A 113,277-nucleotide genomic window follows, 5' to 3' on the forward strand; every position below is an offset into this window, starting at 1 on the left:
ATGGTGCAGCCGTCGTCAAGCAGGCCCTGCCCTATGTTCGCCTGGTCGGCGACAGCTGGCCGCTGCCGTTGAAGCGCTCCTTCTTCGAATATCACGCGCTGACCAGGCAAGAGGCGCGCGCGCCAGGCTCGGTGCCGGCGATCCATTATTTCGATGAAGGCCAGGCGCTGATCATCATGGAATATCTTGCGCCGCCGCACATCATCCTGCGCCGCGCCCTGATCGACGGCCGCCAGCTGCCGAACATTGCCCGGGACATCGGCCTGTTCATGGCCCGCACGCTGTTTCGCGGCTCCGACCTGCACATGGCCGCCAAGGACCGCAAGGCCGATCTGGCGCTGTTCGCCGACAATGTCGAGCTCTGCGACATCACCGAAAGCCTGGTGTTTTCCGACCCCTATTTCGACGCCAAGATGAACCGGCACACCTCGCCGCAGCTCGACGGCCTGGTCGCCGAACTGCGCGCCGACCGTGACCTGAAGGTCGAGGCGCAGCGGCTGAAGCACATCTTCGCCGCCAATGCCGAAACGCTGCTGCATGGCGATCTGCATTCCGGCTCGATCATGGTCACCGACACCGAAACCCGGATGATCGATCCGGAGTTTGCCTTCTACGGCCCGATGGCCTTCGATGTCGGCATGCTGCTCGCCAATTTCTGGATGTCCTTCTTCTCGCAGCGCGGCCACGAGCAGGAGGGAAAGCGCGACGCCATGCGCGCCTATCTGCTCGGGGTGACGACCGAGACCTGGGCGGTGTTCCGCGCCGAGTTCTCGCATCTATGGCGGACCGAACGCACCGGCATGCTCTACCAGAGGAGCCTGTTCGAGGATCAGGGCGACAGGCTCGGTGCCGAGCAGGCGCTCGACCATGTTCTGCACCAGATGTGGACCGATTTGCTCGGCTTTGCCGGCATCGAGGTGCACAGGCGCATCCTCGGCCTCGCCCACAATGCCGATTTCGAGACCATTGCCGATGAGGATTTGCGCGCCAGTTGTGAGGCAAAGGCGCTGAAATTCGGCCGTCACCTCGCCGTCAACCGGCGCCAGATCCACAGCATCGACGAGGTCAACCAACTGGCCGCGCTGATCGAACAGGAGAGCAGCCTTTGAACGTCGGCGACCGCCACTATCGCACCATCTGGCTGAGCGACGAGGGCCGTTCGGTCGAGATCATCGACCAGCGCTGGCTGCCGCATGATTTCCGCATCGAAACGATCGGCACGGTCGACGGCATCGCCACCGCCATCCGCGACATGTGGGTACGCGGCGCGCCGCTGATCGGCGTCACCGCTGCCTACGGCGTCGCCATGCAGATGGCCGACGATCCGTCGGATGCAGCGCTCGACGCCGTGTGGGAGACCCTGCACGAGACACGGCCGACGGCGATCAATCTGCGCTGGGCGCTGGACGAGATGCGGCGCTTCCTGCGGCCTTTGCCTCCCGAACAACGCGCGGCAGCCGCCTATCGGCGGGCCAGTGAGATCGCCGACGAGGATGTCGGCCTCAACCGCGCCATCGGCGAGAACGGTCTCGCCATCATCAAGGCGATCGCTGCGCGCAAGCAGAAGGGCGAGCCGGTCAACATCCTGACCCACTGCAATGCCGGCTGGCTGGCCACCGTCGACTACGGCACCGCCACGGCGCCGATCTACCTGGCCACGGAAGCCGGCATTCCGGTCCACGTCTATGTCGACGAGACACGGCCGCGCAACCAGGGCGCCCAGCTGACCGCCTGGGAGATGGCCGGCCACGGCGTGCCGCACACGCTGATCGTCGACAATGCCGGCGGCCATCTGATGCAGCGCGGCGAGATCGACATGGTCATCGTCGGCACCGACCGCACCACGGCCGACGGCGATGTCTGCAACAAGATCGGCACCTATCTGAAGGCACTCGCCGCCGCCGACAATGATGTGCCGTTCTATGTCGCGCTGCCGTCGCCGACCATCGACTGGACGGTGCATGACGGACTGGCCGAGATCCCGATCGAGCAGCGCTCGGCCGACGAGGTCTCGCTGGTCTGGGGCAAGACCGCTGCCGGCGAGATTGCCCAGGTGCGCATTTCGCCGGAGACGACGCCTGCGGCCAACCCGGCCTTCGACGTGACGCCGGCGCGGCTGGTCACCGGCCTGATCACCGAGCGCGGCGTTGCCAAGGCATCGCGCGAGGGATTGAAGGCGATGTTCCCCGAGCGGGCGTAGCCACGTCCCTAGTACAGAGGCTCGGCCATATGCTTCGGCGTCGGCCATGTCTCGGTAATGCCCGGCTGCACCGGCCGCTCCAGATAGGTCGATAAAACCACATAGCTGCGCGTCGAGGTGACGCCCGGCGTTTCGTACAGGCGCGCCAGAAGGCCTTCGAGTGCTCTGGTGTCTTCCGTGCGGACCTTCAGCAGCATGCAGGTATCGCCGGCGACGGTATGGATTTCCTCGACCTCGGGATATTGCGAGACCGCCATCAGTTCCGGCGTCTTTCCCCAGCCCCTGGTGTCGATATGGACAAAGGCAAGCAAAGGCTTTTTCACCGCCCGGGGATCGATGATGGCGACCGTGTTGCGGATGGCGCCGCTGCGACGGAGCCGTTTGACCCGCTCATGCGCTGCGGGTGGCGACAAGCCGACGCGATCGCCGAGTTCGGCGTAGCTGATCGTGGCGTCATCGACCAGGACGCCTAATATTCTTCGGTCAATCGCGTCGAGGTCGCGGGCAGTAGCCTTGTTCTGCGGAATACCATCTGTTTCTTCATCCATGGCGAAATTCCTGGTTCTCCACTGAATAGAATACGGCCATTATGCTGATATGTCGAACATTGATCAAGTTGCGCCATTGACTGCCCGAGCCCCGATCCCGGCGCTTGCCTATCTCTTGACGGGCTGCATCGCCGTCATCGGCTCGAACTCGCTAGTGCTGGGTCCGATCGCACCGGCTGTCGCCTCGTCGTTCGGAACCAGCGTGCCGGCCGTGATGATTGCGGCGGCCGCGTTCGGCCTCGGCACCTCGGCCAGCGCCCTGTTCCTGGCCCGCTACATCGACCGGCTCGGCGCACGCCGGATGCTGCAGGGCGCACTGTTGCTGCTGGCACTAGCGCTGGTGGCGAGTGCCGCCGCACCCACGGTGATCATGCTGGTCTCCGCACAGCTGCTGGCCGGCATCGCTGCCGGGATCGCCATGCCCGCGATCTATGCCAGCGCCGCGGCCATCGCCCCACCGGGCAGGGAGAGCGGCACGATCGGCGTCGTGCTGACCGGATGGACGCTCAGCATGGTCGCCGGCGTTTCGCTTTCGGCCGTGCTTGCCGATCTTGTGCATTGGCGCGCCGTTTTCGCAGCGGTCGCGGTGCTTGCGGCCATTGCATGGATGGGGCTGACAGTGACGTCGCTTAGCGACATCAGGAAGGCCGGACCGGCGCCCGCCCCGCTGGAAGCGCTCGGCATTCCCGGAATCCTGCCGCTGCTGGTCGCGTGCGCGGCCTTCATGACTTCGTTCTACGGCGTCTATGGCTATCTCGGCGACCATCTTCATGTCGGGCTTGGACAGCCGGTGAGCGCCAATGGCCTGGCGGCGCTTGCCTACGGCATAGGCTTCGGCACCGCTGCTCTGCTCGACGGCGTCATCGACAGACTGGGTGCGCGGCGCGTCATGCCATTCGCCTATCTTCTGGTTGCCGTCGTCTACGTCGCGATGGCCACGACGAGCGGCAGTTTCGGGCTGACCTTGACCATGGTGGCGATCTGGGGACTGGCCAATCATTTCGGCCTGAATGTCCTGGTGATGCGCCTGTCGGCGCTCGATCCGTCGCGGCGCGGCACGATCATGGGCCTGAACAGCGCGGTGACTTATCTCGCGGTCTTCGTCGGCACCACCAGCTTCGGGCCGCTCTACTCCAGCTTTGGTTTTGCCACCTGCGCAATGGTCGCGGCATTGCTGATGCTGGTTGCCGCTTCGGCAGCGGCGTGGCGCACGCGGTAGTCGACGTGCTTGGCCCAACCTTCCCACGGTTGACAGCAGCGCCCTGCCCTTTCATACAAAGCCGTTAATGTTCTCAGGGCGGGGTGAAAGTCCCCACCGGCGGTAAGGGTTTTACCCAAGCCCGCGAGCGCCCTCCGATGGTCGGAGGGGTCAGCAGATCCGGTGTGATTCCGGAGCCGACGGTTACAGTCCGGATGGAAGAGAACGAAACGTAAAACGGACCGCCCCGGCGGGCCGGATTGCGTATCGTGCGTCCTGATTCTGGTTCGAAACGGAAGGATGGACCCATGAATCAGCATTCCCACAAAAACTATGAAACGACCCGCATCGCCGTTATCAGGGCTCGCTGGCATGCCGATATCGTCGACCAGTGCGTACAGGCCTTCGAGGCGGAACTGGCTAACATCGGAGGCGAGCGCTTCACCGTCGATGTCTTCGACGTGCCGGGCGCCTATGAGATTCCGCTGCATGCCAAGACCCTGGCCGGAACCGGCCGCTATGCCGCGATCCTCGGTACCGCCTTCGTCGTCAATGGCGGCATCTACCGGCATGAGTTCGTCGCCAGCGCGGTGATCGACGGCATGATGAACGTGCAGCTGTCGACTGGCGTGCCGGTGCTGTCGGCGGTGCTCACCCCACACAACTACCACGACAGCGCCGAGCACCACCGCTTCTTCTTCGAGCACTTCACGGTCAAGGGCAAGGAAGCGGCGAACGCCTGCGTGCAACTCCTGGCGGCGCGGGAGTTGATCGCGGCTTAAGTCACCAAAACGGCCGGATTTCAACCCTGCAACAAGAATTGCGATCGAGAAGAGCTCTGAAGGTTGCGGTTCCGTTGAAATCCCGCCAGAAGCATCAAGGGCCGACCGGCAACCGGCCGGCCCGCGACGTTGCGCTTGAAACCAGATACGGGAGACTATTGGGTGGCTCGCATAACACTGAGACAATTGCTCGACCACGCCGCCGAATACGGCTACGGCGTGCCCGCTTTCAACATGAACAACATGGAACAGGGCCTTGCCATCATGGAGGCCGCCGAGGAGACCCAGTCACCGGTCATCCTACAGGCAAGCCGCGGCGCCCGCGCCTATGCCAATGACGTGGTGCTGGCCAAGCTGATCGACGCGCTGGTCGAAATCCACCCCGACATTCCGGTCTGCATGCATCTCGACCATGGCAATAACGAAGCCACCTGCGTCACCGCTATCCAGTACGGCTTCACCTCGGTCATGATGGACGGGTCGCTGAAGGAAGACGGCAAGACGCCGGCCGACTACGCCTACAATTCCGGCATCACCAAGCGCGTCGTCGACATGGCGCATTGGGGCGGCGTGTCCGTGGAAGGCGAGATCGGCGTGCTCGGCTCGCTGGAGAGCGGCGGCGGCGAGCAGGAAGACGGCCACGGCGTCGAAGGCGCGATCAGCCACGACCAGCTTTTGACCGATCCCGAACAAGCGGTCGAGTTCGTCAAGGACACCCATGTCGATGCGCTGGCGGTTGCCATGGGCACCAGCCACGGCGCCTACAAATTCTCGCGCAAGCCTGACGGCGCAGTGCTGGCCATGAACGTCATCGAGGAGATCCACCGCCGGCTGCCGAACATGCATCTGGTCATGCACGGCTCGTCCTCGGTGCCCGAGGACCTGCAGGAAATCATCAACAAATATGGCGGCCAGATGAAGCCGACCTGGGGCGTGCCGGTCGAGGAAATCCAGCGCGGCATCAAGCACGGCGTGCGCAAGATCAACATCGACACCGACAACCGCATGGCGCTGACCGGCGCGATCCGCAAGGTGCTGACCGAGAATCCAAGCGAGTTCGATCCGCGCAAATATTTGACACCGGCCATGGCCGCCATGCGCAAGCTCTGCAAAGAGCGCTTCGAACAGTTCGGCACCGCCGGCAACGCGCAGAAGATCAAGCCGCTGCCGGTCGCCGAAATGGCCAAGCGCTATAAGTCGGGCAGCCTCGACCCGAAGTTCGGCTGAGCTCCAGCGATTTATCCCAGAGCTGCCAGAAGCATCCTGGCAGCTCTGGCGACGGCTGTTTTACTCCGGAGTCTCGGCCTCGGCACGAACCAGCTTGATATCTGCGCCAGCCGCCCATGCGCCGATATCTTCCCGACGCAATGCCGCCGCCATCATGTCTGGAAACAGATCCGGCGTGCAGGCAAAAACCGGAATGCCGAGGGCGGCCACCGAGCCTGCCATCTTCGGGTCATAACCCGGCCTGCCCTGGTCGGTCAGCGCCAGGAGCACCACGACGTTGACGCCGGAGCGAACGAGTGCAGCAAGCCGCTGCAGCAATTCCTGCCCGTTGCCGCCCTCATAAAGGTCGGTGATCAGCACCATATGCGACTTGGTCGGCCGTTCGATGCGGTCCGCGCAATAGGCCACGGCCTGGTTGATGTCGGTGCCGCCGCCCAGCTGCACGCCGAACAGGACTTCGACAGGATCGCTAAGCTCCTCGGTCAGATCGACGATTGCCGTGTCGAAGCAGACAAGCTTGGTCCGCACCACCGGCAGGGAGGCCATCACCGCCGCGAATATCGAGGCGTAGATTACCGAGCTTGCCATAGAGCCCGACTGGTCGACGCACAGCACCACCTCATCCAGGTCGACCAGCCTTCGCTGTTTGCGCATGAAGCCGACCAGCTTCTCCGGCACGATGGTCTTGTGCTCGGGCTGGTAATGGCGAAGGTTGGCTGAGATCGTACGCGGCCAGTCGATGTCGCGCTGGCGTGGGCGGTTGGTGCGCTGCGATCGGTCGACCGCGCCGCGTATCGCCTCGGCTGTCTTCTGTTCCAGCCGCTGCATCAGCTTGGCAACGATATCGGCGATGATCGTGCGCGCAATGTCCTTGGTCTTGGCCGGCATGACCGAGCGGAGCGAAATCAGGTCGGCGACGAGATTGACGTCGGCCTCGATCGCTTTGAGGAATTCCGGCTCCATCAGCATCTGCTTCAGGTTGAGCCGTTCGAAGGCATCCTTCTGGACGATCTCGACGACCTGTGCGGGAAAGAACGACCTGATATCGCCCATCCACTGTGCCACCCTTGGCGCCGATCGGCCGAGGCCGCCGCGCCGCTTGCGCGGATCGGCAGCCGCATCGCCGGCACCATCGCCGTAAAGCGCATCGAGCGCCGCGGAAAGCCGCTTGTCGGTGTCGGACAGCGCTGACGAGGTTTCCTCATCGGCACCGATCGCCATGCGCCAGCGGCGCTCGCGTCCGTCGCCGGCTTGGATTGGCTCGCTGATTTCGGCCTCGTCATCCATTGCCGGCCTCGCTCATCAGCAGGGGTCCAAGCCGTTCCAGGTGCCGGCGCCACGCTTCGCCGCCATCCGGAGTCGGCGTCAGTCCGGCAGGCAGCCGTGCGGTGCGGCCGAGCACCGCTTCGATCAACCGTCGCCGCTCCATCGAGTCCAGATGCGAAAAGACCCGGCGCAGCAACGGCAGATGGGCAATGAAGGCCTCTTCGTCGAGGGATGCGAGCCAGGCATCCACCGCACCGCGCAGGCCCTCGTCGTAGATCAGCCGTTGGCCGGCAGTGCTGAAGAAACCCTCGAAGAACCCTGCAGCCTCGGTGACCGGCGTTCCTGGAGACAGACGTCGTGCGATCAGACCGGTTGCCGCGTCGGCTGACAAATGGCCGGCTTCGTAGAGCAGATGCGCGGCACAGCCTGCCACCAGCGCCGTCGAGCGCGATCCATCGAGCACCGCAGCCAGTCCATTGCGCCAGATGTCCAGCACGTCCTGTTCAGGCTCGACCAGACTGATCGCTTCGTCGGCCTTGCGCATGGCGCCGACCAGCGTCGTGGATGCCTGGGCATCGAGGTCGCGGGCGGCATAGGCAAGTGCGATCCCGCCTTCGACGATCAGCCGCTCCAGGAGGCCGGACAGACGGGCGGTTTCCGTCTTGCGAGCCTCGCCGTAGCGGATGATGTCGGCGAGCGGCGGCACCGATGTCAGGATTTCCAGGCATTCGCTGCTGCGCGCCGCCCGTTCCTCCAATGCCGCGAGACCGGCCGCCGACGCTTCCGACAGGTTTGCCGTGATGGCGCCCTGGACCAGTGCGGCCATCGCATCAAGAGACGTCGCCGCGCCGATCATCTGGATCAGCCGGCCATTGGCCGCCTTTTCGATGGTTGGTCCGTAGACCAGGTTCTCGACCAGTCGAACGGCATATTCAGGTTCCCACGACAGCATCCAGCGCTCGCGAAAGGTGCCGCGGCTGCGGCCGCTGTCGGTCAGCTTGCCCCAATGCACGCCAAGCACGGACAGCCGGTGCAGCAAGGTCGATCGAAACAGCCCGCTTTCGCTGCGCAGGTCGACCGACAATTCACGCTCCAGCGCTTCGGGCTTCAGCCGCGCCGCCTTCTGGCTGCGCTGCAGGTCCTCGATCAGCGGCGCCAGCGGCGTGTCCGGCGGAATTTCACCGACATCGGCGCCCAGCAGCAATTCGGCTTCGACCAGCGCCCACAGCAGCGCTTCCCCGTTGAACAGGGCGGCGATCGCGGCGTCACGCAATTCCTCGAACCCGGGCTTTGGCCGTTCACGGATCACAGCCAGCGTGCGGGCCAGCCGTTCGGCTTCGATCAGCGAGGCGGTCGAGACCATGTGCCCCTTGGCCCTCAGGACCGCCGCGATCTTCGCCAGCCACAGGACCGAGGAGTCCCCTTGCCCGCGCGTCTGCCACAGATGCTTGCACCAGCCGGGCGCGACAACGCCGGCGCCATAACCGAAGCCCAGCGCCAGGCGCGGCCCCGTCCACGGCGCCCAGGTCATCATGCTTTTGCGGCGGGCGAGCCCCTTGAGTAGCGCCTGGTCCTCCTTCAGCGGTCGCGTCGCCTGCAGTGCCGGCACATGGAAGGCACCGCAAACGATAGCGATCGGCCCATCGAATTCCTTTCGCGCGGCGGCGATTTCAAGTCGCATATGCGCTTCGCGCTTTGCCTCGAATTCGGCAAGCGGACCTTCGCCTTCGCGCAACGTCGTCATCGCGTCGGCTATTGCCGCGAAGATTGGGCCGGGCTCAGGGTTCTGCTCGATGATATCAGCCCACCAGCTTTCGCCATCTTCATAGCCGGCAGCTTGTGCCAGCGTTCCGATCGGGTCCCGCAGATGCGGCGCCAAGTCAGCCTCAACGCTGGCTTCCGTTCCATCGCTATCGGTTTCCCCCACGGCCTCAATCGGCGCAGTGCGGGCTGAAGACGGCAAATCGATGAAGCGCACTGCCGCATTGTTGGTGACGGCCCAGAGCGTCGCCTGGTACTCCGGCGAGAATTCGGCGAAGGGCCAGAAGCTTGTCGAGGCCGGATCGTCTTCGGGATAGCAGAGCAGCGCCACCGGCGGCTGCATTTCGGGGTGGGCCAGCAACGGCAGCAGCGGGCTGGCGTCGGCCGGTCCTTCGATCAGCACGGCGACCGGTTTCAACTCCTGCAACGCCTGCACCAGGCTGCCGGCGGAGCCTGGCCCGTGATGGCGTATGCCGAAATAGGAAACGTCGCTAAGCGCCATGGCGTCAGATCGCCGCGTTCAAGGCCGCGTAGTAGCCGGCATAGTCTGGCCGCTTCTTGAGCACGGTTTCCAGATACTCCTCCAGCACCAGTTTGTCCTGCACCGGATCCTTCACGATCGCACCGACGAGGCTGGCGGCAAGACCTTCGGCGCCGAGCTTGCCGCTGTCGAACCAGGCCGCCTGGCTGAGGCCGCCGACCATGGTGGCAATGGCTTCGGCCGTGGACAGCGAACCGGACGGCGTCTTCAACGTCACCTTGCCGTCGGCTGTAGCGCCGGAGCGCAACTCGCGAAAAATGGTCAGCACGCGCGAGATCTCCTCACCGACATTCTTCGGCACCGGCAGGTCAAGACCGCCGGCCATCTCGCCGACCCGCTTGGAGACGATCGCCACTTCCTCCGCCATGTCTTCGGGCAAGGGCAGTACGACGACGTTAAAGCGGCGCTTCAACGCCGAGGACAGCTCGTTGACGCCCTTGTCGCGGTTGTTGGCGGTGGCAATGATGTTGAAGCCGCGGTGCGCGTAGATCGAGGTGTTGAGTTCCGGGATCGGCATCATCTTTTCGGACAGCACGGTGATCAGCGTGTCCTGCACGTCGGAGCCCATGCGCGTCAGCTCCTCGAGGCGGCAAAGCTTGCCGTCCTGCATGGCGCGGTAGAGCGGCGTCGGCACCAGCGCGTCCTGGCTTGGGCCCTTTGCCAGAAGCTGTGCGTAGTTCCAGCCATAGCGGATCTGGTTCTCGTCGGTACCAGCCGTGCACTGCACGATCAGGGTCGAATCGCCCATGATGGCGGCGGCGAGATGTTCCGACACCCAGGATTTGGCCGTGCCGGGGACACCCAGCAGCAACAGCGCGCGATCGGTGGCGAGCGTCGCCACCGCGGTTTCCATCAGCCGGCGCCGGCCGACATATTTGGGCGTTATCACTGTCCCGTCGTCAGCCTTTCCGCCGAGCAGGTAGGTAAGGACCGCCTTTGGCGAAAGGCTCCATCCGGCAGGCCTTTGCCGGTCGTCATTGCGCGAGAGCGCCTGCAATTCGGCGGCATAGGCCTGCTCGACCGGAAGACGGATGGCTGCGTTCATTAGCTATTCTCCGGATTGATCATGTGTCGGTTAAGGTTCGGCCAGCGCTGCGTTGAGGCGCAGAAGACCGAGTGATGGCGCTGCCGGCGCAATACCGGCCGCAACGACGTCTCCGATCAATTTCTCCGCCGTCGCCGCCGTGGCGAGAAAGCCCATAGTTTCCAGGAGCTGGTCGACGCCTCGCTTCACAGCGTCATCGTTTCCTGCAACAGCGGAGCGAAGCGCCGGGAGCGTCTGGCCGTTTGTCAGGTCGGCCCATTCCAGCCAGCTTGCTTCGAGGCCCTCGGCCAGATTGATCGCGCCGAGATGTTGCGTGTCCTTCAGGATCGACCTGACCAGGACGCGCTTCCTGCGGCTGTCCAGACGCGCCATGAGGTGGAGGACGAAGAGTGAGGGCTTGCCACCTTCGGCGACAAGCATATCCGCCATGTGCGTCACCGCGGCGTCGCTGCCCGACGCGGCGACCATTCGGGCAACAAGGATATCGGCATTGTTCTCAGCGCCGAATTGCCACGCCTCGATAAACTCGGATTCGGTGGTGCCGAAGCGCGTGGCGAGGTCGACCAGGTTGCAGGTCTCGAACAGTTCGGCGCGACGTCTTTCCTGCGCCGGCGATTTGAGTTTTGCCGGCGTGTAGGTGGTGCGGCGGCGGATGAAGCCGGATTTGCCTTCCGCGATGAAGGCAGCGAGTTCGGCCGTCGGATCTTCCGGCCCGCCATCGCCTGGCGAGCCGTGCTCTCCCAATCTTGCCAGCAACCGGCCAGCGAGCTCGCGCAGCTTGCCGGAACGATCGGCGGAGAGGCTCTTCAGGAACGGCACGTCATCAGCGCCCAGGCCGAAGCGCAACAGGTCGACGAGTGCAATCCTGATCTCCGCCGGCTCGCCGGATGCCTTGGTTTCGATCAGCTGCCTAGCCGAAGCCGGTGCGGTGCGGCGCATATCGGCGAGCGCGGTGCGGCGTGCGGCGGGATAGAAGTCATCCCAGTTTTCCACCGTCAGATGCTCCTGGCTTGCAGGTTTTTCGCCGTCCGCGCCTGCCTGCCAGTCGACCCAGGGTGCATAAACGTCCGGACTGCTCTGATCCGACGCGGCTGGCATCCAGTCCATCGGATGCAGCACGAAGCCGCGGCTGGCGACGAGCGTGACAACACGCGACTTGCTTCTTGTGTCGGCGGCATGCTTTAGCGCGGCTCGCAATAGCGGCCGCAGCCGTTCCGGCAGCATCGGCAAGGCGAGTTCGGGCAATTGCGGGCGGCGTTTCAGCGTCTTCGGCGCGGCTGGCCGCAAGGCGATGTCGAGAGCTTGTGCGGCGATCGCCAGCAGCCGGCGTTCGCGCTCGTCGGGGCTGGCACTGCCGGCGATCTCCTTCCACGCGCCCGGAGCCAGGTCGAAGGTGGTCCCGCCGGTGATCCAGCAGTCGCGCATGGCCGCCAGGCCGGTCTGCTCGATCTCGTTCACGACAGGTCAAGCCTTCCGAAACCGCTTTGCGCCGCCAGCAGGTCAAGCCGGCTGCCATTCCAAAGTGCTGCCGTTGCCATAAGGTCCAGCCCAAGCAGCGTTGGATTGACGGTGTCGGCAATCGGCAAGGCGATACCATGCGGATCGCCGGCGGCTTGCCACCAGGCAGCGCCCCGATCGTCCAGCAGGATCGCGCCGGGCGGCAGCATGACAGGACAATCGGTGAGCCAAGGGGCTGCGTTCTGGTGAGCAGCATGCGCCGCGAGCGGATCGGCTGTGTGAAAGCCGAAATCGGGCCACTCACCTGTCGGGACGTCGCCCTTGCGGTCCGCCACCAAGGCCCGCAGCGGCTGGCGTGCCGGGTAAAAGACCAGCCTGGCATCGAACCGGTCGCCCGGTGTGAAGGCGTTCGACCGGCGACCGGCCGAGGCCGGAAAATAGTCGAGCAAGAGAGCAAATTGCGGGCTCGCGCTCTTCAGGTCGAGGAGCCAGGTCGAATGGCTGACGAGACCGTCACGGCGCGACTCGATCTTCTCGCCAAGCACCTCCCAGACGCTTTCGACCTGTTTGGCATCGGGATTGGCCAGAACCTGCTCACGGCTTTCGGACGTCGATACGAGCCGCCTCAGTTCGGCGTCTCCTGGTGTCGATCGCCAGGCCTTGACCACCAGCACAAGCTTGCCGAGTTCGCGGAGCGCCGCGTCCGGGCGCTCCTCGCTGCGCAGCCCCATCAGCCGTGACGGAATCTCGTCGATGCGGCCGGCAAGCGCTGTCGCCTTCATGTCGACCAGCCGTGCCGCAATCCGGCGGCAACGGTCACTGCTGTTGTCGACAAAACCGGCCAGGCCAAGCCGCAACTGGTCAGCGATCCATTGATCCAGCTCATCCAACGCCGCCGACACCGCGGATTGCGTATCCAGCGTCCGCTTGCGCTGCGCTGCCTCGCGGCGCTCGACCGCAGCGGCGTCCTCGATGTCTGCGCTTTCGTCGTCGCGCGAGGCCTCGCCAATGCTCTTGCCTCCCGCACCGGGCGCTGGCGCCGCCGGCTGTGGCGAGGCCTTCCTGCGGCGGCCGAGCCAATCATTCACCCATTCCGGGGTCGAGCCTGCGGGGGTAAAACTGGCCGGCGTGGTGGCTGCAATCCACATCAGCGCCAAAGTGTGCTTGCAGGGAAATTTCCGCGACGGACAGGTGCATTTGTAGCCATGGTCGCCGGTGTCGACGACCACACGATACGGATTGGAGCCGGAACCCTGGCATTCCCCCCAGAGGAGCCCCAGCTGATCGCTCTTCTCGAGCCGTGGCCAGTTCGATTGCCTGGTCAACCTGGAAGCGGCGCTCAACGACGCCTGATCGGGCGCAAGCGCTTCGATGGTTTTCAAGTCGAATTCCAAGCCGCGCCTCTCGTCGCTCGAACGATACGGGTAGCCAGTATAGATGGCCGTCCATGACGGATTCTTGTAGCAGCAACCGTACAGAGATCGATACAGCTGAACACAATAGTTGCGCCAGTCAATCTGATCCGTCGGCAATGCCATTGCTATCAGCGATGTCTCCCCCGAGAAATTATCTCTTGGCGAGGATAAACGCGCGATATGACTTATTGAAGCGTCCGCGCCGGCTGACCGGCGTGGTCGCGTGCGATGCCGGCTTCGGCATCCTCGGCGCCAAAAGCACGGTCGAGGCCCGTCGCCACGACCGAGACCCTGAAGCGGCCTTCCATGCCCTTGTCGAAGATGGCGCCAACGATGATGTCGGCATCCTCGTAGACCTCTTCGCGGATGCGGGTGGCGGCCTCGTCGACCTCGAACAGGGTCATGTCCCTGCCGCCCGATATCGAGACCAGCACGCCCTTGGCGCCTTTCATCGACACTTCGTCGAGCAGCGGGTTGGCGATCGCGGCTTCGGCCGCCTTCATCGCCCGACCCTCGCCGGAGGCCTCACCGGTGCCCATCATGGCGCGGCCCATGTCGCGCATCACCGATTTGACATCGGCGAAGTCGAGATTGATCAGGCCTTCCTTGACGATGAGGTCGGTGATGCAGCTGACGCCGGCATAGAGCACCCGATCGGCAATGACGAACGCATCGGCGAAGGTGGTCTTGGCATCGGCGATCCGAAACAGGTTCTGGTTCGGGATGACGATCACCGTGTCGGCGCTCTCGCGGAGCCGCTCGATGCCCTCTTCGGCCATCTGCATGCGGCGCCGGCCTTCAAAGGCGAACGGCTTGGTGACGACACCAACCGTCAGGATGCCGGCCTTGCGTGCCGCCTGGGCGATGATTGGAGCCGCACCGGTTCCCGTGCCGCCGCCCATTCCGGCGGTGACGAAACACATATGCGTACCGGCCAGATGGTCCATGATCTCGTCGAGCGATTCCTCGGCCGCGGCGCGGCCGATCTCGGGAAGCGATCCGGCGCCCAATCCTTCGGTGACGTGGGCGCCAAGCTGGATCAGCCTGGACGCCTTCGACATGGTCAGCGCCTGGGCGTCCGTGTTGGCGGCGATGAATTCAGTACCCTGAAGCTGCTCCGCGATCATGTTGTTGACGGCATTGCCACCGCCGCCACCAACGCCGATCACGGTGATCTTGGGTCTCATCTCGGAGATTTCGGGCTTCTTGAACTCGGCCATGCCTGTGTCTCCTTCGCCAATTGCGCGCGCTTCACGACCCACCCGCAGACTGCCTTGAAACCTTGCAATCGAGCGGCATGATGCGAATCACTCCGTTGCGATGGGTAGCCCAAAAAGCCAGACAGCGGCCAGAGGTGCAAGTGCATGCGAGGTCAAGATTTGTGATGACCGTTTTGCACAGCGTGGCAGAGACGCCATATGCCTGACAATCAAGCCGTCGGCCTTGGTGCGACGCGTCGGCTTGCCGCGCAACGATCGAAGCGTCTATCATGTGCTTGATAAGTCGCTGACTTCGGCGTTCTCGCCGGGCTCGGCCACGCAGAATCCCCAGCGGCGAAACCAGCCGGCCGCACAGATTTCTGAACCGATGAAGCAGCGCCCCGCCAATGGCCGACAAAACACAATTCGGGTTGACCGCCGTCGACACCGTTCCCTTGCATGAAAAAGTCTATCTGGAACTTGTGCGGGCGCTGATGTCCGGCCAGTTCACGCCGGGCCAGAAGCTGACGTCGCGAAAACTCGCAAGGGAACTCGGCACCAGCGACATGCCGGTGCGCAGCGCCTTCATGCGGCTGCAGGCGCTGCGGGCGCTCAGCCCGATGCCGAACGGCAGCGTCGAAGTGCCGGCGATATCGGCCGAGCGGTTTTCGCAATTGACCGCGGTGCGGACTATCCTCGAAGGCTCGGCGACCGAACTGGCGACAAAACGCATCAATGGCAACAATCTGCGCACGATCCGACGCCACGCCACCGACCTGACTTTGGCGGCCCGCAAAGGCGATATCGATGATTACCTGCGCAAGAACCACGACTTCAAATTCTCGATCTATCGCCATTGCGGCAACGAGCAGATGATCTTCCTGATCGAAACCGTATGGATGCAGGTCGGCCCTTTCCTCAGGAACCTTGCCATGGGTTTCGAGGATAACCTCGCCTCCATCCTCGACATCGACTTTCACGAGGAAGTCGTCGCTGCGATCGAGGCCCAGGATGGCGAGCGCGCCCGCGCTGCCATCGTGCGCGACATCGACGAAGGGGCCTCGCACATACTGCAGCAGGCGAGATTTCCGAAGGCGAGAAACTGATGCGCGTCGCGTTTGTGCGGATTCGGGCGACGCCACTTGGCTTTCCGGCCTCTTGCCTCTATGTTGCGATCGCAGATCGCGCAATTGGTTTTGAAATGCCTCCCGACATCCCGGCTAGTGACTTGAAAAAATAAGGAAAAGCGCTTGGCGACAGCCAAGTCTGTTTTCCTAAAACTCACAAGCTATTTTTATCAGGGACAGTGCAGCCGGTCAGGTTGCGGCACCTTCGAAAACCAGAGGTCATAAATTGAGCGATGCAATTGCGGACGTTTTGAACTGGCTTGATAGCAGGACCGACATCCAGAGCCTGAGAGCCGCGGTGTGCGACCTCAACGGCATCATGCGCGGCAAGCGCATTCCCGTCGAGCAGGCAAGAAAGGCGCTGGAAGGCAAGCTGCGCATGCCTTTTTCGCTGATCGGGCTCGATGTCTGGGGCGAGGACATCGAAGGCAACACACTGGTATTCTCGACCGGCGATGCCGACGGACTGTGCCAGTGGACGGGGCGCGGCATTCTGCCGGTGGCCTGGACGGCGCATCCGACGGCGCTTGTCCCCCTCTGGCTCGCCGACGAAAGCGGCGCGCCTTATCTCGGCGACCCGCGACGGGCGCTGGCCCGCATCCTCGATCGCTACAAGGCCTTGGGCCTGACTCCGGTCGCGGCAACGGAACTCGAATTCTACCTCGTCGATCCGCAGTCGCAGCGGCCGGTCGGACCGGTCTCGCCGGTGACCGGACGCCGCCTCGATTCCGACGCGGCGCTGTCGATCGACGAGATTGACGACTTCGAATCCTTCATCCATGACGTCTACGAGGCCTGCCGGACGCAAGGCATTCCCGTCGACACGGCCATCGCCGAGAACGGCGTCGGCCAGTTCGAAATCAATCTGAACCATGTCGCGGACGCCTTGCGGGCGGCTGACGATGCGGTGCTGTTCAAGCGCACCGTGAAGGGCATTGCCCGCAAGCACGGCTTTGCCGCCTGTTTCATGGCCAAGCCCTATGGCGACCGGGCCGGCAACGGCTTTCACGTTCATTTCAGCCTGATCGACGGCGAAGGGCGCAACGTCTTCGATGACGGCACCGACCAGGGTTCTGAGACCATGCGCCATGCGGTCGGCGGCCTGCTTGCGGCAATGGCCGAAAGCACGCTGGTGTTCGCGCCGCACTTCAACTCCTACCGCAGGCTGCGCCCGAGATCCTATGCGCCGACCGCAGTCGCCTGGGGTTATGAGAACCGTATGGTCGCGATCCGCATTCCCGGCGGGCCAACCGGTGCGCGCCGCATCGAGCATCGCGTTTCGGGAGCCGACGCCAATCCCTATCTGGTGCTAGCGGCCATATTGGGCGCCGCACTGACGGGCATTGAAAGACAAATATCGCCAGGCGATCCGATCGGCACCGACGGCCAGGGACTTCCGCCGGCAAAGCTGCCGCCGGACTGGGCGTCGGCGATCGCCGCCTTCGAGAGCGGGACGCATGTGGCGGAGATTTTTCCAGCCATCCTGCGCGACTCCTTCGTTGCCTGCAAACGCCAGGAATTGAACACGTTCGCGCTCAATGTCAGCGATTTCGAGATCGAGACATACCTCGAAAGTGTTTGAGGCCCGATTGCCCCAGCGGCATTGGTTCCGGCCGATTTTCGAGCAGCCGCAAAGCACTTGCGGTGGGGTCGCTAACCGGGCATAAACATGATGGTTTTTATCATGTATTATGGCTGGGATCACAGGACTTGACCTTCGTTGCGCGCATGGAAAGCCGGATTGAGGGCTTTTCAGTCATTGGCGACCTGAAATGGCATGTCTGGGACGGCGTGGTCGCCGACCTCTGGGATGTCTCATGCGGTGACAAGGCCGAAGGCTATTACGTCTCTCCCGACCCCCGGCTGTTCGTCGCGCTCGATGTGGATGGCGATGGCGCTTTCTTCGTCGAAGACGCCAAGGGCGAATTGCGCCGCCACGACCAGGCTTTTTCCATGGCCTACATACCGGCCGGCGTGCCGATCCGCGGCCGGGTCGAGGGGCTGCGGCGGATCCGGCATCTCGACCTGCATTTCGACGCCGCAGTGCTGACGCGCCGCTTCGGCCGCAGCCTTGACCACGAGGCCTTGCGGATGTCGCGCTTCCAGTTTCGCGACGACCGGATCGCCATGCTTGCCGGCCTGATCGCCGCCGAATGCGGCAGCGACCGGCCCCTGCATGATCTCTATGGCGAGGGTCTGCTCAATGCCTTGTTCGCAAGCCTGTTCCAGATCGACCGGCCTGATACCCTTAGGCGGCGGTCGCCGCTGTCGCGCCGCAAGCTGCGCCTCGTCACCGACTACATCGACGCGCATTGCCTGGAAAGGATCCGGCTTGCCGACCTCGCCGCGCTGACCGGCCTGTCCGAAACCGCGATGAGTCACGCCTTCAAGGCGGCGACGGGCGTGCCGCCGCATCGTTGGCAGATGCAGGCGCGGGTCGACAGGGCCAAGGCCATGATGGCGCGTGGCACCGCTTCACTTGGCGACATCGCCGAGGCAACGGGTTTTTTCGACCAGGCGCATCTGACGCGTGTGTTCAAGTCGATTGTCGGCGTGACACCCGGCGCCTGGATGAGGAGCACCAGTCGCCAGTGACATTTCCGCAACATCACACCGCGATGTCCCTCGTTTGGACAAGAATGGACAAACCGCCCAATTCCGTCCAATGACCAGCAGATAAGTTGAGAAAATAATCAGGTATCTCAATATCGACAGGCGGGGACTTTCCTGATGAGCAGAACTTACCTGATGAAGGCGCTTCTGGCGGCCAGCGTCGCCGCGGCCGCGATGATCCCGCCAATGGCCGCGTTGGCGCAGTCGGTGCAAACCAGCACCCAGCTTGAACCGGTGGTGGTCGAGGGCGAGGCCGGCGACGGCGCGACCGGACCGGTTAAAGGCATCGTCGCCAAAAAAAGCAGGACCGGCTCCAAGACGGCGACCGACATCAAGGATATCCCGCAATCCGTCTCGGTGATCGGCCGGCAGGAGATCGACGACCAGGGCGCACAGAAAGTCGACGAGGCCTTGCGCTACACGGCCGGGGTGTTCGCACAGCCCTTCGGCCCGGACAGCGACACCAACTGGCTGTTCATCCGCGGTTTCCAAGCCACGGCTGATGGCACCTACATGGATGGGCTGCAACTGTTCAGCTACGCCTTTGGCGGCTTCTACGTCGACAGCTTCGGCCTCGAGCGAGTCGAAGTGCTGAAAGGGCCGGCCTCCGTACTCTATGGCGGCAGCAATCCCGGCGGCCTCGTCAACTATGTCAGCAAGCGACCGGATGGCAGGCAGCGCTATATCGAGACCGGCGTCAACGATGCCGGCAATGTCTATCTGGGCTTCGACATCGGCGACGTCGACGGCAATGGTGTTGTCAGCTACCGGGTAACGGGCAAAGTCGCCGGCGGCGACACCTACAGCGATTTGCAGAATGGCTGGCGCGGCTTCATTTCGCCCAGCATCACCTGGCAGCCCGACGAGCAGACCAAGCTGACGGTACTGGCCAACTACAGCCACATCGACGAGAACCACAATGGCGGCAGCTTCCTGCCTTACATCGGCACTGTAACGGATCGGATTATCGGCGGCGTGAATTACGGTCGAATCGACCCAGATGCCAATTTTACCGAGCCGAGTGTCGATCTCTACAAGGGCGAGCAAGGTTCGATCGGCTACGAGTTCGAGCACACTTTCGACAACCAATGGACGGTGCGTTCCAACATGCGCCTCAGTGCGGCCTCGATTAATGAAGTCAACGTCTACGCCAACGGGTGGGCGAGCGCGACGCAGCTCAATCGCATCAATTTCGGTCACGATACCGACGCCACGACATTCCTGTCGGACCTGCAGATCGAGGGCAAGGTGGAGACAGGCGCTGTGGAACACACGCTGCTGGCCGGCATCGACTACAAATATTACAACATCGACCAGGTGCAATCGTCGGCGCTCTTCGGCACAACCCCTCCCATTGATGCTTTCGACCCAATCTACGGCGCGCCACTGACGCCACGAGTCAGCTACCTCAATCAGGACTTGACCCAGAAGCAGCTCGGCTTCTACGCGCAGGACCAGTTGCGCTTCGGCGACGGCTGGCTGGTGACGCTGAACGGCCGTTACGACCGTGGCTGGCTCGACGCCGACAATCGGCCGACATATTACTCGGCGAGTTCCAGCACGCAGAACCAGACTGTCGGCGACTTCTCCGGTCGCGCGGGCCTCGCCTATGAGTTTGCCAATGGCGTAACCCCCTATGCCAGCATTGCCACCTTCTTCAACCCGCTCATCGGCACCGACGCCAACGGTAATCTGTTCAAGCCGGAAGAGGGCGTGCAGTACGAAGTCGGCGTCAAATATGTGCCGACCTTTGTCGATGGCCTGTTCACCCTGTCGCTTTTTGACCTGACCCGTCAGAATGTACCGTCGAACGTTACTTTCTTCACGCAGTTGCAAACCGGCGAAGTGCGCTCACGCGGTATAGAACTGGAAGGCAAGGTCAACGTCACCGAGGATTTCCGGCTCACCGGCGCTTTCACCGCCTATGACATCGATATCACCAAGGACGCCAACCCGGCGCTGATTGGCAAGACGCCGTTCATCGTGCCAGAGGTGATGGCCTCCGCCTCAGTCGACTATACTTTTCGTGGCGGCTGGTACGACGGCATCTCGATCGGCGGCGGCCTGCGCTACGTCGGCTCCTCATGGGCAGACAACGCAAACAACAACAAGGTTCCAGCTGTCACGCTGGCCGACTTGAAGCTTGGCTACGACAAGGAGACCTGGGGTGTCGATCTGAACATCACCAATCTGTTCGACAAAACCTATGTCTCGAGTTGTCAGACCACCACTGTCGAAGCCTGTTCTTATGGCGAAGGCCGCTCATTCAAGCTGAAGGCGCATACGACTTGGTAGCCATGTGCCGAATCCGCCAGTGATGATCCATCTGCCCAACAGACGGCAGGTGCTTGCGCTGGCGGCCGCGGCATTGCTGCCACCGGTCGCCGCCAGGGCGGCGGCGATGCGCGTTGCCGCGATCGACTGGGGCATGCTGGAGACGTTGCTGGCGCTCGGCATCGAGCCGGTGGCGGCGACCGAACTGATCCAGTTCCGCAAGATCGCGGTCGAGCCGGCGGTTCCTCAATCGGCAACCGATCTCGGGCTGCGCGGCGCGCCCAATTACGAGCTGCTGCGCATCGTCGCGCCTGATCTCATCGTGATCTCCAATTTCTACGAATACCAGCGCCCGATGCTCGAACGCATCGCGCCGGTGTTTGCGCAAACGGTCTACGAGGCCGGCGTGCCACCTTATGCGCTCGCCGAGGCGGCGACACTGGCCCTGGGCGAAAAGCTGGGACGGCAGACCGAGGCGAAGCGCTACGTCGATGAGACGGCGGTCGAGATCACGCAGCTTGGCGCCACCTTGCCCCCCTCCCCCGCGCGGGTCTTCGTCATCAGTCTCGGCGATAGCAGGCATTTTCGAGCCTTTGGCCGTGATTCCATATTCGGCGATGTGCTGACGCGTCTCGGCCTGGTCAATGCATGGACCGACGAGACGAGCTACAGCGCGGCGGCACCCGTCGGACTGGAGGCGCTAGCGCGCGTGCCCGAGGCGTCGATCCTGATCGTTTCGCCACTGCCGGCAGATGTCGGGCGTTCGCTTCCTACAAATGCCTTGTGGAACGCGCTACCCGCTGTCCGCCAGGGGCGTGTTGCTGTGCTGGATCCGGTCAACCATTTCGGTTGCCTGCCATCGGCACGCCGCTTCGCGCGTCTGGCGACGGCCGCCCTTGCCGGGCAGAGCCATGGCTGAGCGCACCATAAGCGATCGCACCGCGACGAGTGCCGCGCTGTCGCCAATCGCCCTGTGGGACCTCCTGGCGGCGCTGGCTGCGCTCCTCTTCGCATGGCGCGTCGGCATGCAATGGCCGGCCGCACCGCCGGGCGACGGCATTGATCTCGACAGCGTCATCCTGGTCTACAGCACGCTGCCGCGCGCCGCCGTGGCGGTGCTGGCCGGCGCGGTGCTCGGCCTGTCCGGCCTGCTGTTGCAGCATGTGCTGCGCAACCCGCTGGCCGAACCGTCGACGCTCGGTATTTCGGCCGGCGCGCAACTGGCGATGACGATCGCCTCGCTTTACGCACCGCTGCTGATGGAGCGGTCGCAGGGCCTGGTCGCCTTCGCCGGTGGCATCGCCGCGGTGCTGCTGGTGCTGGCATTGACCTGGCGGCGCGGGCTGGAACCGGTCTCCGTCGTGCTCGCCGGGATGATGGTGGCGCTGACCGCCAGTTCCGTCAGCGCAGCACTGATCCTCGCCAATGGCGAGTACCTGTTTTCGCTGTTCATCTGGGGCGGCGGATCGCTGGTCCAGCAGGACTGGGAGCCGACCATCGCGCTGACGATCAGGCTGGCGGCCGGTGTGGTTGCCGCATTGATGCTGCTGCGGCCGCTGACCATTCTTGGTCTCGACGATGCCTCGGCACGCGGCCTGGGCGTCGCCCGTCACTCAAGCCGCTTTCTCATCATCGCGCTTGCCGTGTGGATGGCGACGTCGGTCGCGGCAGAGGTTGGCGTCATCGGGTTCGTCGGTCTTGCAGCGCCGGCGCTGGCCACGCTTTCGGGCGCCCGCACACTGCGCCAAAAACTGATCGCCGCGCCGCTGATCGGCGCCGTGCTGCTGTGGCTGACGGACGGGCTGGTACAGCTGGCCGCCGGTTCCGGTGGCGAACGCATTCCGACCGGTGCCGGCACCGCCCTGCTCGGCGGTCCGCTGCTGCTGTGGCTGTTGCCGCGGCTGCGCCTTTCGAGTGGCCGCATCTCGGTTCGAATGGTACCGCACCGCGCAAGGCCAGCCGGCCCTGGCTCATCATCCTGCTTCTGCTTGCGCTGGCGCTTGTCGCTGCCATCGTGGCGCTTGTCGTCGGGCGTGGCCCGGACGGCTGGTCTATTGCTGGGGGAGACCTGTTAACCGATCTCGCCGCGTGGCGTGCGCCGCGGATCGGCGTGGCGGCCGCCGCCGGCGCCATGCTCGCGGCCGCCGGCGTCGTCATCCAGCGGGTCACCGGCAACCCGCTGGCAAGCCCCGAAGTGCTGGGAGTCGGCACCGGCGCCGGTGCCGGCCTGACAGCCGTGCTGATGGTCAGCGCCACGGCCAGTCTCGGCTGGCAGCTCGCCGGCTCAGCCCTGGGCTCACTGGCGGCCTTGATTGCCATGCTGGCCCTTGCCGCACAAGCAAAGTTCGGTGCCGAGCGGCTGCTGCTTGCCGGTATCGCCATGAGCGCGCTGTGCAGCGCTGCGATCACCGCGACGATCGCAATGGGCAACGCGCAGTCCTACACTCTGTTGCGCTGGCTGAGCGGCTCGACCGGCCAGGCGTCGGCGCTCGATGCAGGGCTAGCACTCGCCTGTCTGTTGCCGCTGACGTTGCCGCTGTTCCTTGCCGCCCGCTGGCTGGATATCCTGCCGCTCGGGTCCGACAGCGCACGCGGGCTGGGCGTGCCGGTTGCCGGCGGACGGCTGATGCTGATCATCGTTGCCGCGCTGCTGACTGCGCTGGCCGCCATGGTCGTCGGGCCATTGAGCTTCGTCGGCCTGATCGCGCCACACCTTGCCCGTCTGGTCGGCTTTTCCCACGCCCGCGTCCATCTCGCCGGAGCGATGCTTCTGGGCGCCCTGCTGATGATCGTTTCGGACTGGCTGTCGCGCATGGCGGCCTTTCCCTACGAACTTCCCGCCGGCCTGTTCGCTTCGCTGCTTGGCGGGCCGTACCTCGTCTACCTGCTTGCCAAGGGCGTGCCGCGCCAAGGCTGACGGGTTCCGAAATGCTATGAGGTTCTATCCATAGGGCTAGACCAGTGCGGCCAAGCTGGCGCGCATCGATCGGTCATGTTCCGGCAGCCGCGATACGGTCGGCAGGCCGCGGGCTTCCTGGGCACCGAAGCCCAATCGTGTCAGACAGGCTCGCGCCAAGGCCGCATTGCTGTCGATGACGACCAATCCATTGATATCGTTGAGGCTGGCGGCCACCACCGACAGTTCGGTGCAGCCGAGCAGGGCTGCATCGGCGCCGGCCGCTTGCGCGATGTCGAGCGCGCGCTCGGTTTCAACCGCCGCATCCGCGATCGAACCCGCCTTGACGAGGCTGATCGCGCTGTCGACGCAGGCCTGAAACTCGGTGTTCGCGGGAAGGCAGAGCTCAAATCCCGCTGCCGACATCCTGTCCTGGTAGAAGCCGGAGACCAGCGTGCCTTGGGTGGCGAGAACAGCAACCCGGCCCTGATCCAGGCTGCGACGCGTCTCCGTCACCACAGCATCTCCGATATGGATGATTTCCGCGCGCGAATTCGCCGCCAGTTGGCCGTACCAATGGTGGGCGGTGTTGCACGGCATCGCGATGCGGGCGACGCCGAGCGCATTGAGCGTCGCGACCGCGGCTTTCAAAGGCGCCAGCGGCCCGTCATGGCCGGCAAGGATCGCTTCGGTCCTGTCGGGCAGCTGCGGGACACTGAGGATCACGGCAGGCACATGTTCGTTGTCTCTGAGCGCCTGGGTCATTCGGGTCAGCTTGAAGTAGAAATCGGCCGAAGCAAGCGGCCCAAGACCGCCGATAATGCCGAGCTGGGGACGGATGCTGTCGTCGATCATCTGGCAGGCTCGGCTTCGAGCTGTTCCGAGACGGTTTCAGGCTGCGTCGTCTCCCTGTGGCTGGGAGCGATCATTGCCGTGCTCGCCGCGACGGTGCAGACGCTGGCCAGCGTCATGAACGTGTCGACGGCTGCATCCACCGCGACGAACAGGACGAACGCCGCCTCGAAGGGAAGCTTCAGGTAGCCGCAGACGATGGACATCTGCGACAGGATGAGCAGGCTGCCCATGCCGCCGGTGGTGAGCGCGAGAAGCGCTGAGATGATACCGACGAGCACGAGGTCCGGGACTGCAAGCTGGTGGCCGTAGAGCTGAGCGATGAACAGCGCACCCGAGGTATAGAGCAGTGCCGGGCCTGTCCGCAGCAGTGCCGCCTGTAACGGCACGAGCAGTTCGACGACCACCAGGCTGAACCGCAGGCGCTCGCCCAACAGGTTGATGACCCATGGGAGCGAGGCGACCGAGGAGCGTGTGGTGATGGCCACCATGAGAAGCGGCTGGCAGGTCTTGATCGTCGTCCAGTAGCTGCGTCGCGACCGGATCGCGATAATGGCAAATGCCCCGGCAACGAATGTAAGGCAGGAAAGACCCATCACCAGCAGGTAACCGCCCATTAGCATGAGCGGCTTGGTTCCGGTCGACGCTGTCTGGTCCGCGATCAGGATGAAGGTTGCAAAGGGCAACCCCCAGATGAACCAGTTGGTGAGCACCGTGCAGGCCCGGTAGACCGCGTTGAGCGCCTGGGTCAGGCTCATGGACGAGGGCTGGGGAATCTTCCCCATCGCGAGCCCGAAAAGCAGGCAGAACAGCAGGACCTGAATGGTCTGGCCCGAGGCCAGGGCATTGAAGACGTTGTTCGGCACCAGGTCGAGCAGGATCGAGTGCCCGCCATTGGGATCCCCATTGGAGGCTGGCGGCTGGAACGGGAAGGCGAGATCGGTGGATACGCTGCCTTGCGAATTGATGAACTCGCCAAGCTCGATGCGCGACTGGGGATTCTCGATCTGGCCCGGCTGCAGGATCAGCGACAAGGTGCCACTCACCAGCACGCTCAGGAACGACACGACCAGCACGGCCATACCCACCTTGCCGAGGTAGCGGACCGATTTCGGGTCCTGGACCATCGCCGTGATGGAGAAGATGACCGACGAGACCAAATAGGGCAGGACGACCATCTTGAGGAAATTCAGGTAGAGCTGTGCGACAGGGCTGATCGCATGGGCAAAATCTGGATAGTAGAGGCCGCACAGGATCCCTGCAGCAATCATCGCGATCGTCGTCACGGGTGATCGCAGTATGCGCCTGGCCATCAGGCGCCAATCGAAAGGCAGGGGTCCGGCTAACTCGGAGATTGCCATGTCAGGCTTTGCTCCCCTGGCGATAGCGGGCGATGATCTCGTCCGTGCTGAGAACCTGCTGACCCCGCGCGAGATCGAGATACAGATCGACAAAGGCTGCGAGATGCGGATTGTCCGGCCGCACGCCGACTGCGATCGTATCGACCTTGTCGGTCAGCGTGATGGAGCGCGCTACGACCGTCATCGACGGATCGTCGACCATCAGCTTCTTGATCTCGAAATCATCGCGATAGGCCATGTCGATCGTCCCGTTTCGGATCGCATCGATGATCAGATCCCAGCTTGCCAAGCGGTGGATTTGCGCATGCGGGAAAGTCGTGGCCGCATAAGTGGCGAATGAAGAGCCCTCGATCACGCCAAGATCGCCTGAGAAATCACGGACGATCCCTTCGGGCGGCTTGCCTTGCGCGATACGCGCCAGGTTGAGGCGGTTGGCGATCAGCCCTTGCCGCAGCATGGCGTAGGGGCGCGAATAGATGATCGACCGGCCGCGCTGAAGCGTCCGGCTGAGCTTGCCAATCGCCAGGTCGGCCTGTCCGGAACTGACCTGTTTCACAATATCGTCGAACGTTGCGGCGGATCGGTCGAACACCGGCTCGACGCCAAGCGCCGCGGCGATGCCGTGGGCCAGTTCCATGTCTATGCCATCGTCCCCCGATCCGTCGGCCGGGAAGAACGGATTGGAAGCGAAGGCCGGCATTGCGATGCGCAATGCATCGCCGCTCGCGATAGGTTGAGGGGCGCTCTCCGCCTGCTGTCCCAGAGTGCTGGCTGCCCGGGCTTGTGAAATCAGCAACCCGCCGCTCCCGGCCGCAAGCAGTGTACGACGTGTAACCGACATGCGCGTTCTCAATTAACCCGGGAAAGCTGCAACATGCACAACCGGCGTTAAACAAACGTATATATTACCCTATGTCTTTTTATGTATTGGATAAGCAGCTTAGCGCCACAAAATATCAGCATTGCCTAATATGCAAGGAACGGCGGAAGGATCGCATTACTTCCCGCCCGCCGGTCAGCTGGATTGTCAAAACGTCTCGACCCAGGGCCGCAACTCAAGCTCCGAGCTCCAGGCGCTGCGATGCTGGCGATGGGTTGTGAGATAGGCCTCGGCGATGGCATCCGGCGACAGGCGGCGGTCCGGCCGGTCGGGATCGGCTGCCTGTCCGGGCGGCTCGATCTGGCCGTCGATGATGAAGTGGGCGACATGGATGTTCTTCGGGGCGAGTTCGCGGGCCATGGACTGCGCCAGGCCGCGCAGGCCGAATTTCGGCATGGCAAAGCCGCCCGAGCCGGGAAAGCCCTTCACACTGGCGGTGGCGCCGGTGAACAGGATCGAACCGGATCCCCGGACAAGCAGCCGGCGCGCCGCCTGCTGGCCGACCAGGAAGCCGCCATAGGCGCCGACCAGCAATGCCTGTTTGACCGCTTCCGCATCGAGCTCGGCGATCGGGCCGCGTGTGCGTGCGCTGGCGTTGAACACCACGAGCGCCAGCGGGCCGGCCTTGTCGGCGGTGTCGAACAGCCTGGCGACGGACGCAGCGTCGGCGACATCCGTCTCAACGGCCAGCGCACCGGTCTCATCGACCAGAGCGCCCAGCTTCTCGACGTTGCGGGCGGCCAGAACCACGCGAAAGCCTTCCCGGGTGAGAAGGCGCGCAAGCGCGGCGCTCAGACCAGCGCCTGCGCCTGCAATAACGGCCACATCTGATGTCATGATTTTTCTCTCCTTGCGGATTTCGGCGGAAGCGTTTTGCCAGATCGAGCAAGGTCGCGCCTTCGCGCATGATAGGCAAGAGGTGGCGTTGCCGCTGTGTTGAGCCCAAACGACCGCGGAACCGGCGTTGCGCAGTCCAGTGTCGCCCGTGGCGCTACGAGGATAGGTCCGCCTCAGCACCGCGACCCCCGACAGGGGCAAGGCTTGGACCTTGCTCACCAACCGGATCCATCCGACACGTCATTTCGACAGTGGAATCGTTTTGCCTCGTCAAGCGGTCGGCGGCCTCATTAATGGGGACTGGAGCATGGTCCCGAAAAGTGGGAAACGGTTTTCGGAAAAGATCATGTTCGATAGGGAAACGATTATGGAACCAATCTGGGCCGTCGGCCTGATGACCGGCACGGTGCTGGACGGCAACATCGACGTCGCGCTGATCAAGACCGACGGCGAACGTATCGAGGATTTCGGCACCTACCGGCTGATGCCCTATCCTCCGTCGATCCGCTCCCTGCTGGAAGAGACGCTGACGGAGGCGCGGGCGTGGAACTTTGTCGGGCCGGAGCCGGCGATCTTCCGCACCGCGGAGGAAGCCCTGACGCGCGCGCAGTCGGCAGCCGTCAAGGAATTGGTCGAAGGCTATGGCATGACGATGGCCGATATCGGCGTCGTCGGTTTTCACGGCCAGACCGTTCTGCATCGCGCGCCGCAGGTTGGACGGCTGGGCCAGACAAGGCAACTCGGCGACGGTGAGCTGATGCATGCCATATTGGGTGCCAAGGTCGCTTACGATTTCCGCTCGGCCGATATGCGCGCCGGGGGACAAGGCGCGCCGCTGGCCGCGGTCTATCACACTGCGCTGATGCGCGGCGCCGGCGCCAATGGCGAGGTGGCCGTACTCAATCTCGGCGGCGTCGCCAACATCACCTGGTGGGATGGCGCCGACAATGTCGTCGCCTTCGACACCGGACCCGCCAACGCGCCGCTGAACGATTTCATCAAGTCGAAGGGGCTCGGCGAGATGGACCGCGACGGCGCGCTTGGCCGTGCGGGTAAGGTGGACGAGCCCCGGCTGGCCAAGCTGCTGCAGCACCCCTATCTCACCAAGCCCTATCCCAAATCGCTGGACCGTTTCGACTTCGGCGCCGCCATGGCGGACGGGCTGGATGCGGAGGATGGCGCGGCACTGCTCACCGCCTTCACCGCAGCAGCCGTCGGCAAGGCACTAGACCTCTTACCAAGCCGTCCGAAAAAACTGGTGGTCAGCGGCGGCGGCCGCCATAACCCGACCATGATGGCAATGCTGGCCAGCCGCGCCGGCGTCGAGGTGGTGCTGGCGGAAAGCCTCGGTTGGAGCGGCGATGCGGTCGAGGCGGAGTGTTTTGCCTTCCTCGCGGTTCGCGTGTTGCGCGGCCTGCCGATCAGTTTCCCGAGCACCACCGGCGCGCCGCAGCCGATGCGTGGCGGAAAACTCGCCGGCTAGACTCTTGCTTTGACGCAATTCCGGACGCAAAACCGCTTCACACTTTTCCTGGAATTGCTCAACCGCCAACCAGTTCCTTCTGCAGGAAGATGCGGCTGCGGCCGACAGGGAAATCGGCCAGCGAGCCGAAGGGCCGATAGCCCTGGCGCTGATAGACCTTGGCGGCGTTCGGATTGAAGGTATCGATCCAGGCATTGTTGCAGCCGCGCGCCACCGCTTCCTGTTCGGCCGCGTCCAGCATTGTGCCGGCCATGTGCTGGCCGCGCAGCCGCTCATCGACCCAGAGCCATTGCACATAGAGCCAGCCCCAGGCCGTGTAACCGGAAATGCCGGCGACGACCGCGCCATCCTCGTCGCGCACAAACACCACAAGCGCCTTCCTTTCGGATGCGCCGACATCGCCGTCGTTGAACGCCGTCAACCTTTCGCCGAGAAAGGCGAGTTCTTCCGGCGAGGGATTTGCCGTCGTTTCAATGGTCGTATTCATCGCTTTTCCGAGATGGGTTGCGTATCGGTATCGCCGCCATTGCGAAATTCGGATGCGGCAATGCCGTAGCGCTTGAGCTTGTCGTAAAAGGTCTTGCGCGGCACGCCGAGGGCGTCGATGGCGCCGCGCACGTCGCCGCCATGGTCGCGCAGCGCGTCACGGATGAGCTGCGCTTCGTATTGGCCGACCCGTTCGGGCAATGCTGCCGCAGGCTCCGGCGCGTGCGCGGAGACCGTCCTCACCTCATCGTCCGGACCGAGACCGAGCGCGACGCGATCGGCGAAATGGGCGAGCTCGCGGACATTGCCCGGCCAGTCATGCGACTGGAGATGATCGCTGACGGCTGCATTCATCTTGGCGACGGGCCGGCCGAACCGTTCCGCCGCCTTGCCGAGGAAATGCCCAAACAGCATCGGGATATCGCCGCGCCGTTCGCGCAGCGGCGGTATGCGCAGCGTCACCACGTTGAGGCGAAAATACAGATCCTCGCGAAAATCACCGCGCTGGTCCGACCGCCCGAGATCGACCTTGGTCGCCGCAACGACCCTGAGATCGATGCGCCTGATATCGTTCGAGCCAAGCGGGGTGAGGCTGCGCGTTTCGAGCACCCGCAGCAGCTTGACCTGGAGCGCCGGGGGCATGGATTCGATCTCGTCGAGAAACAGCGTGCCGCCACTGGAATGCTCGATGCTGCCGATCCGCCGCCGCTGCGCGCCGGTGAACGCGCCCGCCTCATGGCCAAACAACTCGCTCTCGATGACCGTCTCCGGTAGGGCGCCGCAGTTCAGTGCCACGAAGGGTTTTGAGCGCCGCCGCCCCCACCTGTGCAGCAGGTCAGCCACCACTTCCTTGCCGGTTCCCGTTTCTCCCTCGACCAGCACGTCGACATCCATGTCGGCGATCTGACGCAAGGTCTCGCGCAGCCGCTTGATGGCAGGAGCCTCGCCGATCAGCGGCAGGCCGTCAGTGGCGAGCGCCGCGGCTTCGCGCAGCCGCCGGTTCTCCATCACCAGTCGTCGCTTCTCCGATGCCCGTTTCAGCGCCTCGACAAGGCGGTCGCCGGCAAAGGGTTTCGGGATGAAATCGTAGACACCATCCTTGAGCGCGGCCACTGCGAGATCGACGTCGCCATGGCCGGTGACCAGGATCACGGGTATGTCCGGGTCGATCGCCTTGATGCGATCGAACAGCTGCAGCCCGTTCATGCCCGGCATGCGGATGTCGCTGACCACCACGCCTTCAAAGGTCCTGTCGACAACGGCAAGCGCTGCCTCGGCGGCGTCGCGCGCGACCACAGTGAAGCCGGCAAGCTCGAGCAATTGCGTTGTGGCGTGAAGGAGGTCCGCATCGTCGTCGACGAGCGCAACCAACCCTGATCCCTCAATCATTCAATTCGCCTCAAGTCGACGGTAAAAGATGTGCCGGTGCCATTGCTGGGATCGAGCCGCAGCGTGCCGCCCAATTCCTGGGCAATCTCCAGCGAGATCACCAGCCCGAGACCAAGCCCCTTCTCCTTGGTGGTCTGGAACGGCATGAACAGATTGCCGGCTGCTTCCGGGCCGAGACCTGGGCCATTGTCGCGCACCGAAATCAGCACCCTGTCGTCGTGCTCGGCGAGTTGGATCTCGATGCGGGGATCAGACTGGTCCTTCATCGCGTCGAGCGCATTCTGCAAAAGGTTGACGAGTATCTGCTCCAGCCGGATGCGGCTGGCCAGGACCACCGGCGAGGCATTGCCGCGCGGCTTGACGATGGTCACGCCGGAATCACGGATGCGGCCCGACAGCAGCGACAGCGCGCCATCAATTGCCTCGCGCACCGGCAGCGGCGAAGCGGCAACCCCGGGTCGACGGGCGAAAGTGCGCAAGGTGCCGGTGATCGCGCCGATGCGCTCGGTCATCGACACGATCGACGTCAGATTGCCGCTGGCCGGTTCGGTTTTGCCGGTTTCGAGAAAGCGGCCCGCATTCTCGGCATAGGTGCGGATAGCGGCGACCGGCTGGTTGATCTCGTGCGCCACGCCGGCGGCGATTTGGCCGAGGATGGAAAGCCGGTTGGCCTGGGCGAGGTCGTCGCGCAGCCGGCGCACCTTGGCTTCGGCATTCTCGCGCTCGGCGATTTCACCGGCAAGTGCGGTGTTGGAGCGGGTCAGCTCGGCCGTTCGCGTGCTGACTCGGCTCTCCAGCTCGGCATTCATACGCGCCAGCGCCTCCTGCCTCAGCCTGCGCGTTCGCCGGCGCCGGGTCAGCACGTAGGCAAGCAAGCCCATCAGCAGAAGCCCAAGCAGCGTGGTCAGGCGCGCCGTGTTGGCGGCCGATGAAAGAGCAGCGTCGGCGGGAGTGAGCAGCCAGAGACGCCAGCCAGGAACAGCACCAGGCAAATCCTGCACCACCTCGACGAACTGGCGCGGTTTTCCCGCGTTGTCGATCGTCGCCAGGCCGTCACCCGCGCCGCGCCGGATCGGCAGCGGCTCGAAGCCTGCATCGGCCAACTGGAGCTGCTCGTGGGCTGCGGCGGTGTCCTCGGCCGACAGTGGTGCCAGCGCACGGAACCGCCAGTCGGGCTGGCTGGTAGCCAGCACCACGCCGCGTTCATCAGTGATGAACACAAGCAAACCGCTGGAACGCCAATTGGCTTCGACGCCGTCGAGTTCGACCTTCAGCACCGCAACGCCAAGCGGCTTGCCGCCATCGTCGACGCGGCTGGCAAGGTACAGCCCCGGTCTGCCGCTGATTGTGCCGAGGCCATATTGGCTGGCAGCACCCTTGCTCATCGCTTCCTGGAAATAGTGCCGAAAATTGTAATCGATGCCGACAAAGCTCGCCGGTTCGTCGGCATTGCTGGCTGATATGGCGATGCCTGCCGTATCGATGATGTAGATGGCGGATGCCGAGGCATCGCCGGCAATCGACTTGAGCTTGTCGTTGAGGGCCTTTTCTTTCATTTTTCCGGCCCGGCGCAGAGCGCCGCGCACCGCATCGTCTCTGGCCAACACCAGTGGAACCAGGCGCTGCTTTTCGATTTCGCCGGTCAGGGTTCCCGCCGCCAGCGGCAGTGCGGCGAGTGCCGTCTCGCGCAGATTATCGGCCGCCTGGCCGGAGGCGATGCGCCCGGCAATGGCGATCGCGCCGGCCAGAAAGGCAAGAGCGACGACCACGGCAACCCAGCGGCCATCGCGCAGCCGCGCCACCGCCTCGCGCAGCAATTCACGGCCGGCAAATCCAGGGAATCCGCTATCGGTGTCTGCTTGCGGCGTCTGCCCTCTCCCCTTTGCTCGCGGCTTTCGGCCAGTGTAATGCGAAAATCCGCCCAGGCAAACACTGCCTGTGCGGAAATCCGCACAGGCTTTGCCCGCATGACGTCAGACAAAGGCGGAAATCCCGTGGTTCCGGCCTTTCCGCGAACTGGCACAACGCTTGCAAAACTCCCTGGCAGCGGCGTGCGACCGGAGCGCCGCGATGGGAGAAGTCACGCAGGGCGCTCCGCCCCATCCGGCCAGGGAGAGTTCGATGCACATCGCAGACCAATCAGGCGCGCTTGCCGCGCAGCGCAAGCCTTTCTATGCCCAACTCTACGTGCAGGTGCTCGTCGCGATCACGGTCGGCATCCTGCTCGGCCATTTCTATCCGTCGGTCGGCGAGAGCATGAAGCCGCTCGGCGACGCCTTCATCAAGCTGGTCAAGATGATCATCGCCCCGGTCATTTTCCTGACCGTGACGACGGGCATTGCCGGCATGAGCGACCTGCAGAAGGTCGGACGTGTCGCCGGCAAGGCGATGCTCTATTTTCTCACCTTTTCGACGCTGGCTCTGATCATCGGCCTTGTCGTCGCCAATGTCGTGCAGCCGGGCGCCGGCTTCAACATCGACCCGGCGACGCTCGACGCCTCGACCATCAGCACTTACGCCGCCAAGGCGCACGACCAGTCGGTCACCGGCTTCCTGATGAACATCATCCCGTCGACCATCGTCGGCGCCTTCGCCGATGGCGACATCCTGCAGGTGCTGTTCTTCTCGGTGCTGTTCGGCATCGCGCTGGCGTTGGTCGGCGACAAGGGCACGCCCGTGCTCAATTTCCTGCAGGCGCTGACGACACCGATCTTCAAGCTGGTCAGCGTGCTGATGAAGGCCGCCCCCATCGGTGCCTTCGGCGCCATGGCCTTCACCATCGGCAAATACGGCATCGGCGCGGTCATCAACCTCGCCATGCTGGTCGGCACCTTCTACGTGACGTCGTTCCTGTTCGTGTTCGTCGTGCTTGGCGCGGTCTGCCGCTACAACGGGTTCTCCATCCTGTCGCTGATCCGCTACATCAAGGAAGAGCTGCTTTTGGTGCTGGGCACCTCCTCGTCGGAGGCCGCCCTGCCCTCGCTGATGGAAAAGATGGAGAAGGCCGGCGCCAAGCGCTCGGTCGTCGGCCTGGTCATCCCAACCGGCTATTCCTTCAACCTTGATGGCACCAACATCTACATGACCTTGGCGGCGCTGTTCATCGCACAGGCGACCAACATCCACCTGTCGATGGGTGACCAGATCCTGCTGCTGCTGGTGGCCATGCTTTCCTCCAAGGGTGCCGCCGGCATCACCGGGGCCGGCTTCATCACCCTTGCGGCGACGCTTTCGGTGGTTCCGGCGGTGCCGGTCGCTGGCATGGCGCTGATCCTCGGCGTCGACCGCTTCATGTCTGAATGCCGGGCGTTGACCAACTTCGTCGGCAATGCTGTCGCCACGCTGGTGGTGGCGCGCTGGGAAGGCGAACTCGACGAGGCCAAGCTGGCGAGGGCGCTGGCGGGCACGGCCGACGATAGCCTGCCGGCGGACGTTGTTCCCGCCGAGTAATGACGCGCGGTCAATGCGTAAAAGGCCGGAGGCGTGCTGCCTCTGGCCTTTGTCATGCAGGTCGCAACGTCAGACCGTGCCGGTCTTGCTCAGCGGTGTCCGGAAACGTGCTTGGGCCAACAGGCATGCGGGCTGCCAAAGTGCCGCCGTCGTCGAACAGCACAAGGCTGGCGGCGCCGACGAGCCCGGCATGGCGGCCGAGCTGGGCCTGAACGACCGGCACGTCGCGATAGGCGCGCATGGCCCGTTGCCTGATGGTCGCCTCGATGGTCGGCAGCATCAGGTCGAGCCCATTGGCGATGCCGCCGCCAACGACCAGCACATCGGGCGAATAGAGATGCAGGAGATTGGTGAAGCCAACACCCAGCCAGCGCGCTTCCTCCTCCAGCAAGGCCGAGGCAAGAGCGTCCTGCAGCCGTGCCGCCTCGACGACATGGCGGCCGGTTACCTCCGCGTCCGCTGACAAGCGTCGCAAGGTAGAGCCGTCTCCGGCTGCCGTGGCGGCGCTGGCGCGGCGGCCAAGTGCCGTTCCCGAGGCGATGGCCTCGAAGCAGCCAACGACACCGCATACGCAGCGCTCGCCTTCATTGGTGATGGTCATGTGACCGATCTCGGCGGCAAGGCCACGGCGGCCATGCAGGATGCGGCCGTCGACGACGACACCACCGCCAATGCCGGTGGAAACCGTGACGAAGACCAGCGAGCCCGCACCATGGCCGGCACCGAAACGCCATTCGCCGAGCGCCGCGGCATTGGCGTCGTTCTCCAGCCGCACCGGCAGGCCGAGCCGCCGCTCGAGGATGTCGGCAAGCGGCACGTCCAGCCAGCCGGCGAGTGTCGGCGGGCCGACGGCGATGCCGGCCAGCGGATCGAGCGGTCCCGGCGCACCGACGCCGACGCCGACGATCGAGAGTGCCGGCGCCTCGGCGTGGACTGTCGCCGCCAACGCCTCGATCTGGCCGATCACCACATCGGGACCGGCCTGCGCCTGCGTCGGCACCGCCGCGAATGCCAGGATCTTGCCGTCGCGGTCGACCAGGGCGACACGAAGCTCCGTCCCGCCAAGATCGATCGCAAGGGCGGCTTCTGATGTCATGCCGCGACCTTCAAGCCGTGCAGCCAGCCGATGCGGCCGGCGAGGTCCTTGTCACCGAAGGCGAGCGAACCGAGAACCACGGTTTCAGCCCCGGCGGCACGCAGCGACGGCACGGTCTCGTGGCGGATGCCGCCATCGGCCGCCAGAACCACCTGTGCCTCACGGCCGGCCTTTCTCAGGATGGCGCGGGCAGCGCCCAGCCTGTCGCAGGCCTTGTCCGACAGGCTCTGTCCCTTGACGCCGATTGCGGTTCCAAGAAGCGTCACGAAGGCGACTTCCGGGGCAAAGGCCGTCACCGCTTCCACAGGCGTCTCCAGCCTGAGTACGACGCCGGCCTCGGCGCCGAGCTCCCGCGCCAGCCGCACGGCGCGCAATCCGGCCTCGCCATTCTCGGCATGGACGCTGATCATGTCGGCGCCGGCCTCGATGAACTGGCGCGTCTGCGCCTCGACGATTGCTTCATCGACCATCAGATGGACGTGGATGGGTTTCGCCGTCAGCCCGGCGATGCGGGCGACAAGATCGGGAAAGAACAGGAAGGACGGGGCGAAGTGGCCGTCCGCCACATCGATATGATGAAGATCGACATAGGGCTCGATGCGCTTCAAGTCGTTTTCGAAATTGGCGAGGTTGGCCGACCACAGCGAGAATTCGGCGATCATCCGGTCGCGCGGCAATGCGGCGATGGCGGCCGGGCCTGAGAGAGGTTTCGAGATCATGACTGGTCCTGGTTGTTGAAACGATCTTTGAGGAAGCTGCCGATGGCGGCGCGGATCTCGGCGAAATGGCGCTCCTTGTCGGTGGCCTTCGGCGTCACCTCGGCAAAGGTCGCATTGGGGATGGCGTCGGCGAGGCTGCGGGCGGCGGCCAGCGGATGGACGAGATCGATGCCGCTGCCGATGACGAGCGTAGGGAACGCAAGGCTAGCGGCCGCTGCCCGCGTCACGCCAGGTCCATCCTCTGCGATCGGCTGCATCACCTCGGCGAAGACGGGTGCGTTTTCGCGCGCGAAGAAGCCGAGCAGGGAAGCAAGATTGTCCGGCGCTTCGGTGCGAAAGCGGGCGGCCGTCGCGGACGCCGCGAAGATATCTCGCGCCTCCGATAAAGGACGGCTGAGGATGAGCTCCGCCACTTCCACGTAAGGGCGCATGTTTTGCGGTGCCGCGTCGAAAGCCCAGGCAGGGCGAACAAGCACCAAACCCAGGACGCGGTCCGGGTGGCGGGCGGCAAGCTGCAAGGCAATGGCCGCACCCATCGAAATGCCGCCGGCGACGAAACGGTCGAGGCCGGCCGCATCTGCGGCGGCCAGCACATCATCCGCGAACATCGCGATCGAAAACGGGCGCTTGCTACCGGCGCCGGAACCGCCCTGCGCGCGGCATTCGACGGTCAGCCGGCGGTATGACGGGCTGTCGGGATAGTTCTGCGCGACCTGCGCTGCGTCACCGCCGAGGCCATGCTGGAAGACGACGGGAAGTCTGCCCTGCCCCGTGTCGAAGACACGAAGCGCTGCATCGTCGCGGAGCAGGATCGTCGGGGCGGCGCCCATCAGAGGAGCCTTCGTAGAAAGGCGGCGACATCAGGGGCTTCGTCGGCGGACAGCCCGTGGGTGACGAGCGATCCCTCGAAGCCGACTGCCTTCAGCCGCGCGCCGAAATCCGGGAAATCGACGATGCCTTGCCCTGATGGGGCAAAGCGGCCGTCACTATAGCGGTCCTTGGCGTGCGCCATGGCGATGTGGCCGGCGGCCTCGTCGATCGCGGCGGCAACGATGGCGCGCGCCTCGCCGGGCGTGGCGTGTTCGAACAGGTTTGCCGGATCGAGCACGATCTTCAGATGCTTCGATCCCATCTCGGCGATCAGCCGGGTCGCATCCCTGGCCGAGGTGACGATGTTGGCCTGCTCAGGCTCGATGCCGAGATCGACATTGGCACCTTCGGCCAACGCCAGCGCCTTCGCCATCTCGGCGGCCATGTCGGACCAGGCGGCCGGATCGGCATTGTCGGGATGATAGGCCCACTGATCGGCGGCGTTGCGCGAGCCGGTGCAGAGCGTGAGCAGCGGGATGTCGAGGGCAGCAGCAGCCTCGATGACGACGGCGAGACGCCGAAGGCCATCGTCGCGCACGGCTTTGTCGGGATGCGCCATGTTGTAGGTGCCCGAAAGTGCTGCAAGTGAGACACCGCTCGATTGCGCTGCGGTGCGGATGGAGGCGATGGCGTCCGCCGGCACAGCATCCGGCATCGACGGCAGGCCGGCACAGGCCAGATTGAGCTGCGTCGTCTCGTATCCCGACTGCTTCACCGCAGCCAGCACGGCGGCCGGGTCGGTGCCGGCAAAGGTCTTGGCGAAAATGCCGAGACGCATCACACCGCCCCCGAAACCGAGGCGAGTTCGACTCGCTCGCCTGATACCACCGAACGCGCGATGGCGACCATGGCGCGGATCGAGCCGATGCCGTCCTCGACATTGGCGCCGCGCATCGGCGCGCCGTTCAGCACCGTGTCGGCAAGACCTTCCAGCTGGCGGCGGAAGAAATGGCCATCGGCGCCGAGCGGCCGGCGCGATGTCGCGTCCTTCTCATGAAAAATGTCGACCTCGCTGGCGCGGAAATACCAAGGGTTGAATGTCCTGGCGATAACGGAGCCGTTCTCGCCATAGAGCTGAAAACCTTCGTGCCAGTCCATGCGCACGGCAACCGTCAGGTCGAGATGGCCGAGCGCGCCGCTGGCGAACTCGGTCTCGACGAACCAGCAATAGGCGCCGAAACGCTCGTTGAGGCGCGCGCGGACCGCAAGGATTTCGCCACACAGGAAACGCGCCGTGTCGACGAGATGCGAGCCATGCGCCAGCATGAAATATTGCCTGAGATCAGCCTTGGGATTTCCCGCTGGCTTCCTGGCTAGCCTGCTGGTGACGGGCAGCGGCTGCACGGCATCGGTGTTGGTGTAGCGATGGGTGGAATCGCAGTACCAGGCCTTCAGCGCCAGCACTTCGCCGATCTCGTCTCGAACGAAGTCGCGCGCCGCCTCCAGTGCCGGATCGAAGCGCTTCATGTGCCCGACCTGCAGGATCTTGCCCGAGCGCCTGACCGCTTCGGCCAGCGCCTCGCCTTCCTCAACCGAGGTGCCGATCGGCTTTTCACAGAGAACATGCTTGCCGGCGTTGAGCGCCCTGATCGACATCGGCACGTGATAGGCGTCCGATGTGGCGACGATCACCGCTTCCAGCTCAGGATCGGCGAGCATTGCCTCATAGTCGGAATACATCTTCTGCGGCTCGTAGGTCGCGCCCATGCGCGCAAGCAGATCGGGTGCCGCGTCGCAGATGGCGTAGAGGTCGGCATTGCCGGCCTTGGCGCAGGATTCCAGATGCGCGAACTGCGCGATGGGGCCGCAGCCGAGCACGCCGACCCTGAGGCGTCTGTCCTGTTTCTTGATCATCGTCTCGTTCTTCAGGCGCCGTAGGAGCGCATCGTCTGGCGGTTGGTCTTGACCGCGCCGGCGGGATCGGCGGCGGCCGTTTCGGATTCTTCCTCCAGCACCAGCCAGCCATTGAAGCGCGGTGCGGTGCCGGCGATCTCGATGACCGCAGGCGTGTCGCAGACGCCCTTGCCAAGCATGGCCCAGGTACCGTTGGCATCGACGTCCTTGAGGTGGATGTAGCGGATGCGGTCGCGGTGGGTGCGCAGCGTGTCGGCCATGTCCTTGTGGCCGCGCAGGATATGGCCGGTATCCGGCACCCAACCGACCAGATCGGGATCGAGCAAGGCAAAGATCGTGTCGTAGTCGGCCCGGTCGAACAGCAGCGTGTTGTGGTGCGAGCTTGGATGCACCGCGACCTGGACGCCGGTCTTGCGGCCAAGCTCGCCAGCCTCGTTGTAGACCTCTGCGGCGATGGCGAATTTGTCGTCGCGCGGACCGTCGGAGACCACCGTCGCAGAGCCCATCGACACGAGCGCGCCAGGGAAGGCGGCGGCGAAGTCGATCCAGCGTTTGGCGGTCTCGAGATCGGCGCCGATCTCCTCCTTCAGCGTAAAACCACTGTTCGAGCCAAAGGCGAAGGAAACCAGCGTCAGCCCCGACGCCTTCAGCGCGGCGGCGAACTCCTCCGGCTTGTCGCCATAATGTCCGATCATGGTGTCGGTGATCTCGATGCCGGCATAGCCACCGTCAGAGATCGCCTTCAGCAGATCGTCGGGGCCGCCGGTGAACCGGTCTCCCAGCATTTCCCAGGTGAAGGTCTGGCAGCCGACTTTGAGGTCTTTCACGTTCATCCTTTCATTCCTTGGTATCGCCTATTGCTTGATGCCACCCTGCGTCGCCGTCGGATGGACGTCCTACTTGACCGAGCCCGCGGTCATGCCGGCGAGGAAGTACCTCTGGGCAACGAGGTAGATGAGCAAGAGCGGTAGCGAGCCGAGCACACTCATTGCCATCATCTGGTTCCATTCGAAGGCGTGCTGCCCCATCAACAGCTGGATGCCGATCGGGACGGTGCGCATGGACGTTGACTTCGTCAGTGTCAGCGCAAAGAGAAATTCGTTCCAGCACAACAGGAAGGTGTAGACTGACGTCGCCACGATGCCAGGCAGTGAAATCGGGACTATCACCCGCCAAAGCGCTGTCCAACTGGTGCCGCCATCGACGGCTACAGCTTCATCGAGATCGCGGGGCAAGGTGTTCAGATACCCCGTCATTAGCAGGATCGCGTAGGGCAGCGTAAACACCAGATAAGTCAGGATCAGTGCGACATAGGTGTCGAAGATGCCGTATGAGACGACGAGCCCGAAGAAGGGGATCAAAAGTGTGATCGGCGGAATCGTCTGCGTGCTGATGATGATTGTGTTGAGGCTGCCCTTGCCGCGGAAGTTGAAGCGGCTGAACCCGTAGGCCGCCAGCAGGGCGATCAGCACCGTCAGCACAGTCACCGCTCCCGCCACGAAATAGCTGTTGAAGAAGAAGCGCAGCTTTACCGGGTCGCCAAGGATGGCTGCATACGCTTCCAGCGTAAACGCCTTTGGCAGGATGGTTGGTGGCAGGGCAAAGATTTCGGTATTCGATTTGAACGAGCTGCTCAGCATCCAGTAGATCGGAAATGCCGCGAAAAAGAGCCCCGCTGCAAGCGCTACATGGAGCGCGACGGTGATCAGCCTGTCTTTCGGCGTATGCCTTTTCCTCATGATGACTACCGAGCCTTTTGATAGCGAATATAGAACAGCGTCAGGCCGAGAGAGATCAACAAGATGACCACAGCGCTCGCCGAAGCCTGCGACAGGTTGTAGCTCGAAAACGCCAGCTTGTACGTGTAGGTGCTGAGGACCTCGGTCGAGTAGATCGGGCCACCGCCCGTCGTTATCCAGATTAATGGGAAGACCTGCATGGTCCAGATGAAGTCAAGCAGCGAGATGCTGATGATGATCGGCATCAGCTGCGGAATGGTGATGAAGATCAGCTTCTGGTAGGCTTTCGCCCCGTCGATATCGGCGGCCTCGTAGAAATCCTTGGGAATGCCCTGCAAACCCGCGAGCAGGCTGACCATGAAGAGCGGATAGCCCGCCCAGATATTGGCGAAGGTGACGGCGTGCAGCGCGGTCTCAGGCGAGGAAAACCATTCGACCTTGGAACCGATGATGCCGATTTGCATGAGTATGCTGTTCACGACACCGTTCGGCTCAAGCAGCAGGCGCCAGATCACGGCGATAATCACCGCGGTGAACAGCCAGGGCAATATGTAGAGCACGCGCAGAATATTGCGCAGCGTCGGATTGATGCGGTCGCTGTTCAGCATGAGCGCGAAGGCCATGCCAATGGTCATGTGGAAAATGACACTCATGCATGTGAAGTAGAGCGTGTGCCACAGCGAAGCCCAGAACACGGGGTCGTCGAAGATCGCCTGGTAGTGTTTCAGTCCGGCAAAGGATGGGTCACGACGCAGCACCGCGCTGTTCTGGAACGAGTAGCCAATCACCGTCACCATCGGCAGCAGCATCAGAAGCCCGATTATGAGCAGCGAGGGCGACAGATAGAGGTAGGGTGCGACCGCTCGTTTAAGCTTATGGTGGGAGCGCTTTTGCCGGGTCATGTGCCAACCTTGGGATACGCCTTCAAGAGAAGGTAAGCTTCAAAAACAGGTCCACTCAAATTGCCGATCCGTTGTTGCCGGGTGGCCTGCCCGAAGTCAGGCCACCCGGTCAAAGATAGCAAACGGGAACAGGCCGATCAGAATTTCGCCATCCAGCCCTTCTGAGCGGCGGCTGCGGCTTGTTCCGGAGATTGCTCGCCGGCGAGCATCTTTTGAGCTTGCACGTCGAACTGGGTCATCAGGTCTTCTGCCACCGGCAGGCCCGTGAACTCATTGGCGAGATAACCGGTCTTGAAGATTTCAAAAGCCTTGCCGAAAGCCTTGTCCGAGGTCACGAAATCGGGCTGGGCGTTGACGTTGCCCGGGAAGGCGTTTGCAAGCGATACGAGCTTGGCGTTCACCTTTTCACTCATCACATATTGGACGAGTTTCCAGGCCTCTTCCTGATGTTTCGAGGCAGCAGAGATGCCGATGCCCCAGGAGGCATAGGGAAGGCCGCGCTTGCCGGTATAGTTTTCCACGACCGGGACCGGGATGAGGTCGAAGTTCAGCTTGGGATTGCGCTTACGGATGAGGTTCACATGCGCGAGCGAGTCGATCATCATCCCGACGCGGTTGTTGACGAACTCCTCGACCTTTTCCTGCTCGGTCTTGGTGGCGATGCCGGGCGAGATGGTTCCGGCGTCGTTGAGAGATTTGACGAAGGTGAGCATATCCACCACCGGTTTGCCCTCAAGGTCCGGCTTGCCGTCCGCCATCATCGACTGACCCGAAGCCCAAACCCACGACATCATGTCGTTCTGGACGCCGGATGGCGTTTGCAGCGAGAGGGGCAGCACCCAGCCATACTGGTTCTTGTCGGCGATCGTCATCTTCTTGGCGGCTTCGAGAAACTCCGCACGGGTCGACGGCAGCTTGGTCACGCCTGCCTGGGCGGCGAGGTCCAAATTCACGAAGACCGGATAGACGAAAGAAGCCACGGGAAACATCACCGCCTTGCCGTCCACCTTGACGATGTCCGCGACCTGGCTCTTGTCGAAACCGCTCGCATCCATCATCGGATTCATGTCGGCGAGTGCGCTCTGCGCATTCAGATTGTTCACCCAGGCACCGTCGAGACCGACGACGTCGCTGAGCGTTCCGGTTGCAGCACCAACCGAGATCTGGTCGCGCGTGGTCGCGTAGGGGCCGCTGACCAGCGTCACTTTGATTCCTGGATTTGCGGCCTCGAAGTCATCCATGATTGCCCTGAGCGAGCCAGCCGGCAATTCGGGCTCCCACCATTGGGTGAATTCCAGCGTCGTATCCGCCATGGCGCCGGTTGCGCCAAGCAACCATGCGGCTGCGGCTATTTTCAGCATCGCGGGTTTTATACGAAACGTCATCTTCTCCTCCTTCTTTATATTCGACCGCACAATGCGGCCGATCGTCTGGTTATTCACAAGTCTTCTTATGCAGGTGCCTCACCCTCACCCGCGGGTCTTATCGCTGATATTCAGATTGCCAGATGCGTCTCGGGATCGAAGAAATGGAGCTTGGTATCATCCAGGGCCAAGCTGATTTCCGAGCCGGAGCGGACTGTGCTGACCGGTTCGAATTTCGCCACCGCATTCGACGCCAGGCCGAAATCCTGCACCGCGTCGGGGTCGCCGGAGTCCACCCGGACCGCGTCGATGTCGAGATGGACGATTTGTTCGGATCCAAGTTCTTCGATCGAGGTCACCTTTGCCGGTATCGTCTGATACTTGCGGCCGGATTCGAGGCTGCTGTCATAGAGATCCTCCGGTCGTATCCCGAACACGACCTTGCGCCCCGCATACGACCTCAAGTCCGGCCTGCGGACGAAGGCTGCATCCTGCAGCCGGATGGCTAAGGCGCCGGACATCAGTTCGTCGCCCGTCAGGGTCGCCTCGAAAAGGTTCATTGAAGGAGACCCGATGAAGCCGGCAACGAAGGCGTTCACCGGCGATTCATAGAGCCTCTTGGGTGTGTCGACCTGCTGCAGCACGCCGCCTTTCAACACCGCGACCCGGTCGCCCATCGTCATGGCTTCGGTTTGGTCGTGGGTCACATATATGGTCGTTACGCCGAGCTGCTTTTGCAAACTGGTGATTTCGGCGCGCATTTGAACGCGCAGTTTCGCGTCCAGATTGGAAAGGGGTTCGTCCATGAGAAAGGCTGCCGGCTCGCGCACCATGGCGCGGCCCATGGCAACCCTTTGACGCTGTCCGCCTGAAAGGTTCGCGGGCTTGCTGTCCAGCAGAGACGTCAGTTGAAGGGTTTTGGCGATCTCGTCCACGCGCTTTTTGCGCTCGGCCTTCGGCTTGCCCGCCAGCCGCATCGAAAAGCCGATGTTTTCGAACACCGTCATATGCGGGTAGAGGGCGTAGCTCTGGAAGACCATCGCGATGTCGCGGTCCTTGGGCGGCATGTCGACAACGTCGACTCCGCCGATCCGAAGGCTGCCGCTGGTGACGTCCTCCAATCCCGCGATCATCCGCAACGCGGTGGATTTGCCACAGCCGGACGGCCCGACGAGAATCAAAAACTCGCCGTCCTTGACCGACAGGCTCAATTGGTCGATTGCGTGAAAATTGTTCCCGTATGTCTTGCAGATATTCTCAAGAACGACTTCTGCCATATTCCTCCCTCCACAAGTCTAAGCCACTGATTTTTATGATTGTCCTCGGCTTATGTTCACCTGCGAAATATTCCTCGGATAGTTCGGACTAAGTTCCGGTATCGAGCCGCGCATATTTCAGTTCGACTGCCGACGGCGCTTTCGTCGATGCCAGAAGTTCCATGACCTGGTCGTTGGTCGGAAGCGCCTCGCGTCCGCCCCGCCCCGTTATCGAAAGGGCCGCCGCCGCAGCCGCGAATGCGACCCGGCCTGCGGTGTCGGCCCCGCGCGTTAATGCAAGGGCATAGGCGCCATGAAAGCAGTCACCGGCGCCGGTCGAGTCGACGACGGCAACCCGGTGCGGAGGCAGGTGCCAGAGCCCTGTCTGGTCGCGTCCGCGATAGAAGACGCCCCTGCCGCCATCCGTCAGAACCACGGCGGACCGCGACGGCAACCACAATGCGTCGAGTATCTCGGCCGGCGACCGGCGGCCGGTGGCGGTCCGCGCAAAGCCGAGCGGAAGAATGAGATGGTCGCAGAGCCCGATCAGTCTCTCGGTGGCCGGGCCGTGGCTCCATTCGACATCACCGAGGATCGCAAGGCCGAGATCGCGAGCCCGGGCCACGACATCCAGCGACCCGATCCCGTAACTGTCGACGATCAGGACTGTCGCGCGGCTGAGAACCTCGTCCGGAAAGTCCGGCGCGGTGCCCAGCATCGCTTCGTCGTCATACGCGATGAATCGCTCGCCATCCGAACCGACGGTGATCCGCGAGCGCACCGGGCGCGCGTGCGGGTGGCGCGGCGCGAACGCGGTTTCAACGCCGCTCGCAACGAGATCGCACAACACGGCGTCGTCGGCGGCATTGCCCAGCCATCCGACGAACCCGGCGCTTCCGCCGAGCCGCGCGACGGCGGCAAGTGCCGTCGCGACATTTCCTCCGAAAGCTCGGGCACTTTGCAGAACCTTCCCCTTGCCCGCCGACAACGGCTGATCGACATAGACGATGTCGTCGATCGCAATAGCTCCGAAGCCGAGGATTGAAGGGACGGTGGGCATCGTTCAGGCACCCGCCTTCGCCAAGGCGTCTTGCGCCGAAAGGCCGTCATGGATGACGCCTCGAAAGGCGATCGCTGCCTTTTCCGGATCGCCGTGCCCCCAGAGATTGCGACCCACCACGGCACCGCGCGCGCCGGCACGGATGGCGTCCGCCGTCTGCTGAAGGGCGCCGAGCAGCGTGTCGGTCTTCGGACCGCCGGCGATCACAACCGGCACCGGGCACGTCCGAACGGTCTCTCGAAACGACTCGAAATCGCCCGTGTAACCGATCTTGATCACGTCGACGCCGGACTCGTAGCCGATGCGTGCCGCATAGGCGATCTCGTCGGGGGTGAAGACGATTTTTGCCCCGTCGGTGAAATCGCGAGGGTAGATATGCGCCACCACCGGCATGCCGTAACGGGCCGCCGCATTCACCGAATCGGTCAGCCAGCGTATGTATTTGCCCTCGGTCGCGCCGCGCACCGGAATGGCCACGGCCAACGCATCGGCGCCAGCGCGCACCGCATCCTCGGGCGTTGCAATCAGTTCACTGATGCGATCGTCCGGGGTGAAGCAGCCGGCCTGGATCACCAGGCAAGCCTTGCCCGCGTATTGCGGCCACAGATGGCGCGCAGTGCCAGGCTGGATGCTGACGTAGTCGGGTTTGCCTACCATGACGCGTGCAAGCGCGCCCGGCAGGTCGGCAAGACCTCCTTTGCGCACGTCGCCATAGCCGACAAAGTGGTCGACCGCGCCGCCAAAAAGATTCCCCGATGGATGTGAGAAGAGGCGCGCCAGGCGCACCTTGGTTCCGAGGCTCATGAGTCCAAAACTCTCCAATCGATTGATTTCAAAATCCTAGACCTAGTGTTTGCGAAAGAAAGGACAAATGCAATCTTTCGAAAGCTTTCGAATTCGCGTATTTTTGGTAGAGTGAACCGAAGCCAGGGCGATCGCTTGGCGCATGGAGGCAAGGACAGGGCATGTTGTCAGAGCAGAGACGCCAGTCGATCCTGGGTGAAGTGCAACGCAGCGGACAGGTTCGCATCAAGGACCTGTCAGACGATTTTGGCGTGTCGGAAGTCACGGTGCGCTCCGACCTTGAGATACTGGACCGCAAGGGACTGCTGACCAAGACCCGTGGAGGCGCAGTGACCCGGACCACGGATTCGACCACGGCCGCGTTCGCCCGGCGGATGCAAACGAACCTCGATGCAAAGAAACGCATCGCCCGGGCAGCGGTAGAACTGTTCGAGGACAACCAATCGGTCATCTTCGACGGCGGCTCGACATTGATGCAGGTTGCCATGCTGTTACCGCCGCTCAGCAATGTCGTGGTCGCGGCCACGGCGATGAATATCGTGCAGCATCTGATGCATCGGCCCGGGCTCGACGTTCACATGATCGGCGGCCGGGTCTATCCAGACACGGTGAGCACACTGATCACCGATGCCGACACGGCTCTCGGCGGCTTGGTAGCGCATCAGGTCTTTGTTGGAGCGCATGCGATTGACTCGTCACTGGATGTGGTCGACGTGAACGAAGACATGGCGCGAACGAAGCGAAACCTCGTGCGCATGGCCCGGCGCGTTGTCCTCCTTGCGGATTCGAGCAAATGGGGCGTCAGCGGGACCTCAAAGGCCTTTTCGCTGTCGAGCGTCGATGTCGTGATCACGGACGATGGCCTGTCCGGCGCGATACGCAGCCAGCTTGATAGGACCGGGGCCAAGGTGATCTATGCCTGACTCCATCGCGGTCCCTGGCCACGACGGAAATACCCAATGCGCGCATGACCCACGGGATTCGCATCGGCGGTCGGCCGTTTTTTCATGTCGGTCATTTTCTCCTCCCAGGGCTGGCAGCCTCCCGATATCGCGCCAGCATTTTCGCATGTTGGATAAAAATTTTACGCGCGTCAATATTTAAAATGTTGTATAGCCCTTTGCGAAAGCGATCCGCCTAACTGCTGGGCGGATCCGGCAGGTCATGAGCGCATTGGGAGGTAGGATCGAATGCACGGGACATCAACGACCAAACTCGGGATCGGCGTCATCGGATGCGGTAACATCTCGATGACTTACCTGCGCAACGCCGGGCTTTTTGGCGGGATCGAATTGCGCGCCTGTGCCGATATTTCGGCCGACATGGCAGCAGTGCGAGCGAAGGAATATGGTATCCAGGCACTCGGCGTCGATGCGCTGCTGGCCGACCCGGAGATCGATCTTGTCCTCAACTTGACCATTCCGGCGGCGCATTTCGATATTTCGTTTGCCGCGCTTTCGGCCGGCAAGCACGTCTTTACCGAAAAGCCGCTCGCCACCTCGGCCGCCGATGGACAGCGCCTGGTCAATGAGGCGCGGTCGCGCGGCCTGCTGCTCGGCTCGGCGCCCGACACGTTCCTCGGTGCTGCCGGGCGCCGTGCGCGCCGGTTGATGGACCAGGGCGCCATTGGCCGTCCGGTCACCGGCACCGCCTTCATGATGGGCCGCGGCATGGAGCACTGGCACCCCAACCCGCAATTCTACTACCAGCCAGGCGGTGGCCCGGTGTTCGACATGGGTCCGTACTATCTGACCATGCTGGTCAATCTGCTCGGCCCGGTCGAGCGCGTCATGGCAATGGCGACACGCGGCCAGGAAGAAAGGCTGATCACCGCCGAAGGGCCATTCAAGAACACCACATTCAAGGTCGGCACGCCGACCAATGTGCTGTCGCTGCTCGAGTTCCGCTCCGGCGCGACCGTCACCTTCGGCGCCTCGTGGGACGTCTTTCGCCACTCCAACCATCCGATCGAACTGCACGGCACGGAGGGCTCGCTGCGCCTGCCCGACCCCGACACGTTCGGCGGCACGGTGTCGCTGTCGGAACGCGGCACCGACTGGCAGGATTTCGCCAGCGAGGGCGAGCTCTACGGCGCGCGCAACTGGCCTTACGCGGCACCCGATCGCGCCAATTACCGCATGCTCGGCGTCGCCGATCTGGTGCGCTCGCTTCAAACCGGCAACGCCCCACGTGCCTCCGGCAGCCTTGCGCTGCATGTACTTGAGGTCATGGAGGCTATCCTGCGCTCCGGTGAAACACAGGGATCAGTCGCCATCGCGGGCGATGTCGTGCAGCCGGCCCTGCTGACCGAGGAAGAGGCGAGCAGCCTGCTGGCCTGAGGGGTATGATCATGACGCTCGATCCGGATGCGCTGCGCGTCCTCGAAATTGGTCGTGCAGCCGGCGGCGAGCCATTCGAGACCGGCAGCGTGGCGGCAGCGCGAACTGCCTACAACGCCTCGTTCCCGGCGCTACAGGGTGAGCACGAGCCGGTCGCTGCGACCCAGGAACGGCAGATCGACGGGCCGAATGGGCCTATTGCGCTCCGCATCCATCGCGGCATCGGCGCACCGCAAAGCGGGGCGCCGGCGCTGCTCTATTTGCATGGCGGCGGCTGGGTCATCGGCAACCTCGATTCGCATGACGAGATCTGTCGCCTGATGGCCAATCTCGGCAACGCCGTCATTGTCTGTCCTGACTATCACCTGGCGCCGGACCATAAATTTCCCGCCGGGCTCGAGGATTGTCTGGCAACTCTTCGTTTCCTGGCCGAGAACGCCGCCGATCTCGGCATCGACAAGGCGCGCATCGGTGTGGCCGGCGACAGTGCCGGCGGCAACCTCGCCGCCGTGCTGGCGCTGCTCGCCCGCGATGGGCTGGCGCCAGCCCTTGCCGCGCAGATCCTGATCTACCCCAACACCGACGCGCGGCAGACATCCGACAGCTACCGGCGTTTCGGCGACGGCTTCGGGCTCACCGCAACCACCATGGCCTGGTTCCGCGACCATTATTTGCGAACGCCCGACGATATCACGGACTGGCGCGTCTCGCCCTTGCTGGCGCCTGCCCTCGCCGGCGCGGCGCCGGCTTTTGTGGCGCTTGCCGGCTGCGACATCCTCGCCGACGAAGGGGCAGCCTATGCGGCGCGCCTGCAAGCCGCGGGCGTTCCGCTCATCCTGCGGCAATGGCCGGGCCAGATCCACGGCTTCGTCTCGATGGGACGCCATATCCCCGCTGCCCGGCAAGCGGTGGCCGAGGCGGTGGCGGCCTGGCGCCAGTTCGAGAAAAGCTGACGCCGGTCGCTCAGGCCGACTGACGCATCACCAGGGTGGCGCCGAGCTTGACGGTGCGCGCCATGTCCTGCTTCGGCGGATCGGCCTCGTCCAGCAAGGCCAGCAGGATCTCGACGCTGCGCCCGGCCATGGCGGCGAAATCCTGCGCCATGGTGGTCAGCGCCGGGCAGGTGTAGCGGCTCAGCGGATGATCGTCATGCGCGGCAACGCGCAGATCGCAATCGGGCCTGCGGCCGACCTTCAGGCCGCGCGAGAACGCAGCCGCCATCACGCCAAAGGCGAGACGATCGTTGGCACACAGGATTGTGCGGCCGGGCAAGGCGCCGGCCTCCAGCATTTTTTCCGTCTGCTCGTAGCCGATGCGTTCGAAGTCCCAGGTGTAATCGCGGGCGGCCTCGATGACGACCGGCTTGAACCCGGCGGTCTCCATCGCGACGATGTAGCTTTCCTGGCGTTCGCCGGAGTTGTGGTTGACGTGTGGGATGTCGAGATAGACCGGCGGCTCACCCGAACGGCAGAGATAGTCGACGATGGTCGAGACGCTCTGCCGGTTGTCGTTGCCGACGAACGGCGTATCGCCCTCGATATAGGTGTCGAAATAGACGATCGGAATGTCCTGCCCGAGCTTGTCGAAGACGCCGCGGTCAGAAGCCAGACCCAGTGGGGCGATGATCGCGCCGGCGACCTTCAGGGACAGCAGCGTCCTGACCGACTCCGCCTCCAGCTTCGGCGAACCATGCGAGGAGATGACGATCGGCCAGTAGCCTTCGTCGCGGCAGCGAAATTCGATGCGGCTGACCATCTCGGCGTAGAACGGATCGGTGATCGTCGGCACGACGATGCCGATGTTGCGGGTGCGCTTGCGGTTGAGGTTGCGCGCGAAAAGGTTGGGCTGATAGTCCGAGGAGCGCAGGGCAGCTTCGATGCGCGCCCGCGTCGCCGGCTTCACGCTCGCCGGATCGTCGAAATATTTGGACAGCGTCGGCCGGGACACGCCACATGCCTGGGCGAAGTCATCCATCGTGCGGTGCGTCTTCTCCGCCATCGATATATTCCCCTGCCATGATCGGCCCCGCCACCAGTCATGCGGCCGTTGACCGGATGCGACAATGCTCGACAGAACTTATTCAGTCAATTTTCACGGTTACCAATAGAGCGCAAAAAAATCGCATGCGTCAAATTATTTGTTAACGTTTAAAGCTGACGTGGCTCGCCGCCGTTTTCCCGCCAAACGCTTTCGGACAGCGCTGTTTCGTCGACTTGATCGTCAGTTCGACGATCGAGGGATAGGCTGCAGAAGCTTGCCGCTCGCTCTCGGCTACGGGCCTGCTTGCCAAATGTCGCCATGCCGCCCATACACGGCTTGGGCAATCGCCTCGCCCGTTCGCCACCTGCCAGGGATACTGTCCGATGTCTGCGACGCCGTGGTCAAAGCCGTGACGGATTCTTCCATGCCATCTCTCGCCAGCCTGGGCTGGACGGATTTTTTCGCTGATCAGCTCGAGCCCGACGACGCCGATCTCGTGCCGACGCGGATCGCCACCGTCCACCGCGATCGCCTGACCGGCCTGTCGCAGGCAGGGCCGGTCGATCTGACGCTGCCGGCGCAGGCGAACACCGGTGACTATGCGGTCGGCGACTGGGTGCTGGTCGATGGGCATGAACACCTTGTCCAGCGCCGCCTGTCCCGCAAGACGGTGCTGGAACGCCGCACCCAGGGCGGCAGGGTGCCGCAGCTTGCCGCGGCCAATGTCGACACGCTGTTCATCGTCACCTCGTGCAATGCCGACTTCAACCCCGCCCGCCTCGAGCGCTACCTGGCGCTGGCCAACGAGGCCGGAACGACGCCGGTGATCCTGCTGACCAAGGCCGATACCGCTGAAGACGCCGGGAGCTATGAAAGGCAGGCTGCCGCGCTGCAGCGTGGATTGCCGGTCGTGATGCTGAACCCCCGCACATCGGATGCGGCAACCGTCCTGGCTGCCTGGTGCGGTGTCGGCCAGACGGTGGCGCTGATCGGCTCCTCCGGCGTCGGCAAATCGACGCTGGTCAACACGCTGGCCGGATCGGCGCAGCAATCGCCGCAACAGACCGGAGGCATTCGCGAGCACGATTCCAAGGGACGCCACACCACCACGTCGCGATCGCTGCACGCCATTGCCGGCGGCGGCTGGGTGATCGATACGCCGGGCATGCGGACTTTGCAGGTCAGCGACGTCGCCTCCGGCATCGACACGCTGTTTGCCGAAATCACCGAGCTCGCGCCGCTCTGCAAGTTCCGCGACTGCACGCATGTGCATGAGCCGGGCTGCGCTGTGCAGGCTGCCTTAAAGGCCGGGACGCTCGATCCGGAGCGCCTTGCCCGCTGGCGAAAACTGTCCGACGAGAACCAGAACAACACGCCGGTTCAGAGCGGCCCCCGCGGAGCCAAGTCTCCCGGCGGTCGCGGGAAGAGGCGTTGAACGGTTGGGGTTGGTCTGGCCTCGGACTAGAGCCGCGCCGTCCCGAAAACCCGATCCCAGAATATCGACGTCACGCCGAAATTGGCGTTTTCGTCGACATGATGATGCACGGCGTGTCGGCGCTTGAGCGTGTAGAGATAGCTCGGATGGGCGGGGTGCCAGTGATGGATCATGTGGTGGATGCTGATGTACCAGAGGTACCCCAGCATCAGCCCGCAGCTTACCGCGCTCGCGGTTGCGAAGTCCGAGACCACCCAAACGGGCACAAACGCGATCAGCGCATGCACCCCGAGGCTGAGCCAGGTCGGGGTGCCCACCGAACTGCGCTCCTCGACATGGTGACGATCATGCAGGTCCTTGATGTAGGGAATATGGTGAAGAACGAACCTGTGCAGCACATACTCGATCAGCGTCCAGAGGCCTAGACAGGCGAGGACCGTGCCGATCCAGCCTGGTGCACTCTCTTCGCCGGCCTCGAGCAGCCCGGCCACTGCCAGCACGGCGATTACCAGCGGATACACGACGAAGTCGCTATAGTAGCCAATAAGACCGAGTTGCATCGTCACCTAGCCTTCGAGCCGCCAAATAAGCGATGGTATCAGATTGCCGGACTCGCGGGTGAGGTGCAATGCAGACGAACCTGACATAGCGTCGCAATCCCTAGGTGCAAGGTTCGCGTCAACGATTCAAGGACCATCGGCAGGCTGCCGGCTTCGCAAACGGACGTATCACAATGGCAAAACGCAGTGCGGGATTGCTGATCTATCGCCGCGGCGACGGCGATCTCAGGGTGTTGCTGGTTCATCCGGGCGGACCGTTTTGGGCGAAGAAGGACGACGGTGCGTGGTCGATACCGAAGGGCCTCATCGGCGAGAACGAGGACGAGTTGGCGGCAGCGCAGCGCGAGACCGAGGAAGAGCTCGGCATCAGGGTCGATGGGTCCTTCACGCGTCTCGGCGACTACAGGCAACCAGGCGGAAAGATCGTCATGGCCTGGTCTGTCGAGGCGACCGCCGACATTGATGTCGCCGCCATCACGAGCAACATTTTTACCATGGAATGGCCGCCAAGGTCGGGATTCCTGAAGGAGTTCCCGGAGGTGGACAGAGCGGGCTGGTTCACCTTGGCCGAGGCCGAGGTGAAGATCCTCAAAGGGCAGCGCCCGATGCTGTCGGACTTTGCCAGGCAGCAAGGCGCCGGATGATCCGCGGCCCTCAGTACGGCAGGCCGACATAGTTCTCGGCGAGCGCGGTCGATGCGGCACGTGACTGCACGAGGTAGTCGAGTTCGGCCTCCTGGATGCGCTGGCCGAACTCGCCGGTGTCTGGAAAGCGGTGCAGCATCGTCGTCATCCACCAGGAGAAACGCACCGCTTTCCAGACCCGTGCCAGAGCCTTGCCTGAATAGGCGTCGATGCCGGCCGTTGACTTGTCGCGATAGAAATCGTGCAGGCCGGCAAAGAGATAGCGCACGTCGCTGGCGGCGAGGTTGAGGCCCTTGGCGCCGGTCGGCGGCACGATGTGGGCGGCATCACCGACCAGGAAGAGCCGGCCGAAGCGCAGCGGCTCGGCAACGAAGGAGCGCAGCGGCGCGATCGATTTCTCGAAGGACGGTCCAGTGACGACATTTGCCGCCGTCTGCTCCGGCAAGCGGCGGCGCAACTCGTCCCAGAAGCGCTCATCCGACCACGCCTCCACGCGATCGTCCTGCGGGCACTGCACATAGTAGCGGCTGCGATGCGTCGAGCGCATCGAGCACAGCGCAAAACCCCGCTCGTGATTGGCGTAGACCAGTTCGCGGTCGGCTGGCGGCACCTCGGCCAGCACGCCGAGCCAGCCGAACGGATACCGCCGCTCGAAGATTTTTAGCGCACGCTCGGGCACCGATTTGCGGCTGACGCCATGATAGCCGTCGCAGCCGGCAACGAAGTCGCAGTCGATGCGATGCGTGACGCCGTCCTTGTCATAGGTGGCGAAAGGCGCGGTGCCGTCGAAATCGTGCAGAGCGACATTTGCCGCCTCGTAGATCGTGGTCAGCCCTGCCGCGTCGCGCTTGTCCATCAAATCGTGCGTCACCTCGGTCTGGCCATAGGCGGTGACATGCCTGCCGCCGGTCAGCGCCTCGAGGTCGATGCGATGCAAGCGTCCGTCGAAGGCGAGCGAGATGCCAGTGTGCGGCAGCCCTTCGGCATGCAGCCTTGCCGCCGCGCCGGCCTGTTCCAGCAATTCGACGGTGCCCTGTTCGAGCACCCCTGCCCGCACGCGGCCAAGCACGTGCTCGCGGCTCGCACGTTCCAGAATGACCGTCTCTACGCCGATGCCGGCCAGCAGTTGCCCAAGCAGCAGCCCGGACGGCCCGGACCCGATGACGACGATTTGCGTGCGGATCAGTGGCCGAGACTTTCGACCTGTGCGGCCAGTTCGGCGGCAAGGCGCAGCGACGCGGCCGTTGCGACGACCATCTGCGGCAGCAATAGCCACTCCAGCGTCCAGGCAGCACCCGACCGCTCCTGCTCATGCACGAGCGCGTGATGCATGCCGGCAAGCTGCGTGGCGTTGAAGCGGGCAAGCGCCACCAGCGCTTCGGCCTTCACCGGGTTCTTCTTGTGCGGCATGGCCGACGAGCCGCCGCCACTGGAAAGCTCGATCTCGGTTCCACCTTGCGCCAGCAGCGCGATGTCCTGGCCGAACTTGCCGAGGCTGCCTGATACCAATGACATCAGGCCGGCAAAGTCGGCGAGCGCGTCACGCTGGCTGTGCCACTGCGGTGCGTCGCCAAGACCAAGCCTGGCGGCAAGTGCCGCGCGCACCGCCGGCCCCTTGTCATCAAGCTTTTCCAGCGTGCCGGCGGCACCGCCGAATTGCACCACCAGCAGACGCCTGGACTGCTCGGATAGCCTCTCCTGATGCCGTTGCAGCGGCGCCCGCCACACCCTGACGCGATCGGCCACTTTGATCGGAAGCGCCTTCTGCATGCGCGTCATCCCGGTCAGCGCCCTGCCGCCAAAACGCTCTTTGAGCGAAGCGAGGCGTATGACGGTTTCGGTCAACAGCAGATCGAGATGCTCGACGACGGATTTCAGCCGAAGCATCAGGCCGGTGTCGATCACATCCTGGCTGGTCGCACCGAAATGCACTTTCCGGCCATGCGGTTCGCCGACCGCAGCCCTGATCTGGCGCACCAGCTCCGGCACCATGACGCCGTCCTTGGCGACCCCGGCTCGCAGCAGAGCCGTGTCCGGCCGGAAGGTGCCAAGCGCCGCCACGATCGCTGCCCCGGCATCCTTGGGGATTATCCCGTTATCGGCCTCCGCTTGCGACAGCGCCTGTTCAAAGGCCAGCATGGCCTCGATTTCCGCCTCAACGGAAAAATGCCTCGCCGCTTCTTCGTCGCCGAGAAGAGCGGAGAGCAGCGGATGGTCGAAAGGCGATACAGTCATGTCACAGGCCTCCTGAGCATCAGCTATCGAAGAAGACCGTTTCCTTCTCCCCCTGGGGATGGACATCGAAGATGTAGGTATCGCCCTTGCGCTCGGCGATTAGCGTCGGCACGCGGACGCGGTGCTCGATACGCGCGAGGATCGGATCTTCAGCATTGGCCTTTTCCTCATCGGAAAAATACAGCCTTGTGTGCAGGCCGAGATTGATGCCGCGGGCGACGATCCAGAGCGTGATATGCGGCGCCATCAGGCGACCATCGTTGAACGGGACGCGGCCAGGCTTGACCGTCTCGAACGTGCAGAGGCCGGTGTCCATATCGGTCGGGCAACGGCCCCAGCCGAAGAAATTCGGATCGGCAGCACCACGCAGTTCGGCCGGCGAATTGTAGAGCCCATCCGCATCCGCTTGCCAGATCTCGATCAGCGCGTCCTTGAGCGGCGTGCCGGTGCCATCGAGCACCCGGATGCGCAGGCCGATGCGCTCGCCCTTGGTCTTGTCGTTGACCATGGTGGCGCCGAGATCACTGGGATAGACGCCGCCGATGCCGCAGAAATTGGGTGTCAGCCCGATATGGACGTAGGGTCCGGCGGTCTGCGAAGGGCTTTCCCTGAGCCGGTCGAGCGACTGGGCCATCAATTGCCCTCCAGCCTGTTTTCGAACAGCGACGCGCGGCGCCCGCGCAGCACGATGTCGAACTTGTAGGCGCGCGCGTCGAAGGGGATCGTCGCTTGCATGTCGAGCGCGGCGATCAGCGTCTCAACGGCTGCCTTGTCGGGAATGCCGCGCGCGATCGGGCACTGCCAGATCAGCGGGTCGCCCTCGAAATACATCTGCGTGATCAGCCGCTGGGCAAAGCCGTGGCCGAACACCGAGAAATGAATGTGCGAGGGGCGCCAGTCGTTCGGCCCATTCGGCCAGGGATAGGGTCCAGGCTTGACGGTGCGAAACGCATAGCCGCCGTCCTCGGTGGTGAGGGCTCGGCCGCAGCCGCCAAAATTCGGGTCGAGCGGCGCCAGATAGCCATCCTTCTTGTGGCGATAGCGGCCGCCGGCATTGGCCTGCCAGAATTCGAGCAGCGCGCCGGGCACGCCAACGCCTCGCTCGTCGAGCACTCGGCCATGGACGATAATCCGCTCGCCGAGCGCGCTCTCGCCGGGCCTGGCGAAATTGTGGATCAGGTCGGCGTCAAGTTCGCCCAATATTGCGTGGCCGAAAACGGGGCCTGCAATCTCCGACAGCGTGTTGTCGAAGACGAGGGGGGCTTTTTGCGGCGAGCGCAGCATCGAGGTCTTATAATTCGGCGTCAGAGCCGGCGGATGCCAGGTCCGATCGCGCCGGAAGAAGGCGCCGGTCTCGGGCCTCGTCGAGCCGGACTCAGCGGGCATTCCTGGCTCCGTCCATTTCCGAAAACACGTCCTTGGCTATTCTGAAGGCACGGTTGGCGGCCGGCACGCCGGCATAGATGGCGACATGCAGGAACGCCTCGCAGACGTCGTCGCGCGACGCACCGGTGTTGACGGTGGCGCGCACATGCATGGCGATCTCCTCATCATGGCCGAGTGCGGCCAGCAGCGCCAGCGTGACGATCGAACGCTCACGCTTTGTGAAGCCCGGCCGCGCCCACACGGTTCCCCAGGCAGCCTCGGTGATCAGCTCCTGGAAAGGCTGGTCGAAATCGGTGGCGGCAATTTCGGCCCGGTCGACATGCCGGTCGCCGAGCACCGAGCGCCGCACCGCAAGCCCCTTGCGATATCTGGCTGCGTCGCCGGGGACTTCATCCATGGGTTTCTGCTCCAGGGGCAAGCGACGCGATAAAACTGCGGATCAGGGCGACCAGCGCTTCGGGTTGTTCGACGCAAGGAATGTGTCCGGCGTCGCGGATGATCTGGAAGCGCGCGGCGGGGATCAGCTCGGCCAGCGAGCGGACGAGATCGGGAGGCGTCGAGCCATCCTGGTCGCCGGCGACGCAGAGCGTCGGCACCGCGATCCGGCGTGCGGCATCGGTGAAATCCGCATCGCGAACGGCCGCGCAAGTGCCGACGTAACCTGCAAGCGCTTGCCTCGTCATCATGTTCCAATAGCCGTCGAGCTCGGCCACACGCGCCGCGTGGAAGGCGGCGGTGAACCATACTTTGAGCACGCCATCGGCAATCGCTTGGATGCCCTTGCTTTCGACCGTCGCGATGCGTGTATTCCAGCTGTCCGTCGTGCCGATCTTGTGTGCCGTGTCGCAAAGGATCATGGCCTCTACGATATCGGGGCGCCTGGCATAAAGCCCCTGAGCGATCATGCCGCCGACCGACAGGCCGCACAGCACGACCTTGCTCAAGCCGAAATGATCGATGAGCGCCGAAAGATCATCGACATGATCGTCGATCGACCTGATGTCGCCGATATCGGACAGCCCATGGCCGCGCTTGTCATAGACCAGCAGCGGCATTTCACCATCGAGCGCCGAGACAATTTCGTCCCAGATCCGGAAGTCGGTGCCCAGTGAATTGATGAATATGATAGGGCGCGCATTGCCGGCCGCCTTGGTGTGGCGATGGTGCAGCGTGATGCCGCCGATGGTGACGAATGGCACGGTTTTGGTCCTCCGCCTCCACATTGCACAAGGCGTTTGGTTCGGTAAAATGATATTTTGCGTCGTTTCATTAACTCATGGGTTATCAATCCATGTCCCATAGCCGCATCCGGTTCCGTCACCTGCAGGCATTCCTGGAAGTTGCGCGGCAGGGAAGCGTGGCACGAGCGGCCGACTTGCTGCATGTCAGTCCGCCGGCTGTGACCAAGACATTGCGCGAACTGGAAGAGGCGCTCGGCGTCGCTATGGTCGAACGCGATGGCCGCGGTATCAAGGTGACACGGCTGGGCGAAATCTTCCTTGGCCATGCGGGTACTGCGATCACAGCATTGAGACGCGGCGTCGATTCCGTCCGCCAGGACGGAGCGGTCAGCCGGCCCCCGATTCGCATCGGCGCGCTGCCGACAGTGTCGGCGCGTGTGATGCCGCTTGCCATGAGCCTGTTCCTCGAAGAGGGCACCGGTGCGGCGATCAAGATCGTCACCGGCGAGAATTCGGTGCTGCTCGAACAGTTGCGCACCGGCACGTTAGATCTCGTCGTCGGACGGCTGGCGGCACCGGAGAACATGACCGGCTTCTTCTTCGAGCACCTCTATTCTGAACCAGTGCTGTTCGTGGTGCGCGCGGGACACCCGTTACTCGATCCGGGACAGGATGTGTTTGCACGGCTCGACGAATTCCCGATGCTGATGCCGACGCGGGAATCGGTCATCCGCCCCTTCGTCGACCGCCTGTTCATCACCAACGGCATGACGGCGCCGGCAACCGAGATCGAAACCGTCTCGGACTCCTTCGGCCGCGCCTTCCTGCGGCAGAGCAATGCCGTCTGGATCATTTCGGCTGGCGTCGTTGCCAACGAACTCGGCAGCGGCGCCTTCGTCGCCTTGCCGGTCAACACCGAGGAAACCAAGGGACCGGTCGGCCTGACCATGCGCACCGACACGGCCCCCTCGCCGGCCTTCTCCATCCTGCTGCAGACCATCCGCGAAGCGGCAAGTCAAAGCAGTTGATGCGGCTCAGATTGGCGATCAGGCCGCCTGCGAAGGCGTGAAGCGAACGCTTGCGGATCGCATTTGCCCGGGTGCAAGTACCATGCAGCCAGTGTCGATGCCCGCGTTCCTGCGATTGAAGGCATCGGTGATGTTGCTGACCGGTTCGGCGCAAAAGAACGGCTCGCCGGGCGGCGTGTAGAGGACGAGGAAATCGAGCGGCGCTTCGGCCTCGATGTCCAGTTGCCGCCCACGCTCCGGCCAGGAGATCCGGGCGCGGCGCGTCCATCCGGTGAAGACCGTGTCGAAGTCCGTCTCCAACACGTCGAAGCCCGTGGTCGGGTTGGAACCAGCTGGCGGAAGGACGTGCCGGGTGGGCAGGATTTCCGCATCGGTCTCCCACATGCCGGATACCTGCGCCTGGACATGTGTCCACGGTGTCGACGGGAAATAGGGATGGAGGCCGAAGCCTGCCGGCATCGGCATGTCCGAGAGATTGCGCAGCGAAAGGGCAATGATCAGCCCGCCATCGACCAGCGAGATCGCTTGCCTTGCCTCATAGCTCCACGGCCAGGAATCGGCGGCATGGCGATAAGATAGGAGGGTGGTGCTGGCTTCGTGCCGGACGACTGTCCATGGCCGACGCCAGCCATGGCCATGCTCATGATGCGGATCTTCCGGGCTGGTCGGCAGTTCGACGGTGCGGCCCGCGAATGCGAAGCGCCCGCCCCTTATGCGATTGGAATAGGGAACCAGCGGGAAGCAGGCCATGGCGCCGGCATCGCGGCTGTCGATCGCCGCCTGATCCGCAGGACGCAGCCAATCCACGACGGATCCGTTTTGCCGCCAGCGATACGACGCCAGCGCGCCGCCGGCGGCCGGGGCAATCTCTACAGTCGCAATGCCATCGCTGATCGAGACCAGCTCTTGATGCCGCTCGGCAACGGCAGCGGAATTCTTTGTCACCGGCATTCCCCCTCCCTTGACTCCAGTCGCAATGCCGATAAGACATATCATATGAATAGTATGAAGAATAAGAAATCTTTCAGCACGGCGCGCACGTCGAGGGTTGCGGTCGCGGTCTCCAGCGGCTCGACGGCGTTGCACGCGACCGTCGTCGAACAGATCGGATTGCGCATCGTGCAGGGCGATTTCCTGCCCGGCGAGGCACTGCCCAATGCCGACGATTCCAGCGAGATGCTGGGGGTCAGCCGCACGGTGCTGCGCGAGGCGATCAAGGTGCTGGCCGGCAAGGGACTGGTCGAATCGCGGCCGAAGACCGGCACAAGGGTGCGTCCCCGTGCCGACTGGAATTTCCTCGACCCGGACGTCCTGTCATGGCGCTACGCAGGCGGCGTCAGCGCCGACGATGTCCGGGCGCTGTTCGAGCTGCGCCGAGCCATCGAGCCGATGTCGGCCGCACTTGCCGCGCAACGCGCCACGCCGGCGCAGATTGCCGAGATCAATGCCGCGCTGGCCGAAATGGAAGCGGTGGTTGACGACGGCGACCGCTTCGCCAAGCCCGATCTTTTGTTCCATCAGACCATCCTGCGCATGACCGGCAATGAGCTGATCGGCTCGCTGGCGGCACTGGTCGAAACCGCATTGGTGATGAGCTTTCGCCTCTCCAACGACAATCCGGACGGGCAGCGTCATTCTTTGCCGCTGCATCGGGAAGTGGCCGAAAAGATCGCATCCGGCGACGCCACTGGTGCGCAAAACGCGCTGCTGGTGCTCATCGACAATGCCGAGGAAGACGTGCGCCGCAGCGTCCAAAGCCGCAACAAGCGCCGCCAGGATCGGGAACAGACATCGTGACCGACACCAAACGCAAGCTGCGGTCCGAGGCCTGGTTCGGCGGTGAGGGCAAGAACGCCTTCATGCACCGCAGTTGGATGAAGAACCAGGGCATCCCCGCCGACGCTTTCGATGGCCGCCCGGTGATCGGCATCTGCAACACCTGGTCGGAACTGACCCCATGCAATGCCCATCTGCGGGCGCTGGCCGATCACGTCAAACGCGGCGTCTATGAAGCGGGCGGCCTGCCGCTCGAATTCCCTGTGATGTCGCTCGGCGAGAGCAACATGCGCCCCACCGCCATGCTGTTTCGCAATCTGGTCAGCATGGATGTCGAAGAGTCCATCCGCGGCAATCCGATCGACGGCGTCATCCTGCTGGTCGGCTGCGACAAGACCACGCCGGCACTCTTGATGGGCGCTGCGTCGTGCAACCTGCCGACCATCGCTGTTTCCGGCGGGCCGATGCTAAACGGCAAGTTCCGCGGACAGGATATCGGCTCGGGCACCCATGTCTGGAAATTCGCCGAGGAAGTGAAGGCCGGCCGCATGCCGGTCGCCGACTTCCTCGCCGCCGAGCAGGGCCAAAGCCGATCTGCGGGCAGTTGCATGACGATGGGAACGGCCTCGACCATGGCCAGCATGGTGGAGGCGCTCGGCATCGGCATGCCGGACAATGCCGCGATCCCGGCGGTGGATTCGCGCCGTGGCGTGCTCGCGCAAATGGCCGGACGCCAGATCGTCGACCTCGTCCGCAGGGACGTGACAATCGCGCAGATCCTCACCCGGGAAGCATTCGAGAACGCCATTCGAGTCAACGGCGCGATCGGTGGCTCGACCAATGCGGTGCTGCATCTGATCGCCATCGCCAACCGGATCGGTGTCGATCTCAGCCTCGATGACTGGGACCGCCTTGGCCGGGACATTCCAACTATTGTCGATTTGATGCCGTCGGGCCGGTTCCTGATGGAAGATTTCTACTACGCCGGGGGGCTAGCTGCGGTCATGGCGTCGCTTGATGAAGTGGGGCTTCTTCATCGCGACGCCATGACCGTCAGCGCCAAGACCATCGGTGAACTGATCGACGGCGCGCCCAACTACAACAGCGAGGTGATCCGGCCGCTGAGCCAGCCGCTGACCAAGGAAGGCGGCATCTCGATCCTGCGCGGCAATCTGGCGCCTGACGGGGCAGTCATCAAACCGTCCGCGGCAACGCCCGCGCTGATGCAACATCGCGGCAAGGCGGTGGTGTTCGAGAACATCGAGCACTACTACGCCCGCATCGACGATCCGGAGCTGGACATCGACGCCTCCTCGGTGATGGTACTAAAGAATTGCGGACCGCGCGGTTATCCAGGAATGGCCGAGGTCGGCAATATGCCGCTGCCGGCAAAACTGCTGAAGCAAGGCGTCTCCGACATGGTGCGCATTTCGGACGCGCGCATGAGCGGCACCGCCTACGGCACCGTGGTTCTGCATGTGGCGCCGGAAGCAGCCGCAGGTGGCGCGCTGGCTCTGGTGCGCGACGGCGACCTCATCGAACTCGATGTCGCCGGTCGCCGGCTGGAGCTTTTGGTGTCGGATGAGGAGCTGGCGATCCGCCGGCGTGACTGGCAGCCGCCGGCACCGCCGGAAGGCGGCTATCAGAGCCTTTATGTCGAGCGCGTGCTGCAGGCCGACAAGGGCTGCGATTTCGACTTTCTCGTCGGTCGGCGCGATGCCGGCATTCCTCGGCATTCGCACTAGAGAGGCGCGCGATGACGGATGAAATCGGCTATGCGATCTATCCAAGCCTCAAGGGCCGCAGCGTCTTCATAACCGGCGGCGGCAGTGGCATCGGCGAAAGCCTGGTGCGCCATTTCTGCGCGCAAGGCAGCCGCGTCGCCTTCGTCGACATGGCCGAGGAGCCTTCCCGGCGTCTGGTCGACGCGATCTCGGCCGAGGGACATGCCGCGCCGCTGTTCATTCCCTGCGACCTGCGCAACGTCGAAGAGTTGCAGGCGGCAACCGTTCAGGCGATGCAGCACAACGGCCCTATCCAGGCGCTGTGCAACAATGCCGGCAATGACGACCGCCACCAGACCAAGGACGTGACGGTTGCCTACTGGGACGACCGCATGGCGGTCAATTTGCGCCATCAGTTCTTCGCGGCGCAGGCGGTGCGTCCACAGATGAACGCGCTGGGCGGCGGCTCGATCATCAATTTCGGCTCCATCACCTGGATGGTCGGCGATCCGGATTGCCCAGCCTATGTCACCGCGAAAGCGGCTGTTTACGGCATGACGCGGGCGCTGGCTCGCGAACTCGGCCCCGAACGCATCCGCGTCAACTGCATGGTGCCGGGATGGGTGATGACAGAGCGCCAGATGCGGCTGTGGCTGAACTCGGCCGGCGAACGCCAGATCGCGGAAAGGCAGTGCCTGCCCGACCGGCTGCAACCCTCCGATATCGCGCGCATGGCGCTGTTTCTCGCCGCAGACGACAGCCGCATGTGCACGAGCCAGCAGTTCATCGTCGATGCGGGCTGGGTGTGACCCGTACGGCTCCAAGGGAAGAAGGTTAGTATTCATGCGTCTTGTTCAGTTCAGAATGGCCGACGGCAGCAGAGGGGTTGGCCGTGTCTCGGATGACGGCAATCATCTGCACCCGCTCGAAAAGACCGGCAGCGTGCTGGAGCTGGCCGAAGCGGCAATTGCCCAGGGCACGTCGATCGCAGCGCTGGTTGAGAAGCAGACGGGCACAGCGAAAATCGACTACGACCAACTGTTGCGCGATGGCCAGGTGCTCGCTCCGGTCGACCATCCGGAACCGGCGCGCTTCCTGGTCACCGGGACCGGCCTGACCCACACGGGAAGCGCCGCCGCGCGCAACCAGATGCATGTTCTGACCCATGGCGAAGGCACCGAGGAATCGGATTCGCTGAAGATTTTCCGTATGGGCCTGGAAGGCGGCAAGCCTGCCGCCGGGCAGATCGGCATCCAGCCCGAATGGTTCTTCAAGGGCGTCGGCACCTGTGTCGTGCCGCCCGGCGCGCCGCTACCGATGCCGGCCTTCGCGCGCGCCGGCGCCGAAGAGGCCGAGATCGTCGGCCTCTATCTCAACGGGCCGGACGGCCGCCCCTATCGGATCGGCTATGCGCTCGGCAACGAATATTCCGACCATGTGACGGAGGGCGAGAACTACCTCTACCTCGCCCACTCCAAGCTTCGCTCCTGCTCCATCGGACCCGAGCTGCTGATCGGTGACCTGCCCGAAGAAGTGCGCGGCCATTCGCGCATCCTGCGCGACGGCACTGTCATCTGGGAGCAGGAGTTCCTGTCGGGCGAAGCGCACATGTCGCACTCGATCGCCAATCTCGAACACTTCCATTTCCGCTACCCGATGCACCGCAGGGCGGGCGACCTGCATGCCTATTTCTTCGGCGCGGCGGTGATGAGCTACGCCTCCGGCGTCAAGACGGCTTCCGGCGACGAGTATGAAATCCAGGCACAGACATTCGGCAAGCCACTGCGCAACCGGATGGTGTCGGTGCCGGACGAGGGACTGGTCGCTGTTACCCAGCTGTGACGGCGCAGGCCCGAAAATTACGGTCCACCAGAACGACAATGGGAGATTAAAAATGGGACTGAAGAAAGCGTTTCTAAGACTAGCGACAATCGGGCTCGGCATCGGCCTGATGACATCGGCGGCGCTCGCCGCGAACCTGCGGGTACTGGCCTGGGACGGCTACGCCGATGCCGACTGGGTCAAGGACTTCACCGCCGCGACCGGCATCGGCGTCGATGTCGTCTTCATCGGCAGCGACGACGAGATCTGGGCCAAGATAAAGGGAAGCGAAGGCCAGGACTTCGACGTCTTCGCCGTCAACACCGCCCAGTTGCAGCGCTACATCAAGGCCGACCTGGTGTCGCCGATCGACGTCACGAAGCTCGCCAACCAGAAAGAAGTGCTGCCGCGCTTCCGCGATCTGACCGCGGTGAGCGGCGTGACCAAGGACGGCAAGGTCTACGGCATTCCGTTCTGCTTCGACTCCATCGGCCTGATCTATGACACCGACAAGGTCAAGCCAGCACCGACCTCGATGTCGGTTCTGTGGGACCCGGCCTACAAGGGCAAGGTTCTGGCCTACGACAATGGCGAGCACAATTTCTCGTTCACGGCGCTGACGCTCGGCTACAAGGATCCGTTCAACCTCAACGAAGAGCAGATGGCGGCAGTCAAGGCCAAGCTGGTCGAACTCAAGCGCAACGTGCTGAGCTTCTACACCACCGCCGACGAGGCGCAGCAGATCTACCAGAACAATGATGTGGCCCTGATCTGGGCCAATTACGGCCAGCAGCAGGTCAAGGCACTGCAGAAGATCGGCGCTCATGTCGCCTACGTCAATCCAGGCGAGGGCGCGCTCGCCTGGCTCGACAACTGGGTCATTTCCAAGGGTGTCCGCGACAATGCGGCGGCCGAGAAGTGGATCGACTTCATGCTGAGCAAGAAGGTCAGCGGCGAGCTTTCCGAGCGCACCGGCTTCGGCAACACGGTGACGGAAACCGGCAGCGCCGGCGGCAACGACAAGCTGGTCTGGCTCAACAATGTCGAGGACCCGCTCAAGCGTTCGGACATGTGGAACGAGGTCAAGGCTACGCCCTGATCTTTCCGCTCTATGCCTTCGAAGGACCCGGCGGTCCGGAGGTTCCGGACCGCCGAAGCGTATGCGAGAGTATTTCATGAACCAGAACACCGACCTCTTGACGCTGCGGTCCGTCTCGAAATCCTACGGCACGGTCCCCGTGCTGCACGACATCGACCTGTCGATCCGGGATGGTGAGTTCCTCACCGTGCTCGGGCCTTCGGGCTCCGGCAAGACCACGGTGCTGCGGCTGATCGGCGGACTGGAACCGCTGACGTCAGGCGAGATCCGCCTGGATGGGCAAGACATCAGCCGCATGCCGATCAACCGACGGCCGTTCAACACGGTATTCCAGGACTATGCGCTGTTTCCGCACCTGACCGTTTCCGGCAATGTTGGCTACGGGCTTTCGGTTCGCCATATCCAGCGCAAGGAAATCGCGCGCCGTGTCGCGGAGGCGCTGGACCTGGTCCAGCTCGGACGTTTCGCCGACCGCTTTCCGGCGCAGCTCTCCGGCGGCCAGCGCCAGCGTGTCGCGCTCGCCCGTGCACTGATCTGCCAGCCGCGCCTGATCCTGCTCGATGAGCCGCTGGCGGCGCTCGACCTCGAACTGCGCAGGCAGATGCAGGTCTTCCTGAAATCCATCCAGCGCGAAATCAAGACCACCTTCCTGTTCGTCACCCATGACCAGGAGGAAGCCATCGGCATGGCCGATCGGATCTGCGTCATGGAGGCCGGCCATATCCGCCAGCACGGCACGCCGCACGACCTTTACTACAGGCCGAATTGCGAGTTCGTCGCGCGCTTCTTCGGCGAGAACAATCTGATGTCCGGAAAACTTGGGCCGGTGCAGGGCGAGCTGCGATCGATCGAGACGGCGCTCGGCCGCCTGGTCTGCTCGATCAGTGACCAGCCGCATTTGAAGGCCGCAGCAGATGGCGCCAGCGCCTACGCTGCGTTCCGTCCCGAGGCCTTGCATCTTGCAGACGCAAAGGACACCGACAACCGTTTTTCCGGCACGATCTCCGACATGGCCTTTGCCGGCTCATCGAGCGTCGCCACCATCGCGGCAGGCCCAGACAATGCTGCGCAACGCTTGCGGCTGCGCGTGCCGAGCCGCATCGACGGCAGCGCGCTCAAATCCGGCGAGGCTGTATCGCTTTCGTTTGCGCCGCATGAAGGCCATCTGGTGCTGGCATGAGCGAAGCCGGCTCGACACTCACTGCGGAAAGACGACTGTCGCTGCTGGTCACGGTGCTGGCGTTTGCCTTGCCGGTTGTCTTCGTCCTGGTGCCGCTGGCGATCTTCCTCGGCTACAGCTTCTTCAGTGTCGACCAGGGCACCATCGTCTACGGGTTGTCCCTGGGCAACTATATCAGGTTCTTCACCGATCCGGTCTTTCTGCCGGTGTTCTGGAACACCATCGTGCTGTGCGTGTCGGTGGCCATCATCTGCATCCTACTTGCCTATCCCGCCGCCTACTTCCTGACGACGCTGAAAGGCCGTTGGCGCTATGCCTTGCTGATGCTGCTGCTGGTGCCGCTGCTGATGAGCTACGTCATCAAGATCTATGCGATCCGCAGCATCCTCGGCCTCAACGGCTTCCTCAACAAGGCGCTGGTGGCGCTCGGCATCCTGCAGGAACCGTCGACGCTTTTCGTGTTCAACATGAACGCCATCCTGCTGACGCTGACGCTACTTTTGATTCCCTTCGCCATCCTGCCGATCTTCCTGTCGCTGGAGCGGATTCCGCAGGTGCTGCTGCGTGCCTCGGACGATCTGGGGGCCAGCAGCTTGCAGACCTTCCTGCGCATCACCTTGCCGCTCAGCCTGCCCGGCGTCGCTTCGGCGGCGAGCTTCGTCTTCGTGCTGGCGATCGGCGATTTCCTGACGCCGCAAATGGTCGGCGGCATCAGCGGCTTCACCTTCGGCCGCATCCTCTACAGCCAGTTCGGCACGGCCTATAACTGGCCGTTCGGCGCGGCGCTGTCGGTGGCGCTGGCCGTCGTGGTGATCGCCGCAATCCTCGTCGGCGAACGCTTTGGCCGCAACCGGGGGACTTCGGTATGAGCGCCCTGCCCCGACTGTCCACGATCTTTCTGGCCGCGATCACGACACTGGTTGCGGTGCTGCTCTACAGCCCGCTGTTCGTGCCGATCGTGTCGTCGTTCTTCACCATTTCGCATGGCTCCGTCGACTGGTCGGCGCCGACCCTGTCGACCTATGTGGCGCTGGCTGAAAACCACGACATACTGGTCGCCTTGCGCACCACGCTGATCGTCGGCGTCTGCACCGTCATCCTGTCGGTGGTCAGCGGAACGCTGCTGGCGCTCTATTATCATGGGCGCCGCTCCGGACGCTCGCTGCTGCAGTTCATCATCTTCCTGCCGTTCCTGATGCCTCCGATCATCAGCGGCCTGGCGCTGCTGATCTTCTTTCGCGAAATCGGTCTCGAACGCTCGCTGCTGACGGTCGTCATCGGCCATACGGTTTTCGTGCTGGCGATCGTCTACCGCACGGTGCTGATGCGGCTGCAGTCGATGAGCCGCACGCTGGTCGAAGCGTCCTACGATCTCGGTGCCACGGGCTGGCAGACCTTTTGGCGCATCATCCTGCCGAACCTGTCGAGCGCCATGGTCGGCGGCGCCATCCTGGCCTTCGCCCTGTCGTTCGACGAGACCATGATCACCATCCTGGTCACCGGCACGCAAAGCACGCTGCCGGTCAGGTTGTGGGCGATGATGCGGCTTGGCTTCTCACCCGACATCAATGCGCTGGTGGCGCTGATCCTGATGTTCACCGTGCTGCTCTGCGTGCTTGCCGCCCGCTTTCTCATCCCCAGACAGCTCGCAACGGAACGGACTTGAGATAGCGGGCAATCGTCATCGGGAGAAGGCGGTCGGGTTGAGGTCGAAGACCCGTCCCCGATTGAGGATGTTTCTGGGGTCAAGGGCTGTCTTCAGCCGCCGCATCGTGGCGATCTCGGCGTCGCTGCGGACCAGATGCAGCCACTTCTTCTTGTCGAGGCCGATGCCGTGTTCGGCCGAAACGCCGCCGCCGGCCGCCGCCACGCCGCGATAGACGATGTCATATGCCGCCGCCGCATCGACCGTGCGGACCTGGTAATGCAGATTGCCGTCGCCGAGATGGCCGAAGAAATAGATGTCGGCGCCGGGATCGACGGCGTGGATGGCTGCGTCCGCCTCTTGCAGGAACGCTCCCATGCGGGCCAACGGGATGCTGATGTCGACGCCGATCAAACCCTTGATCGAAAACAGGACGCGATTGGCGTCCTCCCGCACGTCCCACAGAGCGCGAAACTCGCGCGGCGATTGCGAGACCACCACATCGTCGATGACACCGTCTTCGACCAACTGCATCAACACCTCGGCGAAGCGCTCGCCGTCGCGTTCCGGCTGACTGCCCTGGATCTCGGCCAGCAGATAGACGGGCGAGCCTGCCGGCAGCGGCGCCGGCATAGCCATGCTGGCGACCATGAGGTCATAGAGCGGTGCGAAGTTGACCTCATAGGCGGACAGGAGCGGGCCGAGCTTTTGCCGCAGCAGCCCAAGCAGGGCGATTGCCGCATCGAGCGAAGAGAGCGCGCAGAAAGCGTTCACCTCGGACGCCGGCTTGGGATGCAGCCTGAGCGCGGCGCGGGTGACCACGCCGAGCGTTCCTTCCGTGCCGATAAAGAGCTGACTGAGGTCGTAGCCGGAATTGTCCTTGGGCAAGCCCTTGAGCGAGGTCATCACGCTGCCATCGGCAAGCACGGCTTCCAGTCCCAGAACCTGAGCGCGGTACATGCCGTAACGCAGCACGCGGATGCCGCCGGCATTGGTGGCGATGTTGCCGCCGACCGTCGCGGAGCCGCGTGCGCCGATATCGACGCCGAACATCAGCCCGGCGCTGTCGGCCGCCTCCTGCACCGCCTGCAGCGTCGCGCCCGCTTCGGCGACGATGCTAGCAGCCTGGCGATCCGGAACGGCGAGGTCGGTCATGCGCTCCAACGACAGCACCACCTCGCCCGGCTGCACACGGGCGGCGCCTGCCAGGCTGGTGCGTCCTCCCTGGACGACAACCGGCTGGCTGAGATCGTTGCAAACCGCCAGCGCTGCCGCGACACCTTGTGTGTCGCGCGGGCGCAGCACCGCTTCGGGAAGCGCCCCCAGCTTGCCGTCGGGATCGTCACGATAGCGCTGATCCACCTCCGGACCGGCGAGCACGCCGCCCGCGCCCAGCCGGTCGCCGAGCGCAGAGAGGAGCTGTTGGATTTCAGGCGACATCGGCCGATCCTATCCATGATCGCCTGCCGGTCAAACGCTCGTCCACGCAAAGCGACGTCGTCCGTGCCCGTGGTAATGCAAAACAGGACAATCGTCCGGTATCGACCACGATGGGATCGTGATCGATACCGGAGAATAGGTAGTCTTACTGAAGTTTCGCTTGCAGGGCGTTGACGTCGTCGGTGGTCATTTCACCGTCGGTCGCCACCTTGCCATCGACGATCTTCCACAGCCGGAACGGGCCGGTGATGTCGCCATATTTGTCGAAGGCGACAGGGCCGATGACGCCTTCATAGCGGATCGGCTTGCCGTCCTTGATCAGGCCAAGCGCCTTGGCGAACTCTTCCTTGCCGGCAAAGATCGGCGTGCCGGCCGGATCGACCGCCTTGTACATCGCGTCCTTGATCTTGGCCGGATCCTCCGAACCGGCAATGGCGATGGCGAGGCCAACAATCGCGCCGGCGTCATAGGAACGGTCGGCTGCCGGATTGGTCGGTTCGATGCCGGAGAATTCCTTGTAGTTCTTGGTGAAGTACTCTGTCGAAGCGGTCGGGCTGGTGCCGGACGAGGTGCCGTAGGCTTCCTTCAGATAGTCGGCGCCGACGGACTCGATGAAATCAGGGCTGTTCATGCCGTCATTGAGGAGGAATTTCTGCACGCCGCCCTGCGAGATCCAGGTACGGGCGACCGTTGCACCGTCGACCGGCGTGCTGACGAGATAGAGCCCGTCCGGTTCGCCGGCCATCGCCGCCGTGACTTCGGAGGCATAGCTCGACTGCTTCTCGTTATAGGGCGTGTCGGAGACGATGGTGCCGCCGAGCGCTTTATAGGCACGCGAGAATTCGGCCACCATGTTGACGCCGAAATCGTTGTTGACGTGGATGATCGACAGTTTCTTGAAACCCTTGTCGACGGCGTATTTGGCGGCGGCGACGCCCTGCAGCGCATCCGAGGTGATGGTGCGGAAGAAGATGCCGTTGGTCTTGCCGTCGCGGCCGAGCGCGGTCAGCGTCGGCGAGGACGAAGCCGGCGAGACCTGGACGATCTTGGCTGGCGCGGTGACGGAGGTCAGGATCGGGATCGACACAGACGAGATGATGCCGCCGATGATGACCGGCACCTTCTTGACCTGAACCAGCTGGGTGGCTGCGTCGACCGCTATGTTGCCCTGGCTCTGGCTGTCGCGCGTATCGGTGACGAGATCGCAGCCGCGCACACCGCCGGCTCCGTTGATGTCGCGGAAGGCCATCTCGACCGACTTGGCCCCGGCCTGACCGTATTCGCCGGCCGGGCCGGTCAGTTCCATGACGAGGCCGACGGTGATCTTGCAATCGGCTGCCTGCGCGGCACCCGCCATCGTGACGAGGGCGAGCGCGGTGGTGAGTTGGAGTATCGTCTTTGTCATTGTTGTTCCCCTTTCGTTACTCGACTGTATTTGAATTCTGGAGCCTGTTCAGCGTTCCGGCACCTGCAGCCAGGTCTCATGCAGATGTCGCCATTCGACGCCGTTGGGCGCCGATGAACTGGTGGTGAAGACGGCGCTCGACTGGCGGCGGCTGTGCTTGCCTGCGCGCAGCTGCGCTTCGACATAAAGGACGACGATGGTATCGGCGTCCTGCCAGCCGGGCCGGATGTCCTCGATCGAAATGGCAAAACCGTCGTCGCAAGAGGCGCGGCTTGAGCGGACATGGTCGACGACCGCTTCGCGATCGAGGACCTGCCCGTCCGGCGCCACCATGCTGAGGTCTTTACCCATGGCGCGTTCGAAGCGGCCGAAGTCCACCGTGTTGGCGCGCGCGGCGACGAACCAGTCGACGAAGAAGCGGTGCAGGTCGATGATTTCGGCGCTGGCGCGTGAAAACAGGGAGGGTTCGCCGCTCATTTCTTCCCCGCATTGAGGTTGTAGTGCATGATCGAACCGTGGCGTCCGTGGCGGTCGCGCTCCAGCGTGTAGACGTCGCCCTCCAGGCCCGTGCCTTGCGCGATGACGGCCGCAATCCGCGCCCGGTCCTCGGCGTCAAGCGCCACGTCCATGATTTTCGCATTGGCAATGGCGTGCGCCTGGTTGCGGGCACCGACGATGACAGCCGCCACTTGCGGCTGTTCCAGCACCCAGGCGCTGGCGATGGTGGCAATGTCGACGCCGTGGCGGTCGCCAATGGCTTTCAGTGCCTGAAGCAGGTGCTGGAACAGATCCCAGCCGCCGAAATCATCGATGATCAGCTTGTATTTGACCAGCGAGCGGTTTTCGAGCGGCGTGGCGGGTTCGGCCGCACCGAGCCATTTGTCGCTGAGGAAGCCGCCGGCAACCGAGCCGTAACAGAGGAAGCCGACGCCGTTCTGTTTTGCGAGTGCCGCCAGGCTGTTGCCCGGCCGCTGGTCGAGCACGGAATACTGCAGCTGTTGACTGACAAGCGGGATGCCGGCGGCGAGGATTTCGGTGAGCCGCGGCGTATCGAAATTGGTGGTGCCGAGATTGCGCACCTTGCCTTCCAGCCGAAGCTCGTTGAGCCAGCCCATCGCCTCGACATAGCGAGGCTGCGCATAGTCCCACCAGTGGAACTGGACGAGATCGAGCCGCTCGGCCTTCAGCCGCCGCAATGACTGGTCGACGATGCCCCTGATGTAGTCGCGGCTGATGCTGGCCAGCCGTTCCAGGTCGGGCACCAGCTTGGTGTGCACCTTCATCCGGGCGGCGACGTCGAGGCCGCGCTCGCTGGCCAGCCGCAGGCGCGCCGCGCCGATGAGCTCCTCGACACCGGTGTAGATGTCGGCGCAATCATAGGTCCAGATGCCGGCATCGAAGGTGGCGATCAGATCGGCAACCGCTTGGCTGCGGTCGATGGCGCCGTGGCCGCCGGCCAGCTGCCAGCCGCCGCGAATGACGCGCGAGATGGTGTAGCCGGGGCCGAGTTCGAAGGTCTTGGCGGTCATGTCAGGTCATCCTCCTTCGGCAGCGGCACCGCTGTGGTCTCGGCGTGGCTGAACCGTCGCTTGGCCACCCTGACAATCCGGAGGCGGCTGGCGCAATTGGGATCGGGACAAGCGATCTCGGCGTCCGATGTCATCCAGTCGTTCGGGTGGGTCGGGCGCTGCTTGGCCGCCAGCAGCGGCAAGACGGCGGCGAGCGAATAAATCGAAAAGCCCTGCCCTGCCGGCATCGACAGCATCTCGCCCTTGAGCTCGAAATAGTCACCGGCCCTGGCGCCGCAATAGATCGGCTTGCCCTCCGGGATGACCACCTCGACGCGAAGATCGAACAGCTCGAAACTGTCGTCGGCCATGTCAAGCCTCCACCAGACTGAAGGTGACATCGCAGGCGCCGTTGCGCCGGATGCCGCCGCAAGCGGCGGCGAACTGATCGCGCTCCCCGGCACGCACCTGCGCCACCACGCTGCCGGCCAGCCAGCCGATCGGGAACAGGAGCCGCGCACCCTGGCCGTAATAGAGGCCGATGTCGAAGATCGCATTGGGATTGCCGCCCCACATGCGTGGCGGCACATAGGACAGCACGATGTCGCCCGGCTGCGGGTTCAGCGTTGCGTTCTCGGCCGGCAGCGGTTTTGCATAGGCCTGGCCCTCGAGGTCGGCTGGTGGAACCGGACAGGAAATCTCCGGCCCCGTCCACATCGCGTGGATGCCCGGAACAACGCGTGGCGTGCCGAGATAGGCCAAGAGGAAGGCAGCGTTTTCCGGTGCCTTTTCGGGCAGCAACAATGCCGTGACGGAAAGCTGCGAGCGCGGCTCGGTGATCCTGATGGCGGTCATGTCTGGTCTTTCGCGGCGGCAGCCTGCAGCTTGCTGCGCAGAAAGGTGAAGGGGCGGCTGATGTCGGCGACCAGCGACTCGCGCGCCGCCTGCGCATCCTGCGTGGACAGCGCCGTGACGATGCGGCGGTGATACTGGGCGGTGTCGACCTCGCCGGCTTCCGAGAAGGCGTAGATGGCGACACGGATGCAGGGGCCCGATTGCAGCCACAGGCTCTCGATCATCGGGATCAGCACGGCCGAACCGCAGGAGCGGTAGATCTCGAAGTGAAAGCTCTGGTTGAGCGTCACTTCGCGATCGACGTCCTTCTTGTGTTTCAGCGCCCGCATCTCGTCCCATTCGCCGAGAATGGTCTCTATGGTGGCGATCTGGCGCGGACCCATGCGGGCGGCGGCAAGCGCGATCGCCTCGCCCTCGATCAGGATGCGGGCCCGCAAGAGATCGTCGAGGCGTTCCAGCGTGATCGGCGGCACGCGCACCGAACGGTTGGGCAACGCCTCCAGCGCCTTTTCGGTGATCAGCCGGCCCAGCGCCTCGCGCACCGGCATAGTCGAGGTGACCAGCGCATCGGCCAAGCCACGGATGGTCAGCACCTGGCTTGGTTCGAACAGCCCGCCGATCAGGGCACGGCGCAGTTCGGAGTAGACGCGGTCCTGTACCGTTTCGCGGCCGACCGGCGCAAGTTGGGCCGCGATCGCCTCGTTGTTCTTTTCGATGGCAGCCTTTTGCATGGAATTCCGTTCTTGGCCGGTTTTCGGCTTGCGGATCAAATTAAAGCCGAATAGCGTGATCAAAGCAAGTGTGATCACAAATCAATAATCAGAAGGCGGCAACGATCGTCTTCGGCCAGAGGGTTTGATGAGCGAGGCAACCAAACGGCAAGGGGAAACCCGCGCGCCGGTTCTGACGGCAAGAAATGTCGTCAGGCGGTTCGGCGGCCTTGTCGCGGTCAACGATGTCTCGTTTGAAGTCAAAGCGGGAGAAATCCTCGGCCTGATCGGCCCCAACGGCGCCGGCAAGACGACGATGTTCGACCTGCTTGCCGGAAGCATCCTGCCGACCAGCGGTGAAATCCTTCTCAACGGTACGCCAGTCTCGGGCGAAGCCGCACATCTGCGCATCGGACGCGGTCTCGGCCGCACCTTCCAGATACCGCGCCCGCTGCCCAATCTGACGCTGATCGAAAACATCATGCTGGCGGCACAACGTCAGGCCGGCGAAAAGCTGCTCGCCAATTTCGTCACGCCATGGCGCGTCGCCGCGCAGGAAAGAGCCGCCAGGACAAAGGCGCTCGAACTGCTGGAACTGGTCACCCTCACCCGCCTCGCACACGAGCCGGCGCGCGTGCTTTCCGGCGGCCAGCGCAAGCTCCTCGAACTCGCCCGCGTCATGATGGCCGACCCGGCGATCATCCTGCTCGACGAACCGGCCGCCGGAGTCAACGCGACGCTGCTCGAAGTCATCATAGACCGCATCCGCGATATCAACGCGCGCGGCATCACCTTCCTGCTCATCGAGCACAATATCGACATGGTGACGCGGCTTTGCCATCGCGTCCTCGTCATGGCGAGCGGCCAGCTGCTCAGCGAAGGCACGGCAGAGGAAGTCGCCCGCGACCCACGTGTCATCGAGGCCTATCTCGGAGGCGCGGCATGAGCGAGATCGTCCTCGATGTCCGCGACCTCGAGGCCGGCTACGAGCCCGGCGTGCCGATCGTGCGCGGCGCCTCGATCATCGTCGCCAAGGGTGAGATCGTCGTCGTGCTGGGCCCCAACGGCGCCGGCAAGTCGAGCTTCATCAAGGCAATCGCCGGCCTCGTCCCGATCACCGGCGGCACGGTGTTTCTGGACGGCAAGGACATCACGGCCGCGCCTGCCCACACCATGGTTCGGCTCGGGCTTGCCTTCGTGCCGCAGACCGAAAACATCTTTCCGCTGATGTCGGTCGAGGACAATCTCAAAGTCGCCTGCGGCATCCTCGAACGGCGCGAGATCCCTGGCCGCATCGAGGAGATGTATTCGGCCTTCCCCGATCTCGTGCGCCAGCGTCGCACCGCCGCCGGCAATTTGTCGGGCGGGCAGCGGCAGATGCTGGCCGTCGCGCGCGCGCTGATCGTCCACCCCAAAGTGCTGGTTCTGGACGAGCCGTCGGCCGGCCTGTCGCCGAAATTCGTCTCGATGGTGTTCGAGATGCTGGCCGGCATCCGCAAGTCCGGCGTCACCATCCTTTTGGTCGAGCAGAATGCCAAGGCGGCACTCGCCATCGGCGACCGCGCCTATGTGCTGGTCGAAGGCAAGGACCGGCACGAGGGCATCGCCTCCGAACTATGGAACGATCCGGTGGTCGCCGAACTCTATCTTGGCCAGCGCCCCCGTAAGGCCGACACGAGAGGTGCGGCATGAGCCTGCAATTTGTCGTCGACGGATTGCTGACGGGTTCGATGATCGGCCTCGGCGCCATCGGCGTGACGCTCACCTATTCGATCCTGCGCTTCTCGAACTTTGCCCATGGCGACTTCATGGCCTGGGGAACCTATGCGACGCTGGCCGTCGTCAGCGCCATCGGCGCGACAGTCGGCAAGGTGGCGCCGATCGCACCGTTGTCCTTCGGCTGGCCGCTCATTGTTGCGCTCGCTATCGGCATGGCCTTCACCGCGCTCTTGGCGCTGCTGCTCGACAAGGTGCTGTTTTCGCGGCTTCGCTCGCAAGGCCAGGCGATCATCGTGGTGATGGCGAGCTTCGGCGCCTCGATGGCGCTGAGAAGCTTGCTCGAATTCACTTTCACCTCGCGGCCGACCTATTTCAGCCGGGCAATCCAGATCGCCATGCCGGTCGGCTTCGGCATCCGCATCACGCCCGACCAGATCGCCCTGCTGCTACTGACCGCGGTGCTGGTGCTCGGCGTGCATCTGTTGATGACGCGCACGCAAACCGGCCGCTCGATGCAGGCCCTGAGCCAGAACGCGGCACTGGCCCGCATCGTCGGCATCGATGTCGCCAGCGTGGTGCGCGTCACCTGGGTCATCGGCGGGGCGCTGGCCTGCGTGGCCGGCGTGATGATCGGCATTCTGGTGCAGATCCGCCCGTTCATGGGTTTCGACATGCTGCTGCCGATGTTCGCTGCCGCCATTCTCGGCGGCATCGGCAGCATTCCTGGCGCGGTGCTCGGTGGCTTGATCATCGGGTTCGCCGAAGCCGGTGCAGTACAGCTGATCGGAGCCGAGTGGCGCGCCGCCGTCTCCTTCATCATCCTGATGGCGGTGCTGTTCGTGCGGCCTATCGGCCTGTTTGGTGTGAGGGAACGCTGATGGACCTGCTCGGCTACGGCGCCTTCTTCCTGACCACCGCGCTGATCTTTTCGCTGGTCACGCTGGGGCTCAATCTGCAATGGGGGCTGACCGGCCTGTTCAATGTCGGCCTCGCCGGCTTCGTCGCCATCGGCGCCTATACATCGGCGCTGCTGACCACACCGGACGATGCCGCGCGGCTGGGCGGCTTCGGCCTGCCGATCCTTGTCGGCTGGCTCGGCGCCATGGTTGTCGGCGGCATCGCCGCGGCGCTTACCGGCATGGCGACGCTGCGGCTGAGATCCGACTATCTTGCGATCACCACCTTCGGCGTCGCCGTGGTGGTGCAACTGGTCGCGCTCAACGCGCAGAAGCTGACCGGCGGCCCGTTCGGCATCGGTTTCATCCCGCGCCCCTTCGGCAGCCTTGCCGAGACGCCGCTGCTGTTCAACCTGTCCAACCTCGCGGTCGTATCGGTGGTGACGCTGATCGCCTATCTCGCTTTGGAGCACCTGTCGCGCAGCCCATGGGGGCGGGTTTTGAAGGCGTTGCGCGAGGATGAGCGGGCGGCGATCTCGCTTGGCAAGAGCGCGCGTTTCTACCGCGTCCAGGCCTTTGCCGTCGGCGGCGCCATCATGGCGCTGGCCGGCGCGCTGCAGGCGCACTTCACCGGCTTCATCGCGCCGGACAATTATTTGCCGATCCTGACCTTCCAGGTCTGGGTGATGCTGATCGTCGGCGGCTCGGGCAGTAATCTTGGCGCCGTCATCGGCAGCATCCTGGTGTGGGCGATATGGGCCGGATCGGGCACGCTGACCAGCATCCTGTTCCCGCCGGAACAGCAGGCTCGCGCCGCCGCGCTGCAGATCGCCGCCATCGGCGTCATGCTCTGCGTCATCCTGCTGATCCGGCCGAACGGCCTGTTCGGCGACAGGCCGCGGCGGCGCCGCTTCAGCAAGCGGGCGAAGATCGCTGCGGGCGAGAGCAGTTCCGGCTCATGAATGCCGTGATCCGGCAGGAGGCACAAGGCGCTTCGCTCTGGCATGCCGTCAGCGGTAGCCGCCGCGAGCGGCCGGCGCTGCAAGGTGGGCTCAATGTCGACCTGGCCATTGTCGGCGGCGGCTTTTCCGGCCTTTCAACCGCGCTGCACGCCGCCGGGAAAGGCCTTTCCGTCGCCGTTCTCGAAGCCGAATTCATCGCCTGGGGCGCGACCGGCAGGAATGCGGGATTTGTCGTGCCGAACTTCGCCAAGATGGACCCGGCCGACATACTGGCCCATCTCGGACCGTCGCGCGGCGAAAGGCTGATCGATTTCGCCGCCGGCAGCGCCGACCTGGTCTTCCGCCTGATCCGGCAGCACGGCATCGACTGCGACGCCGTGCAGAACGGATGGATCCAGCCAGCGCATTCGCCTGCCGCCTTCGAGAAGGTCAAGTCACGTGCCGGGCAATGGGCACAGCGTGGCCGGCCGGCTGTCACATTGGATCGGCAGGATGTCGAAGCCCTGACGGGAGTGCCAGGTTATGTCGGTGGCTGGATGGATCGTTGCGGCGGCGTGCTCAATCCGGTCGCCTATGCGCGCGGGCTCGCCGATGCGGCGGAGAAGGCCGGCGCGAAGATCTTCGAGCAGACGCGCGTCACCTCGGTTGATCGCATAGCCGATGGCTGGGTGCTGAAAACGCCGGTGGGATCGGTACGCGCCGCAAAGGTGCTGATCGCCACCAACGCCTATGGCTGGTCCCTCAACCCGTCATTGCAGCGAACCTATTTCCCGCTCAAGGTTTTCCAAATCGCCACGGCGCCGCTGCCGCCCGAAATCCGCGCGCGCCTGTTACCCGGTGGGCAAGGTGTCGGCGACACCAGGCGCAATCTGTTCACATTCCGCTTCGACGCCGAAAACCGGCTGATCAGCGGCGGCATGCATATCCTTGGCGCCGGTGCGGATACGCGCGTACCGCAGACGATCTGGCGAAGGCTTGGCCGGCATCTCGGTCTGCCCGATCTCCCGCCGCTTGCCTACAGCTGGTCGGGAATGGCGGCGGTCGAACCGGATTTCCTGCCGCACCTGATCGACCTCGGTCCGGGCCTGATCGCCGGACGCGCCTGCAACGGCCGCGGCATCGCCATGACCACAGCGATGGGCAAGGTGCTGGCCGACTGGGCCGCTGGAGCCGAGGCCCGCGACCTGCCGCTGCCCTTCGCGCCACCGGCGCCTATCCCGTTCCATGCCTTGCTGCGGCATGCGCCCAACATGCTGCTCGGCTGGAGCATGCTGCGCGACCGGCTGGACGGGACGAGCTAGGCCGACGGCTACCTGGCAGCGTCAAGGTTTGCAGATAATACGGCGGCCGCCACGGCGATGTCCTCTTCTATGAAAGTCCGCACAGTGGGACCGCTGCGCCGCTCCAGCGCGGCGACGATCTTGCGATGCGCGTCGTTGGACTGCGGGATGTAGCGATCGGCCTGCATCAGCAGCTTGAGATAAGGCCCAACCCGCCCCCAGAGGTCGCGGATCATGTTGAGCAGGATCGGCGCGCCGGCATGCTGGTAGATGGCGAAGTGGAACGCCTCGTTCAACGAGAGATAGGCCCTGGCGTCGCCGGCCTCGATGGCACGCTGCATGCCGGCGAGCGTCGCCTGTATGTCAGCCAGTCCGCTTTCGCTCATCCTGGTCGCCGCCATCTCGCCCGCCAGTCCCTCGACGGCGATACGGATGCGCGTCAGTTCCTCGAAGGCGGGCGCGGACAGCAACGGCACGATGACCGAGCGGTTGTTCTGCATCTCGAGCAGTCGCTCGGCGACAAGCCGCTGCAGCGCCTCGCGGATTGGCGTCGTCGAGATGCCGAACGTTTCGGCGAGCTTGCGGATGACCAGCGTCTGCCCCGGGCTGAAGCCGCCTGAAATCAACTCCTGCTTGAGCGCGCCATAGGCGCGGTCATTCAGGGTTTGATGTTCGAGCTTCAGCATGCGTTCGGCCCGATCACCAGTTCGACAGCGCGCGATCGAGCGTCTCGGCCAGTTGCTCGGCATTGTCCCTGGCAAACGGCAGTGGCGGCCTCATCTTCAGCACATTGCCGCGCGGACCGCAGGACGAGATCAGCACGCCGTCCTCGCGCATGGCTTCGACGACCGCCGATGTCTTGGTGGCGGCCAGCGCCTCGTCACCGTCCGCCGTCAGCTCGACACCGAAATAGAGGCCGTTATGCCTGATATCGGCGACCGCGCCATGCCGGCTCTGCAGGGTGCGCAGCAGTTCACTCGTATACGCGCCGACATTGCGCGCATTCTCGATCAGCCCCTCGCCCTCGATCACCGCCAGCACGGCGAGACCGACGGCGGCAGCAACCGGATTGCCGCCGAAAGTGTTGAAATAACCGGTGTTCGAGCCGAACGAAGCGACTAGCTGCGGCCGCACGAGCACGGCGCCCATCGGGTGTCCATCGCCGATCGGCTTGCCCATCGTGACGATGTCGGGCTCGATGCCATAATTGGCGAAACCCCACATGCCTTGGCCAAGCCGGCCGAAGCCGGACTGGACCTCATCGGCGATGACGATGCCGCCGGCCTTTCTGACGTGATCCACCGCCTCGCGCATCACCGCCGCATCGGGAAAGAAGATGCCGTCGCTGGAAAAGGCCGAGTCGAGAAGGAGTGCGGCCGGCTTGATATCTTTTACGCGCATGTCCTCGATGGCGGCGGCGACATTTTTTGCGAAAACATTCGCGGCCCGGCCATGGTCGCGGAACGTGTCCGGCGCCGACACGGTGCGGTGCTGCGCGCGCACGCCCTTTGCTCCGACCGCCGCCGGCGACAGTTGCGCCGTCGCGATGGTGGCGCCGTGATAAGCGAAGTCGGTGATGATCACGGCGGTGCCGCCGCTGGAATGCTGGGCGATGCGGATGGCGAGGTCGTTGGCCTCGCTTCCGGTGCAGGTGAACATGGCGTGGCCAAGATGGGCCGGAACGGTGCCGAGCAGTTTTTCCGCGTAATCGAGGATGATCTCGCTGAGATAGCGCGTGTGGGTGTTGAGCGTGGCGGCCTGTCCGGACAGCGCCTCGACAACGCGCGGGTGGCAGTGGCCGACCGAGGCGACGTTGTTATAGGCGTCGAGGAATTTACGGCCCTGGGCATCGTAGAGCCACACACCGCTGCCGCGCACCAGATGAATAGGGTTGCGGTAGAAGGCGCGATAGGTCGGCCCAAGCAGCCTGGCGCGGCGTTCAAGCAGCGCGCGCTCCGATGCAGCCGCGTCGGCATTTGAAGGATATGGCGAGGACTGGGACACGAGCATTTACTCCGGATTGGAATGGTCGAGAAAATAGCGGCGGGCATCGGTGGATGACAGACCATCCAGCTTTTCGAGCGAGGCCCAGACCTCGGTGGCGAGGCGCAGCACATAGTCGCGCTTGGCCGGGAAACGCTCGGCCTGCCAACTGGCGATGTTGACGATGAGCGCAAGCCGGGCACGGATCAGATCGAAGAGAATGCCGATCTCTTCCTCCTCCAGCAGCTGAACCGATTGATAGCCGGCGACGAAGCGCGCGGCCGGCGCCAACGGATGGCCTTGCGCCGGCCAGCGATAGACGGCGCCGATGGCGAGGTCGCAGATCAGCGGCGAATGGATCATGTCGCCGAAATCGAGGATGCCGCTGACGACCTCCGGCCGCGACGCGTCCATCACCACATTGTAGGAGTTCATGTCGTTGTGGACGATCTGGGCGCGCAGGGTCGGAATGATTGGCGCCGCATGCTGCTCGAAGGAGTCGATCGCGCGCTCGACCATCGCCCTCCGGCCCGGATCAGTGATGTGCACCGTCATCGGTCGTATCTTGGCGACCTTGCGGATATCCCAGAGCAGGTCGCTGCCGGCGGCCGGGTGGAAGAAACCGCGCAGCGCCCGGCCAAGGCGGGCGAGGAAGATCCCGAGATTGCGATCCTGCGCATCGGAAGTCGGCGAGCGCGACAGCAGCTGACCGGGCAGATAAGTCACCAGCCGGACGATGCGCGGTGCCGATCCACCAACACTGGCCGTAAATTGCGCTTCGCCCTCAAGGCTTTTGCGCACCGAGGGAACCGGCAAGGTGGGGTCGACTGCAAGGATGTGGTCGAGCGCCTTGTTCTGGAAGTCGGTGAAGCCGGCCTCTTCCGCCGGATGGGAAACCTTGAGGACGAACTCGCCCTCGCCGTCGGTCTGGATGTGGAAGTTATGGTCGCGTTCGCCAGGCAATGGACGCGCGGTGCCGGTCAGCCCGTAGTGCCGGCGCACGATGGCAAGCGCGTCGGTCGTCGAGACATGGGGCGCGTCCTCGGCGAGCGTTTCGCCGAAAGCATCGGGGACGGCTGCATTCATGGCTTGGCCTCGATAGGTTCGAGGCCGCACCAGTCGGCGATGAACAGCGCGATCGTCTGGGTGACCTTGCGCACCGAGTCGAGATCGACGGCCTCGTCATAGCCGTGCGGCATGCGGCAGATCGGGCCGTAGACGATCGCCGGCGTTTCAGCATAGAGGCCGAAGAAGCGCGCATCAGTGGTCGCCGAGGTGACGTGCTCCGTCAGCGGCTCGCCCCACACGGCGGTGTGGCTGCGGCGCAGCACCGCTTCCATCTCGTCGGCGCCTTCCAGCACATAGCCCTCGGCCATGAAGCCGTTGTAGGTCATCATCGGTGGGCGATTGGCCAGGAACGGATCGGCACGCGCCGCTTCGGCGATACAGGCCTCAAGCTCGGCCCTGGCGTCTTCGAGCCTCTGGCCGGGATAGGTGGCGACGCGCATCTCGAAGACACAGCGCGCCGGAACGCTCGATGTCCATTCGCCCCCTTCGATCTTGCCGAGATTGAAGCGGATCGGGTGCGGGTGATCATGGAAATGCTTGTCGTCGACCTTGCGCGCGTTCCAGACGATTTCGAGCTGCTTCAGCGCCTGGATGATGACAAATGCCTTTTCGATGGCATTGGCCCCGGCAGAAAATGCACCCGACGCATGCTGGGGATCGCCGTCGACCTCGACCCGGAACCAGATCGGCCCGACCTGCGCCCGCATCAGCCTCGGCTCCAGCGGTTCGGGAATGAAGGCGGCGTCGGCGCGGTAGCCGCGCTGCAGACAGGCAAGCGCGCCATTGCCGGTGCATTCTTCCTCGACCACCGACTGGAGATACAAGTTCGCGGCCGGCTGATAGCCAAGGCTGCGCAATGCGGCCAGCGCATAGAGGCAGGCGGACAGGCCGGCCTTCATGTCGCCGGCGCCGCGGCCATGCATCCAGCCGTCCTCGATCACCGGATCGTAGGGATCGCGCACCCAGCGGTCGAGTGGCCCTGTCGGCACGACATCGATATGGCCGTTGAGGATCAGCGAGCGGCCGGTCGCGTTTCGCGGCGTATGCGTGGCAACGACATTGAAGGCGTCGTCATAAGAAACTGCCACGGGTGAAAAACCCGGCAGGTCGCGAATCGCATCGACATCGACGCGCCACATGTCGACGGCATAGCCGTCAGCCTCAAAGGCAGCCGCCATGAACGATTGTGCGGCATGTTCCTCACCACGCTGCGAAGGAAAACGCACGAGGTCTTGCAGAAACGCTACCTGCCGCGCGAAGCCGCCATCGACCGCGCTGAGAATGGCCTCGTCCGCAATCCGCTCAGGCATTATGTTTCACTTTCATCTGAATGGTGTATCATATCTCATATGCCATTTCTGTGAAATGCAAGAGGCATACGCGCCAAACTTTCAGTCCAGGACTTGCCGTTCAATGCTGCCATGGTCTGGGGAGTTGGCATCGGATGCAGCAAGCCGATACTGCTATCTCTGGAAGACATGACGAGGAATGCGTTGATCACCGAAGACACGATGCCGGCCGAAATCACCGATCTCGCCATTGGCTACCATCGCCTGCCGGCGGGCAAGCTTGCCAATGCGGTGACGTGGATGGAGGCGCGCTCGCCGCAGCCCGATCTCGCGCACCCCTTGGCCATGACACGGATCACGCCCCCCGACTGCGCTTCCTACCGGGCGATTTTCCTAGAGATCGGCGCGCCCTGGCTTTGGGACCGTGTTTCCGAAATGTCCGATGCCGAAATCACCGAGCATTTCGCCGACCCGCGCCAGCATCTCTACTACGGCCATGACGAGACCGGCGCGCATCTCGGTATGGTCGAATTCTTCGTCGCCGACAGCAGCGAGATCGAGATCACCTATTTTGGCCTGTTCCCGTCCCTGACCGGCAGGGGTTTCGGCAAACGGCTGATGGCCGGGGCACTGGACCTCGCATGGCGTCTCAACCCGAGCCGCATCTGGCTGCATACAAGCAGCTTCGATCATCACAGTGTCATCGGGTTCTACAGTGCCTGCGGGTTCGTCCCCTTCGCGACCGGATTTGAGATCATCGACGATCCCCGGATCAAGGGAACCTTGCCGCGCGATGCCGCACCGCAGATTCCGCTGATCGAAACGGAGTGGAGCAATGGCAAGGGAGCCGCGCTTTCGCGGAAAAGCGGCAGGTTGCACGGACCTAGATGAGAACAGCTCCGCAATCCGTCAGCCAAGCGTCGCCGCACCATCGCCGATGGGTGCGCCGCGAGACCATCCTGTCGACGCTGGAGCGCCACATCGACACGCGGATCGTGCTGTTCGCCGCGCCCGCCGGCTTCGGCAAATCGACGACAATGGCGCAATGGGCCACGGAGGTCGCGCGCCACGGTCGGCTGACCGCATGGCTATCCTGCGAGGCAACCGACAATGACGAGGGCGCCTTCCTGTCGCATCTGGTGGGCGCGCTCCGCCATCTCGTCCAGAGCCCAGCGGAACTCGACCTTGCCTTCCAGTCCAGCCCGATCCCCCAGCTCGATGTCATGCTCGCGGCACTGGTCACGGGCCTTGCAGCGCGCGAAGCTGACATCACGCTGTTCTTCGACGACTACCACGCTGTCGAGGCGACGGCGGTGAAGCGGTTCATGGAGCGCCTGACCCGGCAGGCGCCGGCAAACGTCGCCTTCGTCATCGGCTCGCGCAGCCTGCCCGATCTGCAACTCGGCAAGCTCAGGGTGCTGGGCGACATCTTCGAAATCGGCCCCGACGATCTGCGTTTCGCCTCGTCCGAGGCCGAGGCTTTCTTCAACGAGAAGCTGGGCCTGAGCGTCAGCAGCGGCACAGTGGAGACCTTGTGCTCGCGTACCGAAGGATGGGCCGCCGGCCTGCAGCTCGCCTCGCTCTCGCTGAGTGCCGCACACGCACCCGAAACCTTCATCGGCAATTTTACCGGCGCCAACCGCAACGTCGCCGACTTCCTGATGGGCGAAGTGTTTCTGGAGCTGCCGCCGGCAATCGCAAAATTCCTGCTCTACAGTTCGATCTTCGAACGCTTCAGCGCCGAAGCCTGCCGGGCGGTGATGCGCGCGGCGGATGCCGAGGCGGCGATTACCGAGATCGAGACGCGCAACCTGTTCCTGGTGCCGCTCGATGAAGAGCGACGCTGGTTCCGCTACCATCATCTGTTCCGCGATTTCCTCAGCCGCGAAATGGAACGGCGCGAACCGGAGATGATCGCGCCGCTGCATCTGGCGGCCGCCGAATGGTTCGGCGAACGCAAGATGCTGACCGAGGCGATCGGGTACGCGCTGGCCGCCGGCGACCAGGCACGCGCGGCGGTATTCGTCGAAAACAACGCGCTCGACCTCATCGCCCAGTGCCAGCTTCTCTACGTGCGCCAGCTGCTCGCGCTGCTGCCTAGGAAACTGATCGACCAGCGCATCCGGCTGCAACTGGTGGTGCTTTGGCTGGCGGTGCACAGCAGCCAACCCGAGATTGCCCAGCAGACGCTGAGCAATGCGCGCAAGCTGGTCGAGACCGGACCGACTGACAGCAATGACCCAGGCACCATGACCGGCACAACGATCGAGGCCGAACTGGTGGTTCTCGCCGCTGCCGTCCACAGCACGCTGGAGCAGTTCGATCAGGCGCGCGACACAGCACTTGCGGCCCTGCGCGTCATCTCACCCGATGCCTGGTTCATGGAAGGCGCGACCGCCAATGTCATCGGCTACAACCTCTATGCGCTGGGTGACCTCGAAGGTGCCCGCGCCGCGATCGATGCGGCGCGACGGGCGCATGAGCGAAGCGGCAGCCTGCTCGGCGTCACCATTGCCAATTGCTACATGGCCGTTGTCGAGCGTTCGGCGGGCCGCTTGCCCGCCGCCGAGCGGCTGCTGCGCAACGCCATCATCGAGGCCAGGGCGCGGATCGGTGCTAATTCCTATGCCGAGGCCTTGGCCGGAACGCTGCTAGCCGAGCTCGCCTACGAGACCAATGCGTCGGGCGAAGCGCTGACCCTGGTCGAGAATCTCGGCCCGCAGATCGAGGGCGCGGCGGTCATCGTCTATCCCCTTGCCAGCGTGCCGACCTATGCCCGTGTGCTGCAGCTGACCGGTCGCACCGAAGCCGCACTGGACATGCTGGAGCGCGTCTATCAACGCGTGCGCGGCACGGTGTATCGCCGCCTGGCATCGATGATCATGCATGACCGCGTACGTGTGCTGCTCGACCAGAACCGCAATGCCGAGGCGCGCGCGCTGCTGGCCGAGCATCGCGGCGAAGAGACCGAGACTTCGACGGTCATCACCACCGCAAACGAGTTCGAGTTCTTTGCCGAGGGCCGTTTGCTGACGGCGGAAAAATCCTATGCCAATGCAGCGGGGGTTTTCGACGCGCTTCTGGAGCGCACGAGAACCAGCGGGCGCATGCGTCGCCATATATTGGCGCTGATCCTGCGAGCCAAAGCGGCCAGCGCTGCCCACGACCAACGCGAGGCAGACCGCAATCTCCTCGATGCGTTGCGTCTCGCCCAACCTTCCGGCTTCATCCGTTCCTTCGTCGACGAGGGAAGGTCTGTCGTCGAAGGGTTGATGCGGCTGCGTGCTGCCCAGGCGAAGACCGACCCCGCGCTGTCAGCCTATGCCACGCGCATCATCGATGCAGCGCAGGCGATGCCCGTGGCGGCGCGCAAGCTGGCCGCACCAGCCGCTGAGAAGGAACAGCTCACCCAGCGCGAGGCCGAACTGCTGCGCTATCTCACTGAGGGCATGTCCAATCGCGATATCGCCTTGGCGCTGTCGGTGAGCGAAACCACGGTGAAATGGCACCTGAAGAACATTTTCGGCAAGCTTGCGGTATCCAACCGGGTGCAGGCGGTGCGCGCCGCGCAAGGGTCAGCAGGCGCCTATACCCCTCCGAAAGGAGGGGCATAGATACAGGCGCAGCCCCTCTTTCGGGTCGGGCCACATGATCGTTAGCCTGCTAGCGTCACCTGGTTTTTAGAGGACGCTGCGAATGGCGACAGGCTACGTTTTTCACGAACAGCTGATGTGGCATGACACCGGCTCCAGCGCCGACATGATGCCTCCCGGCCGTTTCGTGGAACCCGGCCGCCATCTGGAATCCCCTGGCTCGAAGCGGCGGCTGAACAACCTCATCCAGGTCAGCGGCCTGTCGCGCCATCTCGTCCCGATTATCCCCGAGCCGGTCTCGGTCGAGGACCTGTTGCGCGTCCACACGCAACGTCACGTTGACGACATCAGGATGCTCAGCGAGCGCGGCTCCGGTTTCGCCGGGCCGCAGGCGCCAATCGGCCTCAACAGCTTCGACATCGCGCTGCTGTCTGCCGGCACCACCTATGCCGCGATGCGCGCCGTGCTGACCGGACGCGTCGACAATGCCTATGCGCTGGCGCGGCCGCCGGGGCACCATGCCGAGCCTGATCAGGCGATGGGCAACTGCCTGTTCTCCAACATCGGCGTCGCTGTCCGCCGGCTGCAGCATGAAGGCCTGCTTGGCCGCGCCGCAGTGGTCGACTGGGATGTGCACCACGGCAACGGCACCGAGACGGTGTTCTATTCCGACCCGTCGGTGCTGACCATTTCCTTGCATCAGGACAATCTCTACCCGACCGGGCGCGGTGCGCTGGCCGACAACGGCAAAGATGCCGGCGAAGGCTACAACATAAACATACCGCTGCCGGCGGGCAGCGGCACCGGCGCCTATGAAGCGACTTTCGACCGTGTCGTCGCGCCGGCGCTGCGTGCCTACAGACCGGACCTCGTCATCGTCGCGTCCGGCTTCGATGCGTCCGGCTTTGATCCGCTCGGCCGCATGATGCTCAACAGCGAATGCTTCAGGCGGCTCGCCGCGCGCATGGTGGCGCTGGCCGCCGAAACTTCGCAAGGGCGCCTGATGATGACCCATGAGGGCGGCTACTCCGAGGGCTATGTGCCGTTCTGCGGCCATGCCGTCATCGAGACTCTGGCCAACCATCGCACCGAAGTGGTCGACCCGTTGTCGGAGCATATCGACGAATGGGCGGGGCAGGATCTGCAGTCGCATCAGGCCGCGGCGATCGATGCCGCCGAAGGCCTGCTCGCCGGCCTGCGCCAACGTCTCGCCAGTGCGGCCTGACGCGATGGATTTTCTCATCACCACGCTGCTCAATGCGCTGACGCTGATCAGTATCCTGATGCTGGTCGGGCTCGGGCTGGCGATCAGCTTCGGGCTGATGAACGTGACCAATTTGGCGCATGGCGAGTTCGTCACCGTCGGCGCTTTCGCGGTTTATTTCGTCCAGAGCGTGGGCGGCTCGTTCTGGCTGGGCCTGGCGGCGGCGCCCGTTGCCGGCGCGGTGGTCGGCTGTATCCTCGAGTTCGCCATCATCCGCCATCTCTATTCCAGGCCGGTCTCGACCGTGCTTGCCACCTGGGGCGTCAGCCTGATCCTGCAGCAAGGGCTGGAACTGATCTTCGGGCTCGGCGCCAAGCCGGTGACGCCGCCGATCGAGGGCACGCTCGATCTTTTCTTTACCGTCTATCCGGCCTACCGGCTGATCCTGATCGGCATTGCCATGCTGACCTTGCTCGGCGTCATCCTGTTGATCAGCCGGACGCCCTTCGGTCTCGACATCCGCACCGTCATCCAGAACCGCGAGATGGCCGAAGGCGTCGGCATCAATACCCGGCGCACCTACGCCATCGCCTTCACCTTCGGCGCGGCAATCGCCGGCCTTGCCGGCGGACTGGTCGCACCGCTGGCGTGCTGCCGCAGATGGGGGTGAACTATCTCGCCAACGCCTTCTTCGTCGTCATCGTCGGTGGTGTCGGCTCGATCGGCGGCCTTGTCGCCGGCAGCGTCTTCGTCGGCGGACTGACCAGCATCCTCAATTATCAGATTTCGCCGTCGCTGGCGCAGGCGATCGTGCTGCTGGCTGCCATCGTCGCTGTCCGTCTGCGGCCCAACGGCCTGTTCAACGGAGCGTCGCGATGATCGCCCGCGACCGCAACTGGCTGATGATCTTTGCCGTCTGCGTGGCGCTCGCGATCATCTATCCGTTCTTTGCCGGCGGCTATCAGTTGACGGTGATCCGCGACGCGCTGATCTTCGGCCTGTTCGCGGCGAGCCTCGACTTCTTCTGGGGCCGCACCGGAATCCTGTGTTTCGGCCACGCCGCCTTCTTCGGCATCGGCGGCTACATCATGGCGCTGGTTACGCTCAATGATGCCATCCCCTTCGGAAGCCTGCTTGGCATCATCGGTGCGGTGGCGGGTGCGGCCTTCGTCGCCGCCATCATCGGCTACTTCCTGTTCTTCGGCGGCATTCGTGGCAGCTATTTCACCATCGTCACGCTGGCCATGGGCGTCATCTGCCAGCAGGCCGCGGTTTCCTGGAGTTCGGTCACCGGCGGCGACAGCGGCCTGATCGGCATTCCGCCGATCGAGTTCGATCTTGGCGGCCTGCATGTCGATCTGAGCCAGGATCTGCCCTCCTATATCTTCGTCTCGGCTATCGTCGCCGTGACGGTGCTGGCGCTGTGGTCGATCAGCCGCGGCCGCTGGGGCACGGTGCTGACCGCAATCCAGGACAATGAAGTCCGGGCGGCCGCGCTCGGCCACAATGCGCCGTTGCGGCTGCTCGTTACTTTCGTCTTGTCGGCGGCGATCGCCGGACTTGCCGGCGCGCTCTATGTCTGCATGGCAGGACTGGTGGCGCCCGACCTGTCCGGACTGCTCCTGTCGACGGAGGTGATCGTCTGGGTGGCGGTCGGCGGGCGCGGCACGCTGCTTGGGCCAGTACTGGGCGCCATCTTCATTCAGCGCGCGCAGCAGACGATCAGCAGCTTCAACCCGAGCCTGTGGCCCCTTCTGCTCGGCTGTGTCTTCGTCATCATCGTCTTCGTCCTGCCGGATGGCATCCTGTCGATCTACGCGCGGCTGAAAGGCCTGTTCAAGGGCGGGAGGCGCGCGCAATGAGCGACATCCTGCTGCAGGCCGAGAACGTCGGTATCCGCTTTGGCGGGCTGCAGGCGCTGGAGGCTCTGAACCTCACGGTGCGCGACAAGGAACTCTGCTGCATCATCGGGCCGAACGGCGCTGGCAAGAGCACCTTCCTCAACGTGCTGACCGGCACGCTGCGTCCGACCAGCGGCAGCGTGCGCTTCCTCGGCCACGACATAGCCGGCTTGCCGCTGCATCGCATCGCCCGGCTCGGCATTGCCCGCAAGTTCCAGATCCCCTCTGTCTTCCCGAGCCTCTCGGTGGAGGATAATCTCAAGGTCGCGCGCTGGGGGGCGCCTTCGCCTGCGCGCCCGGTTGGCGAACTCTTGGAGCTGGTCGCGCTGACCAACCGCGCCGCCACGTTGGCCGGCGAACTCGCGCATGGCCAGAAGCAATGGCTGGAGATCGGCATGGCGTTGGCGATAGAGCCGCGCCTGCTGTTGCTCGATGAACCCACTGCCGGCATGACGCCGCAGGAGACGCTGGCGACGGCGCAGATGCTGCTGCGACTCAAAGGTGAATTCTCGATCGTTGCCGTCGAGCACGACATCCGCTTCGTGCGGGCGCTGAACTGCGAGACGTTGGTGCTGCATCAGGGACGCCGGCTGCGCAGCGGTCCTTTCCATGACATCGAGACCGACGAGATGGTCCGCGATGTCTATCTGGGGAGGCGCTGATCATGCTGCGAACAATGGCGGTGTCGGCCGGCTACGGTCTGCTCCCCGTGCTGAACGGCATCGACCTCAGCGTCGCGCTGGGCGAAGTCGTGGGCTTGCTCGGCCGTAACGGCGCAGGCAAGACAACGCTGCTGCGCGTCATCTCCGGCGGCTTGCGGGCAAGCGGCGGGGCGGTGGTTCTCGGAGACAAGGATCTCACCAACGCGCCGGCTTTCCGCCGTGCGCGCGCAGGCATCGCGCATGTGCCGCAGGGGCGCGGGATCTTTAACCAGCTGACGGTGCGGCAAAACCTGGAGGTCGGCACCCGCGCTGCCAAGGACCGTGGCGACGGCGGCATTCCGGCCGACATCTTCGGCTATTTTCCAATCCTGCGCGAACGCGAAGCGCAGGTCGCCGGCACGCTTTCGGGCGGCCAGCAGCAAATGCTGGCGATCGGCCGCGCGCTCTGCGGCCTGCCCTCGGTGCTGCTGCTCGACGAGCCCTCGGAAGGCATCCAGCCGAACATCGTGCAGTCGATCGCCGAACTGGTGCCGCGCATCGCCCGCGAGCGCGGCATCGCGATCATTCTTGTCGAGCAGAATCTCGATCTCGTTCTCAAGGCATCGGACCGCTGCCTGGTGATGGAGAAGGGCAGGATCGTCCACGAAGGTGCGCCTGAGACCTTCGCCGACGAGACCCTGCTGAAGGACCTGTTGGCTTTGTAAGGCGTGCATGGGGCGCGCCTGGGACTGGAAGGGAACACAACAATGATAAGCAGAAGAACTGTCTTGAAATCGGGCGGCGCTGCCGCCGCCTTCGCCATAGTCGGCGCGCCGTCGATCCTGCGCGCCGCCGACACCGTCAAGGTCGGCCTGTCGATCCCGATCACCGGACTGCAGGCGATCCTCGGCGAGACGTTGCTCAATTGCTACAAGCTCGCCGCCGCCGAACTCAACGCCGCCAACGGCATTGGCGGGCGCCAGGTCGAACTCATCATCGAGGACAACCAGACCACGACCAAGGGCTCCATCGACAAGGCGCGCAAGCTCATCAACGAAGACAAGGTCGACGTGATCATGGGCACGATCATTTCGCCTGAGCGCAGCGCCACGCTGTCGGTCACCTCGAAGGCCAAGAAGCTGTTCTTCTACCCGACCAATTTCGAAGGGGGCGAATGCAACCGCTACTTCGTCGCCACCGGCCCGATCCCGATGCAGCAGGTCGACCCGATGATGCCATGGGTGGCAGAGAACCTCGGCAAGACGATCTATGTCATGGCTTCGGACTATGCCTGGCCGCAGAAGATGACCGAGGCGATCACGGCGGCCTATGAGAAGGCCGGCGGCAAGATCATCGGCGCCGATTACTATCCGTTCGGGACCACAGATTTCGGCCCGGCCTTCCAGAAGATCAAGTCGCTGAAGCCCGATGTCGTCTGGTCGATGGTGGTCGGCAACGACGCCGTCACCCAGCTCAAGCAGTATCGCAGCTTCGACATCAAGCAGCCGCTGATCGCCCCGCTCGACGAGGTCTTCAACAAGGACGCGCTGCCGCCCGGCGTTGCGGCCGGCACCTATGCGCCGCAGCCCTACTGGATGGCGCTGGACAATCCGGTCAACAAAAAGTTCATCTCCAGCTTCCGTGAGAAATTCGGCCAGGAGAAGATGGTCAACGGCATCGGGGAGGCCGGCTACAACGGCCTGCATCTCTACGCGCTGGCCGCGGAGAAGGCGGGATCGCTGAAGGACGACGATGTATTGGCCGCGCTGCCGTCGATCGAGTTCGACGCACCGCAAGGCAAGATCCGCGTCGACGCCACCAACAACCACACACTCTGCCATTCCTATGTAGGCAAGGCGGCGGCCGACGGCATCGGCTACGAGATCGCTAAGGATTTCGGCACCATCGCGCCGGTAACGCCTTACTGCAAGGTGTAGGGTCTTCCGCCCAAGCAATCCTGACGGCGGCTTTGTCGCTGCCGTCAGGGCGTCTGCGGCGCAGGCAGACGCTCGCGCAATTCGTCGACGAGCACCCTGGTGTTTTCGGAATAGTCGATAGGCACAACGACGAGATGCACGCCGCCGCCGGTGAAGGCCTGTTCCAGCGCCGGCCGCAAGTCGGCGATCTCTGCAACCCTGGTTCCCTTGGCGCCATAAGCCTCGGCATACTTGACGAAATCGGGATTTCCGAAGGTCATGCCGAAATCCGGAAATTCGTCAACCGCCTGCTTCCAGCGGATCATGCCATAGGCATGGTCCTCGAGCAGCAGGACGACGAGGTTGAGCTTGAGCCTGACGGCGGTCTCCAATTCCTGGCTGTTCATCATGAAGCCGCCATCGCCGCAGATGGCCATGACACGGCGCTGCGGATAGAGCAGTGCCGCCATCATCGCCGACGGCAAGCCCGCGCCCATGGTGGCCAGCGCATTGTCGAGCAGGATCGTGTTTGCCATGCGCGTCCGGTAGTTGCGCGCGAACCAGATCTTGTACATGCCGTTGTCGAGGGCGAGGATCCCGTCGGCCGGCATCACGGCGCGCACGTCGTGCACGATGCGCTGCGGCGTGAAGCGATCTTCGGTGGCCCGCGCGGCGATCCGGCTCAGAATGCCTTCCCGCAGCGGCAGCAGGACCTGCGCGTTGGGGATCTTGCCCTCGATGCGGTCGGCCAGCAGCGCCAGCGAAGGGCCGAGGTCGCCGACGATTTCGGCTTGCGGGAAATAGACCTGCTCGACATCGGCTGATTGGTAGCCGACATGAATGACCTTCGGCCCCTTCGCCCCCATGATGAAGGGCGGCTTCTCCACGGTGTCGTGACCGATGGTGATGATCAGATCGGCCTGCTCGATGGCCTCGTGCACGTAGTCGCGCTCCGAAAGGGCTGCCGTTCCCATATAGAGCTCCGTGCCGCCGGGCACGGTGCCCTTGCCCATCTGCGTGGTGAAATAGGGAATTTGCGTCCGCAGCACGAACTGCGCGACGTCGGGGGTCACGCGCGGTCGCGACGCCGCCGCGCCGAACATCAGCAGCGGGCGCCTGGCTTCCAGGATCATACGGGCGGCGCGATCAAGCGCGCCTGGACTGGCCAGCGGCAGTTCGACCGGGTGCGTCGGCACCAGCGCGATCGGTTCGCACTCGGCCGCCGCAATGTCTTCCGGCAGTTCCAGATGTACGGGACCGGGACGCTCTTCCTGGGCGACACGGAAAGCTTCGCGCACCAGCGAGGGGATCATCTTCGGCGAGACGATCTGGCGCGACAGCTTGGTCAGCGGCTTCATCGCCGCGACGATGTCGACGATCTGAAAGCGCGCCTGCCGGGATGACAGGATGCCCTTCTGGCCGGTGATCATGATCATCGGCATCGCGCCGAGCAGCGCATAGGCCGAACCGGTCGAAAGGTTGAGCGCGCCTGGGCCAAGCGTGGTGATACACACACCCGGCTTGCAGGTAAGCCTGCCATAGGTGGCGGCCATGAAAGCGGCTGCCTGCTCGTGACGGGTCAGGATCAACTGGATCGAGGAGCGGCGGATGGATTCGACGATATCGAGATTTTCTTCGCCCGGAATGCCGAAAATCCGTTCGACCCCTTCGTTCTCGAGGGCCGCGACGAACAGATCCGAACCTTTGGTCATAAACTGTCTCTCCCGCAACATTCCGTCGGCCCCCCTTCATATGGCATCGGAATGCGACGCCTCAAAGAGGCATCTTCGGCCGCGGGTCAGAGGCGCGTGTTGCAACTCGCCGCTTTCGGCGAAGCGAAAAGTTCCTTCGGCGCAGACCATTGGCTGACGGTCGCGCCGCGCGTGCCGGTGATCAGCGAGCGCAGTTCCGACAGATAGGTCTGCACGAAGAACGAGGTCTGGCTTTCCAGCGGCGTATAGGGCCCCGGCCGGTAGGCGCGCGACATGATGCCGTCGGCATTGTCTTCGGTGATCTTCTTGTCCTGCACCGTGGTGATGTCCCACATCCAGCTGATCGCATCGGCGTCGACGTCGTTATCGGCATCCTTGTCGACGAGCCAAGTCAGGATGACGTCTGTTTCCATGGCGTTGCGCGGTATCATCTGGAACAGCGTGACATAGTCATTGGCAGCACTTGCAAACGACAGGCGTCCGAGGCGAAAGCCGCTTTCGCCGCCATCATAGGCACGACGACCACCCATCAGGCACGAGACCCCCTCGCCCGTATTGGACAGCGTGTTACGGCCGGAGCCGATCGGCTTGCGGTGCATGGCGAACGGCATCGTGTCCAGGTCGCCAGCCTGCCACGCGCCCTTGTGGAACTCGGCATCGCCGATGACGCTGTGCCAGGCCTCGATTTCGTTCTGCCACTCGACCGCCTTGTCGGCATCGCGGGTCGCGGTCACTTTGACATGACCGTTGACGCGGTAATATTCGGGGTGAGCCGGACGGCAGTGATAGCATTCAAGGAAGTTCTCGAGCACCAGCTTCCAGTTCGCCTTGGTCAGGTAATTCCTGCGCGCAACGATGCGTGCGCGGTCGAGGCCGTTCTCGCGCAAGCCACCGGTCAGCCCGTCCGCGACAGGCTGGATGTCGGGCAACGACTTGGCATCGAGGCCGCAGAATACCAGGCCGCCGAAACTCTTGCAGGGCACCCGGTGCAGGCCGAGCGTTTCCGGATCGGCGCTTGTAGGAAGGTCCTGCCGCGACTGCAATTTGCCGGTCAGCCTGAACGACCAGGCATGATATGGGCAGACCAGAAGCTTGCCGCGACCATCCTTGGCGCAGAGCCGCGAGCCGCGATGGGTGCAGACATTGTAGTAGGCCGCGATGTCCTCCTCGCCATCGCCGAAGCGCACGACGATGATCTCTTCGTCGAACAGCTGGCGCACGATGTAGCGGCCCTTTTCAGGGACCTCGCTGGCATGGGCGACAAGCATCCATTGGCGCGGAAACCACAAGTCACGTTCCAGCGCGAAGATCGTAGGGTCGGCATAAAAGGCCTGTTCCAGCGACCAGTCCGGACGTTGCCGGTCGATCAGCCTGACGGTCTCGCTTCTGTCGATAGGCTGGCTGTTCGGTGTATAGGCCTGCACTGCAACACCTTTCTGCTCGCTGGCGTTAGGATGACGTTTCGATAGGAATGTGCGATGCGGAAAGGCTTGCGGCAAACACAGAAATGATAGACCTTCATATCGAAAAGGCATGAAGGCAGGTTTGGATTGTGAAAACCCTCAAGACATCGCTTCCCCTGCTGAACGCCATGGTCGTCTTCGAGGCTGCCGCCAGGCATGGCGGGCTGACGTTGGCCGCTCAGGAGCTGAACATCGCCCAATCGGCGGTCAGCAGGCACGTCGCCAATCTCGAGCGCCAGCTGTCGGTCGAGCTGTTCGCGCGCAAAGGCAACCGCGTCGCCGTCACCGGGGCCGGCAACACGCTAGCCGAAGCGATCCGCGAGGGTCTCGGCACCATCAGGCAAGCGGTCGAGGATTTGACCGCGCACGACAGCGATACATTCGTGGTCGGCTGCAGCCACGACTTCGCGCAGGCATGGCTGATGCCGCGCTTCGGCCTCATCACATCGCAGGTTGCCGATGGCCGGGTGCTGCTGCAGACATCCACCGACTACAGGGATTTCGACCAGCCTGAAGTGGCGCTGTCGATCCGCTTCGGCGAAGCCGGGCAATGGTCCGAATTCGTGACCGAAAAACTGCTCGACGGTGAATGGTTCCCGGTCTGCGCACCGGCGTTCCTGGCGCGTTATCCGGCGCTCGCCTCGGAAGACCCAGAGGCTTTCATAGCAGTGCCGCTGCTGCATCAGGTGACGCCGCCGGGCGCGATCGACAGCTGGCAATCGTGGATCGGAACCGACCGGAAACTCGATGGACCTCGGTTCACGGGCTACATGTCGATGATCCACGAAACCATCGCCGGGCGCGGCGCCGCGCTCGCCTGGGCCGGGTTTGCCGACGAGCATCTGCGCCGCGGCCAGCTCGTCCGGCTGACGAAGACCTCGCGTCGTCACGCCGGCTCCTTCCACATCGTCACGAGGAAGAATGCCGGCCCGGTGGTCAGGGCGGTGGCGCAGGCGCTGCTCGGCAGCGTCGACGACTGCTGACATCAAGCCTCGCGGCCAAATCGCGACGCCTCATGACGCGCGCCCCAGGCCGGCATGGCGGCCTCGATCTCTGCTTCCGACTTGAAGGCATCGGAGGCGTAGCGATCGACACGGAACCGCTCCGCGGAAACGAATGGGGTCTGCCCGAGGACCAGTTCGCAGGAGAGCCGGCCAAGACCCGGCCCATGGGTGACGCCGCTCTCATTATCGCCGCCGACGACCACGATATTGTCGCTGCCGGGGACCTTGCCGACGATAAGACCGTTGTCGGGCGTGTAGCACGGCACACCTTGCGCCCAACTCGCGATCGTCGAACCGCGCAGCGGCGGGAACACCGTCTGCAGCTCGGCAAGCTCCTGCTCGAATGTCTCCTGCATCAGTTCGAGATTGTGCGGTTGGCCGGGTTCGATTTCGCTGTCATTTGTTTTGTACAGGGGTTTGTAGTGCCGGCCGGTTCCCCACATGACGGCCCCGAATGTCTCGCGCAGCCACAGCCGCAATTCGCGGCACTGGACGGTGGGGATGGTCGACGGCAGCCCGCGATCATCGGTGACGATGCGTGTCGCGACGACCCGCAGCAGCGGCAACTTCCAGCCGAGGCCCGATATGATCTGGTTGTCCCATGCGCCAGCGGCAACGATCACGCCGTCAGCCTCAAGGCTGCCCTGATCGGTCTCGATCGCCACCCGGTCGTCGGCATCATGGACGGCCGTCACGCGTGTGTTGCTGCGGAATACGCCGCCCAGCTCGCTGATCTGGCCGGTCAGCACACCCATTGCCAGCTTGGTGTCGAGCTGGATGCCATGCGGATTGTAGGCCGCCGAATGGACCCGCGCCGGATCGATGAGACCTTGCATCTTCTGGCCGATCTGCGCGGCGTTCAGATCCTGCATTTCCGTCGGGGCATAGGAAGAGTCCAGCACCGGGCGGACAAAACGCTCGCGCCCGTCCTCGGTCAGCGCCATGATCAAGGTGCCGTTCGGCCGATAGCCGATCTCGACGCCGACCTCGTGCAGCCGGCGATAGAAATCGAGGCCATATTGCTGCAGCTGAAGACCCTCTTCGCCAAGCGGAATCATGCCGGCGGACCAATGCGAGACAAATCCCGCGCCGGCGCTGGTGGTCGCGGCACCCGGCTGACCCGCATCGATGACCGTCACCCGGCGCACGCCGGACCGCAGCAGATGGAAAGCCGCGCTGCAGCCGATGATGCCGCCGCCGATTACCGCGATGTGCCTGCTATCGCTCCCGCCATGGCTTCCGTTTGAACTCATCTTTGTTCTCCCTTTTGCCGATGGTCCGATCGGAGCGACATGCAGCGACGGCGACCATACAGGCCCGTTCGGAGCTGTATAGACACATGTGTCTGTGGCCTGATACTTGATGCGTACTGCATCTGGATCACACGTCCGGAACGCCGCTTGATCCGGCCTTCCGTCGTGTTGGCGTTGCCAAGAGAGTGAGAAAAAAGTGAGCGTTTCGACTGCCGCCAAGGCCATTTTCGACAGTGAAATCATATGGGACGCGCATTCCGGCTTCATGCCGGACCCGGCTGCGGACCTGAACAATCTGCAGATCTGGCGCGACGCCGGCATCGACTATCTGTCGATTGATGTCGGCTTCGACCTGTTGCCCTGGGAGCAGACAGTGCGGACGCTCGCAAATTTCCGCCACTGGATCCTTGCCAATCCCGAGCACTACACGCTGGTCTCCTCGGTAGAGGAAATCCGCAAGGCAAAGCTTGAGGGCAAACTGGCAATCACCTTCGACGTCGAGGGCATGAACGCGCTCGACGGCCGCATCGAAATGGTGGAGTTCTATCACCATCTGGGTGTGCGCCAGATCTTGTTTGCCTACAACAGGAACAACCTCGCCGGCGGCGGTTGCCACGATGTCGAGACCAGCCTGACGGCGTTCGGCCGCCAGGTCATCGACGAGATGAACCGTCTCGGCATGTTCGTCGACGTCACCCACACCGGCTATCGCACCTCGATGGAGGTGATGGAATATTCCAACCGGCCGGTGATCTTCTCGCACTCCAACGCCAAGGCCTTGTGCGGCCATGGCCGCAACATCACCGACGAGCAGATAAAGGCCTGCGCGCGCACCGGCGGCATCGTCGCGATCGTCGGGCTCAATCGTTTCCTGGGAGAGGGACGCACGGACTCGGACAGGTTGGCCGACCACATCGAATATCTTGTCGATCTGGCTGGCCCAGATCATGTCGGCATCGGGCTGGACTACGCCTTCCCCGTCGACATCAAAGGCATCGACCGTATCATTTCCGACAACCCGCAATTCTGGCCCAGGAGCGAGTATCCGGAAGGGGCGACGACCTACGCGGCTCCCGGCCAGATGAGCGAACTGACCGATGTGCTTCTGCGCCGCGGCCAGTCCGAGCAGACCGTGCGCAACGTCCTGGGCGGCAATTTCGTGCGCCTGGCGGCCGAAATCTGGAAGTGATCGGCCGCGGAGAGGCGCATGTCCGCTACAGCTCTTGATCCAGGCCCCACCGAATGGCGGGCCAAGCCGCGCCGTGTGGGCGATCACATTTAGCCCGCGTAGGGCCCAAGCCGACGCGCTGGCGCGGTCGGAACAGATGTCGATATTTCCCGCAAGATCGTCCGTATTCAAGATTCGGACATGCCGGCAAAATTTTCGCTAGACATACATGTCTATTATTAGCAGTTTTAGCTGACAGACACATTCGGCCCGGCTTGGAGAATGGCCAACGGCCGGAAACAAGACAACGAAAACAGCAGAGGGGTAGAGCATGTCCATTCTAGCCGACACCAGGGTTTCGCGCCGCAGCCTGCTCGCCGGAGCCGGCGCTTTCGGCCTCGCCTCAATGGTCAATCCAAAAGTTTCCTGGTCGAGCGACGGGCCGATCCTCAAGGTGCGCTCCTACGCCGACATCCAGACGCTCGACCCTTGCTTCCGGCTGGCGGCACCCGAAGGCGACATCACCAGCGTCATCTTCGCCGGCCTCGTCGTCACCACGCCGGGCGACAGCTGGGGCTGGCGGCCGATGGCGGCGGAGACGATCAAGCAGCTCGATCCGCTGACCGTCGCCTTCCAGCTGCGCGACAATATCGGCTTCACCGATGGCTACGGCCAGATGACGGCCGAAGACGTCAAGTTTTCGATCGAACGCATCGCCGATCCCGCCAACAAGAGCCCCTACTCCGGCGACTGGGCGACGCTCAAAGAGGTCGAAGTCAAGGACAAGCTGTCGGGGCTGATCCACCTGAAGCAGGCCTTCGCGCCGCTGTGGACGTCGACCTTGCCGACGCCTTCCGGCACCATCCTGTCGAAGCGCGCCATCACCGAGCTCGGTGGCAAGATGGGTGTCAAGCCGGTGGCCCAGTCGGGGCCCTACATCCTGAAGGAATGGCTGCCCAAGCAGCGCACGGTGCTGGTGCGCAATCCCGACTGGAAGTACGAGCAAGGCGCCTTCGCGGAGATCCACATCCATCCGATCGAGGATGAGAAGACCGCCGAACTCGGCTATGAGGCCGGCGACCTGGATTACACCTGGACCGCGGTCTCCTCGATCTCGCGCCTGAAGCAGACACCGCCGCCAAAGACGACCGTGGTCGAGAAGCCGTCGCTGGCCTTTGTCTGGCTTGGCATGAACCAGGATGTCGCGCCTTTCAACAATCCGAACATGCGCCGCGCGGTTCAGTACGCCGTGGACCGCAAGGCGGTGGTAGATGCCGCCTATTTCGGCGCCGCCGCCACCGCCACCGGCATCATCGCGCCCGGCCTGCCCGGCCATCGCGAGAAGAACCTGTTCGATTTCGATCCGGACCGCGCCCGCGACATGATCGCCAAGGAAGGACTGGCCGGCGCGACGATCACGCTCGACATCCTCAACAAGACCGAGCGCCTGACCGCGGCGCAGGTCGTGCAGTCGAACCTGCAGGATGTCGGCCTCACTGTGGAGATCAAGCAGAACGACAGCGGCACCTTCTGGACGCTGGGCGCCAAGGAAGGCGACTACTACAAAAAGCTGCAGATGATCATCAGCCGCTTCTCCATGCAGCCGGATCCGAGCTGGGCCACTGCCTGGTTTACCCGCGACCAGATCGGTGTCTGGAACTGGGAGCGGTTTTCCAGCGAGGAATTCGACAAGCTCAATGCCGAAGGCATGGTCGAGCTCGACCCGGCAAAACGCGATGTCATCTACAAGAAGCTGCAGGACCTGATGGAGGAGAACGGCAACTACGTTTTCCTGACGCATGAGGTCACCGGCATCATGAATCGAGATACGCTTGTGGCCGGCCTGAAGCCGAACGGCGAACCCGTGTTCACCGACTTCAAACCCGCATGATATCGGCGGGCGGGGCTCGTCCCCGCCAAAGACCGTCCGACAGGTACTGGAAATGATCCGCTACGCCCTCAAGCGTCTGTGGCTTGGCGCCATCATCATCAGCGTGGCCATGATGATGATGTTCGCCATGGTTTACCTCATTCCCGGCGACCCGGCCTCCGTTGCGCTGGGGCCGCGCGCGACGCCGGAGATGATGGAGGCGCTGCGCGTACGCATGGGCCTCGATCAGCCGGTGTGGCGGCAGTTCCTACATTTCTACGGATCGGTCCTGCGCGGCGATCTCGGCACAGAGGTGCTGTCAGATCGGCCAGTTCTGGACGTGGTGATGGAACAGCTTCCGTTCACGCTGGCGCTGGTGGTCGGCGGCATCACGTGGTCGGTGGCGCTCGGCATTCCGCTTGGCTGCATCGCGGCGGTGCGGCGCGGCGGCTTTGTCGATCAGGTGATCGGGGTGCTGTCGGTGGCGATGATCGCCGTGCCGTCCTTCGTCGTCGCCATCTATTCGCTGCTGGTGTTTGCGGTCGCCCTGCAATGGCTGCCGGCGATCGGCGCCGGCGAACCGGGCGACCTCGCCAGCCAGCTCCAGCACCTCATCTTGCCGTCGCTGGCGGTTGGCCTTGGCTGGATCGGCTATATCTCGCGCATGGTGCGCGCCTCGATGCTGGAGACGCTGGAAGCCAGCCATATCCGCACGGCGCGCGCCTTCGGCCTGACCGAGCACAGGATCGTCTACACCTACGCCCTCCGCATCGCCGTGCTGCCGACGATCACCTTGCTCGGCGTCGGCATCGGCCACATGCTGTCGTCTTCCGTCTTCGCCGAAATCGTCTTTGCCCGTCCCGGCATCGGCAAGCTGGTCTATGAGGCGATCTCGGTGCGCAACTATCCCATCGTCTCCGGAGCCGTGCTGGTCACCACGGTCTTCTTCGTTCTCGTCAACGTAGCAGCCGACATCCTCGTCGGTATCTTGGATCCCCGTGTCAGATCAAGTTTCAACTGAGCTGCCATCCCGCAGCTTCCGTCTCGGCATGATATGGCGCACCTTGCGCCGCATCATGCGCGAGCCGCTCGGCGCGATCGGCCTGACGCTGGTGACGGTCGTGGTGCTGTCGGCGGTCTTCGCCAGCCTCCTGACCAGCTATGCGCCGAGCAAGATATCGCCGGCCGAACGCTTCGCTTCGCCGAGCCTCCTGCATCTGCTCGGCACCGACCATCTCGGCCGCGATCTTCTCACCCGGGTGCTCTATGGCGGACGCGTCGCGCTTTTGATCGCGCTGGGCGCGACAGCGGTGTCGCTGGTTGTCGGCGTCGTGCTAGGGCTGATCGCAGGCTATGGGCCGCGCTGGCTCGACAATGTGCTGCTGCTGATCTTCGACGCCGTGAAGAGCTTTCCCACCGTTATGCTGGCGCTGACGCTGGTCACCCTGTTCGGCCCCTCGCTCTACGCGGTGGTGCTGGTGGTGATGCTGGTCAATGTGCCGGGTTATGCGCGCATCATCCGAACCCAGACGCTGGTGCTCAAATCGGCCGAACACGTCATGGCGGCGCGCTCGATGGGGGCAAGCGCCGGCCGCATCCTGCGTGTCCATATCCTGCCCAACATCATCGGCCCGATCCTGATCCTGATCTCGATGGACATTCCCGTGGTGGTGGCGATCGAGGCGGGCATGAGCTTCCTCGGGCTCGGCGTGCGGCCGCCGACGCCGAGCTGGGGTGCGATCCTCAATGACGGCTTCGCCAACATCCGCGATTCCTACTGGATCGTGATTGCCGGCGGCCTGCCGATCGTGCTGACCACGCTCGGCTTCACCTTCTTCGGCGAGACGCTACGCGACCTCTTCGATCCCAGGCTGAAGGGACGCTCATGACGGTTCTCGAGGTCAAGGATCTGAGCGTCGCCTTCCACACCGAGGCCGGGCGACTGGAGGCGCTGAAGCAGGTGAGTTTTTGCGTGCCGGCCAACCGCAGCGTCGGCGTGGTCGGCGAATCCGGCTGCGGGAAATCGACGCTCATCAACGCCATTCTCGGCCTGCTCGCCGACAATGGTGAAATCACATCGGGCGAGATCATCTTCGAGGGCGACAAGGACCTTGCCCGGCTCGACCCGACCGCGATGCGCGGCCTGCGTGGCCTCAGGATCGCCACTGTGTTCCAGGATCCGATGGGCGCGCTCAACCCGGTGCTGTCGGTGGGGCGGCAGATGCGCGACATTCAGTATCGCTCGGGTCTGTCGAAGCGGGACAAGGATGCACGCTCCGTCGCCATGCTGCGCAAGGTTCGCATTCCCGATCCGGGAAGCCGGCTGACGCAGTTTCCACACGAGTTCTCCGGCGGCATGAAGCAGCGCATCGCCATTGCGATGGCGCTGATGATGGAGCCGGCGCTGCTGATCGCCGACGAGCCGACGACGGCACTCGATGCGACGCTGGAGGTGGCCACCATCGAACTGCTCAAGGATCTGCAGCGCGACATCGGCTGCTCGGTGCTGTTCATCTCGCATCATCTGGGCGTGATTGCCGAACTCTGCGACGAGATGATCGTGATGTATGCCGGCGAAGTAGTGGAGAGCGGCACGACCCGCGAGATATTCCACGATGCGCGTCATCCCTACACGCAGAAGCTTTTGGCTTGCGATCCCGCCCGGCTGTCGCAGCGGGTTGCTCGCCTGCCGACCATTGCCGGGACCTTGCCGGATTTGCGCCGCCGGCCGAGCGGCTGCGTCTTCCAGCCGCGCTGCGATCGCGCCGACGCCCAATGCCTGACGACGCCTCCCAGCGCAGTCCTCGGTGGGTCTCACATCGCCCACTGCTGGCATGCGGACATTCCCTTGGGAGCGATGAACGCATGAGCTCCGAAGACCTGCTCAGCGTCAATGATTTGCGCGTCGCGTTCCGCGCTGGCGGCCTGTCCGCCAGGCTCGCGGGGCGGGCCACCGAGATCGAAGCGGTCTCCGGCGTCAGCTTCACGCTTCAACGAGGCAGCACCTCGCGCTGGTCGGCGAATCCGGCTCGGGCAAGACGACGCTGGCGCGCACGCTCAACGGTCTTCAGCCGGTGAAGGCGGGCACGATCCTGTTTGAAGGGCAGGAACTGCAAGGCCTGTCTAACACCGCCATGAAACCGGTGCGGCGGCGCATGCCGATGATGTTCCAGGATCCTGTGGGATCGCTGTCACCACGGCTCAGCGTGCGCTCGCTGCTGTCTGAGCCTTTCGTCATTCACGGCTTGTCCGATCGCGATCTCAACGCCGAAGTCACACGGCTTCTTGCGCTGGTCGGGCTGCCGCGCGATTTCGCCGACCGCTACCCGCACCAGCTTTCCGGCGGCCAAGCGCGCCGCGTCGGTGTGGCGCGGGCGATCGCTCTGGACCCGGTGCTGGTCGTCGCCGACGAGCCGACCGCCGGCCTCGACGTCTCCGTGCAGGGAGAGGTGCTGAACCTGCTCAACGACCTGCGCGACCGAATGGGCCTGTCGATGCTGATCATCACCCACAATCTGCATGTCGTGCGCCAGATCGCCGACCGCATGGCGGTGATGTATCTCGGGCGCTTCGTCGAGCAGGGTGAAACCGAAGCGATCTTCCGCGCGCCGCATCATCCCTATACGGCGGCCCTTCTGTCCGCCAATCCCGAGCCGGACCCAGATCGGGTGCACCAGCGCATCACGCTGCCGGCCGACGTTCCCTCCCTGCTGGCGCGCCCTTCAGGCTGCGAATTTCACACACGCTGTCCGCAGGCCCAGCGCTGCTGCGCGGTGGATGTCCCCATCCCGGTCGCGGTCGGAAACGGCCGCCTGACCTGCCATTTCCCGCTGAACACATAAGGATCGCCACCGGCGCAAGTTGTCGGCCGGGGCGTCGAGAGGAGCCGCCATGCAAGATATCCGCGTCGTCACCGATTTCCCGCGCAAAATCCGCGAGATCGAGAATTTGTGGATTCCGATGCCTGACGGCGTCAAGCTGGCGGCGCGTGTCTGGCTGCCGGAAGACGCGGAGGCCGATCCGGTGCCGGCGATCCTCGAATATTTGCCCTACCGCAAGCGCGACGGAACGGTGGAGCGCGATGCGCTGACGCATCCCTATTTTGCCGGTCACGGCTATGCCGGCGTGCGGGTCGACATGCGCGGCTCAGGCGACAGCGAGGGATTGTGCAAGGGTGAGTATCTGAAGCAGGAGCAGGATGACTGTCTGGCGGTCATCGAATGGCTGGCCCGGCAATCCTGGTGCTCGGGTAGTGTCGGCATGATCGGCATCAGCTGGGGCGGCTTCAACGGGCTTCAGGTCGCCGCGCGGCGACCGCCAGCATTGAAAGCGGTTGTCTCGCTGTGCTCCACGGATGATCGCTACAATGATGACGTGCATTATCTCGGCGGCGCCATGATGTGCGACAATCTGATGTGGGGAACCACCGCCTGGGCCATCGCCATGACCCCGCCCGACCCGTTCATTGTCGGCGATCGCTGGCGCGATCTTTGGGAGCAACGGCTGAACGGCAACGGCATCTGGATGCAGGACTGGTTCGAACACCAGCGCCGCGACGATTTCTACAAGCACGGCTCGATCTGCGAGGACTATTCCGATGTCGAAATCCCGGTCTATGCCGTCGGCGGCTGGGCCGACGGCTATCCCAATCCGATCTTCCGGATGCTGGAAAAACTGAGCGGTCCTCGCAAGGGCCTGATCGGACCCTGGGGCCACAAATATCCGCACTTCGCCATGCCCGGCCCGCGTATCGGCTTCCTGCAGGAGTGCCTGCGCTGGTGGGATCAATATCTCAAGGGCATCGACACCGGCATTGCCGACGAGCCGATGCTGCGCGCCTGGATTCAGGACCCCGCACGGCCGGCGGCGATCTATGACGAGCGGCCCGGCCGCTGGGTGGCGGAGCCGGCGTGGCCGGGACCAGGCGTTGGCGAAAAGGTGCTGAACCTTGCGCCGCATGTGCTGAGCGAGGCCAGGGGCGAAGATACGATCCTGGAGATTTCGTCGCCGCAGACGGCCGGCCTGTCGTCCGGCGCCTGGTGCGGTTATGGCGTCATGCCGACTTTGCCGGTCGACCAGCGCACGGAGGAAGGCAATGCCCTGATCTTCGAGACCGCGCCGTTGACCGAAGCCATCGAGATCCTTGGTTTCCCCGAATTCGAGGTCAGGCTCTCCTCTGACAAGCCCGTCGCCCTTCTGTCCGCCACGCTGTCGCAAGTGTTCCCTGAAGGTGCTGCCTCGCGCATCAGCTATGGCATCCTCAACCTGAGCCATCGCAACGATGATCTGGACATCGCACCCATGGTGCCGGGCCAGGCGGAAACGGTGCGCATCAAGCTGCGCTGCTGCGGGCAGCGTTTCGAGGTTGGCGAGCGTATCCGGCTGGCACTGGCGACATCGCATTGGCCCATCGTCTTCCCGACCGCCGAGCAGGCGACGCTGTCGATCCATTGCGGCGACAGCCGGCTGATCCTGCCGGTGCGCCCACCGCAGAAGCTGGACGACACGCTGGGGGCTTTCCTGGCTCCGGAAAGCGCTGTGCCGATGGAGCAGGAGGTTCTGGCCAAGGGCGACGGCTTTCAGCGCTCGGTGTCGACGGACCAGGTCACCGGCGAGACCGTCTATCAGGTCGTCAATGATGGCGGCACGGTGCGGCATCCACATACGCAGATGACCATTGCGGCGAGGCATGTCGACCGGTTCACCATCCACCCCGACGATCCGAACTCGGCGGTCGGCACCTGCACCTGGGAAAAGTCCTATGGCCGCGGCGACTGGCAGGCGCGCCTTTCGGTGAAGGCGACCGTGCGCGCGCTGCGCGATGTCTGGCGGATCGAGACCCACATCACTGCCCATGAGGGAGATGAAGTGGTCGTCGACCGCAGTGAGGTCAAGGAGTATCCGCGCGACCTCAACTGAAAGCGGCTGCGATTGGCAATCAGGCCATCGATCTCGGCAAGGCGGCAGCCAGCGCATCGACGGCCAGCCGCACCTTCAGCGGCAGATGCGGCGTCTGCAGCCAAAGGGCATGGCAGTCGTAGAGATATCGCGGCTGGTCCGGCAACAGTGCTACCAGCGCGCCGGCTTCAATGCGCTCGCGCACCAGCCACCAGGGCAGCCAGGCAAGCCCCATGCTCTCAACAGCCGCATCGGCGATGGCATAGAGATCGTCGAGCCGCAGCCGCCCGGTTGGCGTAATCTCCTGTACGGATTGCCCCTCGCGCGCAAACAGCCACGGCTGAACGACTTGGCCGAGCCGGCGGTAGACAATCGCCTGATGATCAGCGAAGTCTTCGATACGCTGCGGTTCGCCATGAACTCTGAGATAGGAGGGTGCCGCGCAGACGACCATGTCCTGGCGCGCGACGCGGCGTGCGATCAACCCCGCCTTGTCGCCCAGAGCACCGGTTCGAATGGCGAGATCGTATCCGTCTTCGGCAAGATCGGCGAAGCGGTCGGTGAGCGACAGGTCGAGCTCCAGCATCGGATATTGCCGCGCCAGCCGCAGCAGCACGGGTGCAACGCAATGGCGGCCGAAATGCGCCGGCATGGTGACCCGCAGTTTTCCACGTGGTTCGGAGAACTGGTCGGCGGCGAGCGCATCGGCGGCTTCGGCCTCGGCCAGCACCACCCGACAGCGTTCATAGTAAGCGCGCCCGAAGTCGGTCAGGCTTTGCCGCCGCGTGGTCCGATTGAGCAGCCGCACGCCCAGCCGCTCCTCGAGGAACCGCACATGCTTGCCAACCATTGGTCCGGACAGATCGAGTGCGACTGCGGCGGCTGCGAACGAGCCGAGGTCGACGGCCCTGACGAACACGGCCATGCTCTCAAGCCGATCCATATTCAAAACTCCTGGTTTCTACTGTTCTTCCCTTACAGCCATTTATCCCCGGCAAGCCTAGCTGCATAGCTCATTCGGTTCAGATGATTTGGAGTATCCCGAATGACACGCGTAGTTCGCTTTCACCAGCATGGTGGCCCGGAGGTTCTGCGCATCGAGGATGTCGCGCTTTCCCCACCGGGGCCGGGCGAAGTTCAAATCCGGGTCAAGGCACTCGGCCTCAATCGCGCCGAAGCGCTGCTGCGCGCGGGGGCCTATATCGAGACGCCGACGCTCCCCTCGGGGCTTGGTCTTGAAGCGGCGGGTGTCGTCGAGACTATTGGCGACGGCGTGAAGGATTTCGCGCCAGGTGACAGCGTCAGTGTCATCCCGCCGCAATCGATGATCCGCTGGCCGGCCTATGGCGATCTTGCCACCTACCCCGCCCGACTTGTCGTCAAGCATCCGCAGTCGCTTGACTGGCAAACGGCAGCGGCGGTCTGGATGCAATATCTCACCGCTTATGGCGCGCTGATCGACATCGCCGGGCTGCACAGCGGAGACGCCGTCGTCATCACAGCAGCATCGAGCAGTGTCGGGCTTGCGGCGATCCAGATCGCCAACAAGGTCGGCGCGACCGCGATCGCGGTGACGCGGACATCGGCGAAGATGCGGGCGCTGCTCGAGGCCGGCGCGGCCGACGTCGTGGCCTCGACGGAGGAGGATCTGGCGGCGCGATTGAACCAGATCGCCGGGCCGCGAGGCGTGCGCGTCGTGTTTGATGCGGTCGGCGGCCCGATCTTCGAGCCGCTGACGACGGCCATGTCGCATAGCGGCATCCTCATCGAATATGGCGGACTGAGCCACGCGCCGACGCCATTCCCGCTGCCAGCGGTGCTGAGCAAGACGCTGACACTGCGCGGCTACCTCGTGCACCAGATCACCGGTAACCCGGTAAAGCTGGAGGCCGCCAAGGCGTTCATCGTCGAAGGCCTGCAGAGTGGGGCACTAAGACCGATCATCGACCGGACCTTTGCGTTCGACCAGATCGTCGAAGCGCATCGGTATCTGGAATCAAACGAGCAGTTCGGCAAAATCGTGGTGATGATTTGAGCGGAGTTGACAAACAAATCGTTCCTGGGGGCGATATCGCTCTTGAAGGCGCCGAGTTGCATTCCTAACTGTCTCACGCGGGCCGGGCCCCTCTGACTATCGCTTTTGGCGATCGTGATGTCGGACCGCTTTAACGGGCCCGTTTCCATGTTTTCGGTCAAGCGGGCTCAATCTTTTTCGGTTTGGAGCCCCGTATGACATCTTCTCTTCTTGGCATGACTTGCCCCTCCTGCCGCGTTGCGCTCGTGATGAGCGAACGCCAGGGTATCGAAATCGACTACTGTCCGCAGTGCCGCGGCGTCTGGCTTGATCGGGGAGAACTCGACAAAATCATCGAGCGTTCCGGCAGGGAAGCGGCGCCCGCGCCGCAGCCACAGCCGGCAGCATTCTCCCAGCCGCAACACGGCCAGGGCCGCGACGACGATTATTCCCGCTCCCACGGCCACCGCTATCCGAAGCGGAAGAAATCATTTTTCGAAGAGTTGTTCGATTGACCGCATGACGCCGGCACCCGGCGGCGGCTGAAAACTTCCGAAACCGCAGAGACAAAGGTTCATCTCCGATGACTTCCCGTACAAGCCGATTTGCAGCCCTCTTTGCAGGACTGTTCCTGGCGTTTTCGATGGTTACGATAGACCATGCCGAGGCGCGCCGCGGCGGCAGTTTCGGCAGTCGTGGCATGCGCACGTTCCAATCGGCACCGCCGACCAGGACCGCACCGGCCCCGACCGCTCCAGTCGAGCGTTCGATGACGCCCAACACCGGTGCGAACAACGCGGCCCGGCAGCCGCAGGCCGGCCCGCAGAGGCCCGGCTTCATGAGCGGTTTCGGTGGAACGATGATGCGCGGCCTGCTGCTCGGCGGCCTGCTCGGCCTGCTCGTCGGCCAAGGCTTCGGCGGCCTGGCCGGCGTGTTCGGTTTCCTGCTTCAGGCCCTGCTCATCGGTGGCGCGATCATGCTGGCTATCCGCTTCTTCCGCTCGCAATCGGCGCGTGGTCCTGCGCCAGCGCTCGCCGGTGTCGGCAATGCCCAGGCTTCGCAATTTGAGAACCGCGCAACGGCAGGGCAGCAGACTGCAGGCTCCTTCACAATTCCCGGCTTTGGCGGTGGTTCGGGCGGAAGCTCTCCGGCCATCGGTTCTGATGAGATCACGCTGGCTCAGACCGACCTCGACGCATTCCAGCAGCTGTTGACCGATGTCCAGGAAGCATTCGGGCGCGAAGACCATGCCGCTCTGCGCCGGGCTGTTACCCCCGAAATGGTGTCCTATCTGTCGGAAGAACTGGCCGACAACGCCCAGAAAGGTCTCAGGAACGAGGTAACGGACATCACCTTGCTGCAGGCCGACGTCGCTGAAAGCTGGCGCGAGGATGACCGCGACTATGCCACGGCCGCATTGCGCTACGAGTCTCGTGACGTGACGCGCGAACGGGCCAGCGGCAAGGTCGTCGAAGGCGACGAAGACCATTCGACAGAGACGACCGAGCTGTGGACCTTCGTGCGTGAGAATGGATCGAGCTGGAAGCTCTCCGCAATACAGCAGGCTTGAGCCCGGCCGGTTTCGCCCGAGGCCTCGATGCGGATGTGGTTGCGGTCGTTTAGCGCACGATCTTGACGCACATCGGCGTGCCGATCTCGATGGCGCGCCCGGTGTCGATCAGCATGCCGCTGTCGGCGTCGCGCGCGAAGATCGAGATGCGGTCGGCATTCTGGTTGGCCGAGAACAAATGGCCGCCTGACGGCGTCAACGCCAGGTTGCGCGGCGTCGCACCGCCGCAAGGGACATAGCCGACCAGGCTCAGCGCGCCGGTGTTCTGGTCGACCGCCATGATGACGACGCTGTCATGGCCGCGGTTGGAACCGTAGACAAAGCGGCCATCCGGCGACATCTGGATATCGGCGCAATGATTGCTGTCGCGCGCCTCGGCCGGCACCGCCGGCTTTGCGTCGATGATGGACAGCTTGCCTGATGCCTCGTCCAGCGCCATCGAGACAATGGTCGAATCCAGCTCGTTCATGACAAAGACGAAGCGTCCGTTCGGATGCAACGCAAGATGGCGCGGACCGGCGCCCGGCGGCAGAGCGGATTCAGCGAGCTTGCTGAGCTCGCCATCTCGCCCGATGCGGTAGGACACCAGCCGGTCGATGCCGAGGTCGGCGACGATAGCCATGCCACCACCGGCAATGGTTTCGGTGACGCTGTGGGCATGCGAGCGTTCCTGCCGCGCCGCATTCGGGCCGGTGCCGGAATGCGATACGCTGGCCAGCGGCGCCGACAGCGCGCCGTCCTTTTCGAAACCATAAACCGCCACGGCACAATCCGGACCGCCCTCGCCCATGCCATAGTTGGCGACCAGCAGCCTCGTCCCGTCGCGGGTGATGGTGTTGTGGGCGGTGATGCTGCCGAGCGACGGCTGCTTGTTCAGATAAATGAGCGTACCAGAAGCTCGATCGAAGCTGTAGGCGGAGACGGTGCCCTCGCGCCAGGTGAAGACTTCCGAATTGGCATAGATGTGCGAGCCGTCTGGCGTCACCGACAGGAATGTCGGATTGTCGACATCGTTGGTCTCGGCCAGTTTTCGTGTTTCCAGCGTCGTCTCGTCAAAGCTGTAGACGCCGAGACCGACGCCCCGAGCGCCCTGAAAATACGGCGCCTCGCGGTTCAGGCTGCCGACAAAGACCAGACAATCCTTGCGCATGATTTCCTCCCCTGCCCGCCTGCGCTTCGGCGCGCGGGAGCAGCCAAAATTTCGCCTGTTCACGCTTGCAACGCAACCCCATATGTGAAAATACTATTTACAAAAGAAGATTGACGGGAGGAGACGTCTTGCATTTCGACGCCTTGATGCGTTTTCCGGCAGCTGTGACGTGCCCCATACAAGGCTGGCGGTGCCGGCCATGAACGATTTCGCGCCCACCGTCGGTGTCGCCTCGACGCATCCCAAGAACATGCCTGGGGATCACGCCGCGCTGCCGGTGTGGAACGCCGAAAACTGGTTCTATGAGGATTGGCCGGTCGGGCAGAAGATCCGCTCGTTGCGACGGACCATGGCCGAAGGCGATAGCCATTTGTTCAACACGCTGGTGCTCGACATCCACCCCTATGTGCAGGACCAGATATTTGCCGAGAGCGAAGGCGTTTTCGGCAAGCGGCTGATCGCCGGCGCCTTTGTCTTCTCGGCTGGCCTCGGCCTGGTCGCCACCAATTGCGTCAACGCCTTTTCCTATGGCTACGACAAGCTCCGTTTCATAAAGCCTGTCTTCATTGGCGACACGATCTATTCGATCCGCTCCAACCTCGACAAGAAGCCCCGCTACAAGGAGATGGGGCTGATCCGCGCCAGCTATGAGGTTTTCAAGGGCGAAGGCGAGCTCGTTCTCTATTGCGAGCATCTGCAGACGGTGAAGTACCGCAACCCGGCCGACTTCGTCGGCAAGACGGAGAAATAGCATGCCGGCAGCAGCCGAATTGCCGCTCGCCGGTCTCGTCGTCGTCGACATGAGCCAGTTCCTGTCGGGCCCGTACTGCTCACTCAGGCTGCTCGATCTCGGCGCCCGCGTGATCAAGATCGAGCGTCCGGATGGCGGCGACCTGTCGCGCCGGCTCTATCTCAGCGACACCGAGATCGGCGGCGATTCCACCATCTTCCACGCCATCAACCGGGCCAAGGAAAGTCTTGCCATCGACCTCAAGAACGAGGCCGATCTCGAAGCGTTGCGCGGCCTCCTGGCCAGGGCTGACGTGCTGATCCAGAATTTCCGGCCGGGCGTCATCGAACGGCTCGGCCTGGACTATGAAGCGGTCCGCAAGATCAACCCGCGGCTGGTCTATGCTTCGATCAGCGGCTATGGCGAGGATGGGCCATGGGTCAAACGGCCCGGCCAGGATCTCTTGGCGCAGGCGCGTTCCGGCGTGATGTGGCTGAACGGCGACGAGGATCAGGGACCGGTGCCGTTCGGCCTCGCCATCGGCGACATGCTGGCTGGTGCCGCCTGTGCGCAGGGCATTCTGGCCGCACTGGTGCGGCGCGGCATCACCGGTCAGGGCAGCCATATCGAAACCAGCCTGCTGGAAGCGCTGGTCGATTTCCAGTTCGAGGTGCTGACGACGCATCTCAATGACGGCCGCCGGCTGCCCAGGCGCTCCAGCTTCCGCAGCGCGCATGCCTATCTGTCGGCGCCTTACGGTGTCTACCCGGCCAAGGACGGCTATCTCGCCATCGCTATGACGCCGATCCCCAAGCTGGCCGACCTCTTGTCGCTCAGCGAGTTGGCACCCTATCGCGACAAGCCTGCATCGTGGTTCACCGCGCGCGACGACATCAAGGCGATCATCGCGCAGCGGATCGCCACCAAAACCATCGACGAATGGCTTGATATCCTCGAGCCGGCCGACATCTGGTGCGCCAAGGTACTGACCTGGCCCGAGATGCTGGCAAGCGAGGGGTTTCAATCGCTCGATATGCTGCAGACGGTGACGCGCGAGGATGACGTCTCGATCCTCACGACGAGTTCGCCG

General features: G+C 63.8%; 107 protein-coding genes and 1 riboswitch (2 of these 108 only partly in view). Of the genes, 56 read left to right on the forward strand and 51 right to left on the reverse strand.

All coding sequences use genetic code 11. From position 1 onward, the window contains the following. Together mtnK and mtnA are read left to right on the forward strand one after the other, a co-directional pair. Positions 1 to 1,109 carry the 3' portion of an S-methyl-5-thioribose kinase gene (gene mtnK, locus NKJ11_RS03140; RefSeq protein ID WP_128302416.1) on the forward strand. 166 nt of this gene lie to the left of the window's left edge, so the window shows 1,109 of its 1,275 coding nt (coding positions 167–1,275); its start codon lies beyond the left edge, outside the window; the stop codon is at positions 1,107 to 1,109. Then, positions 1,106 to 2,200, forward strand: a complete 1,095-nt coding sequence (gene mtnA / locus NKJ11_RS03145) for an S-methyl-5-thioribose-1-phosphate isomerase (protein ID WP_352792685.1) — start codon at positions 1,106 to 1,108, stop codon at positions 2,198 to 2,200. The genes mtnK and mtnA overlap by 4 nt, the downstream gene beginning before the upstream one ends. Before the next feature lie 8 nt (positions 2,201 to 2,208). Here the strand turns inward: mtnA and NKJ11_RS03150 are convergent, their stop codons facing one another. Then, positions 2,209 to 2,748, reverse strand: a complete 540-nt coding sequence (locus tag NKJ11_RS03150) for an Lrp/AsnC family transcriptional regulator (protein ID WP_023808760.1) — start codon at positions 2,746 to 2,748, stop codon at positions 2,209 to 2,211. Positions 2,749 to 2,797: 49 nt separating this feature from the next. Between NKJ11_RS03150 and NKJ11_RS03155 the strand changes: the two genes are divergently transcribed. From NKJ11_RS03155 to fba, 3 genes are all read left to right on the forward strand, one after another. Beyond that, a complete protein-coding gene (locus NKJ11_RS03155) occupies positions 2,798 to 3,967 on the forward strand; it encodes an MFS transporter (protein ID WP_023808761.1) in 1,170 nt (389 codons plus the stop codon). A gap of 65 nt (positions 3,968 to 4,032) precedes the next feature. Beyond that, a riboswitch (FMN riboswitch) is annotated at positions 4,033 to 4,177 on the forward strand. Between the two features lie 77 nt (positions 4,178 to 4,254). Next, entirely contained in the window at positions 4,255 to 4,728 is a 474-nt protein-coding gene (locus NKJ11_RS03160) for a 6,7-dimethyl-8-ribityllumazine synthase (protein WP_352792686.1), read from the forward strand. A 162-nt stretch (positions 4,729 to 4,890) separates the two neighbouring features. After that, positions 4,891 to 5,955: a class II fructose-bisphosphate aldolase gene (fba, locus tag NKJ11_RS03165; RefSeq protein ID WP_023808763.1), complete on the forward strand. Its 1,065-nt coding sequence runs from the start codon at positions 4,891 to 4,893 to the stop codon at positions 5,953 to 5,955. Between the two features lie 60 nt (positions 5,956 to 6,015). Here fba and NKJ11_RS03170 read toward each other — a convergent pair whose 3' ends face one another. The 6 genes from NKJ11_RS03170 to ftsZ form a co-directional block, all read right to left on the reverse strand. Continuing rightward, positions 6,016 to 7,242 (reverse strand): VWA domain-containing protein, encoded by a 1,227-nt coding sequence (locus NKJ11_RS03170; protein ID WP_023808764.1) that lies wholly within the window; start codon positions 7,240 to 7,242, stop codon positions 6,016 to 6,018. After that, positions 7,235 to 9,484 carry a DUF5682 family protein gene (locus NKJ11_RS03175; protein WP_023808765.1) on the reverse strand — a complete coding sequence of 750 codons (2,250 nt, stop codon included), beginning with the start codon at positions 9,482 to 9,484 and terminating at the stop codon, positions 7,235 to 7,237. Before NKJ11_RS03175 ends, NKJ11_RS03170 begins: the two co-directional genes overlap by 8 nt. Before the next feature lie 4 nt (positions 9,485 to 9,488). Then, positions 9,489 to 10,568, reverse strand: coding sequence for an ATP-binding protein (locus NKJ11_RS03180; protein ID WP_352792688.1), 1,080 nt, complete (start codon positions 10,566 to 10,568; stop codon positions 9,489 to 9,491). Positions 10,569 to 10,598: 30 nt separating this feature from the next. Beyond that, positions 10,599 to 12,026, reverse strand: coding sequence for a DUF5691 domain-containing protein (locus NKJ11_RS03185; RefSeq protein ID WP_352792689.1), 1,428 nt, complete (start codon positions 12,024 to 12,026; stop codon positions 10,599 to 10,601). After that, the gene (locus NKJ11_RS03190; protein WP_352792690.1) at positions 12,023 to 13,408 is read right to left on the reverse strand and encodes an SWIM zinc finger family protein; all 1,386 of its coding nucleotides are present in this window, start codon (positions 13,406 to 13,408) and stop codon (positions 12,023 to 12,025) included. The genes NKJ11_RS03185 and NKJ11_RS03190 overlap by 4 nt, the downstream gene beginning before the upstream one ends. A gap of 218 nt (positions 13,409 to 13,626) precedes the next feature. Beyond that, a complete protein-coding gene (gene ftsZ / locus NKJ11_RS03195; protein ID WP_023808769.1) occupies positions 13,627 to 14,661 on the reverse strand; it encodes a cell division protein FtsZ in 1,035 nt (344 codons plus the stop codon). Between the two features lie 386 nt (positions 14,662 to 15,047). Between ftsZ and NKJ11_RS03200 the strand changes: the two genes are divergently transcribed. The 7 genes from NKJ11_RS03200 (at position 15,048) to NKJ11_RS03230 (ending at position 23,571) form a co-directional block, all read left to right on the forward strand. Then, positions 15,048 to 15,746: a GntR family transcriptional regulator gene (locus tag NKJ11_RS03200; RefSeq protein ID WP_023808770.1), complete on the forward strand. Its 699-nt coding sequence runs from the start codon at positions 15,048 to 15,050 to the stop codon at positions 15,744 to 15,746. A gap of 247 nt (positions 15,747 to 15,993) precedes the next feature. Beyond that, positions 15,994 to 17,349, forward strand: a complete 1,356-nt coding sequence (locus tag NKJ11_RS03205; protein WP_127268594.1) for a glutamine synthetase family protein — start codon at positions 15,994 to 15,996, stop codon at positions 17,347 to 17,349. A 128-nt stretch (positions 17,350 to 17,477) separates the two neighbouring features. Next, positions 17,478 to 18,362 carry a helix-turn-helix domain-containing protein gene (locus NKJ11_RS03210; protein WP_023808772.1) on the forward strand — a complete coding sequence of 295 codons (885 nt, stop codon included), beginning with the start codon at positions 17,478 to 17,480 and terminating at the stop codon, positions 18,360 to 18,362. 135 nt (positions 18,363 to 18,497) lie between these two features. Then, positions 18,498 to 20,675, forward strand: a complete 2,178-nt coding sequence (locus NKJ11_RS03215; RefSeq protein ID WP_352792691.1) for a TonB-dependent siderophore receptor — start codon at positions 18,498 to 18,500, stop codon at positions 20,673 to 20,675. A 22-nt stretch (positions 20,676 to 20,697) separates the two neighbouring features. Then, the gene (locus NKJ11_RS03220) at positions 20,698 to 21,573 is read left to right on the forward strand and encodes an ABC transporter substrate-binding protein (protein WP_023808774.1); all 876 of its coding nucleotides are present in this window, start codon (positions 20,698 to 20,700) and stop codon (positions 21,571 to 21,573) included. Next, positions 21,566 to 22,729, forward strand: a complete 1,164-nt coding sequence (locus NKJ11_RS03225; protein ID WP_352792692.1) for an iron chelate uptake ABC transporter family permease subunit — start codon at positions 21,566 to 21,568, stop codon at positions 22,727 to 22,729. Before NKJ11_RS03220 ends, NKJ11_RS03225 begins: the two co-directional genes overlap by 8 nt. 35 nt (positions 22,730 to 22,764) lie before the next feature. Continuing rightward, positions 22,765 to 23,571: an iron chelate uptake ABC transporter family permease subunit gene (locus NKJ11_RS03230; RefSeq protein WP_352792694.1), complete on the forward strand. Its 807-nt coding sequence runs from the start codon at positions 22,765 to 22,767 to the stop codon at positions 23,569 to 23,571. A 36-nt stretch (positions 23,572 to 23,607) separates the two neighbouring features. On the opposite strand, the gene cuyB is transcribed toward NKJ11_RS03230, so the two are convergent. From cuyB to NKJ11_RS03250, 4 genes are all read right to left on the reverse strand, one after another. Continuing rightward, the gene (gene cuyB, locus NKJ11_RS03235; protein ID WP_023808776.1) at positions 23,608 to 24,405 is read right to left on the reverse strand and encodes a cysteate racemase; all 798 of its coding nucleotides are present in this window, start codon (positions 24,403 to 24,405) and stop codon (positions 23,608 to 23,610) included. After that, complete coding sequence (locus tag NKJ11_RS03240) at positions 24,402 to 25,763, reverse strand: dicarboxylate/amino acid:cation symporter (RefSeq protein WP_352792695.1); 1,362 nt, start codon at positions 25,761 to 25,763, stop codon at positions 24,402 to 24,404. The genes cuyB and NKJ11_RS03240 overlap by 4 nt, the downstream gene beginning before the upstream one ends. A 1-nt stretch (position 25,764) precedes the next feature. Further along, the gene (locus NKJ11_RS03245) at positions 25,765 to 26,604 is read right to left on the reverse strand and encodes a substrate-binding periplasmic protein (protein WP_031212267.1); all 840 of its coding nucleotides are present in this window, start codon (positions 26,602 to 26,604) and stop codon (positions 25,765 to 25,767) included. Positions 26,605 to 26,790: 186 nt separating this feature from the next. Beyond that, positions 26,791 to 27,480 carry an SDR family NAD(P)-dependent oxidoreductase gene (locus NKJ11_RS03250; protein WP_352609351.1) on the reverse strand — a complete coding sequence of 230 codons (690 nt, stop codon included), beginning with the start codon at positions 27,478 to 27,480 and terminating at the stop codon, positions 26,791 to 26,793. Between the two features lie 367 nt (positions 27,481 to 27,847). On the opposite strand from NKJ11_RS03250, the gene NKJ11_RS03255 reads away from it, so the two are divergent. Continuing rightward, positions 27,848 to 28,963, forward strand: coding sequence for an anhydro-N-acetylmuramic acid kinase (locus tag NKJ11_RS03255; protein WP_352792696.1), 1,116 nt, complete (start codon positions 27,848 to 27,850; stop codon positions 28,961 to 28,963). Between the two features lie 58 nt (positions 28,964 to 29,021). On the opposite strand, the gene NKJ11_RS03260 is transcribed toward NKJ11_RS03255, so the two are convergent. From NKJ11_RS03260 to NKJ11_RS03270, 3 genes are read right to left on the reverse strand one after another with little or no spacing between them, the layout of a single operon-like run. Beyond that, positions 29,022 to 29,450 (reverse strand): GNAT family N-acetyltransferase, encoded by a 429-nt coding sequence (locus NKJ11_RS03260; protein WP_023808780.1) that lies wholly within the window; start codon positions 29,448 to 29,450, stop codon positions 29,022 to 29,024. Further along, entirely contained in the window at positions 29,447 to 30,838 is a 1,392-nt protein-coding gene (locus tag NKJ11_RS03265; protein WP_352609348.1) for a sigma-54-dependent transcriptional regulator, read from the reverse strand. Before NKJ11_RS03265 ends, NKJ11_RS03260 begins: the two co-directional genes overlap by 4 nt. After that, positions 30,835 to 32,655 (reverse strand): sensor histidine kinase, encoded by a 1,821-nt coding sequence (locus NKJ11_RS03270; protein ID WP_128302405.1) that lies wholly within the window; start codon positions 32,653 to 32,655, stop codon positions 30,835 to 30,837. The genes NKJ11_RS03265 and NKJ11_RS03270 overlap by 4 nt, the downstream gene beginning before the upstream one ends. Before the next feature lie 304 nt (positions 32,656 to 32,959). Here NKJ11_RS03270 and NKJ11_RS03275 point away from each other — a divergent pair, with 304 nt between their 5' ends. Continuing rightward, a complete protein-coding gene (locus tag NKJ11_RS03275) occupies positions 32,960 to 34,288 on the forward strand; it encodes a dicarboxylate/amino acid:cation symporter (RefSeq protein WP_023808783.1) in 1,329 nt (442 codons plus the stop codon). Positions 34,289 to 34,340: 52 nt separating this feature from the next. Here the strand turns inward: NKJ11_RS03275 and NKJ11_RS03280 are convergent, their stop codons facing one another. From NKJ11_RS03280 to NKJ11_RS03335, 12 genes are all read right to left on the reverse strand, one after another. After that, positions 34,341 to 35,384, reverse strand: a complete 1,044-nt coding sequence (locus NKJ11_RS03280; protein ID WP_128302404.1) for an ROK family protein — start codon at positions 35,382 to 35,384, stop codon at positions 34,341 to 34,343. Continuing rightward, positions 35,381 to 36,103 (reverse strand): ribulose-phosphate 3-epimerase, encoded by a 723-nt coding sequence (locus NKJ11_RS03285; RefSeq protein ID WP_023808785.1) that lies wholly within the window; start codon positions 36,101 to 36,103, stop codon positions 35,381 to 35,383. The genes NKJ11_RS03280 and NKJ11_RS03285 overlap by 4 nt, the downstream gene beginning before the upstream one ends. Further along, positions 36,100 to 36,933, reverse strand: coding sequence for an alpha/beta fold hydrolase (locus NKJ11_RS03290; RefSeq protein WP_023808786.1), 834 nt, complete (start codon positions 36,931 to 36,933; stop codon positions 36,100 to 36,102). Before NKJ11_RS03290 ends, NKJ11_RS03285 begins: the two co-directional genes overlap by 4 nt. Beyond that, the gene (locus NKJ11_RS03295) at positions 36,933 to 37,751 is read right to left on the reverse strand and encodes a sugar phosphate isomerase/epimerase family protein (protein WP_023808787.1); all 819 of its coding nucleotides are present in this window, start codon (positions 37,749 to 37,751) and stop codon (positions 36,933 to 36,935) included. Before NKJ11_RS03295 ends, NKJ11_RS03290 begins: the two co-directional genes overlap by 1 nt. Continuing rightward, a complete protein-coding gene (locus tag NKJ11_RS03300) occupies positions 37,751 to 38,827 on the reverse strand; it encodes a Gfo/Idh/MocA family protein (RefSeq protein WP_023808788.1) in 1,077 nt (358 codons plus the stop codon). The genes NKJ11_RS03295 and NKJ11_RS03300 overlap by 1 nt, the downstream gene beginning before the upstream one ends. An 11-nt stretch (positions 38,828 to 38,838) precedes the next feature. Next, positions 38,839 to 39,660 carry a sugar phosphate isomerase/epimerase family protein gene (locus tag NKJ11_RS03305; protein ID WP_023808789.1) on the reverse strand — a complete coding sequence of 274 codons (822 nt, stop codon included), beginning with the start codon at positions 39,658 to 39,660 and terminating at the stop codon, positions 38,839 to 38,841. Positions 39,661 to 39,723: 63 nt separating this feature from the next. Then, positions 39,724 to 40,566: a carbohydrate ABC transporter permease gene (locus NKJ11_RS03310; protein ID WP_023808790.1), complete on the reverse strand. Its 843-nt coding sequence runs from the start codon at positions 40,564 to 40,566 to the stop codon at positions 39,724 to 39,726. Between the two features lie 5 nt (positions 40,567 to 40,571). Then, positions 40,572 to 41,468, reverse strand: a complete 897-nt coding sequence (locus NKJ11_RS03315; protein ID WP_023808791.1) for a carbohydrate ABC transporter permease — start codon at positions 41,466 to 41,468, stop codon at positions 40,572 to 40,574. Between the two features lie 137 nt (positions 41,469 to 41,605). Beyond that, entirely contained in the window at positions 41,606 to 42,853 is a 1,248-nt protein-coding gene (locus NKJ11_RS03320) for an ABC transporter substrate-binding protein (protein WP_352440061.1), read from the reverse strand. Positions 42,854 to 42,963: 110 nt separating this feature from the next. Further along, the gene (locus NKJ11_RS03325; RefSeq protein WP_352628513.1) at positions 42,964 to 44,109 is read right to left on the reverse strand and encodes an ABC transporter ATP-binding protein; all 1,146 of its coding nucleotides are present in this window, start codon (positions 44,107 to 44,109) and stop codon (positions 42,964 to 42,966) included. An 88-nt stretch (positions 44,110 to 44,197) separates the two neighbouring features. Next, a complete protein-coding gene (locus NKJ11_RS03330) occupies positions 44,198 to 45,148 on the reverse strand; it encodes a PfkB family carbohydrate kinase (protein ID WP_352440062.1) in 951 nt (316 codons plus the stop codon). Between the two features lie 3 nt (positions 45,149 to 45,151). Continuing rightward, positions 45,152 to 45,952 (reverse strand): beta/alpha barrel domain-containing protein, encoded by an 801-nt coding sequence (locus NKJ11_RS03335; protein ID WP_127255183.1) that lies wholly within the window; start codon positions 45,950 to 45,952, stop codon positions 45,152 to 45,154. Between the two features lie 161 nt (positions 45,953 to 46,113). Between NKJ11_RS03335 and NKJ11_RS03340 the strand changes: the two genes are divergently transcribed. The 3 genes from NKJ11_RS03340 to NKJ11_RS03350 all read left to right on the forward strand — a co-directional run bounded on the left by NKJ11_RS03340 (position 46,114) and on the right by NKJ11_RS03350 (position 49,244). Next, positions 46,114 to 46,875 carry a DeoR/GlpR family DNA-binding transcription regulator gene (locus NKJ11_RS03340; RefSeq protein WP_023808795.1) on the forward strand — a complete coding sequence of 254 codons (762 nt, stop codon included), beginning with the start codon at positions 46,114 to 46,116 and terminating at the stop codon, positions 46,873 to 46,875. 267 nt (positions 46,876 to 47,142) lie between these two features. After that, on the forward strand, positions 47,143 to 48,291 hold the full coding sequence (locus NKJ11_RS03345; RefSeq protein ID WP_352792697.1) for a Gfo/Idh/MocA family protein: 1,149 nt from the start codon (positions 47,143 to 47,145) through the stop codon (positions 48,289 to 48,291). Between the two features lie 11 nt (positions 48,292 to 48,302). Beyond that, positions 48,303 to 49,244, forward strand: coding sequence for an alpha/beta hydrolase (locus tag NKJ11_RS03350; protein WP_352792699.1), 942 nt, complete (start codon positions 48,303 to 48,305; stop codon positions 49,242 to 49,244). Positions 49,245 to 49,254: 10 nt separating this feature from the next. Here NKJ11_RS03350 and NKJ11_RS03355 read toward each other — a convergent pair whose 3' ends face one another. Further along, positions 49,255 to 50,289, reverse strand: a complete 1,035-nt coding sequence (locus NKJ11_RS03355) for a LacI family DNA-binding transcriptional regulator (protein WP_352792700.1) — start codon at positions 50,287 to 50,289, stop codon at positions 49,255 to 49,257. 406 nt (positions 50,290 to 50,695) lie between these two features. Between NKJ11_RS03355 and rsgA the strand changes: the two genes are divergently transcribed. Then, positions 50,696 to 51,706: a ribosome small subunit-dependent GTPase A gene (gene rsgA, locus NKJ11_RS03360; protein ID WP_352628509.1), complete on the forward strand. Its 1,011-nt coding sequence runs from the start codon at positions 50,696 to 50,698 to the stop codon at positions 51,704 to 51,706. A gap of 26 nt (positions 51,707 to 51,732) precedes the next feature. On the opposite strand, the gene NKJ11_RS03365 is transcribed toward rsgA, so the two are convergent. Further along, positions 51,733 to 52,266, reverse strand: coding sequence for a sterol desaturase family protein (locus NKJ11_RS03365; RefSeq protein ID WP_023808800.1), 534 nt, complete (start codon positions 52,264 to 52,266; stop codon positions 51,733 to 51,735). Between the two features lie 173 nt (positions 52,267 to 52,439). Between NKJ11_RS03365 and NKJ11_RS03370 the strand changes: the two genes are divergently transcribed. Further along, a complete protein-coding gene (locus NKJ11_RS03370; RefSeq protein ID WP_023808801.1) occupies positions 52,440 to 52,910 on the forward strand; it encodes an NUDIX hydrolase in 471 nt (156 codons plus the stop codon). Between the two features lie 10 nt (positions 52,911 to 52,920). On the opposite strand, the gene pobA is transcribed toward NKJ11_RS03370, so the two are convergent. From pobA to pcaD, 6 genes are read right to left on the reverse strand one after another with little or no spacing between them, the layout of a single operon-like run. Beyond that, positions 52,921 to 54,093 (reverse strand): 4-hydroxybenzoate 3-monooxygenase, encoded by a 1,173-nt coding sequence (pobA, locus tag NKJ11_RS03375; protein ID WP_352792732.1) that lies wholly within the window; start codon positions 54,091 to 54,093, stop codon positions 52,921 to 52,923. After that, a complete protein-coding gene (locus tag NKJ11_RS03380) occupies positions 54,093 to 55,145 on the reverse strand; it encodes a 3-carboxy-cis,cis-muconate cycloisomerase (protein ID WP_352628508.1) in 1,053 nt (350 codons plus the stop codon). Before NKJ11_RS03380 ends, pobA begins: the two co-directional genes overlap by 1 nt. A 19-nt stretch (positions 55,146 to 55,164) precedes the next feature. After that, on the reverse strand, positions 55,165 to 55,779 hold the full coding sequence (gene pcaG, locus NKJ11_RS03385) for a protocatechuate 3,4-dioxygenase subunit alpha (protein ID WP_352792701.1): 615 nt from the start codon (positions 55,777 to 55,779) through the stop codon (positions 55,165 to 55,167). Continuing rightward, complete coding sequence (gene pcaH / locus NKJ11_RS03390; protein WP_023808805.1) at positions 55,779 to 56,531, reverse strand: protocatechuate 3,4-dioxygenase subunit beta; 753 nt, start codon at positions 56,529 to 56,531, stop codon at positions 55,779 to 55,781. Before pcaH ends, pcaG begins: the two co-directional genes overlap by 1 nt. Continuing rightward, positions 56,521 to 56,928 carry a 4-carboxymuconolactone decarboxylase gene (gene pcaC, locus NKJ11_RS03395; protein ID WP_127291158.1) on the reverse strand — a complete coding sequence of 136 codons (408 nt, stop codon included), beginning with the start codon at positions 56,926 to 56,928 and terminating at the stop codon, positions 56,521 to 56,523. Before pcaC ends, pcaH begins: the two co-directional genes overlap by 11 nt. Then, the gene (pcaD, locus tag NKJ11_RS03400; protein ID WP_352628505.1) at positions 56,921 to 57,730 is read right to left on the reverse strand and encodes a 3-oxoadipate enol-lactonase; all 810 of its coding nucleotides are present in this window, start codon (positions 57,728 to 57,730) and stop codon (positions 56,921 to 56,923) included. Before pcaD ends, pcaC begins: the two co-directional genes overlap by 8 nt. A 92-nt stretch (positions 57,731 to 57,822) precedes the next feature. Between pcaD and pcaQ the strand changes: the two genes are divergently transcribed. Further along, entirely contained in the window at positions 57,823 to 58,740 is a 918-nt protein-coding gene (pcaQ, locus tag NKJ11_RS03405; RefSeq protein ID WP_352628502.1) for a pca operon transcription factor PcaQ, read from the forward strand. Between the two features lie 18 nt (positions 58,741 to 58,758). Here the strand turns inward: pcaQ and NKJ11_RS03410 are convergent, their stop codons facing one another. Next, positions 58,759 to 59,685: an aldose 1-epimerase gene (locus NKJ11_RS03410; protein WP_352628500.1), complete on the reverse strand. Its 927-nt coding sequence runs from the start codon at positions 59,683 to 59,685 to the stop codon at positions 58,759 to 58,761. Between the two features lie 60 nt (positions 59,686 to 59,745). Between NKJ11_RS03410 and NKJ11_RS03415 the strand changes: the two genes are divergently transcribed. The 8 genes from NKJ11_RS03415 to NKJ11_RS03450 all read left to right on the forward strand — a co-directional run bounded on the left by NKJ11_RS03415 (position 59,746) and on the right by NKJ11_RS03450 (position 68,006). Further along, complete coding sequence (locus NKJ11_RS03415; protein ID WP_128302383.1) at positions 59,746 to 60,537, forward strand: FadR/GntR family transcriptional regulator; 792 nt, start codon at positions 59,746 to 59,748, stop codon at positions 60,535 to 60,537. Further along, the gene (locus NKJ11_RS03420; protein WP_352609330.1) at positions 60,534 to 62,261 is read left to right on the forward strand and encodes an IlvD/Edd family dehydratase; all 1,728 of its coding nucleotides are present in this window, start codon (positions 60,534 to 60,536) and stop codon (positions 62,259 to 62,261) included. Before NKJ11_RS03415 ends, NKJ11_RS03420 begins: the two co-directional genes overlap by 4 nt. Before the next feature lie 11 nt (positions 62,262 to 62,272). Then, the gene (locus NKJ11_RS03425) at positions 62,273 to 63,049 is read left to right on the forward strand and encodes an SDR family NAD(P)-dependent oxidoreductase (RefSeq protein WP_128302381.1); all 777 of its coding nucleotides are present in this window, start codon (positions 62,273 to 62,275) and stop codon (positions 63,047 to 63,049) included. A gap of 34 nt (positions 63,050 to 63,083) precedes the next feature. Beyond that, a complete protein-coding gene (gene araD1 / locus NKJ11_RS03430; protein WP_352609329.1) occupies positions 63,084 to 64,082 on the forward strand; it encodes an AraD1 family protein in 999 nt (332 codons plus the stop codon). Positions 64,083 to 64,134: 52 nt separating this feature from the next. Next, the gene (locus tag NKJ11_RS03435; RefSeq protein ID WP_352609328.1) at positions 64,135 to 65,160 is read left to right on the forward strand and encodes an ABC transporter substrate-binding protein; all 1,026 of its coding nucleotides are present in this window, start codon (positions 64,135 to 64,137) and stop codon (positions 65,158 to 65,160) included. Positions 65,161 to 65,236: 76 nt separating this feature from the next. After that, complete coding sequence (locus NKJ11_RS03440; RefSeq protein WP_352609327.1) at positions 65,237 to 66,340, forward strand: ABC transporter ATP-binding protein; 1,104 nt, start codon at positions 65,237 to 65,239, stop codon at positions 66,338 to 66,340. Beyond that, positions 66,337 to 67,209, forward strand: coding sequence for an ABC transporter permease (locus NKJ11_RS03445; RefSeq protein ID WP_352609326.1), 873 nt, complete (start codon positions 66,337 to 66,339; stop codon positions 67,207 to 67,209). Before NKJ11_RS03440 ends, NKJ11_RS03445 begins: the two co-directional genes overlap by 4 nt. After that, entirely contained in the window at positions 67,206 to 68,006 is an 801-nt protein-coding gene (locus tag NKJ11_RS03450) for an ABC transporter permease (RefSeq protein ID WP_128302376.1), read from the forward strand. The genes NKJ11_RS03445 and NKJ11_RS03450 overlap by 4 nt, the downstream gene beginning before the upstream one ends. Positions 68,007 to 68,021: 15 nt before the next feature. On the opposite strand, the gene NKJ11_RS03455 is transcribed toward NKJ11_RS03450, so the two are convergent. From NKJ11_RS03455 to NKJ11_RS03485, 7 genes are all read right to left on the reverse strand, one after another. Then, complete coding sequence (locus NKJ11_RS03455; RefSeq protein WP_352440071.1) at positions 68,022 to 69,425, reverse strand: FAD-binding oxidoreductase; 1,404 nt, start codon at positions 69,423 to 69,425, stop codon at positions 68,022 to 68,024. Between the two features lie 145 nt (positions 69,426 to 69,570). After that, positions 69,571 to 70,830 (reverse strand): ABC transporter substrate-binding protein, encoded by a 1,260-nt coding sequence (locus tag NKJ11_RS03460; protein WP_127327037.1) that lies wholly within the window; start codon positions 70,828 to 70,830, stop codon positions 69,571 to 69,573. Positions 70,831 to 70,878: 48 nt separating this feature from the next. Continuing rightward, positions 70,879 to 71,307 carry a DUF4440 domain-containing protein gene (locus NKJ11_RS03465; RefSeq protein ID WP_023808818.1) on the reverse strand — a complete coding sequence of 143 codons (429 nt, stop codon included), beginning with the start codon at positions 71,305 to 71,307 and terminating at the stop codon, positions 70,879 to 70,881. Next, the gene (locus tag NKJ11_RS03470; RefSeq protein ID WP_128302375.1) at positions 71,304 to 72,359 is read right to left on the reverse strand and encodes an aldo/keto reductase; all 1,056 of its coding nucleotides are present in this window, start codon (positions 72,357 to 72,359) and stop codon (positions 71,304 to 71,306) included. Before NKJ11_RS03470 ends, NKJ11_RS03465 begins: the two co-directional genes overlap by 4 nt. Then, on the reverse strand, positions 72,356 to 72,709 hold the full coding sequence (locus tag NKJ11_RS03475; RefSeq protein WP_128302374.1) for a TIGR04076 family protein: 354 nt from the start codon (positions 72,707 to 72,709) through the stop codon (positions 72,356 to 72,358). Before NKJ11_RS03475 ends, NKJ11_RS03470 begins: the two co-directional genes overlap by 4 nt. A 1-nt stretch (position 72,710) precedes the next feature. Continuing rightward, positions 72,711 to 73,193: a DUF3830 family protein gene (locus NKJ11_RS03480; protein ID WP_128302373.1), complete on the reverse strand. Its 483-nt coding sequence runs from the start codon at positions 73,191 to 73,193 to the stop codon at positions 72,711 to 72,713. Then, positions 73,190 to 73,924 carry a GntR family transcriptional regulator gene (locus NKJ11_RS03485; protein WP_127327034.1) on the reverse strand — a complete coding sequence of 245 codons (735 nt, stop codon included), beginning with the start codon at positions 73,922 to 73,924 and terminating at the stop codon, positions 73,190 to 73,192. The genes NKJ11_RS03480 and NKJ11_RS03485 overlap by 4 nt, the downstream gene beginning before the upstream one ends. Positions 73,925 to 74,051: 127 nt before the next feature. Here NKJ11_RS03485 and NKJ11_RS03490 point away from each other — a divergent pair, with 127 nt between their 5' ends. The 5 genes from NKJ11_RS03490 to NKJ11_RS03510 are packed head-to-tail and all read left to right on the forward strand — an operon-like array spanning position 74,052 to position 78,781. Beyond that, complete coding sequence (locus NKJ11_RS03490; RefSeq protein WP_128302372.1) at positions 74,052 to 74,849, forward strand: ABC transporter ATP-binding protein; 798 nt, start codon at positions 74,052 to 74,054, stop codon at positions 74,847 to 74,849. Beyond that, on the forward strand, positions 74,846 to 75,595 hold the full coding sequence (locus NKJ11_RS03495) for a branched-chain amino acid ABC transporter ATP-binding protein (RefSeq protein WP_352792702.1): 750 nt from the start codon (positions 74,846 to 74,848) through the stop codon (positions 75,593 to 75,595). The genes NKJ11_RS03490 and NKJ11_RS03495 overlap by 4 nt, the downstream gene beginning before the upstream one ends. Then, positions 75,592 to 76,500 carry a branched-chain amino acid ABC transporter permease gene (locus NKJ11_RS03500; protein WP_128302370.1) on the forward strand — a complete coding sequence of 303 codons (909 nt, stop codon included), beginning with the start codon at positions 75,592 to 75,594 and terminating at the stop codon, positions 76,498 to 76,500. Before NKJ11_RS03495 ends, NKJ11_RS03500 begins: the two co-directional genes overlap by 4 nt. After that, entirely contained in the window at positions 76,497 to 77,480 is a 984-nt protein-coding gene (locus tag NKJ11_RS03505) for a branched-chain amino acid ABC transporter permease (protein WP_023808826.1), read from the forward strand. The genes NKJ11_RS03500 and NKJ11_RS03505 overlap by 4 nt, the downstream gene beginning before the upstream one ends. Further along, positions 77,477 to 78,781, forward strand: coding sequence for an NAD(P)/FAD-dependent oxidoreductase (locus NKJ11_RS03510; RefSeq protein ID WP_023808827.1), 1,305 nt, complete (start codon positions 77,477 to 77,479; stop codon positions 78,779 to 78,781). The genes NKJ11_RS03505 and NKJ11_RS03510 overlap by 4 nt, the downstream gene beginning before the upstream one ends. Positions 78,782 to 78,789: 8 nt before the next feature. Here the strand turns inward: NKJ11_RS03510 and NKJ11_RS03515 are convergent, their stop codons facing one another. Genes NKJ11_RS03515 through NKJ11_RS03530 form a run of 4 tightly spaced genes read right to left on the reverse strand, consistent with a single transcriptional unit; the run spans position 78,790 to position 83,121 of the window. Then, positions 78,790 to 79,446, reverse strand: coding sequence for a GntR family transcriptional regulator (locus tag NKJ11_RS03515; RefSeq protein ID WP_023808828.1), 657 nt, complete (start codon positions 79,444 to 79,446; stop codon positions 78,790 to 78,792). Positions 79,447 to 79,459: 13 nt separating this feature from the next. Continuing rightward, a complete protein-coding gene (locus NKJ11_RS03520) occupies positions 79,460 to 80,770 on the reverse strand; it encodes an aspartate aminotransferase family protein (RefSeq protein ID WP_352792703.1) in 1,311 nt (436 codons plus the stop codon). After that, positions 80,771 to 81,829, reverse strand: coding sequence for a phosphotransferase (locus NKJ11_RS03525; RefSeq protein ID WP_023808830.1), 1,059 nt, complete (start codon positions 81,827 to 81,829; stop codon positions 80,771 to 80,773). Continuing rightward, positions 81,826 to 83,121, reverse strand: a complete 1,296-nt coding sequence (locus NKJ11_RS03530; RefSeq protein WP_164892806.1) for an ArgE/DapE family deacylase — start codon at positions 83,119 to 83,121, stop codon at positions 81,826 to 81,828. Before NKJ11_RS03530 ends, NKJ11_RS03525 begins: the two co-directional genes overlap by 4 nt. Before the next feature lie 168 nt (positions 83,122 to 83,289). Here NKJ11_RS03530 and NKJ11_RS03535 point away from each other — a divergent pair, with 168 nt between their 5' ends. The 9 genes from NKJ11_RS03535 to NKJ11_RS03575 all read left to right on the forward strand — a co-directional run bounded on the left by NKJ11_RS03535 (position 83,290) and on the right by NKJ11_RS03575 (position 92,376). Beyond that, positions 83,290 to 83,991, forward strand: a complete 702-nt coding sequence (locus NKJ11_RS03535; RefSeq protein WP_245273050.1) for a GNAT family N-acetyltransferase — start codon at positions 83,290 to 83,292, stop codon at positions 83,989 to 83,991. Beyond that, the gene (locus NKJ11_RS03540; RefSeq protein WP_352628492.1) at positions 83,988 to 86,714 is read left to right on the forward strand and encodes a winged helix-turn-helix domain-containing protein; all 2,727 of its coding nucleotides are present in this window, start codon (positions 83,988 to 83,990) and stop codon (positions 86,712 to 86,714) included. The genes NKJ11_RS03535 and NKJ11_RS03540 overlap by 4 nt, the downstream gene beginning before the upstream one ends. A gap of 82 nt (positions 86,715 to 86,796) precedes the next feature. Then, complete coding sequence (locus NKJ11_RS03545) at positions 86,797 to 87,918, forward strand: histone deacetylase-like amidohydrolase (RefSeq protein ID WP_023808834.1); 1,122 nt, start codon at positions 86,797 to 86,799, stop codon at positions 87,916 to 87,918. 4 nt (positions 87,919 to 87,922) lie between these two features. Continuing rightward, positions 87,923 to 88,567 (forward strand): ABC transporter permease subunit, encoded by a 645-nt coding sequence (locus tag NKJ11_RS03550; RefSeq protein ID WP_352792704.1) that lies wholly within the window; start codon positions 87,923 to 87,925, stop codon positions 88,565 to 88,567. After that, on the forward strand, positions 88,564 to 88,776 hold the full coding sequence (locus NKJ11_RS03555) for a hypothetical protein (protein WP_352792705.1): 213 nt from the start codon (positions 88,564 to 88,566) through the stop codon (positions 88,774 to 88,776). The genes NKJ11_RS03550 and NKJ11_RS03555 overlap by 4 nt, the downstream gene beginning before the upstream one ends. After that, entirely contained in the window at positions 88,773 to 89,759 is a 987-nt protein-coding gene (locus NKJ11_RS03560) for a branched-chain amino acid ABC transporter permease (protein ID WP_023808836.1), read from the forward strand. Before NKJ11_RS03555 ends, NKJ11_RS03560 begins: the two co-directional genes overlap by 4 nt. Next, on the forward strand, positions 89,756 to 90,460 hold the full coding sequence (locus tag NKJ11_RS03565; protein WP_023808837.1) for an ATP-binding cassette domain-containing protein: 705 nt from the start codon (positions 89,756 to 89,758) through the stop codon (positions 90,458 to 90,460). The genes NKJ11_RS03560 and NKJ11_RS03565 overlap by 4 nt, the downstream gene beginning before the upstream one ends. Before the next feature lie 2 nt (positions 90,461 to 90,462). Then, a complete protein-coding gene (locus NKJ11_RS03570) occupies positions 90,463 to 91,164 on the forward strand; it encodes an ABC transporter ATP-binding protein (RefSeq protein ID WP_023808838.1) in 702 nt (233 codons plus the stop codon). Between the two features lie 42 nt (positions 91,165 to 91,206). After that, the gene (locus tag NKJ11_RS03575) at positions 91,207 to 92,376 is read left to right on the forward strand and encodes a substrate-binding protein (protein ID WP_023808839.1); all 1,170 of its coding nucleotides are present in this window, start codon (positions 91,207 to 91,209) and stop codon (positions 92,374 to 92,376) included. 44 nt (positions 92,377 to 92,420) lie between these two features. Here NKJ11_RS03575 and NKJ11_RS03580 read toward each other — a convergent pair whose 3' ends face one another. Then, on the reverse strand, positions 92,421 to 94,067 hold the full coding sequence (locus NKJ11_RS03580; RefSeq protein WP_352792706.1) for an acetolactate synthase large subunit: 1,647 nt from the start codon (positions 94,065 to 94,067) through the stop codon (positions 92,421 to 92,423). Positions 94,068 to 94,153: 86 nt separating this feature from the next. Next, a complete protein-coding gene (locus tag NKJ11_RS03585) occupies positions 94,154 to 95,491 on the reverse strand; it encodes an aromatic ring-hydroxylating oxygenase subunit alpha (protein WP_023808841.1) in 1,338 nt (445 codons plus the stop codon). 128 nt (positions 95,492 to 95,619) lie between these two features. Here NKJ11_RS03585 and NKJ11_RS03590 point away from each other — a divergent pair, with 128 nt between their 5' ends. Continuing rightward, entirely contained in the window at positions 95,620 to 96,513 is an 894-nt protein-coding gene (locus tag NKJ11_RS03590) for a LysR family transcriptional regulator (RefSeq protein WP_352440074.1), read from the forward strand. Positions 96,514 to 96,515: 2 nt separating this feature from the next. Here NKJ11_RS03590 and NKJ11_RS03595 read toward each other — a convergent pair whose 3' ends face one another. Then, positions 96,516 to 97,787, reverse strand: a complete 1,272-nt coding sequence (locus tag NKJ11_RS03595; protein ID WP_023808843.1) for an NAD(P)/FAD-dependent oxidoreductase — start codon at positions 97,785 to 97,787, stop codon at positions 96,516 to 96,518. A gap of 196 nt (positions 97,788 to 97,983) precedes the next feature. Between NKJ11_RS03595 and NKJ11_RS03600 the strand changes: the two genes are divergently transcribed. The 8 genes from NKJ11_RS03600 to NKJ11_RS03635 all read left to right on the forward strand — a co-directional run bounded on the left by NKJ11_RS03600 (position 97,984) and on the right by NKJ11_RS03635 (position 106,744). Beyond that, positions 97,984 to 98,976 carry a dipeptidase gene (locus tag NKJ11_RS03600; RefSeq protein WP_023808844.1) on the forward strand — a complete coding sequence of 331 codons (993 nt, stop codon included), beginning with the start codon at positions 97,984 to 97,986 and terminating at the stop codon, positions 98,974 to 98,976. A gap of 310 nt (positions 98,977 to 99,286) precedes the next feature. Beyond that, positions 99,287 to 100,846, forward strand: a complete 1,560-nt coding sequence (locus tag NKJ11_RS03605; protein WP_023808845.1) for an ABC transporter substrate-binding protein — start codon at positions 99,287 to 99,289, stop codon at positions 100,844 to 100,846. Positions 100,847 to 100,898: 52 nt separating this feature from the next. Next, a complete protein-coding gene (locus tag NKJ11_RS03610; RefSeq protein ID WP_352440076.1) occupies positions 100,899 to 101,846 on the forward strand; it encodes an ABC transporter permease in 948 nt (315 codons plus the stop codon). Between the two features lie 28 nt (positions 101,847 to 101,874). Then, positions 101,875 to 102,714: an ABC transporter permease gene (locus NKJ11_RS03615; RefSeq protein WP_031212293.1), complete on the forward strand. Its 840-nt coding sequence runs from the start codon at positions 101,875 to 101,877 to the stop codon at positions 102,712 to 102,714. After that, positions 102,711 to 103,694, forward strand: a complete 984-nt coding sequence (locus NKJ11_RS03620) for an ABC transporter ATP-binding protein (protein WP_023808848.1) — start codon at positions 102,711 to 102,713, stop codon at positions 103,692 to 103,694. The genes NKJ11_RS03615 and NKJ11_RS03620 overlap by 4 nt, the downstream gene beginning before the upstream one ends. Further along, entirely contained in the window at positions 103,691 to 103,903 is a 213-nt protein-coding gene (locus NKJ11_RS03625; RefSeq protein WP_352792707.1) for a hypothetical protein, read from the forward strand. The genes NKJ11_RS03620 and NKJ11_RS03625 overlap by 4 nt, the downstream gene beginning before the upstream one ends. Beyond that, positions 103,870 to 104,667, forward strand: coding sequence for an oligopeptide/dipeptide ABC transporter ATP-binding protein (locus NKJ11_RS03630; protein ID WP_352792734.1), 798 nt, complete (start codon positions 103,870 to 103,872; stop codon positions 104,665 to 104,667). The genes NKJ11_RS03625 and NKJ11_RS03630 overlap by 34 nt, the downstream gene beginning before the upstream one ends. Positions 104,668 to 104,716: 49 nt before the next feature. Next, on the forward strand, positions 104,717 to 106,744 hold the full coding sequence (locus NKJ11_RS03635) for a CocE/NonD family hydrolase (protein ID WP_352792708.1): 2,028 nt from the start codon (positions 104,717 to 104,719) through the stop codon (positions 106,742 to 106,744). 19 nt (positions 106,745 to 106,763) lie between these two features. Here NKJ11_RS03635 and NKJ11_RS03640 read toward each other — a convergent pair whose 3' ends face one another. Beyond that, positions 106,764 to 107,666 (reverse strand): LysR family transcriptional regulator, encoded by a 903-nt coding sequence (locus NKJ11_RS03640; protein WP_352792710.1) that lies wholly within the window; start codon positions 107,664 to 107,666, stop codon positions 106,764 to 106,766. A 102-nt stretch (positions 107,667 to 107,768) separates the two neighbouring features. Between NKJ11_RS03640 and NKJ11_RS03645 the strand changes: the two genes are divergently transcribed. The 3 genes from NKJ11_RS03645 to NKJ11_RS03655 all read left to right on the forward strand — a co-directional run bounded on the left by NKJ11_RS03645 (position 107,769) and on the right by NKJ11_RS03655 (position 110,307). Continuing rightward, entirely contained in the window at positions 107,769 to 108,758 is a 990-nt protein-coding gene (locus NKJ11_RS03645; protein ID WP_352792711.1) for a zinc-dependent alcohol dehydrogenase family protein, read from the forward strand. A gap of 194 nt (positions 108,759 to 108,952) precedes the next feature. Then, a complete protein-coding gene (locus NKJ11_RS03650; RefSeq protein WP_023808853.1) occupies positions 108,953 to 109,252 on the forward strand; it encodes a TFIIB-type zinc ribbon-containing protein in 300 nt (99 codons plus the stop codon). A 68-nt stretch (positions 109,253 to 109,320) separates the two neighbouring features. Beyond that, positions 109,321 to 110,307, forward strand: a complete 987-nt coding sequence (locus NKJ11_RS03655) for a Tim44 domain-containing protein (RefSeq protein ID WP_352792712.1) — start codon at positions 109,321 to 109,323, stop codon at positions 110,305 to 110,307. A 49-nt stretch (positions 110,308 to 110,356) separates the two neighbouring features. Here the strand turns inward: NKJ11_RS03655 and NKJ11_RS03660 are convergent, their stop codons facing one another. After that, positions 110,357 to 111,457, reverse strand: coding sequence for a lactonase family protein (locus NKJ11_RS03660; protein WP_352609314.1), 1,101 nt, complete (start codon positions 111,455 to 111,457; stop codon positions 110,357 to 110,359). A gap of 199 nt (positions 111,458 to 111,656) precedes the next feature. Here NKJ11_RS03660 and NKJ11_RS03665 point away from each other — a divergent pair, with 199 nt between their 5' ends. Both NKJ11_RS03665 and NKJ11_RS03670 read left to right on the forward strand, forming a co-directional pair. Then, positions 111,657 to 112,208 carry a MaoC family dehydratase gene (locus tag NKJ11_RS03665; RefSeq protein ID WP_023808855.1) on the forward strand — a complete coding sequence of 184 codons (552 nt, stop codon included), beginning with the start codon at positions 111,657 to 111,659 and terminating at the stop codon, positions 112,206 to 112,208. Between the two features lies 1 nt (position 112,209). Beyond that, positions 112,210 to 113,277, forward strand: the 5' portion of a protein-coding gene (locus NKJ11_RS03670) for a CaiB/BaiF CoA transferase family protein (RefSeq protein WP_023808856.1). 93 nt of this gene lie beyond the right edge of the window; the window shows 1,068 of its 1,161 coding nt (coding positions 1–1,068); its start codon is at positions 112,210 to 112,212; its stop codon lies beyond the right edge, outside the window.

Source organism: Mesorhizobium sp. M0243, assembly GCF_040321775.1.
Lineage (GTDB): Bacteria > Pseudomonadota > Alphaproteobacteria > Rhizobiales > Rhizobiaceae > Mesorhizobium.

Bases quoted from the DNA above. Each gene is read 5' to 3' on its own strand.
- NKJ11_RS03650 (WP_023808853.1), top strand. From the start codon at position 108,953: ATGACATCTTCTCTTCTTGGCATGACTTGCCCCTCCTGCCGCGTTGCG.
- NKJ11_RS03615 (WP_031212293.1), top strand. From the start codon at position 101,875: ATGATATGGCGCACCTTGCGCCGCATCATGCGCGAGCCGCTCGGCGCG.
- araD1 (WP_352609329.1), top strand. From the start codon at position 63,084: ATGCGTCTTGTTCAGTTCAGAATGGCCGACGGCAGCAGAGGGGTTGGC.
- NKJ11_RS03310 (WP_023808790.1), bottom strand. From the start codon at position 40,566: ATGAGGAAAAGGCATACGCCGAAAGACAGGCTGATCACCGTCGCGCTC.
- NKJ11_RS03290 (WP_023808786.1), bottom strand. From the start codon at position 36,933: ATGGGCGCCGCCCCGACGATCCTGCTCCGCGACGATGCAGCGCTTCGT.
- NKJ11_RS03605 (WP_023808845.1), top strand. From the start codon at position 99,287: ATGTCCATTCTAGCCGACACCAGGGTTTCGCGCCGCAGCCTGCTCGCC.
- NKJ11_RS03530 (WP_164892806.1), bottom strand. From the start codon at position 83,121: ATGCCTGAGCGGATTGCGGACGAGGCCATTCTCAGCGCGGTCGATGGC.
- NKJ11_RS03470 (WP_128302375.1), bottom strand. From the start codon at position 72,359: ATGACCGCCAAGACCTTCGAACTCGGCCCCGGCTACACCATCTCGCGC.
- NKJ11_RS03540 (WP_352628492.1), top strand. From the start codon at position 83,988: ATGAGAACAGCTCCGCAATCCGTCAGCCAAGCGTCGCCGCACCATCGC.
- NKJ11_RS03640 (WP_352792710.1), bottom strand. From the start codon at position 107,666: ATGGATCGGCTTGAGAGCATGGCCGTGTTCGTCAGGGCCGTCGACCTC.
- NKJ11_RS03150 (WP_023808760.1), bottom strand. From the start codon at position 2,748: ATGGATGAAGAAACAGATGGTATTCCGCAGAACAAGGCTACTGCCCGC.
- NKJ11_RS03180 (WP_352792688.1), bottom strand. From the start codon at position 10,568: ATGAACGCAGCCATCCGTCTTCCGGTCGAGCAGGCCTATGCCGCCGAA.
- NKJ11_RS03215 (WP_352792691.1), top strand. From the start codon at position 18,498: ATGAGCAGAACTTACCTGATGAAGGCGCTTCTGGCGGCCAGCGTCGCC.
- NKJ11_RS03200 (WP_023808770.1), top strand. From the start codon at position 15,048: ATGGCCGACAAAACACAATTCGGGTTGACCGCCGTCGACACCGTTCCC.
- NKJ11_RS03480 (WP_128302373.1), bottom strand. From the start codon at position 73,193: ATGACCGCCATCAGGATCACCGAGCCGCGCTCGCAGCTTTCCGTCACG.
- NKJ11_RS03350 (WP_352792699.1), top strand. From the start codon at position 48,303: ATGACGCTCGATCCGGATGCGCTGCGCGTCCTCGAAATTGGTCGTGCA.
- NKJ11_RS03655 (WP_352792712.1), top strand. From the start codon at position 109,321: ATGACTTCCCGTACAAGCCGATTTGCAGCCCTCTTTGCAGGACTGTTC.
- NKJ11_RS03635 (WP_352792708.1), top strand. From the start codon at position 104,717: ATGCAAGATATCCGCGTCGTCACCGATTTCCCGCGCAAAATCCGCGAG.
- NKJ11_RS03565 (WP_023808837.1), top strand. From the start codon at position 89,756: ATGAGCGACATCCTGCTGCAGGCCGAGAACGTCGGTATCCGCTTTGGC.
- NKJ11_RS03515 (WP_023808828.1), bottom strand. From the start codon at position 79,446: ATGCTGAAGCTCGAACATCAAACCCTGAATGACCGCGCCTATGGCGCG.
- NKJ11_RS03445 (WP_352609326.1), top strand. From the start codon at position 66,337: ATGAGCGAAGCCGGCTCGACACTCACTGCGGAAAGACGACTGTCGCTG.
- NKJ11_RS03260 (WP_023808780.1), bottom strand. From the start codon at position 29,450: ATGAATACGACCATTGAAACGACGGCAAATCCCTCGCCGGAAGAACTC.
- NKJ11_RS03365 (WP_023808800.1), bottom strand. From the start codon at position 52,266: ATGCAACTCGGTCTTATTGGCTACTATAGCGACTTCGTCGTGTATCCG.
- NKJ11_RS03175 (WP_023808765.1), bottom strand. From the start codon at position 9,484: ATGGCGCTTAGCGACGTTTCCTATTTCGGCATACGCCATCACGGGCCA.
- NKJ11_RS03380 (WP_352628508.1), bottom strand. From the start codon at position 55,145: ATGACTGTATCGCCTTTCGACCATCCGCTGCTCTCCGCTCTTCTCGGC.
- NKJ11_RS03620 (WP_023808848.1), top strand. From the start codon at position 102,711: ATGACGGTTCTCGAGGTCAAGGATCTGAGCGTCGCCTTCCACACCGAG.
- NKJ11_RS03580 (WP_352792706.1), bottom strand. From the start codon at position 94,067: ATGACCAAAGGTTCGGATCTGTTCGTCGCGGCCCTCGAGAACGAAGGG.
- cuyB (WP_023808776.1), bottom strand. From the start codon at position 24,405: ATGATCGACGACAGCATCCGTCCCCAGCTCGGCATTATCGGCGGTCTT.
- NKJ11_RS03320 (WP_352440061.1), bottom strand. From the start codon at position 42,853: ATGACGTTTCGTATAAAACCCGCGATGCTGAAAATAGCCGCAGCCGCA.
- NKJ11_RS03545 (WP_023808834.1), top strand. From the start codon at position 86,797: ATGGCGACAGGCTACGTTTTTCACGAACAGCTGATGTGGCATGACACC.
- ftsZ (WP_023808769.1), bottom strand. From the start codon at position 14,661: ATGGCCGAGTTCAAGAAGCCCGAAATCTCCGAGATGAGACCCAAGATC.
- NKJ11_RS03440 (WP_352609327.1), top strand. From the start codon at position 65,237: ATGAACCAGAACACCGACCTCTTGACGCTGCGGTCCGTCTCGAAATCC.
- NKJ11_RS03510 (WP_023808827.1), top strand. From the start codon at position 77,477: ATGAATGCCGTGATCCGGCAGGAGGCACAAGGCGCTTCGCTCTGGCAT.
- NKJ11_RS03225 (WP_352792692.1), top strand. From the start codon at position 21,566: ATGGCTGAGCGCACCATAAGCGATCGCACCGCGACGAGTGCCGCGCTG.
- NKJ11_RS03370 (WP_023808801.1), top strand. From the start codon at position 52,440: ATGGCAAAACGCAGTGCGGGATTGCTGATCTATCGCCGCGGCGACGGC.
- NKJ11_RS03570 (WP_023808838.1), top strand. From the start codon at position 90,463: ATGCTGCGAACAATGGCGGTGTCGGCCGGCTACGGTCTGCTCCCCGTG.
- NKJ11_RS03460 (WP_127327037.1), bottom strand. From the start codon at position 70,830: ATGACAAAGACGATACTCCAACTCACCACCGCGCTCGCCCTCGTCACG.
- pcaQ (WP_352628502.1), top strand. From the start codon at position 57,823: ATGTCCCATAGCCGCATCCGGTTCCGTCACCTGCAGGCATTCCTGGAA.
- NKJ11_RS03535 (WP_245273050.1), top strand. From the start codon at position 83,290: ATGACGAGGAATGCGTTGATCACCGAAGACACGATGCCGGCCGAAATC.
- NKJ11_RS03450 (WP_128302376.1), top strand. From the start codon at position 67,206: ATGAGCGCCCTGCCCCGACTGTCCACGATCTTTCTGGCCGCGATCACG.
- NKJ11_RS03275 (WP_023808783.1), top strand. From the start codon at position 32,960: ATGCACATCGCAGACCAATCAGGCGCGCTTGCCGCGCAGCGCAAGCCT.
- NKJ11_RS03465 (WP_023808818.1), bottom strand. From the start codon at position 71,307: ATGAGCGGCGAACCCTCCCTGTTTTCACGCGCCAGCGCCGAAATCATC.
- NKJ11_RS03285 (WP_023808785.1), bottom strand. From the start codon at position 36,103: ATGATCTCGAAACCTCTCTCAGGCCCGGCCGCCATCGCCGCATTGCCG.
- NKJ11_RS03355 (WP_352792700.1), bottom strand. From the start codon at position 50,289: ATGGCGGAGAAGACGCACCGCACGATGGATGACTTCGCCCAGGCATGT.
- NKJ11_RS03455 (WP_352440071.1), bottom strand. From the start codon at position 69,425: ATGTCGCCTGAAATCCAACAGCTCCTCTCTGCGCTCGGCGACCGGCTG.
- NKJ11_RS03665 (WP_023808855.1), top strand. From the start codon at position 111,657: ATGAACGATTTCGCGCCCACCGTCGGTGTCGCCTCGACGCATCCCAAG.
- NKJ11_RS03560 (WP_023808836.1), top strand. From the start codon at position 88,773: ATGATCGCCCGCGACCGCAACTGGCTGATGATCTTTGCCGTCTGCGTG.
- NKJ11_RS03155 (WP_023808761.1), top strand. From the start codon at position 2,798: ATGTCGAACATTGATCAAGTTGCGCCATTGACTGCCCGAGCCCCGATC.
- NKJ11_RS03300 (WP_023808788.1), bottom strand. From the start codon at position 38,827: ATGATCAAGAAACAGGACAGACGCCTCAGGGTCGGCGTGCTCGGCTGC.
- NKJ11_RS03305 (WP_023808789.1), bottom strand. From the start codon at position 39,660: ATGAACGTGAAAGACCTCAAAGTCGGCTGCCAGACCTTCACCTGGGAA.
- NKJ11_RS03415 (WP_128302383.1), top strand. From the start codon at position 59,746: ATGAAGAATAAGAAATCTTTCAGCACGGCGCGCACGTCGAGGGTTGCG.
- NKJ11_RS03575 (WP_023808839.1), top strand. From the start codon at position 91,207: ATGATAAGCAGAAGAACTGTCTTGAAATCGGGCGGCGCTGCCGCCGCC.
- NKJ11_RS03335 (WP_127255183.1), bottom strand. From the start codon at position 45,952: ATGAGCCTCGGAACCAAGGTGCGCCTGGCGCGCCTCTTCTCACATCCA.
- NKJ11_RS03425 (WP_128302381.1), top strand. From the start codon at position 62,273: ATGACGGATGAAATCGGCTATGCGATCTATCCAAGCCTCAAGGGCCGC.
- NKJ11_RS03265 (WP_352609348.1), bottom strand. From the start codon at position 30,838: ATGATTGAGGGATCAGGGTTGGTTGCGCTCGTCGACGACGATGCGGAC.
- pcaC (WP_127291158.1), bottom strand. From the start codon at position 56,928: ATGGATGAAGTCCCCGGCGACGCAGCCAGATATCGCAAGGGGCTTGCG.
- NKJ11_RS03330 (WP_352440062.1), bottom strand. From the start codon at position 45,148: ATGCCCACCGTCCCTTCAATCCTCGGCTTCGGAGCTATTGCGATCGAC.
- NKJ11_RS03625 (WP_352792707.1), top strand. From the start codon at position 103,691: ATGAGCTCCGAAGACCTGCTCAGCGTCAATGATTTGCGCGTCGCGTTC.
- NKJ11_RS03245 (WP_031212267.1), bottom strand. From the start codon at position 26,604: ATGTCGGTTACACGTCGTACACTGCTTGCGGCCGGGAGCGGCGGGTTG.
- NKJ11_RS03595 (WP_023808843.1), bottom strand. From the start codon at position 97,787: ATGAGTTCAAACGGAAGCCATGGCGGGAGCGATAGCAGGCACATCGCG.
- NKJ11_RS03500 (WP_128302370.1), top strand. From the start codon at position 75,592: ATGAGCCTGCAATTTGTCGTCGACGGATTGCTGACGGGTTCGATGATC.
- NKJ11_RS03485 (WP_127327034.1), bottom strand. From the start codon at position 73,924: ATGCAAAAGGCTGCCATCGAAAAGAACAACGAGGCGATCGCGGCCCAA.
- NKJ11_RS03435 (WP_352609328.1), top strand. From the start codon at position 64,135: ATGGGACTGAAGAAAGCGTTTCTAAGACTAGCGACAATCGGGCTCGGC.
- NKJ11_RS03550 (WP_352792704.1), top strand. From the start codon at position 87,923: ATGGATTTTCTCATCACCACGCTGCTCAATGCGCTGACGCTGATCAGT.
- rsgA (WP_352628509.1), top strand. From the start codon at position 50,696: ATGCCATCTCTCGCCAGCCTGGGCTGGACGGATTTTTTCGCTGATCAG.
- NKJ11_RS03520 (WP_352792703.1), bottom strand. From the start codon at position 80,770: ATGCTCGTGTCCCAGTCCTCGCCATATCCTTCAAATGCCGACGCGGCT.
- NKJ11_RS03325 (WP_352628513.1), bottom strand. From the start codon at position 44,109: ATGGCAGAAGTCGTTCTTGAGAATATCTGCAAGACATACGGGAACAAT.
- pcaG (WP_352792701.1), bottom strand. From the start codon at position 55,779: ATGGCCCAGTCGCTCGACCGGCTCAGGGAAAGCCCTTCGCAGACCGCC.
- NKJ11_RS03525 (WP_023808830.1), bottom strand. From the start codon at position 81,829: ATGAATGCAGCCGTCCCCGATGCTTTCGGCGAAACGCTCGCCGAGGAC.
- NKJ11_RS03660 (WP_352609314.1), bottom strand. From the start codon at position 111,457: ATGCGCAAGGATTGTCTGGTCTTTGTCGGCAGCCTGAACCGCGAGGCG.
- NKJ11_RS03160 (WP_352792686.1), top strand. From the start codon at position 4,255: ATGAATCAGCATTCCCACAAAAACTATGAAACGACCCGCATCGCCGTT.
- NKJ11_RS03495 (WP_352792702.1), top strand. From the start codon at position 74,846: ATGAGCGAGATCGTCCTCGATGTCCGCGACCTCGAGGCCGGCTACGAG.
- NKJ11_RS03345 (WP_352792697.1), top strand. From the start codon at position 47,143: ATGCACGGGACATCAACGACCAAACTCGGGATCGGCGTCATCGGATGC.
- NKJ11_RS03340 (WP_023808795.1), top strand. From the start codon at position 46,114: ATGTTGTCAGAGCAGAGACGCCAGTCGATCCTGGGTGAAGTGCAACGC.
- NKJ11_RS03240 (WP_352792695.1), bottom strand. From the start codon at position 25,763: ATGGCAATCTCCGAGTTAGCCGGACCCCTGCCTTTCGATTGGCGCCTG.
- NKJ11_RS03490 (WP_128302372.1), top strand. From the start codon at position 74,052: ATGAGCGAGGCAACCAAACGGCAAGGGGAAACCCGCGCGCCGGTTCTG.
- NKJ11_RS03280 (WP_128302404.1), bottom strand. From the start codon at position 35,384: ATGACATCAGAAGCCGCCCTTGCGATCGATCTTGGCGGGACGGAGCTT.
- NKJ11_RS03220 (WP_023808774.1), top strand. From the start codon at position 20,698: ATGATCCATCTGCCCAACAGACGGCAGGTGCTTGCGCTGGCGGCCGCG.
- NKJ11_RS03475 (WP_128302374.1), bottom strand. From the start codon at position 72,709: ATGGCCGACGACAGTTTCGAGCTGTTCGATCTTCGCGTCGAGGTGGTC.
- NKJ11_RS03315 (WP_023808791.1), bottom strand. From the start codon at position 41,468: ATGACCCGGCAAAAGCGCTCCCACCATAAGCTTAAACGAGCGGTCGCA.
- NKJ11_RS03250 (WP_352609351.1), bottom strand. From the start codon at position 27,480: ATGACATCAGATGTGGCCGTTATTGCAGGCGCAGGCGCTGGTCTGAGC.
- NKJ11_RS03610 (WP_352440076.1), top strand. From the start codon at position 100,899: ATGATCCGCTACGCCCTCAAGCGTCTGTGGCTTGGCGCCATCATCATC.
- pcaH (WP_023808805.1), bottom strand. From the start codon at position 56,531: ATGCCCGCTGAGTCCGGCTCGACGAGGCCCGAGACCGGCGCCTTCTTC.
- NKJ11_RS03255 (WP_352792696.1), top strand. From the start codon at position 27,848: ATGGAACCAATCTGGGCCGTCGGCCTGATGACCGGCACGGTGCTGGAC.
- NKJ11_RS03645 (WP_352792711.1), top strand. From the start codon at position 107,769: ATGACACGCGTAGTTCGCTTTCACCAGCATGGTGGCCCGGAGGTTCTG.
- NKJ11_RS03295 (WP_023808787.1), bottom strand. From the start codon at position 37,751: ATGCGTCTCGGCATTTTCGCCAAGACCTTTGCCGGCACCGACCCGGCC.
- NKJ11_RS03170 (WP_023808764.1), bottom strand. From the start codon at position 7,242: ATGGATGACGAGGCCGAAATCAGCGAGCCAATCCAAGCCGGCGACGGA.